Raw genomic sequence first — 115,343 nt, 5'->3', positions numbered from 1 at the left:
ACGAGGAAACGAATCCTGATGTCATTTTATTAGACGTTAATTTACCGAAGTTCGACGGTTTCTATTGGTGTCGGCAATTACGGATGAAGACACGGGCACCGATTCTCTTTATCTCGGCACGTGTCGGCGAGATGGATCAAGTCATGGCACTCGAATATGGTGCTGATGACTATATCGTCAAACCGTTCCAAGGAGCGGTCGTCATCGCGAAGATTAAAAGTCAGATTCGCCGGGCGTATGGCACGTTGTCGAACGAGGCGGATGAGCGGACGGTGACGAAAGAGGGTGTCACACTGTACTTAGACCGTTATATCGTCGAGTACGGGGAACAGTCGATCGAGCTGTCGAAAAAAGAAGGGCTGATCCTTGAGATGCTGCTGACGGCAAGTCCACGAATCGTTAGTCGGGGTGACTTACTCGAACGGATTTGGGATGACGAAGCATTTGTCGATGAGAATACATTGAATGTAAATATCACCCGTGTCCGTAAACGACTTGCAGAAATCGGAGTTGCTGGTCTAGAGACGGTTCGAGGTGTCGGCTATAAACTGGTTCTTGAGCCATGAAGCTTTTTTTACGGCACGTGATACCGGGTACCATCTTCTTTACCGGACAGATGCTCATTTTATACGCTATTTTATGGCTCTACGACCTCTATCGTCCGGCAGCATTTTTTTACATCGTCCTCTTGAACAGCATCGGTCTCTTGATTTATCTCAGCTATCGTTTCTTCAGCATGCTTCCGCTGTTACGACGGATGCAACAACCGGTCCAGTCAGTCGCAGAACCGATTCGTAGCGATAGCGAAGAACCGATTTCCGTTGCCGTCGAACAATTTTTAGAGCGGCAACAGACATTGTTTCGCAATAGCCTGTTTGCTGAGCGACGAAAAGAAAAAGAACGACATCGGTATGTCGATCAATGGATTCACCAGATGAAGACACCATTATCTGTCATCGAACTGATCCTTGAACATCCAGGGGAACACTATCAAGCGGATTTACGTCAAGAGGTTGATCGGTTACGCAGTGGACTCGATCAGATGCTCTATTCGTCACGCTTAGAAGCAATCGAGACAGACTTGAAGGCGGAACGACTGGTATTGAAGCCGCTCGTGACGAGCATCATCAATCAAGAAAAACGATTGTTCGTCAAAAACCAGGTCTACCCGAAACTCGACATCGCCGAGGACGTGTATGTCTATACGGATGCAAAGTGGTTTCGTTTCCTCGTCTTACAGCTCGTGACGAACGCGATCAAGTATACAACGGGGCATGGTCGAGAAGTCGTTCTGACGGCAGAGGTGACAAAGGGGCAGGTCGTCTTGTCGATTCAAGACGATGGTGTCGGAATTCCGAAACGAGATGTGCCGCGTGTCTTTAATGCGTTCTTCACGGGTGAGAATGGGCGCCGCTACGGGGAATCGACCGGGATGGGCTTGTATTTCGTCCAACAAGTTTGCTTGAAGCTCGGGCACGAGATCGAACTCGAGAGTGAAGAAGGTGTCGGCACGACATGCCGGATTCGATTAGTAGGAGGTCGCGCACATGATTGAAGTCAAACAATTGGGGAAGGTCTATCCTGGAAAGGTGACGGAGCAACCGTTGACCGATTTGAACTTTCGGGTGGAGGAAGGTGAGATGGTTGCCGTCATGGGACCATCCGGTAGTGGCAAATCGACACTGATCAACTTGCTTGCGACACTTGACGAACCGAGCTGGGGATCGATTCTGATCGATGGCGTCGATACAGCGACGTTCAAGCGAAAAGAGATGACACGTTTTCGGCGCGAGACGCTCGGGATCATCTTTCAGGAATTCAATCTACTCGACTCGTTGACACTCGGTGAAAACATGCTCGTTCCGTTGATGCTGTCAGGGAAAAAGGCGAAGCTCGCGCGGGAAGAGATGGAAGAGTTGGCACGTCGTCTACAGATTGACGATCTGCTCGATAAACAGGTCGATGAGGTAAGTGGCGGACAACGACAACGAACGGCAATCGGTCGTGCCTTGATCCATACCCCGCGTCTGATACTCGCGGATGAACCAACCGGAGCACTCGATTTTCAATCGACGAAACATGTCATGGACGTCCTAGCCGAGTTGAATGCAACCGGGATGACGATGGTCATCGTGACGCATGATCCGCAAGTCGCGTCGTACTGTAATCATGTCTTGTTTCTCAAAGATGGTAGCATTCAGACGGAATTATTCCGTGATGAGCCACGACGTATCTTTTTCCAACGGGTCATCGAATCATTATCGCTATTAGGAGGGGATGAGCATCAATTATCTGCAATACGCCCTACGTAACATCCGCCGCTATCAGCGGTTGTACTACGGTTACGCCTTGACAATTATTATCGCGATGACAATCGTGACGAGTTATTGGAACTTGTTGACGAATAGATCGTTCCAAAATGTCGCCAAGGTATTGAGTCAATTGAACCAGGTCATCGAGCTGACGATTTTCTTCGTCTTCACCGCGGAGCTGATCATCTTACTCTTTAGTGTCCTATTCATTTATTCGACGACGTACACGATGCTTGAGCACCGTAAGAATGATTTGCGGACGATGCGAACACTCGGCAGTGGACTATCGCATTTCTTAAAATATTTTTTGATTGAGGTCTTGATCGTCGGTGGATTTGCGATTACGGCAGGACTAGTGCTTGGAAACGTCTTGACGAAGATGTTATTACTCTCTGTCGTTAAGGTCATGTTCTTGCCACCGATTGAATTCGAGTTATCATTTTATGCAATCCTCGCCTTGATTGGTGGTGCCCTCATCGTCTTACTGACGGCAACCGTTCTCGCGATCTATCGCTTTCGTCCCGACCGACCGGTTCGATTACGGTCTCCGTTTCGACGACGGATCTGGATTCTGATACAAGTCATTGCTTTGTTGACTCTGATCTACGGGTATACGCTCGCATTCATTCGGATGTACGAATTTTACATCGTATTTCCCCTCGTCATCTTCATCGGATCGTTCTTCATTTGCCGGTATGTCTTACCGTGGTTGACCCAATTATACCGTCCTCGTCGTCTGTCGCTTCGGAAGCTGATCGTCTCGGAAATCGCCAATCAACTTCGTACGAATAGTACGTTGATTGCTCTCGGGACGATTTTGACGTCTTGTGCGCTGACAGCAGTCGGTCTCGTTTTCTTATTTCAATTGGTCGGACTCGATTTATCGTCACAAAACCAATTCGGTCTCGTCTATTATGAAGAGTCCGCTCAGCCGACGAAACGATTGAAGGATATCAAGCAGACGATGACCAAGGCGTTCCCGGATCGCTACCAGCAAGATATTCAAGTGAAGGCAGATGGAACACGGGTGCTCTTGCCGATTTCAGCGTACAACAAGATGATGCGTCAACTGCATTTTCAGGAGCGGACAGCGACCGGTCGACAGAGTTTCTTCGTACCGGCACGTCCAGTACAACTGGAAGAGAACACGCCGACGATGAAAAAAGCGAAACAGGCGATGGAAAAAGCCGACTTTGAATTGCTTCCCGCTGCTTCCCATGATTTAGTCTTCGGTTACAACTACCGGATCGAGACGATGTTCGTCGTCAGTGATGCCGTCTTTCAAACACTGAAGCAACCTGTCCGTCAAATCGTCGTCTTTGATACGCCAGCCTATCATGATTACGGAACAAAGGACTGGGAACAGTGGATGAAGATTGTCCGCAACATCCAGTCTGCAGCAAAGCTAGATGAAAAACAGTCGGTTCCTTATCAGTTGATCAATGAGACGGAGGATGAGATCGACGGCATCCGGATCGTGCGCCTCGTCACGTTCGTCGTCATCCTCCTGACGATCTGGTTGTTCGTCATCAATGCAAGTTTCCTGCATGTGTGGATGCAGATGACAGCGGAACAAGAACAAAAACGAATGAAGACATTGTTTGCGTTAGGGTTCGGTTCCGGGAATATCCGCCGTTACTTGCTCATGAAGTATGGTGCGGTCTTACTCATTCCGTACCTGATCTCGGTTTTTCATGCTTTCTTATTGTTCCAAGTCGTCGTGACCCGAGCCGGACTACAGGTCGGGTCATTCCTCGACTTAGCCACATTTTGGATCAGTATCGTCACGACCGGATACTTCTTAAGTGTCTTACCGATTTGGTTACGCTACCCACGCCATCTGTTCCGGAATTCATCCAAAAGTTCGATGTATCCGACACCGGATTCAAGGGTATGATGATACCATAGGAACAAGGGAGGGAATCGTATGCTAGACCATTCACCATATCGGGGTTACGGTGACCGGATCCGTATCTTACGAGAGCGTGCCGGGATTACGATCGAACAATTGGCTGAACGCCTCGGTGTCGCACCGTATTTCATCCGTCGGACGGAACTCAGCGAAGTCTATCCAACTAAACCCTACATCGAAGCATTAGCGGACGTCTTGAACATCGATGCCAGTTATTTGGCACGGCATATCTGGACGGGAGAGTCGTTAAAGTTCATCATGCAACAGAACACACCGCTCGAAGAGATGAAGCTTGCTTATGAACAGACGCTCGGACAAGACGGAACGTGGGTCGAGGAACAGCTCGAGGAGCGAATGCGTCTATTTGATTTAATGTATGATGAGGATGTCAAACGGATCGAGCAGACGATGAGTGCTACCGAGCAACGGATCTTTCATGAGCTCGTCGAAGCCGTCATGGAAGCAGGAGAGTTGCAACGCGATCAAGCTGAAGAGACGTATGAGTTATTTGAGGATAAATTACCATCGATGATGCAACTGGATGAATACCTCGATCGTATGACGGACGGGATTTCTTTGTCCAGTTCGACTTATTATGCGGATTATAGCGACCGAAAAAGCCGCTCTCGTTATCACCGAAAATGAAAAAAAGTCGCTATCTTCTGATTGACGTTCAGAAGACAGCGACTTTTTTATTGACGTTGTGGCATCGGACGTGGACGACGCGTCTTTTGACGTGTCCGACCGATGATGAAACCGATGATCGCATTCGCAATGACGAGTACCCAACCGACATAGCCGAAATTGAGAGTTAAGCTACCGAGCATCGCTTGCCACTTGAAAATCATCATCACATCACCACGCAAGACGAATCGCGCGAGACAGACAAGTAAGACAGTCAATCCGGCGATGAAGACACCAACCCAGCTACCGTATAAACGGGAAGACTGGCGGCGCACCGCGACGAAGGACCAACAAAAGAGGCTAGAGACGAACGCCATGCCTCCGTAGGCAATGACGAGTTCCCATGTCGCACTCGCTTGCGGGAATTTCGTGAACATGACAAGTGACGAGACCATGGCAGCAGCTGTGAAAAGGATCGCTGCCCAAAAACGAGACCGCATAACGTAGTTCCTCCTAAAGGCTTTTTCTCACCTAACGATAGCGGAAACGATTCGTCTTGTAAACTGTTACCGGCGTCCGCTTAAGATCCGGCGTAATTGTTTAAGCGGATTCGATCCGTAGAACAGAACACCACCACGGTAGAATTTCGTTCCGACAAATAAGGCGAGCGAAATGCTGATCAGCATTAAAATGAGGGAAATCGAAACTTGCCATAGCGGTACATCGGTCAACATGACACGCAAGAACATGACCATCGGTGTAAAGAACGGAACGAATGACAAGACGACGACGGCTTGATTCGTTGGTGCGTTCAGACTGAACATTGAAATCATGAAGGCAGCAACGATTAACAAGATGACCGGTAACGTCACTTGCTGCGCATCCTCGACCCGGCTGACGAGCGAACCGAGTGCTGCAAGTAACGTGGCATATAGGAAGTATCCAAGCAAGAAGAAGACGAACAGATAAATGATTGTTCGGGCACTTAAGGAATCGAGTGATAACTGATTGAATAAACTGCTACTTTGAGCACTGTAGTAGCCGACACCGACGAGAATCGACAATTGTACGAGACTGACGGTAGCGATTGAAAGAATCTTCGCGAGCATGTGCTGGATCGGACTCGCTGCAGAGATCAGCAACTCCATGACCCGTGATGATTTTTCATTCGCGATTTCCGTGACGATCATTCCACCGTAGATCGCGATCGTGAAGTACATCAAAAACAACAATACATAAACGAGCGCGGAGGCAGCAAAGAGTTCGTCTTCACTTTTTCCACCTGTCGACGTCAACTCTTGTTTGACGGGAACGGGTTTAGCGAGTGACGCAAGAACGTTCGGGTCAATCTTCGCATCCGTGATGACCGCTTGATCACGGACTTGTTTGACGACCGTCGCGACTTGTGTCTGTAACTCGGATTCAGGACTAGCACTAACGAGCGTCACGTCATAAGAGTCTTGAACAATCGCTACGACGTCAAATGTGCCTCGATCGACCGCTTTACGTGCTTCTGCGACCGTATACTCCTTCGGTGTGATGTCTGAGGTGACACCAGCCTTTTTCAAGGCAGGGCGAAGGTCTGTCGATAATTCACTGACGAGGGCGACTTTCGGATCGTCACCCGAGAACCAGTCGAGAATCCGTTCGATATTGCCGAAGCCGACGAGAAACAGGACCATCAGAACAGTTGAGATCAAAAAGCTTTTGGCACGTAGTTTCTGTAATAGATTGAAGCGATATAAAGTCAGGAATTTACGGTTCATAACGTTTTCCGACCTCCTCGATGAAGATATCCTGCAAGGATAATTGATCCCAGACGAAACGATCAACATGGTGTCCTTCACTGACGATATGTTGGAGAAGTTGGTCAGCGGTTTCTTTTGAAGAAACTTGGACGACATGTCCATTATTGTCCGACTCAACTTGAAGGACACCCGGTAAGCTATCCCATAGGAGTGGTGGGGCATCCGTCGTCAAGAGGACACGGGTCTTCCCATAGCTCGCCTTGATATCAGGAAGATAACCAGCGACGACGGGCTTACCATGATCGAGAATCGCAACATGCTCGCAGAGTTCTTCGACATGATCCATTCGGTGACTCGAGAAGACGATCGTCGTTCCATCGACGGTCAATTTTTTAACGGCACGTTTTAATTGTTCCGCATTGACTGGATCGAGTCCGCTAAATGGTTCATCTAAAATCAGCAGTTCAGGTTTATGTAGGACGGCGGAGATCAACTGGATTTTTTGTTGGTTTCCTTTTGAGAGTTGTTCGACACGCATTTTTTCATATTGAGGAATTTGGAAATACTCGAGCCATTCGGTCAGTGCTCGTTTTGCATCCTTCCGTTTCATATCGCGGAGTTCAGCAAGAAATAAGAGTTGTTCGTCGACTCGGACTTTCGGATACAATCCGCGTTCTTCCGGAAGATATCCAATCTTTGAAGTCGGAATGCGTTCTCCGTTCCATGTGATCGAACCTTCGGTCGGTTGGAGTAGACCGAGTAGCATCCGGAACGTCGTTGTCTTGCCGGCACCGTTCGCACCAAGCAAACCAAAGATTTGTCCGCGTGGCACTTCGATCGTCAACGCATCAACGGCAGTGAAATCGCCGAAACGCTTCGTGATGTGTTTGATTTCTAACATAAGAACCTCCTTATAAAGATGTCTGTTGCACGACAAGTGTACCATTGTTACATAGTGTCCTACGTTCAAAATTGGGTAAAGGTTCCAGGGAAAATGGAAACAAGTCTAATTAGTTTACTTTTTGTTCATTAGTTACTATTATTGTGTTAACAGTAACGATTGAAGGAGAGACCTATTCTATGAAAACACAAGGTATCCATCACATCTCAGCAATGGTCGGCGATCCTCAAGAAAATCTTGATTTTTACGGGACGATTCTCGGACTACGGTTCGTCAAAAAAACGGTCAACTTCGATGATCCAGGGACGTACCATTTTTATTTTGGAAACGAGTCTGGTGCACCCGGAACGATCATCACGTTCTTCCCATTTAAAGGCATGGCGAGAGGACAGGTCGGTGCCGGACAGGTCGGAACGACAGCTTACGCGATTCCGGTCGGTGCATCGGATTTCTGGAAAGCACGGCTGACGCAAAAGAACGTCTCGTTTGAAGAAACAGTTCGTTTCGGAGAGCAACAGATCGCGTTCGAAGATCCACATGGTCTTCAAATCGAGCTCGTCGAACGCAAGGCGGGACGAGACAGTCGCTATGAAATCGACGGTGTCACGCGTGACGTCGCCATCAAAGGATTTGCGGGAGCGACATTACTGTCGCGAGATCCATCAGACACAGCCAAATTACTGACCGATACATTGGGACTCACCCTCAGTAAACGGACGGAGACCGTTGACCGGTACATTGCGGAAGGGGAGTTTGGAGATGTCATTGATGTCGTCCATGGTCAGATGCCGGTTGGTCGTCCGGGTACGGGAACCGTTCACCACATCGCCTGGCGCGCAACCGATCAAGAGGAACAACTCGACTGGATGAAGGCGATCAACGCGTTCGGTTTGCAGACGACTGAAGTAAAAGATCGCAATTACTTTACGTCGATCTATTTCCATGACCGTGGACGCATCCTCCATGAAATCGCAACTGACAATCCAGGGTTCGCGATCGATGAGGACTTCGAGATGCTTGGAGAAGACTTGAAGTTACCGGAACAATTTGAAGCGCATCGCACCGCGATCACGAATCACGTAACACCTATTACAGTACCGAAGGGGAGACTCGTATGATTCATTTATATCAAGCACCAAAAACAACGGACGCACCGATCTTTTTACTCTTACATGGCACAGGCGGAACGGAACAAGACCTCGTCGGACTCGTCTCGCTGCTTGATCCGGAAGCCGGTTACTTGTCTGTCCGTGGAGAAGTCTCGGAAAACGGGATGCCACGTTTCTTCAAACGGCTCGCAGAAGGCGTCTTCGATGAAGAAGATCTCGCTTTACGGACAGCCCGATTGATTCAATTTTTACAGGAACAAGCAGCGGAACGTGACTTCGCACTCGATCGCCTGATTCCGGTCGGTTATTCGAACGGGGCCAACATCGCAGCGAACATGTTGTTTGAAGAAGCGCTATTTAAACAAGCCATCTTACTGCATCCGATGGTACCACGTCGCGGTGTGACGTTACCGGACTTATCAAACGTTCGTGTGTTCATCGGCGCCGGTAGTAATGATCCAATCTGTCCCGCTCAGGAAACAGAAGAGTTGTCAGCACTCTTGAAGGAGGCTGGTGCATTAGTCGATGTCACATGGTCGAACTACGGACACCAACTTGTCATGCCGACGATCGAAGCAGCAACCGATTGGTTAAAACACTAAAAAAGGACTGTCCCATCTGCTTCTCTTCTAGAAGGTAATGGGGCAGTCCTCTTTTCGCTTCAAGCGGGATGATCACTTTTTGGACGGGAGTAGACGATGAGCACGCCACGTTCGACAAGCTGAAGGGCAAGGATCTGTTTCACTTCTTCCGATGCCTTCGTCTGAGCGAGCTGCCGGTAAAGTAGGCGAAGTTCACGACGCATCGTCTTACGAATCAGCCACATGCTATCGATCGTCGTGCACCAACTGGTGACGGTCTCATGTCCGATATAATACTGGGTCTGACGTTCAAGATAATGAATCCACCACTCGTCACGCGCCATTTTTAGTACGATACCTGTGAGCCCAAGTACAAGGATCGCGAGGGGAATGCTTTCATATAAAGGAAGACGACCAAGAACGGTACCAACATTCGTGACGAGGGCAAGCATCACCCATCCTATGCATCCGATGACAAGCCAATATCCAAAGTTGAGAGTACTTCGATGTCGTAACGTCACTTTCGGCGTAAGCAATGAAGTGGCCATCAGAAACACCTCCTTGTTAAATAATCGAATTTTCTGACAATTTATAGTTGTCCTTCTACTATAGTTACTTTTTCCCGAATCGTCTAGTCATTAGACATGGAAAATGTGTTTCTTTCTTGACGAAATTCGTGTACGCTAAATGTAGAAGTGAGCGGTTACATAAAGGAGGATATGAAGAAATGATGGATCAGGTTATCTGGATCGCTGTCGGAATCGTTGCTGTTGCTGTTTTCTCAGCATCAAGCGTTGCAGCTTATATGGGTGTTAAAAACCAAGAAGACTAAGAATCGAAAAACGGCGCATCCCGATTGCCGGGATGCGCCGTTTTTTAATGCGCCATCGCTTATTTGTTTGCTGTTATGTTTGCTTGCAACGCATAAGGTTTTAAGGCATCACTCCAGCGCAGGTAACCCCCACCGACGAGGTGTAATCCATCATACGTCAAGCGATTCTGAAGATACCCTTGTTTGTTCGTCAAAACAGGTCTCAAGTCGACGAATGGGATTTTAAGCGATTGAGCGAGATTTTGTAAATTTCGGTTCAACGCTTCGACATCACGATTGATTCGGACAGAGTCTGAATATTTTGGAGCCACAGGAACGGTTGACTGGAGGACGACGTCGATGTTATTTTTTCGAAGTGTCGTCACGATCGTCGTCATGTTCTCAGTAATTTGTGGAATCGGCGTATAGTGACGGATGTCATTGATGCCACCCATCAAGAAGACGCGTTTTGGCTTCATCTCGAGAATCAAGTCGAGGCGAGTCAAAAAGCCTTCTGTCGTATCGCCAGGAATCCCGAAATTAATGATTGTCGGATCCTCCATCAAGATGCGCCAATCGGCAAAATTCGTCATCGAGTCACCTAACATGACAGCGTTCGCTGATTTTGGGTATTGATAAGTATGGAATAGACTATTCAAACGGACATAGTTCGGGTTCTTATCGTATTGGAATGTCGTGACTGGAGTCGTACTCTTTGCAGGTAAGACGCTTCCGAAGGTTTCGAGCGGTTTACGTCCCAGTAACAATGCAAGGAGAACGACGTTCAAGACGATGGATAGAATCAGGAGTGTCTTTTTCATAAACATTCGTTCCTTTCGAGGGAGTATAAGGGGTAGTGTAACATGAATCGGAATCCTTGGTTTGATAATATCAAAGGTTTTCTTGTCATTTTCGTCGTCATCGGTCACATGCTGACGGATTTACGGTTTGATTATGACGGAAAGTTGCTCGAGACGGTCTATCTATTAATTTACTCGTTTCATATGCCATTATTCATTATCTTAAGCGGTTATTTCTTCCGCGAAAATAAATACTTACGCGTCATCCAATTATTTGCCGTCTATTGTGTCTGGCAAATTTTAATTGGTTCTTGGGCGACACTTGGAGAAGGACTACCACTGTTGTCCGGGGAAAATATCGGAACACATCTACTACGTCCGTATTGGGCACTTTGGTATCTGTTCGTTATGGTCGTCTGGTATATCGTAACGCCGTATGTCGTCCGCTTGCGAGGATATGTCTGGTTTGGTCTCGCGTTCGCTTTGTTATATGGGTTCGAGCTTGAGAACACGGGCTTCTTAGCACTTCGCAAGTTGATCATGTTCTATCCGTATTTCCTACTCGGGAACTATCTATCGGAGCACGAGTTCATCCGGATTTTCGAGATGCCGAAGAATTTCAAGCGGCGGATGAACGTCCGTTTGATTGGTGGTATCACGTTCGCAGCCGTCATGGGCTTCCTGTTATTCGAAGCATGGCGTGATACGCCGAAAGAGATTGTCGACTTTGCAAATGCGTTCAAGCATCGTTTCCCATATGTCGAACAATATGATAGTGACGCGTGGGTTGGTGTACTCAAGCATAGCGTCATCTACCTCTTATCGATTGCGGCTTCGCTCGGTTTCATGATGTTAATTCCAATGCGTCGTTTGCCGCTCATCACGCGAGCAGGGGAACTCAGTCTCTATGTCTACTTGCTTCACGTCTTCTTTGTCATGGCGTGGCGCCAATACGTAACGGATGCGTTCGTTCCGCAAGCATGGCTTGCCTTACTGATCATGATTGGCGTCGCCTTACTAATCGTTGGCATCATCATACACCCGCTCGTCGTCCGTGTCCTCCGTCCTTTGATTGAGATCGACATTCGTCCAATCGTCGAGAAGCGGGAAGACCTTTCAAAATAACGCGGAATGCATTACACTTTAGATAGATGGATTACTAGACGAAGGGCGTGGAAGGTATGTCATATAATTTAAATAATGCGGATGGTGTCGTGAACGTCTCGCAACAAGTCATCGAGGTCATCGCAGGTGTAGCCGTTCAAGAAACAGAAGGCATTGCCTTTACAGCAGACGATTCGAAATTACAGGAAAAACAGATGGTCAAACTTGTAAAAGTCGAAGATGTCGGCGGCGACATCACGGTCAGTTTATCTGTGCATATCAAATACGGCATGTCGATCATCAAGACAGCTGGAAAAGTCCAAGAACGAATCGCGCAAGACATGGAAAATATGCTCGCGTTCCAACCCAAAGCAATCAACGTCCGCGTCATCGGACTCTTAAAAGGATAAGCAAAACGTCTCGGCATCTTGTGTGCCGAGACGTTTTTTTAGGAAGAAGGTGGGAGATAGCGAAGTCCGAGAGCATCGACGTGCGGGGCAGTGCAGGAAAAACGGAGACGGATCGCTTGTTGACTATAAGCGGGTAAGGAGAGTCCGGGATGGGTGACATCTGCGATTGGCGTTTCGTCATCCATCAGTTCAAGTGTTAGCGCCTCGAGTGTCAGCGTCTGATCGCTCGCATTACGGACGAGAACGATTGCTGTCACAGTGTCTAGCTCGCGCGTGATTGAAACTGGTAAGAGGGACCAACCGTCTGCGGGTGGTGTCGGATGCGAATAAGCGACTTGGCGGATCATCCGTTGCTCGAGTTCCGTGGAGTCGTCTTCGATGAAGAGCTCCGTCAGAGTCTCGCTTGAGAAGACGAGTTGTAGCGGCTCCGTCAACTGTTCGAGGTCGACGAAACATTCGTCTTCTTCAAACGTCAACCAGAGCGGTAACGTCGCCATCGGAAGGATGACCGGGACCTCCTCGATACTGAGAACTTTACGAGCAACAAGTTCATCACCGGATAAAGCAAGGACGACGAGGTCATTCAGGTGGAACGACCGAGACAACGTGTTTTGGAACAAGGCGATGACATGAAGCGGACGGTGTGATAAGACTTGAAACAGATGGATTGCCATCTGATTGGCTTCTAGATCAGGCAGTTGTTTCACGACGTGACGAAAGACGTATTCATCTTCCTTGACGATCGGCATGTCCTCCGTGAAGTAGAGCGGGGGACGGAACACTTCATTCGACGTGTGCATGGTGCAGTTCTCCTTCGCTATCGTGTGTCTGTTCGGCGCGGCAGATGCCTGAAAGGACCTGTTTCTCGAAACTTGCAATGGCATATTCAAAATAATCCATGCCTTCCCGTTCGAAGATGCGGACCGGTTGTTCTTGTCCGTAACTGCGGAGATGAATCCCTTCTTTTAAAGTGTTCATCGCCGTCAGGTGGCGCGTCCATTGCTCGTCCAGTGCAAGGAGGATGAAACGTTTGACGGTCTCTTTTTCAGCTGTGACATGGGCAACAAGTAGGGCTTCGGTTTCAGCAATCAGCGGCTCGAGTTGTCGTTTCATCTCGTCGATCGTCTCCAGTCGTTTTAACGTGACTGGTTGATGTAACAGTTGCTCGAGTTCTGTCATGACGAGAGCCAGTGGCCATTCTTCTGGAACGAGATCGTCAGAGAGTGTTTGGTCGAGGATCGACGGCAAGACACGTCTTGCAAATGTCTGAACGATATCCTCGAGTGACGTCGCATCAACGATTCTGTTCCGGAGATGATAGATCGCTTGCCGTTGTTCACTGATGACTTCTTCGAGCTGAACGAGTTCATCCCGAACACTTCGGTTGACAGATTCACATGTCGACTGAGCGAACTGCAATAGATCCCGGACGTCACGCGAAGTGAGCGGACCGGCAGTATTTCGTACTTTTTGTTGCACACGCTCGAGGCGATCGCGCGCGAAACGGCGTGGCAGTTCATCTTCGAGCGAAAGATAAAACTGCGTCAATCCAGGATCACCCTGGCGACCTGCCCGACCACGCAACTGGTTGTCGATCCGGATCGATTCATGGCGTTCGGTACCGATGACGAACAAGCCGCCTTGTTGTCGTGCCGCTTCATCGAGTAAAATATCCGTTCCGCGACCTGCCATATTGGTCGCGATCGTGATTCGACCAGCTTGTCCGGCAGCCGCAATGATCCGGACTTCCTGATCGACGGTTTTAGCGTTCAGGATCTCGTAGGTGAGTCCGTGCGCATCAAGTGTCTTCGCGACGCGCAAGGACTGTTCAATCGATGAAGTCCCGATCAAAACCGGTCGTTCCGTGACGTGTGCCGATTTTGTTGCTAGCGCGATGGCTTCTAGCTTTTCGTCGCGTGTTGCAAAGACGACGTCCTCTGCATCGATCCGAATTTTCGGGCGGTTCGATGGAATCGTCACGACGTCCATGCCGTATGTCTTTTGAAATTCTTCCCGTGACGTCGCCGCCGTACCGGTCATTCCAGCTACCTGATGATAGAGACGGAAGTAATGTTGGATCGTAATTTGGGCGGTCGTCCGGTTCTCTTCCGTGACCGGAACCCCTTCTTTTGCTTCGAGGGCTTGGTGTAAACCATCGGATAGACTGCGTCCTTCCATCAGACGACCTGTGAAGAGGTCGACGAGCGCGATTTTTTGATCCTTGATGATATAATCGACATCTCGTTTGAGAACGACATGGGCACGTAAGGCTTGAATGACGTAATGGAAGAGGACGGAATGCTCGGCGGCAAACAGATGATCAATCGCAAACGCCTCTTCGATTGTTTCGATGCCATGATCGGTCAAGGCGACGGCTTTGATTTCTTCATCAAACGTATAATCCCGCTCGTCTTCAAACGTCTGGACGACATGACGGACGAGTTGTTGTAATCCTTCGTGGACACTGTCTCGTTCCGCCATGATGAGTGGCGTTTTCGCTTCATCGATTAAAATGCTATCGACTTCATCGATTAAGGCGAAGTGCAGGGGCCGTTGCAGACGTTCCATCGGCTCCATGATCAGATGATCCCGCAGGTAATCAAATCCGAATTCAGTCCCGACACCGTATGTAATATCTGCTGCGTAGGCAATCCGTTTTTCCTCAAACGTTGCTTCAGCGGAATTGATTCCGACCTGCAATCCTAAAAAACGGTGGATCTGACCGATTTGTTCAGCATCGCGTCGTGCTAGATACTCATTGACGGTAATGACGTGAACGCCTTTTCCATATAACGCTTGGGTGAAGCTCGCGAGTGAAGCGACGAGCGTCTTTCCTTCACCTGTCGCCATTTCGGCGATTTGTCCTTCCAGTAGTGCGAGTCCGCCCATGAGCTGCACATCGTAGTGTCGTAAGCCGAGCGTCCGTTTACTCGCTTCTCGAACAAGCGCAAATGCCATTGGTGAGATTGCATCAATCCGTTCTCCGTTTCGTAGCCGTTCCCGCAACGAAATCGTCAACTCCCGTAACGCTTCATCAGATGTTTGCTCCATTTCTCGTTCTAAGCTATTGATCGTCGTTACGATTTTTTCATAACGATGAACTCTTCGACTTTGATCATTCAACAACTGTTTAACACGTTGAAACATCTTCGTCACTCCCTCATATGCTATGAAGTCATTATAGCAGTTAAAAATTGTAAAACGAATAGTAAAAAACGAAATAAGTAAAACATTCCCTTAAAATTGAAAGCGTTATCAAAAAGAAGGTATCTCAGCTTTAAAAACAAAGAATCAGAAATATTTGATAACGCTTGCAAAGAGTCGAGAGAACCAGTAAAATTATTCATGAGGCAAGTGCAATCGTTTGCGCAAAGTCATTCGATTTCTTGCCTTGCATGGACGATGGAAGAAAGGATGGATGTCGGATGGCACCAACGATCGAAGCGGTCATTTTTGATTTAGACGGCGTAATTACCGATACAGCAGAGTATCACTACTTAGCGTGGAAACAATTAGGAGAGGATTTGGATATCCCGTTCGACCGGGAATTTAATGAGACATTAAAGGGTGTCAGCCGGATGGATTCACTCGAGCGTATCCTTGCGCTCGGCGGAAAACAAAACGCTTTTTCAGAGGACGAGAAGCTAGCACTCGCCGCTAAGAAAAATGAACACTACGTCACATTGATCCAGCACATCTCTGAACAGGATCTTCTTCCTGGAATCACTGCATTCCTCGATGAAATCCGAAACGCTGGGCTGAAAATCGGAATGGCGTCCGCCTCTAAAAATGCGCTGATGGTCGTTGAGGCATTAAAGGTTCGACACTATTTCGATGACATCGTAGACGCTGCGACTGTTGCACAATCGAAACCACACCCTGAAGTGTTTCTCCGTGCTGCAGAAGCACTCGACGTCGAACCGAGTCGTTGCATCGGTGTAGAAGATGCGACGGCTGGCATTACTGCCATCCACGCTGCCGGCATGTATGCCGTCGGAGTCGGACCGGAGTCGGCACTCCATGAGGCAGACTATCGTGTCGATTCGACAGATTTGCTTTCCCTTGAGCAAATCCTCGCTAGTCGCTCCCTTGTCTGAACCATTCCCTGATGGTGAAGGACATTCCTTGAAAGTTATGTATTTAAAAAGGATCGCTTCCCTGAGCGATCCTTTTTAATATGCGGTTGATTTAAAGCGAAGCGAGAATCCCGTCCGCGATTGCTTGCGCGTAGCGGGATTGATATGTTGGATTCGTAAGTTTCGCACGATCCGAACTGTTCGAGAGGAAACCGAGTTCCGCTAGAATCGATGGCGCTTGTGTGCCGCGAATGACAGCATAGTTCGCATAATGAACGCTTCGGTTACGCATGCCAGCATACGAGACGAGACGTTGCTGAACGTTCTGAGCGAGGTTGATCGAAGAAGCACCTTTATAGTAGAAGGTCTCTGCTCCATATGCCTGTTCACTCGTTGAAGCATTGATATGAACACTGACGAAAGCAGTCGTCGCATGACTATTCGCAAGGGCGCTCCGTTCTCCAAGTGACGGGTAGTAATCGTTTGTATAACGTGACATCGTCACATCGACTTTTCCGGCAAGACGTTCAGCGACTTGTTTCGTGACTGCAAGAACGATGTCACGTTCCGTAACGCCGTAACGAACCGCGCCTGCGTCATGTCCACCATGACCTGGGTCAAGGACAAGCAATGGACGGTTTGATGGTGCCGGTTGGAACAGTGTCAGATACGTCGCATCGACATAACCGCTTTGACCACTTGCTGTCCGGACGGAGACGAAGCCTTTCGTTTGATGCCGCGGATTCGTGACGACGACAGGGGTCCCCCGACCGAGACGGGCGATTTGACCACTGAGCGTTGAAGTATTCGCACGAAGAGCGACACTGTTACCGGACGAGATCAAGACATACATCTTCGAACCACTGTAGTCAACGTTTCCAATCGTCGAGGCAGGGACGGAAGCCCCTTTCTTCAAGTATGTCCCCATGACATAACCTGTCTTCCCTTGGTACTGCACCGTATGCCAGTTCGATTTAACGGCGAGGGAGCTGACTGCTGTTCCACTCGGAATCGTTGTAAGTACTTTCCCGGACGTCGAAGGGGACGAACGGAAGTTCAAGCGATCGGTCGTCGTATAGACCGTGGTCTTAGCTGGTGCAGCTACTTTCTTCAAATAAGAACCCGAAACATAACCAATCTTGTTCGCATAGGTCACTTTATACCAATTTCCGCTTTTAAAACTCGATTGTACGCCTGTCCCTTTAGGAATCGTCAACAAGCGATTAGAAGACGTCGTTGCCGCACTACGTAAGGACAACGCATCGGTCGTCTTATAGGACGTCTTCGTAAAGGACGTACCACTCTCAATCTTTTTCAGGTAAGATCCCGTCACATAACCCGTCTTTCCTTTATATGACAACTTATACCAAGAGCCTTTACGGTAGTTTGACGTGACGTTCGTCGTCTTCGGGATCGTCAGTAGTTTCTTCGAAGAGGTCGAATTCGAACTACGTAAATTCAAAGCATCCGTCGTCTGATACGAAGTTTTCGTAAAGGTTGTGCCGGTCGCAGCCGATACAGTAGAAGTAGAAGCGAAGCAACCGGATACCAACGAAAGTACTAAAGCGGTCTGAAATGTTTTAGGTAATTTGCCCATTAAATTTCCAGTCTCCTTTTCGTTAAAATAAGAAAGATATATCTTGTATTAATAGAACTTAAGTATTATTAAAATAGTTAAATCTCGAAATTATATGTTCCGTTTTCATTCCTTTCTGTTAATATGAAGTGTAGCCAATTTATCGGTAAGGATATGAAAATATTACAGGATAATTAAATAATTAAAGAAATTATATATTATCGAGGCAAATTATAGTTTAATATATTTCAAAATACATACAATTGAAACACAACTGAAACATTAATGTATAAAATAGGAAAGAGGGGCAAGGAATGGGGAACAGTGAACACATCTACCGCGAACTAATGGAAATCGAAGAGGAATACCGTCGTCTGCAACGACGCGCCGAGTATTTGATCTCGGAATTAAGCCGTGGAACGGGAGAACATTCGCAAGAAATCGCCGTCACGCATGAGCGTCCGTTAAAGCAACGTCGCGTCAATCAACGGTATCCACTAGAAGTCTACGTGCACCAAATCAGTGATTTAATGCGCGAGCGTGAATCGATGACAGCACGTGATATCCAAATGGAACTCGAGTTACGTTATCGCCACCAAATCAGCAATATCTATCAATTGATGGCGAAAGTCGAACAGGCAAACCCTGCCATTAAGAAAGTCGGACGCGGTATCTATACATATGATCCAGCTGCTGAAGTACCGATCTTCATGTAAGAGCCGCTCGTCGGCTCTTTTTTTTTATGATATAATTCGCGCAGGAGCGTGATGTTACTATGTTATGGACTGCGTCCATCGTCTGTTTTATCGCCGCCTTACTGATCACACCCGTCGTGAAACGCTTTGCGATTGCAGTCGGTGCCGTTGACAGTCCAGACGCGCGAAAAGTACATGTCCGAATCATGCCGCGACTTGGCGGACTTGCGATCTATATCGCGTTCATGATCGGTTATTTTATCTTACAACCTTCGAGTCCGTATGCGACGCATATTCTAGTCGGCGGATTCGTTATTATTTTGACAGGTGCCTTTGATGATCGATTCCAGCTCAATGCCCGTTTAAAGCTGATGGGGCAAATCGTTGCCGCCGTCATTGTCCTCAACGGTGGGATTCGGATCGAGTTCATCAATCTACCGTTCGACCAACAATTATATCTCGGGTGGTGGAGTGTTCCGTTGACGTTCCTCTGGGTCATCGGGATCACGAACGCCGTCAACTTGATTGATGGATTAGATGGTTTAGCAGCCGGTGTCTCAAGTATCGTCTTGTTGACATTGATCAGTCTTGCCGTCATCCAAGGAAACGTCTACGTGACGATCGTCGCGATTCTCTTATTGATGAGTACGTTCGGCTTCTTGTTCCATAACTTTTACCCAGCGAAGATTTTCATGGGCGATACGGGTGCTTTGTTCCTCGGGTATATGCTCGGTGTGTTGTCGTTACTTGGATTCAAGAACGTGACGCTGTTCTCACTTGCCGTCCCGGTCATTTTGCTTGGTATCCCGATTTCCGATACGTTATTTGCGATCGTCCGCCGGGTGTTGCAAGGAAAACCGCCATTCGCACCGGACAAAGCTCATTTGCATCACCGGTTACTTGATCTTGGCTTTACAATGCGACAAGCGGTCCTTGTCATCTATGGACTCTGTGCAATTTTTGGGATGACGGCAGTTCTCTTTTCTCAGACGAACTCACTTGGGGCACTTGTCTCCCTCGTCATGTTACTGCTTGTCCTCGATATTTTAGTCGAGTCGCTTGGTTTGCTCGGTGAACGCTATCGTCCATTATTGAATTTGTTGGAACGTTTTACATCGAGATAGCGTATGATAAAGACCGCTCAGAAAATGAGCGGTCTTTTTTTAGGAAGGAAGTGTTAGGTTGGAACAACAGTTGAATCAACGCATCGTTTATTTAGATGTGTTACGGGGTTTTGCATTATGCGGAATCCTATTTGTCAATATGCCAAGTTTTCTTGGGGATCGATCACATGCGATGATGGGAGAAGCGGACCAATGGATTCGTCTGTTTTTTGACCTTTTCATCCAGACGAAATTCTATACGCTGTTTAGTGTCTTGTTCGGAGCAGGATTCTATTTGTTCATCCAGCGTTTGCGACAAAAAGGATTATCGAAGATGATTTTTGCGCGTCGTCTAGGGATTCTTTTTCTCATTGGACTAGTACATTTATGCTTGTGGCAGGGCGATATTTTACATACGTATGCGTTGACTGGTTTCATCTTGTTATTATTTACGAAAGCAAAGCCGATTACGAAAATGTTAGTTGCAGTCGTCGGTCAAGTGTATACTTTCCTGATTTACATATCGATTTACCAATATGCTAACGAATTCGGAGATGAATCGAGTATCGAAGAGAATGATTTCCTGCAATCGTTGGTCGCTTCCCGGGATATTGTCGGCTTCATTCACGATGAGATAACCGTTCAACTACCGCAATCCTTTTTGAACACCGGTATCATATGGCCGCAAATTCTGTCGCTGTTCTTAATCGGGGCATTGTTGATGGAACGTTTCAGCACACGACCGCCGACGAATCGTTTTCTCTGGTGGACGCTCGGAATCAGCCTGTTGCTGACGGTGCCATCATTCGTAGGAATCATTCATTCACATATGGACGTACCAGACGGTTCATCTAATCTCTTTTATGTCTGGTTATCAGGTCGGACGCTTGCTATCACCTATGCTTGTGCTGTCGCATTACTCGTCCGTGCTGGACGAATGCGGTGGTTTGCTGGACTGGGACGGATGGCATTGACGAACTATTTAATGCACACACTCGTCTTTACATGTTTCATCTTCCTGAGCGGTCAGTTTGAAACGACGCCTTTATGGCAAGGTCTGTTACTTGTATTCCTGCTTTTGATTACGCAAGGTATCGCATCAAACAGATATCTAAAGCATCATGCACAAGGTCCCATGGAGAAATTGTGGCGAAAGGGAACATACGGGAATAAAAATCATTGAAGTTCACGAGAACTTAATAAATTTTATGTAAAATGAAAGATGGAGGTGAAACATGCATCGTTTAATCGAAATCTTTCTAGTGTCGTTTAAGCTCGGATGTACGTCGTTCGGTGGCCCGGTCGCCCATCTCGGGTATTTTTATGAAGAATATGTCAAACGGAAAAAATGGATCGACGAGAAAGCCTATGCTGACTTAGTCGCGCTCTGTCAATTCTTACCCGGTCCAGCCTCGAGTCAGGTTGGAATGGGCATCGGACTGATCCGTGGTGGGGTAGCAGGAGCAATTATTTCCTTCATCGGCTTCACGTTGCCGTCGAGTATCGCCTTGATTCTGTTCGCGCTTCTTGCGACACGGTTCGACGTTGCAGAAGCTGGATTCATTCACGGATTAAAACTGGTTGCGGTCGCGATTGTCGCTGACGCCGTTCTGGGTATGGGAATGAAGCTTGCGACAGGTGCCAAACGCCTGACCTTGATGTTACTGGCGCTCGCAGGCGTGCTCTTGATTGCCCATCCATTGGTGCAAGTCGGAGTTTTACTACTCGCAGGTCTTATTGCCTTCTTCTGGTTCAAAGAAGGAACGAAGACAGGTGGTTCGTTGTCAATTCGCGTACCACGAATGTTTAGCGTCATCGCACTCGCCTTGTTTTTCGTCTTACTCACCATCACACCGTTTCTCGCTCAAGCGACAACTGGAACCATCCAGCTGACGAGTATCATGTACAGTGCCGGAGCTCTCGTCTTTGGTGGCGGGCACGTCGTCTTGCCGTTTCTTGAGCAATCGCTCGTACCTGGACTCATGAATACGGATACGTTTCTTGCCGGATATGCAGCGGCACAAGCGGTACCGGGTCCACTGTTCACGTTCGCGACGTATCTCGGTACGATCATCTTTGGTATTTCTGGAGGCATCCTTGCGACGCTTGCGATTTTCTTTCCCGGTTTCTTACTCGTTATCGGTGTTTTGCCGTACTGGGATCGCATCCGAAAAAATCAGTCGGTTGGTCGGATGTTGATCGGGGTCAACGCTGCCGTCGTCGGTATCTTACTCGCGGCATTGTACGATCCGATTTTTACATCGAGTATTAAAAGTGGACTCGACTTCTTGATGGCTTTCGGATTATTTTGTCTGTTACGTTTTTACAAGCAGTCACCGCTTCGCATCGTTCTGATCGGTGCAGTGCTTGGGTTTCTTTTCTTCTAAATAACAAAGCATAATAACAAAGCAGCAGCGGACAAATGTCCACTGCTGCTTTGTTATTAGACGTCACATGCGCGTCAAGAAGACGAGTTCAATCTCATCGCGGAATACGCGTCGAACTTCCGTGAAGCCGAAGCGAGCATAAAGAGCGAGCGCGGGAAGATTACGCGCACCGGTCATGACATGTTTTACGTGACTGTGTTCGAATAGATGTTGCAACAAAGATTGTGCAATCCCTTGCCGGAAGTATGCCGGATCAACGACGAGACGGGTGATTGTCAGAGCGTCAACCGTGACAGCACCAGTGATGTTATCGTCGATAACATAAACAAAACCAGTCGGTGCCTCTATGTTGATGTCATCAATCGTTTCGCGTAATGGCGGGAAATCAGCAGTTTCGAGTAATCGTGCTTCAATCTTGTAAGCGCGGCGCTGAACGTCTAATAGTGACGTATGATCAGTTGGTTGAAGTGACCGAATCATCTGCAGCCTCCGTCGTCGTGCCGTCCGTTGTCTCATCAGTCGGTAGATTGAGCTGTTCCTTCAACGTCGTTTTTGCATCCGCAAGTGAAGTCGGATCAATTTGGTAGTAGTAGACACCGTTGATTTTCGTATCTGTTCCTTTTAAATCAATCCGGTTGATCGAACCGATTTTTTTGATGAATGGTTGCAATTGGAATGCTTCCGTCAACGACATGTTCGTTTTGAAGTTATCACCGGTCGCATCCATCAGACTGTTCAATTTCGTGATGGAACCGAATGAGGTGGATTGATCGACGATCGCTTCGACGATTTGTTGTTGGCGTTTTGTTCGACCGATATCACCTTCAGGATCTTGATAACGCATTCGGGCATAAGCGAGTGCTTCCTCCCCGTTCAACGTTTGTTTCCCCGGCTCCAATTTGACGCCATTGCGCTTATCGGATGAGTCGAGCGTATCGATTGGTAATTTGACGTCGACATCGATGCCACCTAAGGCGTCAACGATCGCGACGACACCGTTGAAGTTGATCGAGGCATAATAGTCGATGGGGATATCAAGTAATGTCTCGACGGTTTCAATCGTTGAATCGATGCCACCGAAGGCATAGGAATGGTTGATCTTATCTTCATAACCAACCGAAGGAATCTGGACAAGTGAATCACGAGGAATACTGACCATATCGACCGTCTGATCATTCTTGTTGAATGTCGCGACGATCATCGTGTCAGCACGTGAGGAGGTATCGCCAGGTCGTTCATCCGTTCCGACAAGCAAGACAGAAAAGTGGTCTTTCGTCAAATCAATCGCAGCTTTTCGTTTCTCAGACTTGTCCCCACGAGCTAAATCGACTTTTGAGTCGTTTGCGGTCTGAAATGTCTTGTACGCGACATACGCGAAGGTCGCCCCTCCGCCAATAAGCACGATAAGAAAACTGATCACGAACACTTTGAACCAAGAACGTTTTTTCTTTATCTTTTTTTTATTGCTTCGGGTTCGCTCTTCCACGTTCATTAACCCCTAACTTTATCTGAATTTTTGAAAAACTTTAAAATTCTTTACAATCAGTATAGCAGTTCAAGAAATAATGTCACGTTCGAGGTAGCGTGTAGAGCCGCTTGACAACTCAGCTTGACCATTCGTCATATTCGTCATCCAGTCGAGAAAATCCGGAACATCGGCTGTCTTGACGAGGACGTCGATCTGGACTTGATCGAGGTAATGGATCTGATCAATTGGATGGACGCTTGCCCGCAGTTCGTTCTCGAGTTTTCCAAGCCATGTATAATCGACGGTGACGGAGACGACAGTATGTTCGATCCGTTCGACGACGCCGACTGCGTTCAGTGCTTCAGAAACGCTCGAACCATAAGCGCGGATCAATCCACCGCCACCCAGCTTGATACCGCCGAAATATCGTGTCACGACAACGACCGTATCGCGTAAGTCTCGCTTTTTCAATACTTCAAGCATTGGAACACCGGCCGTTCCGCTCGGTTCACCGTCATCATTCGCTTTTTGGATCTCATTGCGTTCACCGATGACGTAGGCGGAACAATTATGGTTCGCATCGTGGTGTTTTTTTTTCAGCTCGGAAATGAACGCCTGGGCTTGTTCTTCCGTCGTTGCACGCGCTAAATAGGTAATGAATCGTGACTTTTGGATAATGATTTCGTGGAAACCGTTTTCTTTTACTGTATAATAATTAGATAATGTCATAATCAAAAATGTCCTCCTCGTTAACTAGTTCTTTCTAGCATAACGACGTTCCAAGAGAGAGACAACCGTAGACGACTGGCAAGGAATGGAGGGAGTACCATGACGAATGAGATGAGGGAGCGGCTATCCTTGAATGATATCGTACAGAACATCATCGGCGTCGTAGAAGAGAGTCGGGAAGAAATCGTCCGGATTACGGAAAGTTCTCGCGAACAGTATGCCGAAATTCAGCAAGAACTACGCGACCTGAAGATTCGGGTGCACGACTATATAAAAGAAGCAGAACGACTTGAACGGCACATCAAGGATGCGAAGGCGCGACTCGTCGTCGTCAGTAAGAACTTCGACAGCTACTCGGAACAGGATGTCCGGTCGGCCTATGAGACTGCAAATGCGTTGCAGCTCGAATCGTTCATCAATCAACGAGACGAGATGAATTGCCGAAAACGACGTGATGAGCTCGAGCGCCGACTGATTCAGCTCGATGAGACGATAGAACGAGCAGATCAATTGATTGGACGTGTCTCGGTCGTCTTGAACTTCTTGACGGACGATATGCAGATGATGAATGAAAAATATGAAAAGGCGATGCAAAAGCAGGAGATGGGTCTAAAAGTCTTCCAGTCCGCCGAAAATGAACGCCGCCGGCTGTCGCGCGATATGCATGATGGTCCGGCACAGACGCTTGCCCATGTCTTGATCCGGGCAGATTTGATTGAAAAGATTCACCAGCACAATGGGGCAGAGGCAGCCTTTGAAGAGATTCACCGTTTACGGACGTTGATTCGGGATGGGCTTGCTGATATCCGTCGTATCATATACGATTTACGTCCGATGACGCTTGACGATCTCGGATTCGTTCCGACGCTCGAACGTTATCTTCGTCATATTCAAGAAATTTCGAATATTCCGGTTCACTTCAACTATCTTGGAGGCGGTGAACGAATCGATTCGACGTATGAAGTCGCCGTTTTCCGAATCGTGCAAGAAGCCGTTCAAAATGCAGTTAAGCATTCCAAAGCGAGTGACATTCGTATTATCATAGAACAATATCAACATTCCGTACGAATCCATGTAAAGGATAATGGCGTTGGATTTGATTTTGATTCCATCGTCGCGTCGTGTGACGAGTCATTCGGACTCGTCGGTATGCGTGAACGGATCGAATTGATCGATGGTGAATTCGAAATCGAGACGCAACCCGGAAAAGGTACGGTCATCAAGGTAAAGATTCCAATCGAGGAATCCGAAGCGAGAGGGGAAACACTGTGAACAACGAGCAAGTGAAAGTAGTCATCGTCGACGATCATCAGTTATTCCGCGAAGGCGTTAAACGAATTCTTGATTTCGAAGAAGAGTTCGTCGTCGTAGCGGAGGGGGAAAGTGGAGCGGAAGTCATCTCGCTCGTCGAAACCCACCAACCGGATATCGTCTTAATGGATATCAACATGCCGCAAGTCAATGGTGTCGAAGCAACAAAACGTCTGATGGAAGTCTATCCGGACGTCCGTGTCATCATCTTATCGATTCATGATGATGAGACATATGTCATGCATGCACTCGGTGCAGGCGCGGTCGGTTATCTCTTAAAAGAAATGGCAACCGATGAGCTCGTCAATGCGATTCGTTCCGTATACCGCGAAGGTGGCTACGTCCATCCGAAGGTCACACCGAACTTGTTACAGGAATATCGTCGTTTGATGAAGATGAAACAAACGATGGCATCACAGCCTGTTGAAAAACGAGTCGCGGAAGCACCGCTCCACGTTCTAACACGTCGCGAATGCGAAGTCTTACAGTTACTGGCGGACGGCTTCTCAAACCGCGCGATCAGCGATACATTATACATCAGTGAAAAGACGGTTAAGAACCACGTCTCATCGATCCTTCGGAAGATGAATGTACCGGACCGTACTGGTGCCGTCGTCGAATCAATCCGCCGTGGATGGGTCGTCGTCTAACATCTCGAAAGACAGGAGCCGGGGCTCCCGTCTTTCTTTTTTTATCCAAGGAAAAATGCTACACTTAAAAACGATTGTGGCGTGTCACATTCGGCAGCGTCACGACGGAACTATAAAAGCGAGGAAATTCACGGATGAGCCAGATTGTGATCTTAACGGATAGCACAGCCTATCTGCCAACTACCTATTGTGAAGAACATCAAGTGCACGTCGCACCACTTAGTGTCATCTTCGACGGTGACGCCTATCGAGAAGGGTTTGACATCTCAGTAGCTGAATTTTATAAACGCATCCAGACGGGCAGCCTCCCGACGACATCACAACCGAACATCGGTGATCTCGTTGCGTCGTTCGAGCAATTGCCGGAAGGAACGGATATCATCGGTATCACACTATCGAGTGGGATCAGTGGAACGTATCAAGCGTTACATACGATCAACATGATGGTGGAGCATGTCAACGTTCATCCAATCGATTCACGTATTTCCTGTATGCCGCAAGCGTTTCTCGTCCAAGAAGCCGTTCGTTTGCGAGATGCAGGAGCGACGGCAGAGACGATCGTTAATCGTCTGGAGACATTAAAAAAACAGATTCGAGCCTACTTCGTCGTCGACGATCTAGCCCACCTTCAGCGTGGTGGACGTTTGAGTGTCGCACAGGCATTCGTCGGCTCGTTTCTGAAGATAAAACCGGTCCTTCACTTCATCGACGGGAAAATCGTTCCGTTCGAAAAAATCCGAACGTTCAAGCGAGCGGTCAATCGAATCGAAGAAATGATGAAGGAAGACATCAAAGGGGACGGAGCAGGATATGTCATCGGTGTCATCCATGCGGAGGATTCTATGAAAGCAGAAGCAGAAATTGCCGGACTAACGGCACTTTTCCCGCAGGCACGCATCGAGATGAGCTTCTTCGGACCCGTCATCGGGACACACCTCGGACCTGGTGCAATTGGGATCACGTGGTATCATGCAGCGGAATGAACAACATAACCGATAAAACAGATGAGCAGCAGGAATTCTCTTACGTTGAGAATACCTGTTGCTTTTGTTTTGTCAAAATCCTCGATTTTCATGAATGATTCTACTTACGACAACTTTTAGAGACATAACATACACTATTTTCTTAAATTGACTGAGGAAAAAAGCGATGGAGCAGGAACGAATGCGGACAAGGAGATACCAGGCATATGCGAGAAAGGAACGTCACAGAAAGGAGAGGTCATGATGATGGATCTTCGAGGACGACTCGTACCTGCTGAATGGATAGATACACCAAACGAAACATATCGATACATGCCAGCCGTAACATGGCGTTGTCAACGGTGTGGCGCACTACCAGTACGAGGTGCCTGTACATGTGGAAAAGCCTGTTATTATTGTCGAAAATGTCTCGCTTATGGCAAATTGCGAAGCTGCGGGAGGCTCGTGACGGATTTGGAGGCGCTTGATCCAGTGATCCCGTCGCAACACGGACCATTGTTGTTGACGCCGGCGCAACTGCGCATCGCACAAGCAATCCAGCAGACCGTCTTGCGTCCGAAACGACTTCTTGTCCATGCCGTGTGTGGTGCCGGAAAAACGCCGATGCTCTTTCCAGGAATCGCCGATGCGCTTACAAACGGACGACGTGTTCTTGTCGCAGCACCTCGGGCAGATGTCGTCCGGGAATTGACAGGGCATTTGAAGCGAGCATTCGCAAATACGTCTATTGTCTCTTTATACGGTGGTTCGTCGGAGCGTCTCGAGTTAGGTGACATCACGGTCAGTACGACACACCAATTGATTCATTACCGGCATTGTTTCGATGTCGTCTTCTTGGATGAGGTCGATGCCTTCCCTTACCGGATGGACCGGACGTTGCACCGGTACGTCAAACGAGCGATGACGAAAGACGCTGCCTTGATTTTATTAAGCGCCACCCCTTCGTTTTGGCATCGACGCTTTCCGATAGTCCGACTGATGCGGCGCTATCACGGGTATCCGTTACCGGTACCAAAGCTCGTCGTACCTTATACCGAACAGAACGTATTCGATTGGTTGGCGCGTCATGCTGCTGTACCACGGCTCGTGTTCGTCTCGCGTATTGCGGAGCTTGAGCGATGGCAGAACCGATTCGCAGATGCAGGCTATACCGTCGAGACGGTCCATGCCGCGGATTCAGAACGAGTCGAGAAGGTCCGACACTTTCGACAGTCGACAGGAATCTTACTGACAACGACGATTCTAGAGCGGGGTGTGACGATCGAAAACGTCCAGGTTGCGATTCTTGATGCCGATCAAGGATTCAGTACGGCAGCCTTGATTCAAATCAGCGGACGTGTCGGACGATCGTCGGCGTATCCGGATGGTGACATTTTATTTTGCGCCAATGACCGAAGTGATGCGATGTATGAAGCGATCCATCACATTAAAAAAGCGAATGCCGTGCAACCATGAATCGATGTTTATTCTGTCAAGAGGTCTATCTACCTAGTTGGGAACTCGGAAATCTCTGGACTAGGCAAGTGACCTGTCCGACCTGTAAAATAAAGTTTGTAAAAAGAGGGGAATGCGTCGATTGTGGAAAGCCGGGTTCGCCATGCTGTTCAGATTGTACGGCGTGGCGGCAGCAAGGGCTGCCCCTCCAGACGACACCTCTTTATCTGTACAATGATGCAGCCAAGGAATTCATGCGTCGGTTCAAGTTTCTCGGAGATACTGCGTTGCTTGAGATGTTTACCGATGACTTGAAGAAGGTAAAAATCAAACAAGCTGTTCTTGTTCCGATACCGTTAAGCACCGAGCGTCTCGCAGACCGTCGTTTCAATCAAGCGGAGTTGATCGCACGCCAGATGCGTGGGAAAATCGCGCCGTATTTGAGTCGTTTGGAGGGTCCTGCCCAAAGTAAGGCAGGACGACAGGCTCGGCTTGCGCGAAGTAATCCGTTTTGCGTGACAAATGACGTCAAAGGGAAGAACATTGTGCTCGTCGATGACGTCTACACGACAGGTGTGACTCTTCGGCAGGCAATGTTTCGACTGAAGGAGGCAGGCGCAAAAGAAATTTCTGCTGTAACTTTATTTCGAAGTGTTTAAGAAAGCGACAATCCTGCCGATACTCTATATGAGGTGAAAGAAATGGATGTCATCAATTGTAAATCTTGCGGAAAGTTAGTCGTGCGTCAATCTTCAGAACTGTGTATTGATTGCATACGAAAGGATCATACGGATTTTGAGAAGGTGCGCGAATTTCTGCGAGAACGACGAAAAATCCGGACTTCACCTAAAGATGTCGAGATCGGAACGGGTGTCAGTCGAGATACCGTCTTCCGTTACATCAAGGAAGGGCGCTTATTGATCTCCGAGATTTCCCAAATGGAAATCATGTGTGAGAATTGCGGGAAGCCCTCCCGTGAAGGCACGATTTGTGCCGCATGTCGTGATCGTTTACGACGTGACCTCGCCCAGGCGATGCTTGACTCTTCTGACTCTTCGAAACCAAGGACGTATCGGACTTGAACTAAGAATCTTGTAGTCTAGAAAGCAGGTGTTCACATGCGAATTGATTCTACGAAATGGGTGAACATGCCCAAAACGTACGAAAGAACTCAATCAGTAGAAGGAACAAAAAACCAACGCACGAACCGTCCGGACGAAGTCAGTATCTCAACAGAAGCGCGCGCGCGTTTTAATGAGACACAGACGTCACGGACTGAAAAGATTGAATCCCTCAAGCAGGCGATCCAGGATGGAACCTATAAACCGGACGCGAAAAAAATCGCGGAACGTTTCTTGAACCTGTAAGCGGAACATCGTAGAAAATGGAGGCGACTCGGGGCACGGATGCGCGGGTCGTTTTTTATATGAATGGAACCTTTTTAATTCGGAAGGAGAAACCGAATGCAACTCATCAATCAACTCAACGAGGCGCACGCTCAATTGCTCGCGCTCGCAGAAGAAAAGAAGCACGTCTTGATTGCAAACGACATGCGTCGCTTGTCTGAAATCGTCAAGGAAGAACCGGTACATATCAAGCGGATTGAAGCATTAGAGCAAGAGCGACTTGCACTCATGGGTAGCGTTACGATGACCGAATGGATCGCGACGCACCCGGAAGATATCGACTCACTCCGGACATTGTTGCAGACGATCGGTCAGTTGCGGCAGCTGAATGCACTGAACGCAGAGCTGCTCGAGCAATCGTTGCACTATTTGGATTGGCATCTCCAACTTTTGATTCCAGAAGCAGACGACTTCACATATGGTCAGTCCGCACTGAACCAGACACACTTTAACCGAAACGCGTAAGGAGGAATACGGATGGGATCGACTTTCATGGGGCTTGAGACAGGACGTCGGGCATTAACGACGAACCAGTGGGCCCTGCAATCGACTGGAAATAACATTGCGAACGCCGGTACGGAAGGATTCTCTCGTCAGCGTCTCGTCATGGGAACGACAGAACAGCTTTCGATATCGCTTGGATCTGGCCGAAATGGTCAAGTCGGAACGGGTGTCCGTGGAGAAATGATCGAGCGGATTCGTGACATCATGCTCGATAAGCAATACCGGGATGAAGTGACGAAAGTTTCCTATTACGGCACGAAGGAAGCGGCTTTCGGACGGATGGAAGATATCATCAATGAACCGTCGGATACGGGTCTTGCGAAGGCATTCGACGGATTCTGGGAATCACTTCAGACTTTGTCGACGAATCCGCAGGACTCGGGTGCGCGCAGTGTCGTCCGGCAAAAAGCAGAGACGCTCGCACAGACCTTCAATTACATGTCGAAGGCAATCAATCAGGTCAAATCAGACTTAAAAAGTGAAATCGATGTCTCGACGAAAAAAGTCAATGATCTCTTGCAAAAAATCCATAACATCAATACGGAAATCCATGTCGTCGAACCGCTCGGTACCTTGCCGAACGCGCTCTATGATGAACGTGATCGCTACTTTGATGAACTTGCTCAATATGTCGATTTCGAAAAAGTGACGGTAGACGCTCAGGCGATTGAAACAGGGAAGATGGGGAACGCGTTACGCAATGCAGAAGGACGTATTGACGTCAACATCAAGTTTCCGAATGGGGACAAGCTGCTTGCGGTCGACTCCGACTTACCGAAAGCAGGGACACTAACCTTCACGACGAACGAACAGGGACTATACACAGGCTTCAAATCGGAGACACAAACCTACACGTTCGATCAGCTAGGCGGTTTCTCAACAGGTCGTTTGACAGGATTGATCGAGATGTACGGGCAAGAACGAAACGGTCAAGCTGTCGGTGAATACGTCAAGATGGAGAGTCAACTTGATGAGATGGCGAAGACCTTCGCCGATGCGTTCAACGCCGCGCACGCGACGAACTTGAAAAAAGACGGGACAGCGGGATCGAACGCGTTCTTTGCTTCGACAAGTGGCGACATCACGGCAGCAACGATTTCTGTCGGTAAGGAGATCAAAGCGAGTCTCGATAACATTGCGACGTCGACGGACGGAAACATCGGTGACAGTCAAGGAGCGCTGAAACTAGCGAAGATGAAGACGACAAGCATTACGTTTACGAAGTCGAACACGACGACAACGATCGGCTCGTTCTATCAAAACGTCATCGGCAACATGGCAGTCTCGACCGAACAAGTCGCGCGCCTCGGGAAGAGTGCCGCTGTCTTGATGGAGAGTGCGGATCAACGCCGTATGTCGATGTCTGCCGTCTCAATCGATGAAGAGATGACGATGATGATTCAGTATCAACACGCTTATAATGCAGCAGCACGAAATATTACGACCGTCGATGAGATGCTCGATAAAATCATCAACGGTATGGGACTCGTAGGACGGTGATGAATAGATGAGAGTAACACAAACGATGTTGACGAAAACGAATATCGGGCACTTATCCTCTAGCTATCAGCGCTTGAGCACGCTCCAAGAGCAATTGATCAGCGGGAAGAAAATTCAGCGTCCATCCGATGATCCGGTCGTCGCGATGCAGGGCGTGCGTTACCGGACGGAAGTACGAGAAGTCGAACAGTTCAAGAAAAATGCCAGTGAAGCAACGGGCTGGATGGACTTGACGGATTCGGCCCTGAACGAAGTCACGTCGGCGATGAGCCGGATTCGTGAGTTGACGACACAGGCGGCGACGGATACGTATGATGCGACACAGCGTAAAGCAATCCAAAGCGAGGTCGGTCAATTGATCGAACACATCGGGACGCTCGCGAATACGAAATACAATGAAAAAGGGATCTTCAACGGGACGAAGACGGATACGGAATTCGTCTCGATGGACGGATTGCGTGATTACTTAGCAAGTGCTTCAGGTCCTGTTGACGGTGTCTTCACGGATGGAGATCCGACAGGTAAGGAGACGGAATCAATTCAATATGAAGTCTCTTCCGGTATCGAAGTCCAAGTCAACATTTCGCCGCTTAGCGTCTTTGGACCGAGAACGTTCCAAACGTTGAAAAAAGTCTACGATGCCCTAGGGACGAATGCTGACAATAATGGAGCTGCTTTATCCGGTATGTTGAAGGATATCGATGAGATGGTGAACGGCACGGTCGAGACGCGTGCGGATCTCGGGGCACGGGTTAACCGGATGGATTTGAACACATCACGGCTCGAGGATCAGGAAATCATCGCAAAGACGGTCATGTCGGATAACGAAGACATCGAGGCGGAAAAAGTCATCATGGAACTGAAGTCGTACGAAACATTACACCGAGCGGCTCTCAGCGCCGGAGCACGAATCATTCAACCGACGTTACTCGATTTCCTACGATAAGGGGTGAAGGCAGATGAATCTTCCACATCTTGAAATGCGTCAGACGGCAGCACGAATCGGGATGAACATCACACGTCCGCAAATCGAGCAGAAGCAGACACCTGCCTCCCTTTCGATCGAACAGCCCCGCGGGGAACTGTCGATTGAAACCGTCGCGGCACGTCTTGAGATCGATTCGACACAAGCCTGGATCGAGATGGGGCGTGTTCCTGCGCTCGAGTCCGTTCGGCAGTATGCTGCCTACGGTCGACAAAAGGGACAGGAAGCGGTCGCGCAGAGAGCATCGGAAGGGGATCAACTGATGCGAATCGAGCAGGGTGGGGGAACGGTCGCGCGGATTGCAAAAGTTAACGACGCACCGCCTGCCGAAGTGACGACACTCGGATTCATCCCGCGGAGTCTCGATCGGGTCAAGACGACCTTTACACCAGCGGAAGTCCGATTGAGCTACACCGCGAATCGTCCGAAGATCGATGTCGAAACGCATCAATCGGAGCTGACCGTAAAAGACGGACAGGTCGAGATTTTCTTACAAGAACAAAATCAATTGAATATGTGGCCGGTTGGTGGCATATTCGACGGGGAAGGATAACGACATGCAAATCGAAACCGATTTTTTTGGAACTATCACGATTGACGAGACGGAAATCATTACTTTCGCGTCCGAATTACCAGGTTTTCCGGACGCAAAGCGCTTCATCCTGCTCCCGCTCGGAGAAGGCGTACCGTTCTGGTCGTTTCAATCGATTGATCAGCCGGAGTGTGCGTTCGTCGTGACGAACCCGTTCTGGATTGATCCGGAATACGTCTTCGAGTTACCGGACGCAGCAAAAGAGCAGCTCGGGATTGAGGATACAGCGCAAGTCGCTGTCTATACGACGGTCACGTTGCGAGATCCGTTCACGACGTCGACGACGAACTTACGGGCACCCTTCGTCATGGAGACGAAACAACGACTCGCGAAACAAATCATCTTAGACGATACCTATACGAATCGTCATCTGATCGGCAGCCTGACGGAAGTAGGTGGTCGCTGATGCTCGTACTCAAACGAAAGACGGGAGAAGCGATTCAAATTGGTGATGACATTGAACTGACAATTCTTGCGATTGAAGGCGATCAAATCAAGCTCGGTATCAAGGCACCGCGACAGGTCGACATCCACCGGAAGGAAGTCTACTTGTCGATCCAAGAAGAGAACACGGAAGCCTCCCGTAGCACAGGGTTGATCGGACAACTCTTGAAACAACAGGAAAAATGATTCCATTTGAATGTCATTGGAACGTATTTTTCTTGTGAACGATACGCTTCAAACGAGGATGAAAAGACTCCCTTTGCCTGAATCTAGCGCAAAGGGAGTCTTTCTTATCATGAAACGAATGCTGAAACGCGTTGAATCGTGTATAGTAATGGAGAGAAAAGAAACCTTTTGAGCCAAAGAGGGAGTTGTCAGGAATGAATGAGACGAAGCAGCTGAAAAAAGACGCGAACCGAGTATTGAAAGCGACGAGTCGCACCTTCTATATCCCGATTAGTCGACTATCGCAAGACTTACAGGAAGCGGTCGGTGCTGCTTATCTATGCATGCGCGCCATCGATGAGATTGAAGATCATGAAGACTTGGCGACGGACGTCAAGACGATGTTGCTCCGGGAGACGGCATTGTTGATGCGGGGCACATTTTCCGCTACCGCCTATCTTGAGTTGATTGCGCCGTATACGGCACACCTACCAGAAGTGACCCTTCGTCTACCGGAGTGGATCGCCTATTGTCCGGCTGCGATTCGTCCGAAAGTGCTCGATTCGACGGCTGAGATGGCAGAAGGCATGGCGGTCTGGGCTGAGCGTGACTGGACGGTCGAGACGGAAGCGGATCTTGATGAGTACACATACTATGTCGCGGGACTTGTCGGTGTTATGTTATCCGACATCTGGTATTGGAAGGCTGGTATCGTCACCGATAAACAGCAAGCGATCGGATTCGGTCGTGGTTTGCAAGCCGTCAACATCCTTCGTAACCAACAGGAAGATGCGGAGCGTGGTGTCGGCTACTTCCCACCTGGTTGGACGACGGATACGATGTTTGCTTATGCGCGCGAGAATCTCGCAGAAGCCGATGCTTACCTTGCGTCCATTCCGAAGGAGACGACGATTTATGAATTCTGTCACATTCCACTTGCACTCGCACATGGAACGCTGGATGCCCTTGCAAAAGGGAAAGAGAAACTCAGTCGTCCGGAAGTCTTGAAGATTGTAGGCGCTGCCGTACTAAAACGATAAGCACAAATAACAGCCGCTCGTTTCCGTTAAGGAAGCGGGCGGCTGTTCGTTCAACGTAATAAGTAAAGGGCTAGTCCGATCAGGGCGGAACCCGTCCAAATCAAAGCGATCGTCCGTCCATGGGGCAAACGATAGCCGGCGCGACGGGAGACGAGTAGTCCGATCGTCATCACCGTCAACGCGACAAACCAGGTCAAGAACACAGATAGCTGTTGCATGTGTCTCTCCTTCCATCAATGCAAGTCAGACAGATAGGTCAACACTTTATCTTCATACGCCTTCCGGTCATGCGCGTATGACTGGACGTGTCCGCCGTTTTCCGTCACGTAGAGTTCCGAGCGCGGAGCAGCTTTTTGGATCTTCATGCTTTCCGTGACGGGAATCGCATCATCATCCTTCCCGTGAATCAACAGAATCGGGTACTCGATGCGCCGAACCGCTTCGACCGGTTTGACTCGTTCTGGATTAAGACCTGTCAACGGTGGCGTGATTTCAAGGATGATCGGTGTGAACGGGAAGTTCGGTAACCCGCTCCAGACGGGCAGGTTCGTTGCGAGATAATTCTCTAAGTCGCTGAACGGGCTGTCGGCGATGACACCGACGACAGCCGCTTTCGGTGCCGTTACGAGTGATGTCGCTGCGCCCATCGAGATACCATAGAGGACGACCGGTTTTGAAGAACGTGACTTCGCGTAACGAACAGCTGTCAGTAGATCATCTTGTTCCTTGGCACCAACCGTAACGCGTTTCCCGTCCGATTCACCGGATCCCCGGAAATCAAACGTCAAGACATTATAGCCGGCGTCGTGGAACTTCTTGAATAATGGGAAGACTGGAACATCTTCTTGCTCCCGGTTCTTGCCGTAACCATGGGCGAAGACGACCGTCAGTTTTGCGTCCTCGCTAGGCATCCACCAGCCAGACAAACGTGTCCGGTCTTTATAAGAACGGAAGGTGACATCTTCATAGTCAAGTCCTTCTGCTTTTTTGGGTGTCGTCGTCAAGGCTTCGCGTTCCGGTTGCGTCAACGATGATCCGACATAACCGGAAATCCCGATGACAACGATGACAGCGAGCGTCACGATGACGATCACGCCGCCGATGATTTTCTTACGATGTTTTTTCCACACCCGCGTTCCTTCCCTTCGTTCGGTTAATGGATATCTTTTTTCTTGAAGCGACCGCCATGGACATCATGGATGTTGCCGATCGCGATAAAAGCTTGTTCATCGAAGTCACGAACGATGTCCTTCAGTTTAGATTCTTCGAGCCGGCTGATGACACAAAAAATGACTTTTTTGCCGTCACCGGTAAAGGCACCTTCCCCGTTTAAGTACGTCATGCTTCGACCAAGTCGGTCCATGATCGCAAGACCGATCTCTTCGTAATTCTCCGAAATGATCCAGACACTCTTCGATTGATCGAGTCCGTCGATGACGACGTCAATCGTCTTGAAGGCGACGAAATAGGTGATCAACGAGTACATCGCTCGGTCCCAACCGAAAACAAATCCAGCAGCACCGAGAATGAAGACGTTGAAGAACATGACGATCTCACCGACTGAAAACGGTGTCGAGCGGCTGAAAGAGACAGCAAGAATCTCAGTTCCGTCGAGTGATCCACTCGAACGGATGACGATCCCGACGCCGATTCCGAGAATTAAGCCACCGAAAACGGTCGCGAGCAGATCAACGCTCGTCAAGGGACCGATGTGCTCGAGGAGTTTCGTTGCGATTGCCATGACGAAGATCGCATATAACGTTGACAGGGCAAACGTCTTTCCGATCTGCTTATAGCCGAAAAAGATGAACGGGATGTTCAAAAAGAACAGCCACAAAGCGAGCGTCGTATCCGTCACCTTTGAGCCGATGATCGAGATTCCGACGATCCCGCCATCGATGATGTTATTTGGAACAAGGAATCCCTTCAGTCCAAGTGCGAAGATGATGGCACCGATTGTCAGCATCAGTAATCGTCGAAAAAGCTGACCTTTCGTAGAGCGACGATGATGTTTCGTAGGTAGTGGTGACTGCATGCCATTCCTCCCTTCTATAGTAAAACGCTTTAGGATTACTATAACAAAAAAGCACGAAGACGTGTGTGAACGTCTTCGTGGAGAGGTCAAGGGCGATAACGTAACGACTGGAAGAAACGCATGATCTGTTCTGCTTCGATCGGATTTGTATATTCACCGATGTATTGATTATCTTGTTGTCCGGTGATCGTCACCGTACAGGAGACGAGTTGAACTCCTTCACTCAAGCGAATCTCAAACGTTGCGTCCGACAACGGTAACAACGTCTTCGACGAAAAATAGAGTGCCCGCGTACTCGTTTGATGCGCTTCAATGTCTGAGAAGGGCAGTTCGAACGACTGGGTATGATGTGTCAGCATGCGAACTTTCCCAGAGACGGAAAAACGGGGGATGGTATCGCTCGACAAGGAACAGGCTTCAATTGGATACAAAATCTCCCGCAGGAGGAACGATTCCATGACATCCGCTGGAACCGGGCGACTGAATAGATAGCCTTGGATACTCGGACAATTGAGCGTCCGAAACGTATCGAGCTGACGGAGCGTCTCGATGCCTTCGGCGACGACGGTCAGATTGAACTCACCTGCCATATAGAGAATGCTTTTGACGATCGCTTGGGCTTTGGCGTCATCCGTAATGTGGGTCGCGAACTGCCGATCAATCTTGATGACATCGATTGGATACCGTTGCAGGTAAACCATTGAAGAATAGCCTTTCCCGAAGTCGTCGAGTGCGATCCGAACACCGATCCGGCTGACGTATTCGAGCGTCCGGCTCGTCATCGGATCATCCATGATTAAAGCCGCTTCCGTGATTTCAAGTTCAAGTAACTCAGGCGCAAGATCGTACGTCGACAGCATCCGCTCGATATGGTGTTCGAAGCCGGGGATCAAGAATCGTTTCGGTGAGACGTTGACGGAAATTGGGACAAGCTCTGCTCCGGTCGCCTTCCAGTCTTGCATCGAACGGCACGCCGTCTCGACGACCCAGTCTCCGATTGCGACATGTAAGGCACTCTCTTCGGCAAGCGGAATGAAATCGTTCGGTGGAATTCGTCCCCATTCCGGGTGTTGCCAACGAATCAACGCTTCTAAACCGACAATCTTTCCTGTCCAGCTGTCGACTTTTGGCTGATATTCGAGGAACAGTTGATCACGTTCGATCGCGTAATGTAAGTCCTGCTCGAGCCGGTAGCGCCGGTAATAATCGATATCGAGATTCGATGCGTAGTGGTGTATCGTACTGTGATTTTCACGACGCGATCGTCGTAAGGCCGTATAGGAATGCTTTAACAATTCGACGGCGTCTGTACTGTCTTCCGGATAACGACTGACCCCGACGGAAATACGAGCGAACAAGGCGTATGGTTCGATCGAGATCGGTGTTTCCGATAGATCGAGTAGTGCCTCAGCGCATGCCGTCACATCCTGTTTAAAGCTTGTCGGTACGAGCAAGGCATACTCATCACCACCAAGATGTCCGAGAAACATTCCATCTGACTTTGTTTGCTGTAATAAGGCAGCCGTTCCTTTTAGCCACTGATCACCAGATCCGTGTCCGAAGGCATTATTGATCTCAGCAATCCGGTTAAAGGAGACGGTGAGGACGAAGAAGGGGTGGTCCTTCTGTTGCCACACATCAATCGTCTCAATCAGCGCTTGCCGGTTCGGCAGATGCGTCACAGCGTCACGCAAAGCGAGCTGCCGCAATCGTTCCTCGTACGCTTTTTGAAGCGTGATATCATGCATGATGCTATTCGTATAGGCAATCGTACCGTCCAGTTGGAAGACAGGGATTTGTTGATCCTCAATCCATTTGACGCGACCATCCGGGAAGTGAAGGCGGTACTGGATCGTATCAGCCTGACCGTCAACCAATCGTCCGATGAATTGTTTCATTGCAGCATGATCGCGCGCGTCTAGTCGTTCGTACAACCACTCGCGACTAAGGATTAAATTCTCTGGCAATTCTTCGAAGATATGCAGAAATCCTTGCGAATGAAACAGGATCCGACCCGAGAATAAGTCAATTTGTGAAATCGCGGCGTTGACGGCTTCATAGATTTCACGTGCCTGCGCCCGTTCCGTAACGAGTTGCCGGCGTGCCTCGTCGACTTCCGATAAGTCATAGAGGACGATCGACAGATGGTCCGGATGATGGGGACGGTGAAAAGCTTTTAAGCGTAACAGCTGATACGTTCCATAAGCGGTCAGAAAAGAGACTTCCATTTCAAATCGTCCTTTTTCACCAGCAATCAGCCGTTCCATCTCGAACCGGAGCGGATCGAAGTCGCGAGGATGAATCCGACTGAATAATTGTGCTTGATCTAGCGTCGTTGCATCGGTTTCCGACAACCCTAAAAAATGGAGGAGTGCGGGGGAGAACTCGATCATTTGTGTGTGGATATCAAAGTGGAAGATGACGAGTTCAGGAATCTGTTCCGTCAGTTCAAGTTGGGAGCGAATCGACGAGACATCTTCTTCGAGTTGTTTCTCACGTGTGATATCACGTGCGATCCCGTAAACGCCGATGACTTGTTCGTCTTGTTCGATCGGCATGTTCGTAATTTTTAACGTAACCCGGTGTTGATCGGCATGAAGTCCTTGTGCCGTATAATGAACGGTCTCACCATGTAACGCACGATTGAAAAAGGATGTCACCGCTTCGACTTGATCAGGTGGATTGAAGACGGCAAAGTGCTCATAGAGCGTCTCAGCGGAATAGCCGAGCATGTCCTGTAACTGTTCGTTGAAATAGATGATTGTTCCAGAGGCATCAAATAAAAAAATTGCATCTGTCTGTTGTTGAAAGAAGGCTTCCGCCGTTTCCGGACGAGATACTTCAAGTCCACCGATATAGAGTGGGGCTGTGTCGGATTGACGAATCCGATTCATCGCTTCATGAAAAGCCATCCACGTCACCTCCTTACGATACTAACGTTCTCTCTACTAGTATCGGGTGTAGGAAATGGAATTTGCAACCTTCGTTCAAGGAATAGACTTATTTTTCAAAAAAGTGAACCAGTATATGAAATTCATGATTAAAAGACAATTGTCCTAACGTGAACAAAAAAAGCCGAAGCTCTGATGAAAGAGCCTCGGTCTAATCTTTAAATCGCTAAATCGACGGATGTAGCACTCGCATTCGGATCCGCATCCGGTCCTTGATCCGGTGCGCCCGGCATGTCACCATCCGGACCAGGTCCGTGTCCTCGACCATGACCATCGCGTTCTGGTCCTTTCTTCAAATCAGCGTAGCTTGAAACCGCATCCGCTCGTGACTGGATGTGTTCCTTGATCTGCTTCGCTTGTTTTTCTGTTAGCTTGCCATCTTTGACTTGTTGATCAATCGCAGCGTTTTGCGTTGTTAGGATAGCTTTCTCGAAATCTGCGTAAGCAATCTTGTTCGCTTCCGCAAATTCAGGCAATGATTGATCCGCTGCTTTGAATTTCGCCTCATCGAGTCCAAGTGCTTTTAGAATCGCTGATGTCGCGTCGCCGAAGACACCACCTGGTCCATGGTCACCGCGCTTATCGTGTTCACCGCGATCCGGAAGGTCATCATAGCTCTTCGCGTCCTTGTATTCCTCTGTCAGACGAGACTTGATTTCTGTTGCTTGTTTTTTCGTCATCTTCCCGTCTTTGACGAGCTGATTGAGTTCACTCGTCTGAGCCGCAAGCAACGTTTTTTTGTAGTCAGCGAACTTAATCGATTGTGCCTTCGCATAAGCAGCGAGCGATTGATTCGCTGCATCGAATTTCGACTGACTTAGTCCGAGTGCTTTCAGGACGTCAGCAATCAACGATTCGTTGAAGAAACCAGGTCCACCGTGACGACCGATCGGCATCTTCTCTTTTAACTCATCATAGCTTTTGACGCCACTGAAGCGTTCCGTCTGGCGCTTCAACATGTCGTCTGCTTGCGTTTGTGTTAAGTCACCTGATTTAACGAGACTAGCGAGTTGTTCCTTCGCTGCTGCGAGTTCTGCCTTTTTATAATCAGCGAACGAGATCCCTTTTGCTTTTGCAAGATCGGCGATTGATTGCCCTTTCTCACGGGCAGCATCTGCCTCAGTTTGTGTCAGGTTCAATTTTTTCAAGAGTAACGTCATGTCGTGTTTTTTCATACCTTCGAAGTGGTGCCCGTGTTTCGCTTGTTTTGTCGTGCTCGAGTCGTCGTTCGTCGCAGCATATGCTGACGCGCCTCCGACTGTTAATGCGCTAATTGTCAATGCAGTGATCCATTGTTTTTTGAATGTCATGGGATGATCACTCCTTTCACCTTTTATGGTAGAGGGTCACGAAAGAGAAGTTGTGAGGAAGTTGCAAAGAAACTGCGAAGAAAGGCAAATCTGGACAAAAAGGCGCTACACTAGGAGTGGAGGGATGACCATGAACGTACTATTGATTGAAGATGAACAAAAATTAGCGCAGGTGACGGCACGTTTCCTCCGGCACCATGCGTATGACGTAACGATTGCTGGTTCGTTAGCAGAGGCGAAGCAGTGCTTAACGACAGCGTTTGACGCTGTCTTAATCGACGTCCGCTTGCCGGACGGTGACGGTTGGTCGCTCGTGCCAAGTATCAAATCACAAGTCCAGCCGCCGGTCGTCTTCATGATGACCTCGCGTGGGGAGGCAGATGATCGTGTCTTCGGACTCGAACTCGGTGCCGATGATTATCTCGTCAAACCAGTCGTCCTGAAGGAATTGACGATCCGGCTCGAACGGGCATTAAAAGTCCGTCCGGTCGCCCGCCATACGTTCGGTGACTTGACGATCGATGAGAAGGGACGCCAAGTCAAAGCAGGAGAACAGGCAGTCAGTCTCGCGAAGATGGAATTCGAACTGCTGCTCTACTTCATCGAACATCTTGGTGAGGCACTGAGCCGGGATCAGATTCTTGATGACGTCTGGGGGTACGCATTCGGAGGCGATACTCGGACCGTCGACACGCACGTCAAACAACTGCGCGATAAGTTGCCTGTCATTAAACAACAATTGAAGACGGTCCACCGGGTCGGCTACCGATTGGAGGCGATTGAATGAAACGACGTCCTTTGATCCGAAAGTTCTTATACGCTGTCGTCGGTCCGTTGCTCGTGATGGGGGTTCTTAGTTTCGTCTTGACGGCGTTCCTCGTCAATCGGTTCGCAGAAGGTGAACGGTACGATCAACTCGCGCGGGAAGCGAACATCATCAAACAAGCGATTGAAGCCGACACGCCGATTCCGCGTGACATTCAAGGGTTTTTAACGACCGATGGATTGACGCAACGGATTGGCGCACGTGGACCGGCGGGACGGTTGCCACTTTTAGATGGGCTGAAGAAAAAAGACGTCATCGAAGTGCAAGACGAACGGTTGCTGACATATCAGCTGACCGTTGATGGAACCCGGATTACGACGGTCCGTCAAGCGCCGCTAGCAAGTAGCGCCCTCGACGGGGTTTACATCGCGATCGGACTCGCGTTACTGGTGACCCTGTTGCTGGCATCCTTACTCGCGTACTATATGGGACGGCACCTGACACGACCGATCGTGACGCTTCGATCCGTCGCTCAAAAGATTGGTGCTGGTGAAACGGACGTCGTCCTGCCAGCCCGACCGAAGGATGAAGTCGGGGAGTTGATCGACGCCGTCGATGAGATGCAGACACAGCTCAAACAAAAGGACCATCTGCAAAAGACATTCATTGCCGGCATCACACACGATTTGCGGACGCCACTTGCGATCATTCGAAACGAGACGGAGGCGCTTGCGGCAGGTGTCATTCCCGTCGCCGAACTGCCCGACGTGACGACGAGCATCATCGAGGAAACGGATCGACTCGGTCATCTGATTGATGAGACGTTACTTTATTCGAAGCTTGCCGGTGGACGGATGCCACTTGACATGACTGAGGTAGCGGTCGATGAATTAGTAACAGCGACGGTTGAACGCCTGCGCAGTACGTTCACGCTAGCAGGACTGACACTGGCGACGGAGCTGCAACCGGTTAGGCAATCACTTGATTCACGGATGTTCGAACGTGTCCTGATCAACTTCTTGATGAACGCCCGTTTTGCTTCACCAGTCGGCGGAACGGTCATGGTTCGCTTAACGCATGACGAAATGACGGTCGAGGATGAAGGAGCGGGTGTCCGAGCAGAAGACCGAGCAACGATCTGGGACGTCTATGTTAAACAAGAAGGCAGTGCCGGACATGGACTAGGTCTTGCGATCAGTCGGATGATTCTCGATAGTCATCAATTCGACTACGGTGTCCGCGACCGAAGTGGTAGGGGAGCGGTCTTCTACGTGCGATTTTGATTGGATAGAAGGGTAGAGGGTTTTGACGAACGATTCCGTCATCCTTGCTTTCCATAGGCGGGAGTAAGCCGCGGCATCTTGCACTCCGTGCCATCTGCCGGGTCTTACTAGTCCTTGATGAAAGTGCTATTGGCACTTTCTTTTCCTGTAGGAGTCGCGGGTGAGCTGCTTCGTTCTGAAACAGACATACGAAAAAGGAGAACAGTTTCCGTATCATACAGAAGCTGATCTCCTTTTTTTATGTTGGTAGAAGTTAAAGATCATTCGCCTTCGTTCGCATGAACAAGACTTGGTTTGACGAGGGTATAGAACTCATCGCTCATTCCGACACGGCTACCCATCTGGCAAGCGAGTTCGAGTGTTTCCTTATAGAAGTTCGCGACAAGATCATGGTTCTTGATGTGCTCATCTTGCATCGCCTTTTTGACCCCAAGGACGACTTTTTCGATTTGCTCATCGGCATCATTACGGACGGGCACGACGTTTTCCGGAAGATCGACTTCCTTATCGTGTCCATTGAAGCGGAACGATGCCCCGAATCCGAGGTGCTCGAGGAAGAAGTGTGGTAACAGTTTACTAGCGAAGAACTGATGCCATTCCGTCTCTTTCATCGCTTCCATGTCACGCTTGAACGACGTCGTTGCGAGTGCATAACGATCGTGTGTATCCTTCATGAACTTCTCGAGGATCGGAACCTGCATTGCAAACGCATTCTTGAGCAAGTTATCGAGTTGTTCTTGCGTTAATTGTTCTTGTTCAGTCATCGCTTTAACCCCATTTCATTTCGTTATCCTTATCGTAAGAAATTTAGACAATTCCGTCAAATCTTTTTCGAGAATAGAGTTTACCTATTTCACAAAAGGGAATCCATAACTATAGATCATTTTAAGGGGGAGTCAGAATGAAACGAATCGCAATGACAGGAGTCTTACTCGGAGCATGTCTGACTCCAGTGACGGGCTTTGCTGCAAGCAACGTAACGTATAGCAAAGGAGTCGTCGCGAACAAGACGTTCGGCTATACGGTCAAGACGACGGATGCGTTGAAAAAGGCAATCCAGCAAGACAAGGTCGAATTCGTCAAGAATAAGACCGTTAAATCAAAATACGGTGTCGTCACGCGGAGTGGTACGTTCGCGTTGTATTATAAAGTCAAAGGAGCGGATCAGCTGCTCGTCAATTTGAACTACGAGCCGAAGAAGCTCTCGAAAAAACAGTTCGACCGTGAAATCGGATATGGTACATATCTCGGGACGAAAGGTAGCAAAACGTACTACTACGTCTTACCAACGGAAGCCGTCAAAGGCGCTGTCGGCAAAAAAGCGATCGAGAACTTGATCGTTAAGGACGTCCCGCAGATGATGAAGACATTCAAACTGCAATGAGCACTAGCTTTTGCTAGTGCTTCTTTTGTTCGTTCGGTATAGTTGAAAATGAGGTGAATGAATATGGAATGGAACGTCACAGACGTCAAACAAACAACAGATGTATTACAACTCGAAAAATGTGTTAACGATCACGATGGCATTGAATTAAAAGTCGCAGCCGATTGGGTCGGCGAGAACGATTTCGCAATCTATGATGGCGAGCAACTCATCGGGTACTTACAAGCGTTCGCGTACTTACCGACGGAGTGGGAATTGAATGTCTTCGTTGATCCGGATTACCGGAAACAAGGCATCTTCACGGCACTTGTTGAAGCAGCACGGGCGCGGGCAACGGAAGCAGGCGTCGAAGCATTCACGTTCGTCATTGACGACGCGAGTGAGTCAGGTCAAGCTGTCCTCGAAGGATTAGGTGCTGAGTACCGGATGACCGAGTACAACATGATTTTGAAAAAGGCGCAGCTGTTCTTGAAAGCAGATCCGGATTTCGAATTACGCGAAGCGACAGCGGACGACCGCCCGTTCATCGTCGAGACGCTCGGCAAATCGTTCGGTAACACGGACGAAGAAGCAGAATCGATCTATCAAGCGATTGAATCCGACGACCGGATCACGTTCATCGGCGTCGCTAATGGCAAGCCGGTCGGTGTCATTCGTGCCTATCTCGCTTCCGATACACAAGCGAGCATCCATGCGTTCGCGGTTCGTCCGGAAGCGCAAGGTAATGGTTACGGGAAGAAGATGCTGAAGCTGATGGTTCAAGCGTTGTTCCGGACAGGTCGGACACAACTCGAACTCGACGTCGAGACGGATAATGATCGTGCGCTCGATCTCTACAAAGAGGCAGGGTTCGTCGTCCATCGTGGCTATCAGTTCCACGTGTTGGCCGTTTAATTGAAGTAAACATCACGACTTTTCCACTCGCTTTCCTCAGGCGAGACACAAGCCGCGGCGCTGTCGTCTTCGACGCAGAGCCGGGTCTTGTTCGTCTCTGACAGCGCGAACGCGCTTTTTCCTGTAGGAGTCGAGTGGACGTGTGATGCATCATCAAAGAACGGTCTGCGGATCGTTCTTTTTTATGATGATTAATACAGAAACTAAACAAAAACGTTGGAACCTTTTCTGCAATCCGTCGTATACTAGACATATGGAAAAAAAGAGGAGGCGACGTCATGGAGAGTCGACAGGATTCATTGCGGACGTTGAAGTGGGTATCAGGTGGAATGGAAGCGGTGCTCGGGATTCCGCTCTTAGGTGGTTCAATCGTCATTTTCTCAGGTTATAATGCCCTGTGGTTGATGCTCGCGTTCCACATCGTCGTCGTCGTATTGACGGCACGTGCCGGAAATGTCTCAAAAGGGAACATCGTCGGGATCGTCGCATCAACGGTCGGTGTCATTCCGGTCGTTGGGATGTTCTTACACATGGCAGCAGCGATCACGATTTTGGTCGATGCAGCACTCAGTAACCGCATCGTTACACGAACACATGTCAAACACGTCGAACCGATTCAACCACGACCGGTCCGTCGGGAGCAAGAAAAACAAGAAGACCATCCGTTCTGAGTTTTTTTCGTTGACAGCGAAAAACAAGCCGTGTAAAGTAAACAACAAGTTAAGCCATATCAATTACATCGATGACGCGGAGTAAGTATCGTCAACACTGCCGACCAAGCGAGTCAGGAATGGTGAGAGCCTGACACGGTAAGCTGAACGAGAATGGACCGCTGAGAGCCTGTTGAACCTTCGAGTAGACAGGACGGTTGCCCCCGTTACCGGGCTAGCTGGTTGTTGGACCAGCGACAAGTGGAGACGATTTTTCGTCTCAATCAGAGGTGGCACCGCGCGGATACAGGCGTCCTCTATGCATTAGCTGTTAGCTATGCATAGAGGACGCCTTTTGTTGTACGTCAAATGCCGAATCATCCAACGCTCATCATATTTCTCAGGAGGCACTACACATGAAAAAAACATTGATCGCAGCGGCGAGCACGGCAGTTTTACTCGCAGGATGTGCAACGACAGAACCAGCAGAAGATAAACAAGCGGATAAGAAGGTCCTGCATACGATGGAAAGTTACGATCTCCTGTCGGTCGACCCGGCAGATGCCATCACGTCAAACATCTTCAACCAAATCTACGAAGGACTCTATCGCTTCGATGAGAAGAATGAACTCGTTCCGGCGGCAGCAAAATCACATAACGTGTCAGAGGACGGGAAGGTCTATACGTTCAAGCTTGACCCGAATGCAAAATGGTCAGACGGAAAACCTGTCACAGCGGAGAACTTCCGTTATGCGTTCGAGCGTGTCGTCAAAACGAACTCACCGTTTGCTTACTTGCTTGAGCCGGTCGAAAAAACGACGGCAGTCGACAATGAGACACTCCAGATCGAATTGAAACGTCCGACGCCGTACTTCCTCAGCATGACGACGTTCGGCACCTATATGCCGGTCCGCGAAGATATCGTCAAAGCAGAAGGCGACCAGTTCGGAACAGATCCAAAGACGAACGTCTACAACGGACCATTCACGTTTAAGAAATATCAAGCCGAGCAAGGTTATACGCTCGCGAAGAATGCTGAGTACGCAGACCGGAAGAACGTCAAGATCGATGAAGTCGACGTCAAGATCATCAAGGATCCGATGCTTGCGATCAACTTATTCGAGTCAGGCGATCTCGATGTCGCACCACTCAACTCAGAGAACGTCGTCACGTACAAAGGGAAAAAAGAGTACAACACGTTCAGTGATTCGCGGATGTTCTTTATCCGGATGAACGAAAAGACGGATGCCTTAAAAGACAAACAAACACGTCAAGCCATCGACGCGGCATACGATAAAAAGGCGTTGACGGAGACGTTGCTCGGAAACGGATCACTCCCTGCTGACTACATCGTACCGCAAGAACTTGATCCGAAATACGATAGTGCGCGTCAAATCGAATCGTCGTACGATATTACGGCAGCAAACAAAGTGCTGGCGAAGCAAAACCTTGAGTTGACGATGTTGATTGAAGATGACGACATCTCGAAAAAAATCGGGGAGTACATTCAAGGGGCGTTGAAGAAGCAGAACGTCGACGTCAAACTGTTGTCACTACCGAAGAAAGAGCGTCTCGCCCGTGAAGGACGAGGGGATTACGATCTGTCACTCGCGAGCTGGGCACCAGACTATCAGGATGCGACGACCTACCTGAACTTGTTCACGACAGGTAACCCGTTCAACATGATGGATTACTCGAATAAACAGTATGACCGTCTTTTGAAACAGGCTGAAAGTGAACTCGATCAAGACAAACGTCTTGCCTTACTCAGTAAAGCGGAAAGTGTGTTGCTCGACGATCAAGCGATCTCACCTGTCTACCAACGGAAGAATGCTTTCTTGCAAAACACGGAAGTCACACATCTTGCCCGCCACAATGTCGGAACGGATATCTCATATAAGTATATCGGGATTGAGCGGAAATAATAGTACGGCAACGAGTGATGGATGAAGCGGTCCATCACTCTTTTTAATGGATTTTGTCATATCGCTGGAAATCGCTTTTGAAAATCAGGTCAACTGACTTAAAACGGTTACAAAAGAAACCGATAGAGAGGACGGTGAAAGAAGATACAGGAAAGGAAGTTTCGGTTATGCGTAAATTACGAAGCAACTTGAAGGTACGGTTATTCTTTTGGGTCTTGGCGATCTCAGTCATCACGAGCGGCATCTCAGCCCAGCTTGTGCTTTATCTCCACAGGGGACTCGATGTCGCGGATACGAACGCAATCTGGATTGGAGCAGGGATTGGCTTACTGTTATCGTTGATTGGAACGTCGTTGACGCAATTAATCCTACGTCAACCCATCAAAGCAATCGAAAAGGCGACAGAGACAGCACGCGAAGTCGCGAACGGCAACTTCAATGTCGATTTCGAGGAAGCGAAGCGCGGAGATGAAGTCGACCAACTGATGCACGAACTCGAAGTCATGGTTCTACATATCCGCAAACAGGCGACGCAGATGGGGAGCTCGAGCGATAAGCTGACAGCGTCCGCGCAAGAGATTGCAGCAGCAGTCCAGGAAGGCAATGCGTCGGGTGAAAGTATTCGTTCAGCAATGGCAGAGCTGTCCGCGAAGATGAATGAGAATGTCGATCAAGCGTACTTGTCGATGGATGCCCTCGGTGCCGTTAAACGGACGATGGATGAAGTCGCGAAAGAGATGAACGAAGCGCTGAAATCAGCGACAGTCATGCAGACGGAAGCCCAGAATGGAAAGACGCTTGCAACCGATTCTGTCGAAGCGATGCATATGATTTCGAAGAAGATGGAACAGTCAGCGACACTGAACGGTCGTCTGACGGATATGACAGGCGAAATCTCGCGGATTACCGATGTCATCAGTGATATTTCGGCACAGACGAACTTACTCAGTTTGAATGCGTCGATTGAAGCGGCACGAGCGGGCGAAGCAGGGCGTGGTTTTGCCGTCGTCGCAGCAGAAGTAAAAAAACTCGCGGAACAGACAGCGACATCCGCAAAAGAAATCACTGACTTGATTTCCGGCGTCAAACGTCTTGTTAATGACACGGCGAACGCAATGACGGATGTTCAAAGTGAAGTGGCGACAGGTGTTGGACTTGTTGAACAAGCAGGCTCGTCGTTTGAAGAGATTCATCATTCGACAGAGAATGTCTATTCACGCGTTAAATCGGTTGATCAACTTGTTGTCAAATCGGATCAGGAGATTGATCAGGTTGGCTTAACGACAGCGAACATCTTGGCAATGGTCGAGGAAGCGTCAAAACACGCGGAACAAGTCTTGCAGGCGTCAAGCCATCAAGCAGCATCACTCGGTGAAGTCAATGGGGCGATGGAAGAACTTGTGGCGGTAGCGGAACAATTACAAGCAGAGACGGGTGCGACGCGTCTTTAAACTACGAGAAAATCGTACGTTCGATATGGATGTGCGATTTTTTTTGTATTTTTTGAAGAAAGTTATTAAACATTTCGAGCCGACGACGATATATAAGGTAGAAGCAGTCATCGACTAATTCTACCGTGTCACCCTTGGGCCGGCCAGGGGGCACATCTCGGAGAAGACGGATCTTCAAAGAGACAAAAAACATATCCTATGGAGGGAAATTACAATGATTATCAATCACAACGTAACTGCGCTTAACACGCATAACAAACTTTCGAGTGCTACTGCAGCTCAAAGTAAATCAATGGAGAAACTCGCTTCAGGTCTTCGCATCAACAAAGCAGGCGACGACGCAGCTGGTCTTGCAATCTCTGAAAAAATGCGTGCACAAGTTCGAGGACTTGATCAAGCTGGACGTAACGCACAAGATGGCATCTCACTCATTCAAACAGCTGAAGGTGCATTAAATGAAACACACGATATCTTACAACGCATGAATGAATTATCTACACAGGCAGCAAATGGTAATCTACAATCAGAAGATAGAACAGCAATCAGCGATGAAATTACTCAGTTAAACAGTGAAATTGATAGAATCGCAAGCTCAACAAACTTCAATGGTAAAAAGTTATTAGATGGTACTTTTGGAGTCCAATTAAATTCTGCAGGCACTGGTATCGCTGTTGGGAGTCAGGGAGTAACAGCAATTGACATTAGTGGTGCTAAAGCATCTACGACATTTGATTTAACAGCTGGCACAGGTGCTGGTCAATATGTATTAACAGCAGGTGGTAATTCGCAAACTGTAACTTTAGCAGACAATACATCAGGAACATTAAACTTTGATAAACTTGGTGTTAAAATTTCTTTGAACGGTACTCAGACAAGAACTGCAGTTCTTGCTGCTGCTAATGGTGGAGCTGCCGGTAAAATCGCTACTGGTGCTCAAGCAGATGTAAATATTCAAATCGGAGCAAATACTAGCAGTGATGAGCGCCTTGGACTTTCTATCTCAGCAATTAATTCAACAGCGTCTTCTTTAAACACTGGAACTATTAGTGTTGCAACAGATACTGACGCAAGAGCTGCAATGGATATCACTAAGGCAGCAATTAATAAAGTTTCTGCTGAACGTTCTAAACTTGGTGCAAACCAAAACCGTCTCGAGCACACAATCAACAACCTCAAAACATCTTCTGAAAACCTAACAGCGGCTGAATCACGCGTTCGTGACGTTGACATGGCGAAAGAAATGATGAATCAAACAAAGAACTCGATTCTTGCACAAGCTGCACAAGCAATGTTGGCTCAATCGAATCAGACACCGCAGGGCGTTCTCCAACTCCTTCGATGATTGATTCTACCGGGCGTCTAATCTGGTAACGGATTAGATCATGACTGGGTGAATTGCTGGAACTCCTGAGAGCCTTGATGTACGACAACGTGGCTGGAAACGGCGAGCGTGACCGTTCTGAAAAACATCAAGGATTGGACAATCAGCAGCCAAGCACCTGTAGGGAAACCTTGGTGAAGGTTCAACGACTAGGATAGACGACCTAATGGACTTGTCCGATGGTTATGAAATCCGTACTCCGTAAACGGTGGGGGAAGTGCCCAGCTCCTTGAACTTCAAGGATGAAGATATAGTCTTATCATTAGCGAAAGCTAATGCGCGTAGCAAGCGAACCAACAGCCGCAAGGCGTTCTCCAATTACTCCGTTAATCGTAATTGGCACATATCGATTGTTCAGGTCACGGACTCGTTCCGTGGCCTTTTTTGTTTTGTTGTATTTGAACTCTAACAAATTAGATGAATTGACCGATATACTACATAGAGAACAAATAAGGAGTGACCGACTATGAATTCCATTAATACGGAAATTCGCCTTCATCTGCCTTCGAACGTCCTACCGTACGAAGCGACACGTAATGTGTTTGTGGAAGCGAATCAGGAAGCACTAGCAGAAGAAGGAGTCGTTGTCCTACCGACACCCCAACACGTTACGAAACTTGAAACAGCGATGGAACAAGCGAATATCAAGCTCGAACTGCAACGGACAGGACTTAAATTCGTCAAGCATGAAAAATTAAACGAATATTACATTCAAGTTGTTGATACGAACAATAACGTCGTGCAAGAAATCCCAAGTAAAAAAGAACTCGATTTCTTTGCGGCATTCATGGAATTTAATCAATTAATCGATAAACGGATTTAACGGAAAGGACTGATTGGATGGCAGGTATTCGACTGAGCGGTTTAGCAAGTGGGATTGATACAGAAACGATGATCAAGCAATTGATGCAGGCGGAACGGGCGCCGGTCGATCGGTTATCGCAAAAGAAACAGACGCTGACATGGCAACGCGATGCGTATCGGGAGATGAACCGGGCATTGCTTGACTTCCGGACAGCGGCAAGCGATATGCTGTTATCGAAGAATTATCAATCAAAAACTGTCACTAGCTCCAATGCAACGGCGTTGACGGTAACAGCAAGTCCGAGTGCATCAGCTGGCAGTGTGACGATTGACAGCATTGATCAGCTCGCGAGTGCCGCTTCGGTAACTATGGTCGCAGCAAGCGGTAAGAAAAGTGATGCAACACTGGAAGAGAGTGGATTGTTCACAAAAGACGCAGATGGAAAAATTAATGTGCAAATCAATACCTTCGATGCAACAGGAAAAGCCGTAACCGAGACATTGCAGCTTGACGCAACACAAAAGATCTCGGATTTGACAGCGGCAATCAATGGTAAAGCCAGTCTTGGGATGAACGCGGTCTTCAATGATTTAACAGGAAAACTCGTTTTAACAAAAACGAGTACCGGTAACTTAAACCCCGTAGGAGCCGATATCTCAATTGTTGATGCATCAGATAATACTGCGAAGGTGAATTCACAAGACAGTACATTCGGTCGCGAAGGGAAAAACGCCAAGTACACGATTGGTGGACAACAACTCGAACAGACGACGAATACGTTTACGCAGAACGGTCTGACGATAACGTTGAACAATGTCACGACGACAGCGACGACAATCAATACGACGCTCGATACACAGAAAAACTTCGACTCGATCAAGAACTTCGTCGACAAATACAATGATGTCATCGATAAGATGAACAAAAAAGTCCGTGAAGAAAAGTATCGTGATTTTCAGCCGTTGACGGACGCTCAGCGCAAGGAACTCAGCGAAGATGAAGTCAAGAAGTGGGAAGAGAAAGCGATGAGTGGTGTCTTGAAGAACGATAGCTACTTACAGGACGGGCTGAATCAGTTCCGTAGTGCGATCTCGTCGAAAATCGATACCGGTTATTCGTACACGTCAGGAACAGATACGATTCAACTCCAGTACATGTCGCAAATCGGGATCACTTCAACGAGTGACTTCCGGGATGGTGGGAAGCTGAAAATCGATGAAACGAAACTGAAGAAGATGCTCGAAGAACAACCGGAAGGTGTCTATAAACTATTCACAGCTGATGCCCCTGAACCGACGAAGGATGCGCAAGGGAACACGATTCCCAATCCAAATGGCCTCGACGGTTTCGTCCGTCAGATTCAAGGATTTGCGACGACACTCCGTGATAAGATTTCCGGTGTTGCCGGACGGGATGGAGCGGTTGCGACGACGTATCGACTCGGGAAATCACTCGCTGATCTCGATAAGAGCATGCTGTCATGGGAAGACAAGCTAAAACGAAAAGAAGACAGTTACTATCGCCGATTCGCGGCGATGGAACAAGCGATGAACCAAGCAAACAGTCAGTCATCAACGCTTGCTGGCTATCTCGGACAAGGACAATAAAAAGGAGGAAACGCGATGAACCCTTATGCGACGTATCAAACGAACTCGGTAACGACAGCGTTACCTCAAGATTTAACACTGATGTTATACGAAGGACTGATCAAATTCTCGATGCTTGCAAAACGAGCGATCGAACAGAAGATGATTGAACAAAAAAATACGAACATCCAAAAAGCGCAAGCAATCATCAGTGAGTTGCAATTGACGCTTAATCAATCGATTGCGCTATCGAAAGACTTGAATAGTCTTTATGACTACATGCAAACACGCCTGATTGATGCTAACGTCAAAAACGATTTAGTGGCAATCGACGAAGTGATTGGCTTTGCCGAAGAATTCCGCGAGACGTGGAAAGAAGCGATGAAACTCGCACGGCAACGATGAGTCCGCTCGATCCGCTTCGCCTGAAGACGAAACGACTGATTGAATTACTTGATCAAACGCCAAATGAAGAGACGTATGACGAATGGATCGAGAAGATTCAGGGTCTGCTGAACGAACGGGAAGCGTTCATCGCGGCACACTCGAATTTGCTAGCTGGTGCCAATCAAGCCGTCATCCAGGAACTCGTCGCTGATAGTCGGAAAATCGACTTGAAATTATCAGCAGAAACGGCTAAATTAGGGGTACAAATCAGTCAGTTGCGTCAGACGCAAACGAGTCGTAAATCGTACGTCGATCCGTACGAGGAAGTCGATCATAGTTTTTCACCGTATTTTGATTCTCGTCAGTAACTTTCTTGTATGAGGGAGGGATCTTTCGTGACCAAGCGGGAAGACAAAAAGCGTCCCGTACCGCAGCCATATTTCCAATCGGATGGCTCGTACGATCAGTTCATTGAACCGGATGTTGAATCGGAATCATGGGAAGAATTCGACCGCCCTGTCTCCGATGCACCAGATGCCTATGAAGAAGAAAAATACCGTCGTGAGTCGTAAGCGTATAACACAAATACCGGTCAGGCCGTGGAGCAATTCCTCGTCTGACCGGTATTTGTGTTGTTTTTATAAAAAACGTCATTCTTGTTCCTGGACCCATTCCCAGTGGGTCCGTGCTTCTTTTTTGATTTTATCGGTCGCCGTCTTACTTTGGAATAAGCGGCTGTACCATAGGCGAGACTGCTCTTTCTCTTTCATCACAGCATGCAGGTCGGCGATCCTCAATAACAGGACGTCTTCCGGAAGCCCGCTCTCTTTGACGGACGTGTAGTTGTCGTAAAGCGAGACATACTTCTCGATTGCTCGGCTCGCCCAAAGTTGTTCTTCCGCTGATTGACCGGTCAAGCGATGCAACCAGGACAGACGAACACCGAGCATTGCTTGAATCGCTGGTTTTTGCTCCGTCACTTGAGCCGTATAGAGACAGAGTTTATAGAGCTGGATCGCCTGCTCGATTGTCCGCTCCAGGCTAGCGAACGGCAGGACGGGAAGCGTCGACAGGATGTGATCATGTAAGGTCGCTCGAACGTCCGGCGACAACTTTCCGAACGACTCGTGGAAGAAGAACCGACAATGGCTACACTGAACCGGTTCATAGAGATAGACGTTGACGCCTTGATGGCGGATGAAGCCATCAAAGTCGGTCGAGGCGACACGGATATGTCGCGACAGGACACGTTTCGTCTCTGTCGTTTTCAAGCAGTAGGGGCAGGTGCATTTTTTAAGATATAAGTCTGGCATGTAGGGGAACTCCTCTAATTCTAGATTACACGAAGACGTTGACGAGCATTCCTTTGATCTCGCCGACTTGGTCGAGGATATCGAGCCGGCGCGATTCGCCAGAGATGACCGTGTTCGTCAACTGAAGGAGTTTCGCATCGACTTGCTCGACGACTTTATAGATCTTCGTCCGACCACGGCGGTTGAAGCCGCGCTTCTCTTCGAGTTGTTGTGATTGGTCGAGGGCGTCTTTTAAGAAGTCCTTGATCTTTTCTTTGTAGCTTTCGAGGTGCTCAATTGTCTGACTTTCAGCGAGCAGTTGCCCGTGTTCTTCGACGAGCGCGAGCTTTTGTTGCAGGCGCTCATAGCCTTTGTGGTCGCGTTTCTCTTGCATCAAGGCAGAGAAGGTCGTCGACGCCTCGACTTCACGCGGACTGCCCTTTAAGGACTGGAGTCGTTGCGTTTCTTGGATGCGGCGGATATCCATCGGGTCTGCCTCCTTAGTTGAGTAGTTGTAAGACGCCTTGCGGCAAGGCGTTCGCTTGAGCGATCATCGCCATCCCCGATTGGTTGAGGATATTATATTTCGCATATTCCATCATCTCACGTGCCATATCGGTGTCGCGAATCCGTGATTCCGACGCCGTCAAGTTCTCGACGCTGACGCTGAGGACGGATGACGTTGCTTCGAATCGGTTCTGGATCGCTCCGAGTTGTGCCCGTTGCTGGGAGATTGTATCAATTGCTTTCGTATAATGGCTGATCGCATCATTCGCGTCCGTTGCCGTCATGACGCTGAGGGCGTACTCGGGTGCGTCACCGCTCGGGAAATCAAGCGGACGGATTGACGTATTAGCTTGTGTCGTTGAACTGACGCCGATCGCAAGGGCTTGCATGTCGTTAATCGTGATCGAAATCCCTTCGTTTGCCCCAGCATTCGTTTGGATGAACAGCGCACTGTCGGCATCGTTGAACTTACCGCTCAACAACTCTTTGCCATTGAACTGGGTCGTCTTCGCAATCCGTGAGACCTCGTTTGTCAGCTGATTGATTTCTTCCTGGATTGCTGACCGGTCTTCGGTTGCGAGTGTTCCGTTCCCAGCTTGGACGGCGAGTTCACGCATCCGTTGCAAGAGGTTATGTGTCTCACTCAAACCACCTTCAGCCGTTTGAATCATCGAGACTCCGTCAAGAACGTTCTGTTCCGCTTTATCGAGCGCCTTCAAGCGATTGCGCATCTTCTCCGAGATCGCGAGACCAGCTGCATCATCCGCACCCCGGTTGATTTTTTGACCGCTCGATAGTTTATCCATCGTCGTCTTGACGTTCGTCTGGTTGATGCTGAGGTTGCGGTAAGCCTTCAAGGCTTGGACGTTATTCGTGATTCTCATTCGTATTCCATCCCTTCGTATCGTTGATGATGTGCGGCGCGCACGAGTGGTCGATCGACGGTCTGTGCCGCTTGCCAGGTGACGCGTAAGTCTTCTGCCAGTTCGAGTAGCTCGTCGAGAACGGCTGGTGTCATATAGACCTGTAACGTTTGCTCAGCAAGATAGTGGTAGAGCGCGTCCAGTTGTGCCGTGATGATGCCACCGTCGTCGTGTAACCCCGCCTGCAATTTGTCGAGTAACTGATAGGCTTTTTGTAAGCGTTCGTTGACCTCGTCAAAGCGATTCGTATCACGTGCGAGAATGGCGCGATCGTATTGAAGGACGAGTCCCGTCAACATCACTTCCGTCAGCTGTTGCGGGGTCATCGCGTAGAGTTCTTGTTCTGTCATGTCTGCCGTCCTTTCGCGTTGTCGAGTTCTTCGATCAGTAAGAGCAGTTCTGCCATCACGTCATAAAGTTGCGGTGGGATCGCTGTCCCAAGGTCGAGATCAAGCAAGTGACCGAGCAGGGACGTATCGTGTTCGATCGCGACCCCGTTCGCCCGTGCTTCTTGCAGGATTCGATCGGCGGCTTGACCACTAGCTCGAGCGACGACGACCGGTGCTTGACCGGATGCTTCATCGTAGCGGAGGACAGCAGCAGTCTTGCGTCCGGTTAAATCGATTTTCTGATACATATCGGTCTCTCCTTTTAGATACGGTAGTCGTAGCCACTTGGTGTCTCGTCTTGTTTGACGGTTTCTGTGATTTGCTCACGCGTGAATGGACGGAACTGGATTCGGACGTCTTGGTAACCGGTTGCTTGCAAGGCATCCGTCGTCCGATCGAGGAACGGTGTTGCCAGTTGCTCAAGGACCGGATGATCGTTTTCGATTGTGATCTGCATCTTGCGATTGACGGTCTCGACCCGGACACCAATCTCCCCGAGGCGTGGCGTATTGAGCTGGACGTACAACGTGTTGTTTTCCCAGTCGATCACTTCGTCCGGCCGTTTGTTTTGCAAATGGACGTGGAGTCCTGCCGTCGCTTCAATAAGTTGGACCGGTAAGGCGAGTAAAATCTGGTTCAACTGTTGCTGACTGTCCGGTTTATTGACTTGCTGTTGTGCTGCAAGGAATGTTTGCAATTTGGCAGCTTCCGGATTTGCTGCCGGCGTACTCAGTTTCAGTTCCGCCGTCTGGAGCTGAAGCGTCTTTTGGACGGTCTCCTGCAAAAGACGTGGACTGTTCTGTTGCGGCTCATATGGAACGGTTTTTGTTGCGGGCTGCGCTTGTAAAGACGGTGCTTGTGGCAGTAGTCCCTGCATCTCCGGTAAGTAAGTCGGACGGACATTTGCTGGCGCATAGCGGAAGGCTTCAAACGCAACCCGGACTTCTTGTAAGACGGCTTTTGCCTCTGTTCCACGCCCGAGTAACGCCAGTTCCGCACCCCGTTCGAGTTTCGATAAAAAGTGGACTAGCTGTTTTTCATCCTTCATCGAGGTATGTAACAAAGCATCCGTTTGCTGGAAGACTTGTTTTAAGCGTTGCGCCGTACTCTCGATGACAGCGACCATCTGGACCGGACGTGTCTCGACGAGCGGTTCGATCTGGCGAAGTTGGGAGACGATCGTTCGCTGTTGGCTCTTGAAATCATTCGTAATCTCAGCGAGGCGTGGCGTCACTTCACGAACAAGCGTCAAGGCAGAGCGGACCGGTGCCGTTTGCCCCGTTGTTGGTTCCGATTGACTTGCCCGTGCCGTTAGACCAATCAGTTGCTCGCGGACGCTCGTCTTCAGCTCAAGAGGCGCTTGCGGGAAATAGGGCGCCAGTTGTTTGCGGACCGTCTCAATCTCGCCTTGTTCGAGCGTTGCGACGAGTGCCGGGCGTTTCTCTGCTGGTACGTGTTCAATGTATTGTCGGATATGCAGAGATGACGCTGTCTCGATATCGCGTTGCGTCGGTAGCGTCACACGAGCGACGTCAAGGGCGACGGCTTTTTCAAACGTCGGTTGCTCCGTTAAGGCGTCGTGCTCCGGAAGGACGTCTCGATAGTCTTCCGTTGTCGCAAGGAGACTTGCGATCAAGACGTCGGCGTCAACTGGCAGTGCAGTATCCGGTCGCGACACGAGTTCGAGTGCTAAGTCCTTGTACGTTCCTTGCAGTGCCGTCACAAGCTGGGCGACGATTTCCGGTGTCTGCGGCAATTGACCGCTTGCGAGTAACTTCGCGACGGCTTGCTTTAGTTCTGCAGGTACACCTTCAAGCAAAGCGGGATCGACATTTGACGGAACAGACAGGACAGGTGGCGTTTCCGCATCTGGTGTCGCTGGTGTTAGTTGTTCAATCAGGTAACCTTCTGCTGTCTGTCCTTTGACCTTGAACTGGAAATCACCTGTCGGAACGTCGCCCGTGAAGGTCATCTCGATCTTATCCCGACCGACCTGGACGAGAGCCGTATGCGGACCAGTCTGCTCAAGGACCGTTCCTTTATAGGTCTTTGTGTCCAAAAGCGGCGTCTGACCAGGGGATTTCGCCGGACGTGCCGGATTCAATTGGATGTTCATCGAGAAGCCTCCTTGTTTTTTAAAACTGTCATCTCATTATATATCGGCAGAAACCAAAAAGGATTGAGCGAATTCATCGCCCAACCCTGATTTTTTTACGGTTACTCGTTAAGATTTGATTGCATTAAAGCGTTCCTCTAATGTCATCGCGTTCAATTGTTGATAACGAGCCATCAGCTCGCCAGTTGCTTTCATTTGGTTGCGGACGATGTAAGGAGAGGCGTTTACGGGAAGGATCATGCCATTACGAGTCTTGAGCTTCGTCTGTCCGTCTTCCTCGATGACTTCAGACATGTGGCTCCAAGCATACCACTCGCAATCATCACGTTTCGGTGATTTCGTTGGGAAAAACACGAGGCCAAGTGTCGGTTCAATGACGACTGGGACTTTTCCTTTTACAGATGCGACACGTTTTGCTGTCACGATGCGTTCCTCAATGGAACTGTTGTATTGCCTGCAGGAAAGCTGCAGAAGTTGATACGGTCGAAGCGGGGTCATGATGGTCGAGCCATCCTCGAGTACGATGATGGATTGCTTCATCATGTCGTAGCACGGGAGAATCGCCACCGTCCGTTTCGTGATTCGATACTTTTCGTCATTATGGAATGGTCGCATTCGACTACATCCTCCTTAGGATAGGACAATGGATAAAATAGGTAATTACTAACGATATAATACAATAGTACAACTGTAATGACAATGTAATTTTTTAAAATATAAAGCAATAAGTAGGGAATATTATTCATTTTTCGGATTGAATTCAAATTAATCAGAATTTTTAATTGTCAATAATTCCTTCTTTTGATAGACTAAGCCGTAGAGAGCTTGCTCTCGAACTCTGGTTTGCGAAGGGAACGTGAATTCGAATGGAACAAGGTAAAGTAAAATGGTTTAACGCTGAAAAGGGTTATGGTTTCATTGAAACGTCTGATGCTAAAGACGTATTCGTACACTTCTCAGCGATTCAAGCTGATGGTTACAAATCACTTGAAGAAGGCGAAGAAGTGGAATTTGAAATCGTTGAAGGCGATCGTGGTCCACAAGCTGCGAACGTTTCAAAGATCTAATCCAATAGCAGCCGCCACCGTTTTTAGGCTAGTCGCCTAAAAGCGGTTTTTGTTTTGAGTTCGGATAGAACGGGTATATACGTTAACATCAACATGCTTCAATATTATCGTACGCTAAGAACAGTAGTGAACGTTCATGAGAATGTCATTGTTCTCATGGTCTTCCTTCACTTATCGTGCTATAATAAAAACGAACCAAAGAATTTCGAATATTCAGAAGGAAACGACTGGAGCATCTCGAATTCATAGGTTCAACCGGTTACTTAAGGAGGAGTTTACATGATCTACAACATTCGCGGTGAAAACTTGGACGTCACAGATGCTCTCAAGGATTACGTCGAGAAAAAGCTTGAAAAGTTAACTCGTTATTTTACAACTCCTACGGAAGCGCAAACGGCTTATGTCAATCTCAAAGTCAACAATGAGAAGCAAAAAGTCGAAGTGACGATTCCAATGCCAAACCTCTTGCTCCGTGCTGAGGATGTCAATGGCGATATGTATGCAGCAATCGACCTCGTCGTCGATAAGCTCGAACGCCAGATCCGGAAACACAAAACGAAATTGAACCGGAGAGGGCGCGCTAAAGAAGGCGGCATCGGAGAGTACTTCAAAACGCTCGAAGGACCGGAAGCGGAAGCGCCAGTCTATGAAGAGGACGAGGCAGAACTCGAACTCGTTCGGACGAAGCGTTTCACACTCAAACCAATGGATACGGAAGAAGCAATTCTTCAGATGGACATGCTCGGACACGCATTCTTCGTCTTCTCAGACGCAGAAACGGGCAACACGAACGTCGTCTACCGTCGTAAGGATGGTCGTTACGGTTTGATTGAACCAGAATAATGAATGCAACAGGGACTCGCTCTTACGGGCGAGTCCCTTTTTGATATGATGGAAAACTATTTCTAAACAAGGTACGTTTGCTCTACGACAAAAGACCGAGACCGCTACTTGGTCCGCTTGTTGAAATTTGACGTCGTATTCGGTACACTGAATAAAGGAAAAATCTCGGAATTCTGTTCGTTCAAAGAATCGTTCGAAGTAAGGGGACTGTAAGGCATGGCTAATTTTCTAAAAGAATTATTTGCACCAACAAAACGTGTCCTGAAGAAAGCCGAAAAAGCAGCAGACGCTGTGGAAGCGCTCGAGACACAAATCGGTGCGTTATCGGATCAAGAACTGGAAGGGAAAGTCGTTGAATTCCGTGAGCGTCTCGCTAACGGAGAAGACTTAGATGATATTTTACCAGAAGCCTTCGCGGTCTGTCGCGAAGTGTCAACACGCGTTCTCGGCATGCGCCACTACCGCGTTCAGTTGATTGGTGGATATGTCCTGCACAATGGGGATATCGCCGAAATGAAGACCGGGGAAGGTAAGACGCTCGTCGCAACACTCCCTGTCTATTTGAATGCTCTCGCAGGCAACGGCGTACACGTCGTTACCGTCAACGAATATCTCGCAAAACGTGACCGTGACATCATGGAGCCGCTTTATGCAGCACTTGGTCTCTCGGTCGGCTTGAATCTCTCAAGCATGTCGCGTCAAGAAAAACAAGCGGCATACAGCTGTGACATCACGTACGGAACGAACAACGAGTTCGGTTTCGATTACTTGCGTGACAACATGGTCCTCTATAAAGAAGACCGCGTTCAACGTCCACTCAGTTATGCCGTCGTCGATGAAGTCGACTCGATTCTCGTCGATGAAGCGCGGACTCCGCTCATCATCTCAGGATCGGCCGAAAAATCGACAGCGCTCTATTCGCAAGCCGATGCGTTCGCGAAAATTATGAAGGCAGATGAAGATTATACGGTCGACATCAAGACGAAGAGTGTCCTGTTGACGGAGCAAGGAATCGACCGGGCTGAAAAATACTTCGGCATTGATAACTTGTTTGGTCTCGAACACGTCGCGCTCAACCATCACTTAAGCCTCGCACTGCGGGCAAACGCCGTCATGCATCGCGACGTCGACTATATGGTTCGCGAAGACGAAGTCATGATCATCGACCAATTCACGGGTCGTGTCATGGAAGGTCGTCGTTATTCGGAAGGTCTGCACCAAGCGATCGAAGCGAAGGAAGGCGTCGAGATTCAACGCGAATCCATGACCCTTGCGACGATCACGTACCAAAACTTTTTCCGGATGTATACGAAGCTTGCCGGAATGACCGGTACAGCGAAGACGGAGGAAGAAGAGTTCCGTAACATCTACAACATGCACGTCGTACCGGTTCCGACGAACAAACCGGTCGTCCGAAACGATATGCCGGACTTGATCTTCAAAACGATGAACGGGAAGTTCGCTGCTGTCGCAGACGAAATCGAACGTGCCCACCGTGAAGGACAACCAGTCCTCGTCGGTACGGTTGCTGTCGAGACGTCGGAGTTGCTCAGTAACATCCTCAAAAAACGTGGCATCCGTCACGAAGTCTTGAACGCGAAGAACCATGCACGTGAAGCGGAGATCATCGAGAACGCGGGTCAAGCGAACTCGGTCACGATCGCAACGAACATGGCCGGTCGTGGTACCGACATTAAGCTCGGTCAAGGTGTCTTAGAAAAAGGTGGTCTCTACATCCTTGGGACAGAACGTCACGAATCACGCCGTATCGATAACCAGCTCCGTGGTCGTGCTGGTCGTCAAGGGGATCCGGGGGCATCACAATTTTATCTGTCACTTGAAGATGAATTGATGCGTCGCTTTGGTTCCGATTCGTTGCAGTCGATGATGGATCGTCTCGGAATGGATGATTCGCAACCGATCGAGAGCCGGATGGTGTCTCGTGCCGTTGAATCGGCTCAAAAACGCGTCGAAGGAAATAACTTTGATGCGCGGAAACAAGTCCTCGGCTACGATAACGTCATGGCAGACCAACGGAAAGTCATGTACGCGGATCGGGCAGCAATTCTCGATGCCGGTTCCGTGTCAGATATCGTCCGTCCGATGATCGAGCAAACGATCGAAGCAGGCGTCCATCAGTACACGCCGGTCGAGTTCGTACCGGAAGAATGGAGCATTGGTGCGCTTGCGGAGTGGGCGAACCAGACGCTTGCAATCGAAGAGAAAGTCACGGAAAGCGACCTCTTCGGAAAAGAACGCGAAGAAATCATCGAGTTGCTCAAAGAGCGCACGTTCGCGCACTACGAGCACAAACGGTCAGAAGTCCCAGCAGAAGCATTCGATGAGTTCGAAAAAGTCATCGTCCTACGTGCCGTCGACCAACACTGGATGAACCACATCGATCAGATGGATCAACTCCGTGAAGGGATTCACCTCCGGGCATACGGTCAAAACGACCCGCTCCGTGAATACCAATCGGAAGGTTCAATGATGTTTGATGCGATGAACGCTGCGATCGCAGAAGAAGTGACACAATTCGTCCTTCGTGCGGATCTCGACCCGAACCTCAAACGCGAAAAAGTCGTCCAAGACGAAGTCGCGGTTTCTGGTAAGGAAGACAAAGCGGTCAAGAAAAAACCGGTCCGGAAAAATCCAAACGACCAAATCGGACGCAACGATCCGTGCTGGTGTGGATCCGGTAAGAAATATAAGAACTGTCACGGCCGTCAGGCATAAGTGATGAATCGACTGAAAGAGAGGCAGGAGATTCCTGCCTCTTTTCACGGAAAGAGAAGGTGGATTACATGGAATTAGCAGAAATTCGCAACACCGCCGAGTGGATGGAAAAGAAACTCGACGAATATAAGGCATCACTCGACCTTGAGTCGAAGATTGCTCGGATTGAAGAACTCGAAAACGAGATGACGTACCCGGACTTCTGGAACAACCAGGAATCGGCACAAAAAGTCATCGATGAGTCGAACGGCTTAAAAGCGATGGTCGACAAGTATAAAGAACTCGAAGCAGGTCACGAGAACGTCGCCTTGACGTATGAATTGATCAAGGAAGAGCCGGATGTGGATCTTCAAGAAGAGCTCGAGTCAGAACTCGGCGATCTCAAGAAGAAGTTCGAAGACTTCGAATTACAAATCCTCTTGAACGGGGAATATGACGCAAACAACGCGATTCTTGAGTTACACCCAGGTGCGGGTGGTACTGAGTCACAAGACTGGGCATCGATGCTTCTCCGGATGTACCAACGTTTCTGCGATAAGCAGGGCTGGAAAGTCGAAACGATGGACTACCAACCCGGTGATGAAGCCGGTGTCAAATCGGTCACGCTCCGTATTCAAGGGCACAATGCCTATGGGTACTTGAAAGCCGAAAAAGGGATCCATCGTCTTGTCCGGATCTCACCGTTTGACTCGTCAGGCCGTCGTCATACATCATTCGTCTCGTGTGACGTCATGCCAGAATTCAACGATGACATCGACATCGAAGTCCGCACGGAAGACTTGCGGATCGATACGTACCGTGCTTCTGGTGCCGGTGGTCAGCACATCAATACGACGGACTCAGCTGTCCGGATCACCCACGTTCCGACAGGCGTCGTCGTCTCTTGTCAACAAGAACGGTCGCAGATCAAAAACCGTGAAGCGGCGATGAAGATGTTGAAAGCGAAACTTTACCAACGCGAAATCGAAGAGCAACAAAAGAAACTCGACGAAATCCGTGGTGAAAAATCGGATATCGCATGGGGTAGTCAAATCCGTTCGTACGTCTTCCACCCATACAGCATGGTCAAGGATCACCGGACGAACTATGAAGTCGGGAACACGCAAGGGGCAATGGATGGTGACATCATGGGCTTCATCGATGCGTACCTCCGTCTCATGAATATGTAAGACAACCAACCAGTCGGACGATGTTCGACTGGTTTTTTGACCGTCAAAGGGGGAAGCGTGATGAAGAAGCAAAGTCGGGTCAACAAACAGGCGTGGGAATACCGAGCATATGAATTTTGGGAGAAACGCGATGGGACACCAGCCAAATATGCTGCACGTATTAAACAAGATCCAGCCGCATGCCTGAAGAAGCATCGACATGATCTCGAAGACGTCGCGGGGAAGGCGATTGCGAATATTTGTGGTTCAAACGGACGCAAGGCGGTTCCGTTAGCGTTACTCGGGGCAGACGTCACTGTGTTCGATATCTCAGAGGAGAATGCCAAGTATGCGCTTGAACTGGCGCACCATGCTGAGACAAGAATCACGTATGTCGTCGGTGATCTCTATGCGATCGATCTTGAACGATATCGCGATATCTTTGATATCCTTTACTTAGAAGGCGGGATTTTGCATTATTTTGCTGATCTCAAGCGTTTTTTACAGATTCTCTTTGCAATCTTGCAACCTGGTGGACAGCTGATCCTTAGCGATTTTCATCCGGTCGGACGCTGGATCGATGCTGATTTGACGTATACACCACGCTACTTCGATCAAGCCTTGCAAGCGGGTGACTTGGCGTATAAGACGCACTTTACGAATGAGGAGCAAGTCGATTTTCCAGACGTTTCTGTCCGCTATTTTACATTGAGTGAGATCTTAAACGGGATTCTTCAAACACGTTTCATATTAGACCGATTCGACGAGCATCGTGGCTGGAATGGTGAGAACATCCCGTCCGAGTTCACGCTCCTCGCAACTAAACCACTTGAAGGGAGCAATAACTAATGATCATCCGTAAAGAAGGCTTCAAGGACGCAACGGGAATCCGGCTCGTCCATGAAGCGGCATTCGAACAACCAAACGAAGCGAATCTCATTGATGCGTTACGCGAGGAGGAAGCCGCGCAACCGGTCTTCGGTCGCATCGCCGTGACTGATAAAGGAGAAATCGTTGGTCATGTCCTCTTGAGCCGGATCCATATCGATGACATCCCGTCGCTTGCCTTAGCGCCGGTCGGTGTCCTGCCCGCTTGGCAACGAAAGGGTATCGGCTCTGAATTGATCCGTCAAGTGATTGAGGATGCGCGGGACGCCGGGGAATCACACATCGTCGTCCTCGGTCACGACAGCTATTATCCACAGTTCGGCTTTGAACGGGCGATTGACTACGGTATCAAGCCGCCGTTCCTTGTTCCGCCGGAGGTCTTTCTCGTTCTTGCACTCGAGCGGAATGGATTACGTGGCGTTAGCGGCATCGTCCGTTACAGTCCACCCTTTAGTGCGGTATAAAGGGAACACTGTGAGTTGTTCCGCCTGTCTAGTCGTTGTCTGACTTTTCCGCTAAAATGAAACACGAGAATCAATTGATAAGGGGAAATGGAATGTCATGACATCGACACGTCAGGAAGTCGTGCGCGATTATGCGTATTTGTTAATCGGGTCCTTGTTCGTCGCAAGTGCCTTTAGTTTATTTTTAGCACCGAACCAACTCGCCTCGGGAGGGGTCAGTGGCTTATCGATCGTCTTGAACGATTTGTTCGGAATTTCGCCAGGATTGTTCCAACTCGTCGCGAACGTCGTCTTGCTTGCGATCGGTTGGATGATCCTCGGGATGGGCTTTGGGGTCAAATCACTCGTCGGGTCGATCTTCTTACCGGTCGTCATCCTCGTATATGAGCGGTTCGATGTTCCGGCTGCGACAATGAATCCGATGCTTGCTGCAATCTTCGGTGGTGCCGGGGTCGGGATTGGACTCGGTCTGATCTTCCGGGGGCGAGCGTCGACCGGAGGAATGGATTTGATTGCGCAAATCCTGCATCGTTTCACGAAATTGCCACTTCATCTGTGTATCGCCTTGCTTGACGGCACGATCGTCATCAGTGCGGCGACGATCTTCTCGCTGGAGATTGGGCTGTATGCACTCGTCGCTTTGTTCATCACGATCAAGATGATCGACGTCGTCCAGCTCGGAATCACGAACGACAAACTTGCCTACATCATCTCCGATCAACGGGAAGCGTTAGTGAAGGAAATCTTCGAGACGCTCGATCGCGGGGCGACGGAGATCGAGGCAGCGGGAGCGTTCACGCGGACACGCAAACCAATACTAATGGTCGTCGTTCGTCAAGGAGAAATCACGACGCTCAAAGAAATCGTCAAACACATCGATCCATCGGCATTCCTCGTCGTCAGTGAAGCCCATGAGGTGCTCGGACTCGGGTTTACAGACGATAAACGCTACCGTAATGTGCCGTAATCGTTCTTAAAACGTGAAGTTTTTGTGAAATCACGCTTAACTCATCCGGATAACGGTTATACTCTAACTAGGTCAGTAGCGTTTATGTAGATACTTACAAGAGGGGGATATCCGGATGAAGCTGAAAAACTTGTTACTCGCGTTAGGCTTAGGAACGACACTTGCGCTCGCGGCATGTGGTGGTAGTGACGATTCGAGTTCTGATGATTCATCGTCAAACACGAAGGATGAGTCAACGATGAACGATGATTCGTCGAAGACACAATCCGGTGTAGATGCTGAGAAAATCTTCGCCAACAACTGTGCAACGTGTCATGGTAAAAACCTTGAAGGAAACGTCGGACCGAACTTGACGAAGGTTGGCTCGAAATATTCTTCAGAAGAGATTCAAAAAATCATCAAGAACGGGAAAGGGCAAATGCCTGCTGGTATCCTGAAAGATGATAAAGAAATCATGGCTGTTGCCGACTGGCTCGCTGCTAAAAAATGATTATGGGATATGATGGGGTACGAGATGACACACACGACATGTGTTCGTCATTCGTGCCTCTTTTTTATGGTATAATCGCCTGAAATGACATTTGATTGTAATGTGCGTTCAATTTTGTCCCTGTTATAATGGTGGTCGGTAGGTTTTTGGACCTATTCATTCAGCATCAGTAAATAAGTAAGGATGTGAAGTACGTGATCAAGATGCAACGAATCAGTAAGATTTATCCGAACGGCGTCACGGCACTCCGTGAGGTCGATTTGACGATCAATCAAGGCGAATTCGTCTATATCGTCGGTCCGTCGGGTGCGGGTAAATCAACATTCATGAAAATGATGTACCGCGAAGAGAAACCAACGAGCGGTTCATTTTTGTTTAAAGGAATCGAAGTCGGTAAGTTGAAGAACCGTCAAATCCCCGAACTTCGTCGCCAAATCGGCGTCATCTTCCAAGATTTTAAATTACTCCCGTCACTGACGGTTTATGAAAATGTCGCCTTTGCGCTAGAAGTCGTAGGGGAAGACAAAGCACAAATCCGGAAGAAAGTACTCGAAGTACTCGATCTCGTTAAGCTCAAGCATAAAGAGCGCAACTATCCGGACGAATTATCTGGGGGCGAACAACAACGGATCTCGATCGCGAGAGCCATCGTCAACCGTCCGTCACTCGTCATCGCCGATGAGCCGACTGGAAACCTGGACCCGGATACAGCCTGGGAGATCATGGAAGTATTCGAAGAGATTTATCGCCGTGGGACAACGGTCGTAATGGCGACACACAACCGGGACATCGTGAACAAGATGCGTCATCGTGTCTTAGCGATCGATGGAGGAAAAATCGTCCGAGACGAAGAGAAAGGAATGTACGGCTATGAAGTTTAATGGATTCCGTCATTTACGGGAAGGGGCAAAAGGTCTCGTCCGGAACGGCTGGATGACATTCGCTTCTGTCAGTGCCGTTACCGTCACGTTACTTCTCGTAGGAATATTCGCGATGCTCATGTTCAACGTCAACAAGATTTCCGATAACGTCGAAAAAGACGTCGAAATCCAAGTGTTCGTCGAACGAGAAGCTGACCAGTCGAAGATCGATGCAGTCGGTGAAGCACTCAAGCAGATGCCGGGTGTCGACTCCGTTCGTTACAGTTCGAAAGAAGAAGAACTGGACCGCTTCAAGGAGCAACTTGGCGAAGGTTCCCAAGCCTACCAGTCGGTTGAAAAGGACAATCCGCTTCACGACCGATATATCGTCAAAGCTACCTCACCAAAAGAGACAGAAACACTTGCAAATTCCGTCAAAAAAATGGAAAATGTAGATAGTGTCGAATACGGTAAGGACTATGTTAAAAAGATGTTTAGCTTCCTTGAAGGAGTTCGGATCGGTGGAATCATCCTGATCGTCGGATTGACGTTCATGGCGATGTTCCTCATTTCGAACACGATTAAAGTCACGATCTTCTCCCGTCGCCGGGAAATCGAGATCATGCGCCTCGTCGGAGCGAAAAACGGATTCATCCGTGCACCGTTCTTCGTCGAAGGATTATTGATGGGCATATTAGGTGCCATCATCCCGATCGTCGTCGTCTACTTCGGTTACGAAGTCTCCTACAATGCGATCCAACCCCAACTTTCTACCGTGAATGCGGGAATATTCTCGTTGATTCCACCAGGTGAATTGTCGGCACAAGTCGTCTTAATCCTGCTCGGACTCGGTGCATTCATCGGTGTATGGGGATCAACGACATCACTCGGTCGTTTCTTGAAGATTTAAATCAGTTACCCAAAAATAAAATAGAGGAGAGATGCTTCTCATGAAAGTCCGATTCTATTCTGCCGTCCTGAGCTTAGCTTTGATTGGAACTAGTGTGTCCGTTGATGCCACGTCGAAAGAAGATTTGCTGAAGGAACAACAGGAGGTCGAAAGCCGTCTGAAAGAGACGGAACGATTACAGAATCAGACATCAGAGAAGTTGATCTTGACGAAACAGGAGCGTAAGGAAGCCCGTGCGCAACTGAATGAAGTCAACAGCCGTTTGGATGATTTAGCGCTTAAGATAGCCGATCAACAAGCGGCTGTTGCTGCATCTAAAGAACAATTGCGTCTGACGGAAGCAGCGATTTCCGAGACGCTCAAGGAACTGCACCAGCAAGAAGAGTTGCTTGGAAGCCGATTGCGTGCCGTCCAACAAAAAGGAGACGTCAAATACATCGAGGTCTTGCTCGACGCAAAAGACTTTGGTGATTTGATTTCGCGCTTCAGTACGGTCAGTGAGATCATCAAACAAGATGATCATGTCTTACAAGCTTACAAGGGGAACGTCAAACAACTGAGCGAACAACGGTCGGAACAAGCACTATTGCTTGAAAGCATGAAACGGGAACAACGGAAGTTGCTCGTGCTCCAGACACGAATCATTGCGGAATCTGAGCTCAAGCGAAAGCTTGTCGTCCAGTTGAACACGAAGGTCAAGGAACTGCAACAAGAGCAGTTCTCTAAAGCCGAGGAAGCAGAAATTCTCGCGGATCAGCGCCGTCTGATTCAAAACGAATTGATCGCCCTGCAAGAAGCCGAACGGAAAGCAAAAGAAGAAGCGAAACGGAAAGCGGAAGAAGCGGCGCGGGCAGCAGAAGCAAAACGTCAAGCGGAAGCGGCAGAAGCGGCACGTGCAGCAGAGGCAAAAAAGAAAAAATCCGATGCTCCAAGTGCGGAACCGACCATTCCTGAAGTCGAGTCACCGACTGCAACGCCGGAGCAACCGGCAGATGCCGTGACGAGTCGTCCGTTCCATTTACCGGTTCAAGGATATGTCTCGTCGCCGTTCGGTCCCCGAAACAATCCGTTGACAGGGAAGCCGGAGATTCATAAAGGCATTGATCTCGTAAATGCAAAAGGAACACCGATTCATGCAGCGGCAGGTGGTATCGTTCTACGTGCCGGTAGTGCAACAGGTTACGGGAACGTCGTCATGGTGACGCATTTGATTGATGGACAGGTCTACACGACCGTCTATGCACATCTCGATTCGATCAGCGTCTCCGCCGGTCAAACAGTCATGCCGGGTAAGACGGTCGGCACATTAGGTACAACGGGCTGGTCGACAGGTCCGCATTTGCATTTCGAATTGCATAAGGGAGAGTGGGCAGTCGGACAACCGAATGCAGTTGACCCAGCACCGTACATCTTTTGACATCCCACAGAATACTGAAAAGATAGGGTAACCTATCTTTTTTTGCTATACTGAAAAAAATAATGCGTTTTTAATGGAAGTGGGGAATCAAGCGTGAAAAAATCTACAACAGCAGTGATTGCGGTCAGTACCTTCGGGCTTGGTTTAGGGGCAGGTGCCGTCGGTATGTTAGCGGCTGGCGGAACAGATTCCGTTGCAACGCAGTCATCATCTTCGAATGCGACAGGTGATTGGAAAAAAATCGACCAGGTCCGGCAGATGATCGAACAAAATTATCTAAAAGACGTGACAGATAAAGAGTTACTCGATGGTGCGTTATCTGGCATGACAGAAGTGCTTAACGATCCATATTCCGTTTATATGGATGAGTCGGAAACGACCTCATTCAACACGAATCTGTCGTCTTCGTTTGAAGGGATCGGTGCGACGCTTGAACAAAAAGGTGAGTCGATCGTCATCGTCTCGCCGATCAAAGGATCACCTGCTGAAAAAGCTGGTATCAAACCAGGCGACGTCATCCTAGAAATCGATGGTAAGTCGACAAAAGGTCAAAAGACGGATCAAGCCGTTAAAAAAATTCGTGGTGAAAAAGGAACGAATGTCGTCCTGACGATTCAGCGTAGCGGACAAGACGCGATGGAGATCACGATTAAACGCGATACGATTCCAATCGAGACGGTCTATACGTCAACGGAGAATGTCAACGGCAAGAAGATCGGTGTCTTACAAGTAACACAGTTCTCGGAACCGACAGCAGAAGAGTTCGAGAAGGGGTTGACGAAACTCGAGAGTCAGAACATTGATGGACTCGTCATCGATGTACGCGGAAATCCGGGTGGTCTTTTGACGGCTGTCTCGAAAATGATTGCTCCGTTCATTCCGAAAGACGTGCCGATTTATCAAGTCGAGAACAATAAAGGCGAGCGCCAGCAGGAATTCGGGAAGGCAGACGAGAAGAAACCATATAACATCGTCGTCTTAGAAGACGGCGGATCGGCCTCAGCGTCCGAGATCCTTGCAGCCGGTCTAAAGGAAGGAGCTGGCGCCGAAGTCGTCGGTACGAAGTCGTTCGGGAAAGGGATCGTCCAAAGTGCGTATGATTTGAAGGACGGGAGCGACCTGAAGTTAACGACGAACAAATGGCTGACACCAGACGGGAACTGGATCCACAAAAAAGGGGTCAAGCCGACGGTCGAAGTCAAACAACCGGCGTACTTCAACGTCACGAAAATTTTGACTGATCAAAAGTCACTCGCTGTCGGCGATTACGGAAAATCAGTCGAGAATGCCCACCTCGTCCTCGAAGCGATCGGTTATGAGCCAAAAGGACAGGACGGCTATTTCGGTGACACGATGAAACAAGCCGTCGAGGCTTTGCAAAAGGATGCGAAACTTGACGTCACTGGAAAAATCGATCAGCAGACAGCGGGTGAGATGGAGACGCGTCTCCTGAAGAAACTCGAGGACGATAAGAATGACGTCCAGCGGAAAAAAGCACTCGAGGTCGCTGCTCAATAATAAGGAATGGAAAGAGGTCTGAATGCGCGTGGAATTACTCGATGAAATTGGTTGGACCGCGATTAGTCTCATCGCCAGTCCGACCTTATGGTTAGCACTCCTTGTCAGTTGGGTCATCGGCATCCGGCGTGTCAAACGGGAACGCGGGCTGTTTCGCTCCCGAACACACGGCAAACGAAGCGATGTCCTCGAAACACTTTTACCAGGTCTACTCGTCGGTCTCGTCTTGTCCGTCGTCAGCGGATGGTTCGGATTGACAGTGACACCGCAGTACGCTCTACTGTTACTTGGACTTTCGAGCGTCCTGCTGTTGATTGGTGTCGTTCGTTTGAACCTGCCACTCTGGCCGATTGTCTTGCTTGGACTGACCGGCTGGTTCGTGATGGATTCACGTCTTGACTCGATCCGAGCGGTCGAGCCAAAGATGATTTTATTACTTGCAACGTTGACGCTCGTCGCGGAATGTCTCCTCGTCTGGTGGCGTGGGCAGCGGCGTCTGTCACCGTCACTCGTTGTCTCGAAGCGTGGTCGCTTCATCGGTGGGCTATCGGCGAATAAGCTTTGGCTGTTACCTCTACTTGTTTTCGTTCCGGGCGACGTGCTCGAGACGTGGTGGCCACGCTACAGCTTCCCGGAACTCGTTCCGGTCGTCCTCTGGTTACCGATCGGCTTCAGTTTCCTCTTTACAGGTAAGCTACCGAAAGAATTGATGCGTCCGCTCGTTCAAGGACGTTTGATCACGAGTCTTGTTGCAGTTTTATTGACGGTTCTTACGTACGTGACCGGTCAAGCTGAATGGCTCTACGGAATCGTCTTGTTGCTCGTCCTGCACATTTTGTTGCATCAGCGGGTCAAACGCTTGAACCGGGCGCAAACGCCGTTGTTCCTCAATGGAACGCGTGGTGCCGTCATCCTCGGGACACTTCCCGATAAACCGGCTGCTGAGATGGGCTTGATTCCAGGTGAAGCGATCTATAAGGTCAACGGTGAAAAGGTCGATTCGGAAGCATCGTTCTATGAAGCCATCCAAAAACACAAACCGTATCTGCGTCTTGAAGTCATGAACCATAACGGAGACATCCGTTTTGCGCAACGTGCCTTTTATGAACAAGATCATCATGAGCTCGGTATCCTTTTCGTTAACGAACCGGTCCATGGTCGGACGAAGGTGCGATCCCTCCATTAAGAAGCTACTCCCTGTCACGCAACATTCGTGATGGGGATTTTTTTGTGCGCAAAAAAATGATGCCCAAGACTCGAAGCAAAAAGAAACTTTTGCATTTTCGAAAAAAAGGGTAACTTCCTAAAAGGAGCACTTCATAATCGAATGTTTGTTCGTAAAGTGGTACAATAGAAATAGATTTTTTAACGTGATGAGGGGGAAGCAAACGATGGATTTTGAACTCGTTTCACCATTTGAACCAGGCGGTGATCAGCCAACGGCAATCGAAAAATTGGTGACTGGGCTAAAACAAGGCGAACGACATCAGACGTTGCTTGGGGCGACCGGTACCGGGAAGACGTTCACGGTCTCGAACGTCATCAAGGAAATCAAGAAACCGACACTCGTCCTTGCCCATAACAAAACACTAGCGGGACAACTCTACTCGGAGTTCAAGGAATTCTTCCCAAACAACGCGGTCGAATACTTCGTTAGTTTTTATGATTATTACCAACCGGAAGCATACGTTCCGTCGACGGATACGTTCATTGAGAAGGACTCTTCGATCAACGATGAGATCGATAAGTTGCGTCACTCGGCAACGTCCGCCCTGTTTGAACGGGAAGACGTCTTGATCGTCGCGTCCGTTTCGTGTATCTATGGTCTCGGTAACCCGGAAGAGTACAACAACCACGTCTTATCCCTGCGTGTCGGCAATGAGATGGGTCGGAACGAGATGCTTCGTCGTCTGATCGACATCCAGTATGAGCGAAACGACATTGACTTCCAGCGCGGACGGTTCCGCGTCCGAGGAGACGTTGTTGAAATTTTCCCAGCGTCACGCGACGAACAGTGTGTCCGGATCGAGTTCTTCGGTGACGAGATTGAACGAATCCGTGATATGGATCCGCTGACAGGTGAGATCGTCGCGGACCGTGAACATATCTCGATCTTCCCGGCGTCCCACTTCGTGACGGGGGATACCCGTCTTCAGAAAGCGATCGCGAACATCGAGAAGGAACTGGAAGTCCAACTTGCGAAATTACGCGAAGACAATCAATTGCTCGAAGCGCAACGGCTTGAGCAACGGACGAACTACGATCTCGAGATGATGCGTGAGATGGGTTATTGTTCCGGAATCGAGAACTACTCGCGTCACTTGAACTTGATGCCGGAAGGAGCAACACCGTATACGTTGATCGATTACTTCCCGAAAGACTTCTTACTCGTTGCCGATGAGTCGCACGTCACACTGCCGCAAATTCGCGGGATGTACAACGGGGACCAAGCACGAAAACAAGTTCTCGTCGATCACGGTTTCCGTTTACCATCAGCAAAAGACAACCGTCCGTTACGGTTCGAAGAGTTCGAAGAAAAGGTCAGTCAGGCAATTTATATCTCGGCGACACCAGGACCATATGAACTTGAACATTCAAAAGAGATGGTCGAGCAAATCATTCGTCCGACCGGTCTCGTCGATCCGACGATCGAGATTCATCCGATCACGGGACAAATCGATTACTTGATGGATAATATCCGTGACCGGGTGGCAAAGAATGAACGCGTTCTCGTCACGACACTGACGAAGAAGATGGCGGAAGACTTGACTGATTACTTGAAAGAGAATGGCGTCAAGGTCAACTACATGCACTCAGAGATCAAGACACTTGAACGGATTGAAATCATCCGTGACTTGCGGCTTGGGAAATACGATGTCCTCGTCGGGATCAACTTGTTACGAGAAGGACTTGATATTCCAGAGGTTTCACTCGTGACGATTCTTGATGCCGATAAGGAAGGGTTCCTCCGGTCGGACCGTTCGCTGATTCAAACGATTGGTCGGGCGGCTCGGAACTCGGAAGGACACGTCATCTTGTTTGCTGATAAAGTCACCGATTCGATGCAACGCGCAATCGATGAGACGGAACGCCGTCGCGCAATCCAGATGGCGTTCAACGAAGAACATGGCATCACGCCGCAGACGATCAAAAAGGATGTCCGTGGTGTCATCAGTACGACAATCGAGAGCGACGACACTGTCGAAAAACTCGAGAAGTTCAACAAACTCAAAAAACCGGAGCGTGAAACGTTGCTTGAGCAGCTCGACCAAGAGATGCGTCAAGCGGCGAAAGACATGCAGTTCGAACGAGCTGCTGAGCTCCGCGACCTCATATTAGAATTGAAAGCAGGTGCCTAAGTTGGGAGAAAAGAAGAATCAGATTATCATCAAAGGCGCTCGCGTCAATAATCTACAAAACATCGATGTCGAAATTCCCCGCGATCAGCTCGTCGTCTTGACGGGCTTGTCTGGATCGGGGAAATCGTCGCTTGCCTTCGACACGATTTACGCGGAAGGACAACGACGTTATGTCGAAAGTTTATCTGCCTATGCCCGTCAGTTCCTCGGACAGATGGATAAACCGGATGTCGACACGATCGAAGGACTGAGTCCAGCAATTTCAATCGACCAGAAGACGACGAGTAAAAACCCACGTTCGACGGTCGGAACGGTCACAGAGATCTATGACTATTTGCGTCTGTTATACGCACGGATCGGGAAGCCGATCTGTCCGAATCACGGAATCGAGATTTCAAGCCAGACAATCAGCCAGATGGTCGACCAAGTGATGGAGTTGCCGGAGCGGACGCGTCTGCAAATTCTAGCGCCAATCGTTTCCGGACGCAAAGGAACGCACGTCAAGGTGCTCGACGATTTGAAGAAGGAAGGTTTCGTCCGCGTTCGTGTCAACGGAGAGACGATGGATCTCGCCGAAGAGATCACGCTTGAGAAAAACAAGAAACACTCGATCGAAGTCGTCGTCGACCGTGTCGTCGTGCGATCAGACGTCGAAGCCCGTCTTGCGGACTCACTTGAGACTGCACTTCGCCTCGCGGATGGTCGGGTCATCGTCGATACAATGGACGGCAACGAACTATTGTTCAGTGAACATCATGCTTGTCCAATTTGTGGTTTCTCAATCGGCGAACTCGAACCACGGATGTTCTCGTTCAACTCACCGTTTGGTGCTTGTACGTCATGTGATGGTCTCGGAACGAAGCTTGAGGTCGATGTTGATCTCGTCGTGCCGCATCCCGATAAGTCATTGAACGAAGGGGCAATCGTGGCGTGGGAACCAACGAGCTCGCAGTATTATCCACAATTGCTCAAAGCGGTCTGTGACCACTTTAAAATCGATATGGATACACCGTTCGAACAATTGTCAGAAGAACATCGCGAAACGATCTTGAACGGAAACACGAAGGAAGAGATTCACTTCCGTTATGAGAATGACTTCGGGATGGTCCGAAATACGAACCTCTACTTCGAAGGAGTTCTCAATAACTTACAACGTCGCTTCAAGGAGACGTCGTCTGATTATATCCGGGAACAGATGGAAGGCTACATGGCGAAGAAGGCGTGTCCGACGTGTAAAGGACACCGTTTGAAACGGGAATCGCTCGCCGTCAAAGTATCGGATCACCATATTGGTGAAGTGACGAAGATGTCTGTTAAACAAGCGGTCATGTTCTTTGACGAACTACCGGAGAAATTAAGTGAGAAGGATCAGACGATTTCGCGGATGATCGTCCGTGAGATTCATGAACGGGCGTCGTTCCTTGAGAACGTCGGTCTTGATTACCTGACGATCTCACGCGCAGCGGGGACATTATCCGGTGGGGAAGCGCAACGGATTCGTCTTGCGACACAAATCGGTTCGCGTCTGACGGGCGTCCTCTACGTTCTGGATGAACCATCGATCGGCTTACACCAACGCGATAATGATCGTCTGATCAATACGCTGAAGGCGATGCGTGATCTCGGCAATACGCTGATCGTCGTCGAGCACGATGAAGATACGATGATGGCAGCCGACTACTTGATCGATATCGGACCAGGTGCCGGCGATCATGGTGGATTCGTCACGGCAGCCGGAAAACCGGAAGAGTTGATGCAGGATGCGAACTCGTTGACTGGTCAATACTTGTCCGGGAAGAAGTTCATTCCTGTTCCGTCGACACGTAAAGAGCCAGACGGTCGGATGCTCCATATCCACAAAGCATCGGAAAACAATCTGAAAAATGTCGATGTCGACATTCCGCTTGGTCTGTTCGTCGCTGTCACTGGTGTCTCGGGATCCGGGAAATCGACGTTGATCAATGAAATTCTTTATAAGACGATCGCCCACGAGATGAACCGGGCGAAAGAAAAACCGGGTGCCCATAAAGGGATCACCGGTCTGGATCAAATCGATAAGGTCATCGATATCGATCAGTCACCAATCGGTCGGACACCGCGTTCGAACCCAGCAACGTATACCGGTGTCTTCGATGACATTCGTGACGTCTTTGCTTCAACGAACGAAGCAAAACTCCGCGGCTATAAAAAAGGACGCTTTAGTTTCAACATCAAAGGTGGACGCTGTGAGGCGTGTCGTGGCGACGGAATCATCAAGATCGAGATGCACTTCTTACCGGATGTCTATGTGCCGTGTGAAGTCTGTCACGGTAAACGCTACAACCGTGAAACACTAGAAGTGAAATATAAAGGCAAGACGATTGCCGACGTTCTTGAAATGACGGTTGAAGATGCGCTTGCCTTCTTCGAGAACATTCCGAAGATTACGCGGAAATTGCAGACGATTGCTGACGTTGGATTGACGTATATGCGTCTCGGTCAACCGGCGACGGAGTTGTCCGGTGGGGAAGCACAGCGCGTCAAGTTGGCGTCTGAGTTGCATAAGCGTTCGACCGGGAAGACGATCTATATCCTCGATGAACCGACGACAGGACTCCATGTTCACGATATCGCGCGCCTCCTGAAAGTCTTACAACGACTCGTCGACAATGGTGATACAGTACTCGTCATCGAACACAATCTAGACGTCATTAAGACAGCAGACTATTTGATTGATCTCGGACCTGAAGGGGGAGACGGTGGCGGAACGATTGTTGCTGCCGGGACACCGGAACAGATCGCTGAAGTCGAAGCATCTTATACGGGACGATACCTCGCGCCTGTCCTTGAACGCGACGCGGCACGAATTGAATCGTGAAACTTTTGTGGATGAGGATTCGTAGGAAGGAACTAAGGGAACTTAAACGAAAGTATCATGTAACACACGTTTGAGGTTCAAGAATAGGAGGGAACGGTTCATGAAGCAAGATATGCGTCAATTGATATTGGAGCAAGTCAAAGAAGGAAAGTTAACGATTGATGAGGCACTCGATAAACTCGAGCGGCTCGAAGCGATCGACGAACGTGCAACTTCTGCCAGTGAACATAAGTACGTCGATGAACCAGAACAGTATGATCGGGTCGACCAGTATTCTGTCGATTCGCTGACGACGAAAGTCATGTCAGCGTTTGACAATCTCGTCAGCCGGATCAAGGATAGTGATCTTTCACTCAATCAGGCGTCCGGTCCGAACGTCACCTACGTCAAACAATTCCCATTCAGCGGAGAGACGGTTCACGTTGATCTGTTCAATGCGAACTTGGTCGTCGAACCGAGTGATCTTGAAGAATGCGAATTAACGGTGACAGGACGTCCGCTCCGCCGCCAGCAGGTGACGGAAGAACAAGCGCTTGAGCAACTACAAGCTGCCGTTCAGCACGCAGTATCGGCGAATACACTCTCAATCCGTTTGAAGGATAAAAGTGTCCGAGCGACGGTTCACCTGAAAGTACCACGCCGTCATTACGAATCCTTCGTTTTACAGACGTTGAACGGTGAGATTTCGTTATCGTCACTCGATACGACGTCTGCTCAACTGATGACAGCGAACGGTCGTGTCAACGTCCGTGACCTCTTCAGTGAGGATGTTAAAGTATCGACAGCGAATGGCTCGATTGAAATTGAAGAGTCGGAGTTGAAAGTCTTGAAAGCGAAGACAGCTAATGGTCAAATCATTTCGACGGGTGTCTTCGAACGATCGGAACTGAAAACGGCGAACGGAAACATCCGGTGCGAGCTGAAGACGGCGCAAAATGCGAAGGTCAAAGCGTCGTCACTAGCCGGAAGTATCGCCTTAATGTTGCCGCATGGCGCTGAAGTCTACGGAGAACTTGAGACGAACTTCGGTGGTCTCAACTGCAATCTTGACGATATGGAATTGATCCGGGATCAAAAAGAGATCGTCAACCGGAAACTCCATTTCGTCTCAGGGCGCGGTCGTTCACCTAAAATTGAGATTGAAGCGGATACGAAGACTGGTACGATTTCTGTCACGCACGGTGTTCACCTCAGTCCACAAGCGTTATAAGTATACTCGGCGCAACTTCTTGAAAAAGAGGTTGCGCTTTTCTTGTGACGTCGTATCCGCTTTACATACTTTCCTCAGGCTCGTTTGTCTCTGACAGCGTGGATATCCGCGCTTTTTCCTATAGGAGTCACACATGCGGAACGACTTCGTCTGCATATACAAAAACACCTATCCTCATCGAAGAAGATAGGTGTACGTTAAATCAATAGTTGTAGTCTTGATCCATCATTGGTTCATCGAAGTTCATGTTTTCGATGTTGTTCATGTCATACCCGAACGAGAGTAAGGCAATGATACCGATGATTGCAAGCACAATCGAAACGAGAATCAGACCAATGCCGAGCCAACTCTTGCCACGGGAACGATTCCAATAGAAAATGATGGCTAAGACGTAAGAGATGAAAGACCCACTGATGAAGACCCCGATGATGGAAATAATAAAGAATAAGAGAGCTGTTTGATCTTGATTCCGGGAGTAAGCCTTCCACATATCGATCAGCGAAATCACGAGATAAACGAAACCGGCGATCGCGAGGATTCCAAATAAAATAAGTATTAAAACGAACCAAATACCGCCACCTGACATCATGGCAAAACCTCCTTCAAAATATTAACTCTTTATTCCATTCCCAAGAAATCATGCTTCTAATCCAATTCCATGAACCGAATAAAAATATGGTACAATACTTCAAGTGAAAGGGGCTGACGAAGCGTGCAACCAAAAGTGCGAACAGCTGAAATCGTAAAACAATTCAATCTCCACATCGTCACGGGAGAAGAAGGCTTACATCGCCCGATTCTAACGGCTGATTTGTGCCGACCTGGCCTTGTGCTTGCCGGTTATTATGCCTATTACCCGGCGGAACGTCTTCAAATTCTCGGAAAAACAGAATTGACGTTCTTCAATAATTTAACGTACGAGGAACAACGTGAACGAGCAAACGTCCTCTGTACAGATGAAACACCTGGTATCTTGATCACACGTGGATTTGAAGTGCCGGAAGCGATCATCCAAGCTGCGGACGAGACGAACGTGCCACTGTTAACGACAAAAGGGCATACGACATCGGTCGAGTCACAGATCACGAACTTCCTCGAAGCGGAACTCGCGCCAACGACGGCGATGCATGGTGTCCTTGTCGATATCTATGGTGTCGGCGTCTTCATCAAAGGAGCAAGTGGCGTCGGTAAATCGGAAACAGCACTCGAACTCGTCAAGCGGGGTCATCGTTTGGTCGCAGATGACTCGGTCGAGATTCGTCAAACGGGTGACGGGATTCTCGTCGGAACGGCACCGAAGTTGATTCAACATCTGCTTGAGATTCGTGGAATCGGGATCATCGACGTGATGACGTTGTTCGGTGCAGGTGCTGTTCGCTCGCACAAGAAGATCAGCCTCGTCTGTAACCTCGAGATTTGGGATCAATCGAAAGTCTATGACCGCGTTGGTCTGGATCAAGAGACGCTTCAAATCATCGATACGGAAATCCCGTTCTTGACGATTCCGGTTCGTCCCGGACGAAACCTCGCCGTCATTATTGAGGTGGCAGCGATGAACTATCGCCTGAAAAACATGGGCATTAATACAGCAGAAGAATTCGCGGGACGTCTCGCGCAAGCAATTGAAGATGGGAATGGTGGTCTTTGATGGGAACTCTAGCCTCTGTACAACCAACGTTTGATCGCGTCGCAATCAATCTCGGACCGGTACCGATTTACTGGTACGGGATCGTCATCGCACTCGGTGCGGTCGTCGGTCTGTTGATCGCGATCTTCGAATCGAAGCGGATCGGCTTCAATGAAGAGTATGCGGTCGATGTCGTCATCTGGTCAATTCCGATCAGTATCATCTGTGCCCGGATTTACTACGTCGCGTTCGAGTGGGACTACTACAGTCAGCATCTTGATCAGATCATCAACATCCGCCAAGGTGGAATCGCAATCCATGGCGCAATCATCGGCGCGATTTTGACGGTCATCATCTATACACGTAAGAAAAAGATCTCGTTCTGGCAGATCGCTGATATCCTGGCACCGTCGCTCTTGTTCGGTCAAGCTGTCGGACGCTGGGGCAACTTCTTCAACCAAGAAGCACACGGCGGCGAGACGACATGGTCGTACTTACAAGATACGCTGCACTTACCGAACTGGATCGTCAATCAGATGTACATCGACGGGACGTACTACTTACCGACATTCCTCTATGAAAGCATCTGGAACATCATTGGTGTCATTCTATTAATCGTCTGGCGGATGAAGTTCAACCCACGTCGTGGATATGTCTTCCTCGGTTATTTGATTTGGTATTCGATCGGACGCTACTTTATCGAAGGACTCCGGACGGACAGTCTGATGGCTGACGGACTGCGGACGGCGCAAGTCGTCTCGATCTGTTTAGTCATCTTCGGTGTGATCATGCTCGTCATTCGTCGCAATGCCGTTCGTTACTTGGACGGTTCAAAAAAGGAGGCGAAGTAATCGATGATTCGCACACTTTTGTTTGACTTAGATGGAACGTTGATTGATACGAATCCATTGATCTTAAAAAGCTTTGAGCATACGCTCAGTTACTATTACCCCGACCGGACGTTCACGGAAGCGGAACTGCTTCCGTTCATCGGTCCGACGCTTGAAAAGTCATTCTCAGCGATGAATACGGAACAGTGGAAAGAGATGGTCGCTTTTTACCGAAGCTACAACATCGCCATGCATGACGCACTCGTGCTCGAGTATCCAGGTGTGCTTGACGGATTACGCCGTTTGCATGAAGCAGGCTATAAGATGGCGGTCGTCACGTCGAAGAGTCGTCGTGTCGCTCTCCGCGGCATCGAGTTATTCGGATTGACGTCACTGTTTGACGCTGTCATCGCAGCCGACGACGTAACGGAAGAAAAACCAGCCGTCGAGCCGTTTGAGAAAGCGATGCAGTTACTTGGATCAACACCAGACGAGACGATCATGGTCGGTGACAACGATACGGACATCCTTGGGGGCAAGAACGCAGGAGTGAAGACGGTCGCGGTTGGATGGGCGATCAAAGGACGTGCGTACTTAGAAGCTCTCGAACCGGATGTCATCATTGATTCGATGGATCATCTCGCTGCTTGGCTGGAGGAACAAAATGGCACGGCGAACTGATCGGTTTCAGGTCGGAACGACGAATCCACTCTGGCATATGTACCGGACGGTGTCGTTCTTTAAAGTAATGTGGTGCTTTACGATCGTCACGATTGGTCGGTTTGCCCCGTCGTTACGCTTTAAGAACGCGCTTTACCGGACGTGTCTTCGAATGAAGATCGGGGAGAAGACGGCACTTGCCTTGATGGTGATGCCAGACACGATGTTCCCGGAACGGATCACGATTGGTGACAATACGATCATCGGCTTCAATACGACAATCCTCTGTCATGAATATTTGACGACAGAATATCGTTTAGGTGACGTCGTCATCGGAAGTAACGTCTTAATCGGTGCGAACGTGACGATCTTACCGGGCGTGACGATCGGAGATGGTGCCGTTGTCGGTGCCGGATCCGTTGTTCACCGAGACATCGCTCCGAACGAACGCGTCTCGAGTCAGCCGCTTCGCCGGCACGAAATGTGACAAAACTGTGAGAAGGAAGAAGGAAAAAAGATGACGCACATCCGCTTTACGTATAAGACAGGAAAGTATTTCGGAAGATTATTCGCCGAACGTCCACAAGGTCTCGTCGTGGAGGTGCTGGCTGTCGAAAAGCATCCGGTTCAAGGAGATCTTCACCAACCGAACCAAGTCGATGTCCCGCTCTTTCATATCCGGACCGCCTTGCATAAGCACGAAAAGATCACGGTTTCGCCCGCAGTCGTTTATACGTATGACGGAGAGATTCCCGATTATGCGACGAGCTTACGGCAGGCATATGACAAGGACGTGGCACGTCTTGGAGGACTGAATCCAGAGACGGATGCTTTTGTACGAAAATGCTTAGAGAATTACAAAGAACTGGAATCAATTTATGCAAAACGCTGGGGATGAACTCCGGCGTTTTTTTCTGTTGCATGCCTTCTAGAGATAGGGTATTCTTGTGTCTGCAACTACGAAACCAGTTTACTATTTATGGGGGCTTGAATCATGATGGAATTAACCAAATACAAAGCAGACCCCTTTGCGATAACAGCGCGCCAAGCGGAACTTTTTTATTTCCGCGGACGGAAGGCGCACCGGGAAGGGCGACTGGACGAAGCCGTCTATCATTTAGATGAGGCGACGACACTTCAGCCAGCGGACATCCGTTATTTGCTCCGTTATGCCCGTGTCTTATTCGAGACAGGAGAAATCAATCATGCGAATGATGTCTTGAAACAAGTACGTGCACTCGACGCATCAAATATGGAATCACTCTTTTATTTAGCGAATAACTACGCACATGTCTCACTTTATGAAGAAGCGCGACAGCATGCGATGGAATATTTAGAGCAAGCACCAAACGGTAAACACGCGGAGGCATCGGCCGCACTCGTGGAACTGATTGATCTCGAACAAGAGATGGAAGACGACGAAGAGGACGAATTGATTCGTCTGCACGGTCAAGCACAACGCCAGATCGATAAAGGGATGCTGTTCGCGGCACAGGAGACGTTGACTGGACTGATTGCCCAGTACCCGACGTTCTGGCCTGCCTACAACAACCTCGCGATCGTCGAGTTCTATTTAGGAGAGAACGATCAGGCATTCGCTTCCCTCGAACGGGTCCTTGAAGGAAACCCTGGGAATTTGCATGCCCTCTGTAACACGCTCGTCTTGCTACACGAGATGGGACAGGACGAAGAGGCGCACCGTCTCTCTCGTCAGCTCGAACACGTCCGTTCCGTGCATCTTGAGACACGTTATAAGGTAGCGTCGACTTTAGCGATCATCGGACGGTACGATATCGCCTATGAAGAGTTGAAATTACTCGAGCGTCGCGGGTACCGAGGAGATCCCCTCTTTGGGCACTGGTTATCGATCTCTGCCTATAAGACAGGACACGTCGAAGAAGCGGCGGCTTTCTTGAAGTCAGACGAAGCACAAGCGTTAAAGGAAGAAACGGATACGTATGACATCCGCCACAACCTACAGTTTCGCTCGGCACTCATCCAAGCGTTGAAGACGGAAGATGACGTCTCGCGCATCTTCACGGCACTTCTTCTTGGCAAGCTGAACGATGCTGAAGCACGACTTGCATTGTCGATGATGCCGGAAGTGACGGATCGGGAAGATGTCCTGTTATTGACGGAACAGATCATCGTCGAGATGGAAGGACGGACCGATGTCGTGGATGAACGCATTCACCGGGCATTGCAGACGATCCGTCTTGCAGAACGATTCGTTTCAGACGAAGAACGGATGAGTCTTGAAGGGGATTTTTATGAACGCTTCGCACAGCTCGTTTTAAGTGGAGAATCGTTCGATTCAATTGAAGCATCCGCGGCATCACTGCTTTACCTGTTCCATGATTTACGAGACGGAATGTTGATCGAGGAATGCGCATCGCTCGTCGATTGTTCGTTCGATCATGTCGCGTCAATGATCCGGACACATGAACGGATGCTGGCACCGCTGCAAGCAAAGTGTTAGACGTTTAGGGGATTCTCACCTATACTCAAACTACAACGATTACGATAAATGGGGTGGAATCATGGCGGAAACAGAACAAAAAATTTATGACGTCATCATCATCGGGGCAGGTCCTGCTGGGATGACAGCTGCACTTTACGCATCACGTGCGAACCTTTCGACATTGATGATCGAACGCGGGATTCCGGGCGGTCAGATGGCGAACACAGAAGATATCGAGAACTACCCAGGATACGATAGCATCCTCGGACCAGATCTCTCGCAAAAAATGTTCGACCACTCGAAAGCATTCGGCGCAGAATATGCGTACGGAGACGTTCGAAGCATCGAAGACGGTAAAGCATACAAAACGATTCATGCACACAACAAAGATTACTATGCACGGGCGATCATCATCGCGTCTGGTGCACAATATAAAAAAATCGGCGTACCGGGTGAAGAAGAGCTCGGCGGTCGCGGTGTCTCGTACTGTGCCGTTTGTGATGGTGCATTTTTCAAAGAAAAAGAACTCTTCGTCATCGGTGGTGGTGACTCAGCAGTTGAAGAAGGTGTCTACTTGACGCGCTTCGCGAAAAAAGTCACGATCGTACACCGTCGTGATGAGCTTCGCGCTCAAAAAATTCTTCAAAAACGTGCGTTCGACAACCCGAAAATTGACTTCATCTGGAACCATACAGTCAAACAGATCAACGAACAAGACGGGAAAGTCGGCGGCATCGAGCTAATCAATACAAAAACAGCTGACGTGACGACGCATCCGATTGATGGTGTCTTCATCTACATCGGAATGAACCCAATCACTGGGTACGTCCAAGATCTCGGCATCTTGAACGACCAAGGCTACGTCGTGACGAACGAAGCAATGGAAACGAACATCAAAGGTATCTTTGCTGCTGGTGACGTTCGTGAAAAAACATTGCGCCAAGTCGTTACAGCAACGAACGATGGTTCGATTGCCGCACAAAATGCACAGCATTTCATCGAAGCGTTGCTTGAAGAATTACAAGAATCCTCACACGCATAATATCGAACCAGTTTCATTGAAGGAGACTTCAGTGAAGCTGGCTCTTTTTTTATGATATACTGAAAAAGAAGCGAAAAAATACACACGGAACTGTTGTCTGGAGGGCGAAAAGATGGAACAGAATCAACCGCAACTTGTCATCATCACGGGTATGAGTGGGGCTGGGAAGACTGTCGCAATGAACAGCTTTGAGGACTTAGGCTATTTTTGTGTCGACAATCTACCCCCGACGTTACTGCCGCATCTCATCGAAGTCATTGGACAAGTGCGTCCTAAAATCGCCGTTGCCATCGATACCCGCGCGCGTGATTTCATTGACAGCTTTTTTGTCGTCTATGAGGATTTAAAGAAAACGGACTTACAAATCCGGATGCTGTACCTTGATGCGCGAAACGATGTCCTTGTCCGCCGTTACAAGGAATCGCGTCGTTCGCATCCACTTGCACCGACGGATTCACCATTGATTGGAATCGAACGTGAGCGAACGTTGCTCGAAGGATTCCGCGATAAAGCACAGATGCTGATTGATACGAGTGACATCAAGCCGCTTGCACTGAAAGAACGTCTTTTAAAGGAGTTCACGGAAGGCACACGGATTCCGTTCACGGTCAACGTCATGTCGTTCGGCTTTAAGCATGGCTTACCGCTTGATGCGGATCTTGTCTTTGACCTGCGCTTCTTACCGAACCCGTTCTACATTCCAGAGTTGCGTCCAAAAACTGGACTTGACGAGGAAGTGGCATCGTACGTCATGCAATGGCCGGAAGCAAAGCTGTTCTATAAAAAACTCGTCGACCTGCTCGAATTCCTGATTCCGCAATACGAGCGGGAAGGGAAGTCGCAACTCGTCATCGCCCTCGGTTGTACAGGTGGGAAACATCGTTCAATCACGTTTGCAGAAGCGATCAGTAAAGAATTTGCGACGCAGTATCATATCGAGACGAATCACCGGGATTATGTGTATGCGAAGGGGGAGAAGTGATGAAATGGGAACGTAAAGTCGTCGCTGTCGGTGGCGGAACAGGACTCTCGACGCTTCTTCGTGGACTGAAACATTACCCGCTCGACATCACAGCCATCGTCACCGTTGCTGATGACGGGGGCAGTTCTGGTCGTTTGCGGACGGAATTCAATATGTTGCCGCCGGGCGATATCCGAAACGTCATCGTCTCCTTATCGAAGTCAGAGACATTGATGGACCGGATCATGCAGTACCGGTTCGAGACCGGGGAAGGACTGCATGGTCATTCACTCGGGAACCTGATGCTGACGGCAGCAACCCAACTTTGTAACGGTTCGTTCGTTGAAGCGATCGGTGTCATGGGGCAACTGTTGAACGCGGAAGGAAAAGTCTATCCGGCGACGGAACGGACGATCACGCTCTGTGCCGAGTTCGAGGACGGAACGATCGTTAAAGGCGAGTCGTTGATTCCGAAGGTCGGTAAGAAGATTGAACGGATTTTCCTTGAAGAACAAGATGTCCGTCCAGTACCGGAAGCGATTCAGGCGATTCTTGATGCCGATGTCATCGTCCTTGGTCCGGGCAGTCTCTATACGAGTATCATCCCGAACGTTCTGATCGACGAAATCCGAGAAGCAATCCAGCAATCGCTAGCTCCGGTCGTCTATATCTGTAACGTCATGACGCAACCCGGTGAGACGACAGCGTTCACAGCCAATGAACATTTAGCGGCACTCGAACGCTTCCTCGGACAAGGGGTCGTCGATACGATCATCGTCAATAATGAATCGATCGATGCGAGTTACCTGAAGAAATATCAAAAGGATCACGCTGACATCGTCACCTATAATGAAAAACAATTCGAGTTAGCAGGCGTTGAAGTGCTAGCAGACGATATCGTCGATTACAATCATCACTTCATTCGTCATGACTCAGATGCTGTCGCAAGCCTCGTCATGCGAAAAGTGTTGTCGATTCGACGGATGCGTCAACTCGAAGGAAAGGAGGAGCTGACATGAGCTTTGCCTCAGAAGTCAAAAAAGAATTAACGCAGATTCCGATTACTGATCACGAGATGAAGGCGGAACTCGCGGCGCTTGCCCGGATGAACGGTGCGATCTCGTTCGGTCTCGGACGTGGTCTGACACTCGATATCTCGACCGAGAATGCCTCGATTGCCCGTCGGATCTATTCGCTTTTGAAAAAAGCATACGGGGTTCATCTCGATCTGCTCGTTCGGAAGAAAATGCGTCTGAAAAAGAATAATGTCTACATCGTCCGCGTCAAACAACAGGCGGATAAGATTTTGCAAGACCTCGGGATTTTAGGAGAAGGATTCACGATGATTCGTTCCATCAGTGACACGATCTTAAACGATGAACGAAAAGCACGCGCATATTTACGAGGGGCGTTCCTCGCCGGGGGTTCGCTCAACAATCCGGCGACGTCGTCGTACCACTTGGAAATCTTCAGCTTATATGAAGAACACAATGCGGCGCTCCGCGGTCTATCAAACGTCTTTGATTTGAACGCGAAGGCAATCGAACGGAAAAAGGGACATATCCTTTATATCAAGGAGAGCGAGAAGATTTCTGATTTCCTCAAGCTCGTTGATGCGACACAATCGATGCTACGGTTCGAGGACGTGCGGATCTTAAAAGATATGCGTAACTCGGTCAACCGTCTCGTCAACTGTGAGACGGCGAACCTTAACAAGACGGTTGGCGCAGCATTACGCCAAGTCGAAAATATTAAGTTCCTCGAGCGAACGGTCGGACTCGATGTCTTACCGGATAAATTGAAAGAGATCGCGATCTTGCGCGTGACACATCAAGACGTCACGTTGCAAGAGCTTGGTGAGATGGTCGAAAGCGGCTCCATCTCAAAATCAGGGATCAATCACCGGTTGCGGAAGATTGATCAAATCGCTGAAAAAGTACGAAACGGAGAGTCGATGACAGGGGCCATATAAGAGGGTCGCTTGCGGGATGAACCATAGTCTACTATAATATATAGTCGATGCAACTAAATGTTCGAATTAAGGAGTTTTTGAAATGGCTAACGAAAAGAAACGTATTTCGCTGACAGTCGATGCGAAGTTTGATGAAGTGTTAACAAAAAAAGCAAAAGCAATCGGTGTACCGAAAAGCACACTCGTTGCGTTCGCAACATCTTTATTCCTGAAACAATTACAAGCAGAAGAAGAGCTTTCGCCACATGCGAACGCGATCTACTCGCTGATTCGTGAAAACCACGATATCGTTTCAGACATCACAGACTTGATCGACTGATCATCGCCCTCTCGTTCTATAAGGAACGGGAGGTTTTTTGTATGCAACGATAAACGACAAGACTTTATGTATACAAAAAAAGTGCCTCCCGAAGGAGACACTCTGGATGACTTATGCACGTTCCATGACGCGGTCGATGAGACCGTAGTCAGCAGCAGCTTGTGCTGACATGAAGTTGTCACGCTCTGTATCGCGTTCGATGACTTCAAGTGGTTGTCCTGTGTTTTCAGCCATGATTTTGTTGAGGTGCTCACGCATTTTGATGATACGCTCCGCATGGATTTTGATATCCGATGCTTGACCTTGTGTACCACCGAGTGGTTGGTGAATCATGATTTCAGCGTTTGGTAACGCGAAACGTTTTCCTTTTGCGCCTGCTTGGAGCAAGAACGCACCCATCGATGCTGCCATACCGATACAAATTGTTGAAACTTGTGGCTTGATGAAGTTCATTGTATCGTAAATCGCCATACCGGCAGTGATCGAACCACCTGGGCTGTTGATGTAAAGCGAGATTTCTTTATCTGGATCTTCTGCTGCTAAGAACAGAAGTTGGGCAACGACTGAGTTGGCGACGTTGTCGTCAATCGCGCTCCCGAGAAGAATGATGCGGTCTTTTAGCAAACGTGAGTAGATATCGTAAGCACGTTCCCCGCGGTTTGTTTGTTCGATGACTGTTGGAATTAACATAGTCTTTGCCTCCTTATAGTTGGTATGTAGCTTCCTATTCGACTTATCCTTATCATAATCCTTTGGTCAATATTGGTCAAAAGATACGATGCGACTTTTAGGTATTTTTCCATTACAAGGGCAAATGAAACATATCAATATAGAAAAAAGGCAATGCCATTGCTGGCATTGCCTTGTAGTTGAATAAATGGTACACCCGGAGAGATTCGAACTCCCGACACCTGGTACCGGAAACCAGTGCTCTATCCCCTGAGCTACGGGTGCATCTGATGTACTGAACAATTAATAGTATAGCGACATTTTTTCAGAAAAGCAATAGGGAAGCGCGACTTTTCTTTTCTCAAGCGACTCAAAAGGGGTTCAAAGCATGTTTTTTAAAACGTTTCTTCTATAATAAGAAATGGAGGAGGGGAATCGATGGATCAACGCCAGGAACAGACGCAACAGATGACGTTATCGGCGTCACAACAATATCAGTTACACGTACTCGAGCAACCAGCGGCTGATCTTGAGGAGGAATGGCGGCGGTTAAAACGACGATTGCACCGCCATTACCCGAATCAGGTTTCGTTAGAGGCCGAGCAGATGGCAGGACATTTGGCATCCTATGAAGACGAGCTTCTTGCACAAATACGTTTAGAATCAGTCAGACAGGAAATAGGATATATGGCGGAACAACTCATCGTGTATTTAGAAGCGGACGGTTTATTGCGGACATCGGACGAGCAGCTCGCTGCATCCTTCTCGACCGATGTCGCAACGATTACTGAAGCACGGACACTCTTACAACAATGTGAACCAGTCGGCATTGCTGCCCGCTCGGAGCGCGAGTGCCAATGGTTACAGGCGATCGAGCTAGACGACGCAGAATTGATCGGACTGACGGATCGGTTACGACATGAACCGGCGAGTCAAGTGTTCGCGCAGTTCAGTGAACAGGATCGAGCACGGTTGCGAAAACGATTGACGCGCCTGAGCCGGACACCGGATCTTCCTAAAGAAGAACGACCGGTCATGGCAGAAGCACGGATTCACCAGTTAGATGGAAAACTTCAGATTGACTGGATGACACTCGACACGGATCAGAAGTGGCTCGGATTAAAAGAGGCAACGCCTTTTTTACGCGCGTACGAACGACGTCGCGTTACGATGCATGCCATCCTCTCGGTCTTGCTTGAGCGACAAGAACGCTGGTTCAAGGGAGAACTGCATCTTGAGCCCCTGACGAAAAAACAAGTCGCAGAAGCAACAGGGCATCATCCGTCGACGATCGGTCGAGCGATTGCTGCGAAGTACGTCGAGACGATCCATGGTCTCGTCGCTCTAGAAGACTTGTTCGTCTCACGGACGACAACCGGGGATTCGAGTTTTTTGATTAAACGACGGATCGCCGAATACATTCAACATAGCGATCGTCCGTTAAGTGATCAGCAATTGACGGATCGTCTGCAAGCAGACGGTCTGACAGTCGCGCGACGGACGGTTGCGAAATATCGGGCAGCACTTGGTTTAACGAAAAAAACGATGCAGCAAAGGAAGGCGCAATCAGAATGGGATTAAAACGACACAGACACTTAACACTCTATTCACGTCCGGGATGTACGCTATGTGAAGAAGCCGCCATCTTACTCGACTTCGTACTCGATGAGTTTCCGGAATGGACATTCGAGGAAGTCAACATCGATCAGGATGAAGCGCTCAGTCTACGGTTCTTATATGAAATTCCGGTCGTCATGCATGACGAGGAAATCTGGAGTTATGGCAAATTTGATACGGAAACGATAAGAAACCGCTTACTTCAAAAAACTTGAGAAACGAGACTTGCAAGGCGAGAAATGGACTGTTATGATAACGGTGTACCAAGTGGGACACGTTATGACATGCGGGACAGAAAGCGTCCAGCTACTTGAGAGGAGAGGGAAATACATGATTCGGCAGTTAGTCCAGATCCAAAAACGAATCGTGCCTGATCTGATCGAAGAAATGCAGACACGCTACGACATCCTTCATTACGTACGACTGATGCAACCGATCGGACGACGTACGCTTGCGACAAGCCTTGGCTTGACGGAACGCGTCTTACGGCGGGAAGTTGACTTCTTGAAGCAGCAAGACCTCTTAGAGGTCGCGACGCAAGGGATGTCCTTGACGGATGAAGGACGAAACGTTCTTCGCAGCATGCACAGCATCATGGGAGAACTCGCAGGGATCTCAGACATGGCGAAAGCCTTAAAAGAGAGACTTGGAGTACGGGACGTTGTCATCGTACCGGGTGATTCCGATGAGACCTTCTGGGTACAACGAGACATGGGGCGGGCGACCGTCGCACGACTCAAACGAGAGCTTTCTTCAGACCATCACAATACGATTGCTGTCACAGGCGGTACGACGATGGCTTCCGTCGCGGCGATGATGTCGCCAGACAAGGAACACCGTCCGATGACGTTCGTTCCGGCACGCGGAGGACTGGGAGAAACGCTCGAACTACAAGCGAACACAGTATGCTCACGGATGGCGTCACGCGCTCAAAGTGATTATCATCTGCTTCACATCCCCGACATGGTCAGTACAGAGACGTTCGTCAAGATGATTGAAGAGCCGAGCATAAAAAATGTGCTTCAAATGATTAAAGGTGCTTCAATCGTGGTACATGGAATTGGTGAGGCGAAAACGATGGCAAAACGTCGTCGCGCGTCTGAGGATCTCCTGACCCGACTGGAACATGAACAGGCAGTAGCGGAAGCATTCGGATATTACTTCGACCGAGACGGGAACATCGTGCACCGGGTCAAGACGGTTGGTCTCCAACTGGCTGACTTGAAGCAAGTCGAACACGTCATCGTCGTCGCAGGTGGTCATTCGAAGGCAGAAGCGATTAACGCCTATGTCAAACAGTCGCCGGACATCATCCTGATCACGGATGAAGGCGCAGCAGCTTCGATTTTGAAAGGGTAACCCCCTTTTGAATAATAGATAACTCGCTTTACATTAAAAGGAGGAAAATTATCATGGCAGTAAAAGTTGGTATTAACGGATTTGGACGTATCGGACGTTTGGCACTTCGTCAAATTCTTCAATTCGATGGAATCGAAGTAGTCGCGATTAATGACCTTACAGACACTAAAATGCTTGCACACCTTCTCAAATATGATACGACTCAAGGTCGTTTCGACGGCGAAGTTGAAGTACACGACGGTTACTTCCTCGTCAACGGTAAAGAAATCAAAACACTTGCTAACCGCAACCCAGAAGAACTCCCATGGGGCGAGCTCGGTGTTGACATCGTTCTCGAATGTACTGGTTTCTTCACAGACAAAGAAAAAGCTGAGCTTCACTTGAAAGCTGGCGCTAAAAAAGTCGTTATCTCTGCACCTGCAACTGGCGACATGAAAACAGTCGTCTTCAACACGAACCACGAAATCCTTGACGGAACTGAAACAGTTATCTCTGGTGCTTCTTGTACTACTAACTGTCTCGCGCCAATGGCTAAAGTTCTCCAAGATCAGTTCGGAATCGTTGAAGGTCTCATGACTACGATCCACGCTTACACTGGTGACCAAAACACACTCGACGCTCCACACCCTAAAGGTGACTTCCGTCGTGCACGTGCGGCAGCAGCAAACATCGTTCCTAACTCAACTGGTGCTGCAAAAGCAATCGGTCTCGTTCTTCCAGAACTTCAAGGTAAACTTGACGGATCTGCACAACGTGTACCAGTCGCTACAGGTTCACTCACTGAGCTCGTAACTGTACTCGACAAAAAAGTTTCTGTAGAAGAAATCAACGCAGCAATGAAAGCAGCTGCTAACGAGTCTTACGGTTACACTGAAGACGAAATCGTTTCTTCTGACATCGTTGGTATCTCTTACGGATCACTCTTCGATGCAACTCAAACTAAAGTCATGACAGTCGGCGACAAACAACTCGTTAAAACAGTTGCTTGGTATGACAACGAAATGTCTTACACTAGCCAACTCGTTCGTACACTCAAACACTTCGCAGAAATCGCTAAGTAATTCGAGCAATTAAATAGCAATTGAATAAGAGCGGAAACGATATCAGTCTCCGCTCTTATTGCGGAAAAAAGCGGGAGGGGCATTCGCCCCTCACTATACGTAAGAGACGGAGGACGAATGTATGAATAAGAAATCGATTCGCGACATCGATGTACAAGGAAAACGCGTATTTACACGCGTGGATTTCAACGTACCGTTGGAAGACGGTAAAATCACGGATGACACACGGATCCGTGCTGCACTCCCAACGATCAAACACTTGATCGACGGCGGAGCAAAAGTCATTCTCGCTAGCCACATGGGTCGTCCAAAAGGCGAAAAGAACCCTGAGTTCTCACTTGCACCTGTCGTAGCACGCCTCAGCGAATTGCTTGGTAAAGACATCAAGCTCGTTGAAGAAGCATACGGTCCAGTTGCAGAAGAAGCAGTCAGCAAACTCGAAAACGGCGATGTCGTCGTCTTAGAGAACGTTCGCTTCTACCCTGGTGAAACGAAAAATGACGAAGAGCTCGCTAAAGGATTCGCGAAACTCGCTGACGTCTTCGTCAACGACGCGTTCGGCGCAGCACACCGTGCACACGCATCGACAGAAGGTATCGCACACCATGTCGACACAGCAGTTGCCGGTCTTCTCATCGAAAAAGAACTTCAAGTTCTCGGTAAAGCTCTTTCTAACCCAGATCGCCCGTTCACGGCAATCATCGGTGGTTCGAAAGTAGCGGATAAAATCGGTGTCATCGATCACTTACTCGACATCGTCGATACGTTGATCATCGGTGGCGGCTTATCGTACACGTTCCTCACAGCTCGTGGTATCGAAGTCGGTACTTCACTTCTTGAGGTCGATAAAATCGACCAAGCGAAGGAATTCATGAAAAAAGCAGAAGAAAAAGGCGTTAAGTTCCTCATGCCAATCGACTGTGTCATCACGAAGGAATTCGGAGAAGAAACATATGTCGGACCACGTGACATCACAGAGATCCCAGCAGATCACATGTCACTTGATATCGGTCCAAAAACGGTTGAACTCTATGCAGAGGCAATCAAGAACTCGAAACTCGTCGTCTGGAACGGACCGATGGGCGTATTCGAACTCGACAAATACGCAAACGGTACAAAAGGTGTCGCGCAAGCTCTTGCGGACAGCGATGCGTACTCAATCATCGGCGGTGGCGACTCAGCTGCTGCGGCAGAGAAATTCGGTCTTGCTGACAAAATGAGCCACATTTCTACAGGTGGTGGAGCAAGTCTCGAATTCATGGAAGGGAAAGCTCTTCCTGGTGTCGAAGCGCTAAACGACAAGTAATCTAAGTTCACAAGGGAGTGTTTCTCAATGCGTAAACCAATTATCGCAGGTAACTGGAAGATGAATCTGACGCTCAAGGATGCAGTTGCATTCGCTGAGGAAGTCAAAGGAGCTGTACCTGCTTCGACAACAGTCGACGCAGCTGTCTGTGCACCAGCAGTATTCTTGGCACACTTGACAGAAGCAGCAGCTGGTACGGATCTTAAGATCGGTGCTCAAAACATGTACGACAAAGAGAGCGGTGCCTTCACTGGTGAAATCAGCCCGCTCATGCTCAAAGAACTCGACGTGACATACGTCATCCTCGGTCACTCTGAGCGTCGTGAGTACTTCGGCGAAACAGATGCGTTCATCAACAGCAAAGCGAAAAAAGCGTTCGAGCACGGTCTCGTTCCAATCGTTTGTGTAGGTGAAACACTGGAAGAGCGTGAAGGCGGCAAGTTCGAAGACGTCATCCGCGAACAGACAGCAAACAGCCTTAAAGGTCTTACTGTCGACCAAGTGAAAAATCTCGTCGTCGCTTACGAGCCTGTCTGGGCAATCGGAACAGGTAAATCAGCGACAGAACAAGATGCACAAGATTCTTGTAAATTCGTCCGTGACGTCGTTGCAGCTGAATTTGGTGCTGAAGCAGCAGAAGCTGTCCGCATCCAATACGGTGGTAGCGTCAAACCGGAAAACATCAAAGAATATATGGCTCAACCAGACATCGACGGCGCGCTCGTCGGCGGTGCAAGTCTTGAGACAGGATCGTTCCTCAAACTGTTGGAGGCGATTTAAATGAAAAAACGTCCAGTCGCACTAATCATCCTTGATGGTTTTGGTATGCGTGACGAGGAGTTCGGAAATGCCGTTACGGCGGCAAACAAACCGAACTTCGATCGTTACTGGGGTCAATACCCGCATACGTTGTTGAATGCGAAAGGCGAATACGTCGGTTTGCCTGATGGTCAAATGGGGAACTCAGAAGTGGGTCACCTCAACATCGGTGCTGGTCGCGTCGTCTATCAATCGCTATCCCGAATCAACAACGCGATCAAGGATCGCTCGTTCTTCTCGCGCCAAGCGATGAACGATGCGGCAGGTCACGTGAAGAAATACGGTTCAGCGCTTCATATCTTCGGTTTGGTCTCTGACGGTGGAATCCACAGTCACATCAACCACTTGTATGCGGTACTCGAATTCGCGAAACTTCACGAAATCGAAAAAGTTTACCTCCATGCTTTCACGGACGGTCGTGACTGCGACCCACAATCGGGCGCTGGTTTCCTCCGTGACGCGCAAGCGAAGATGGACGAATTGAATGTTGGACAATTCGCGAGTATCTCTGGTCGCTACTATGCGATGGATCGCGATAACCGTTGGGAACGCGTCAAGAAAGTCTATGACGTCATCACATACGGTGAAGGTCCAACGACGAAGGATCCAATCGGCATGGTTGAAGCTTCGTACAAACAAGACGTAACGGATGAGTTCATCGAACCAACTGTTGTCGTGCAGGAAGACGGTACGCCAGTCGCACCGATCCACGATAACGATGCGATCATGTTCTTCAACTATCGTCCTGACCGTGCGATTCAGCTTTCGAAAGTCTACAAAGAGAAAAAAGGCTTCGACGGATTCGAACTTCCGGACAACGCACCGAAGAACCTGCTACTCGTCTCGATGACGAAGTACTCGGATGCGCTTGATACGGACATCGTCTTCCCGCCTGAAGACATCAAGAACACGCTTGGTGAGACATTGTCAAAACAAGGTCTCAAACAGCTACGCATCGCGGAAACGGAAAAGTATCCGCACGTCACGTTCTTCTTCAACGGACAACGTGAAGAACCATACGAAGGGGAAGATCGGATCTTGATCCCTTCACCAAAAGTCGCGACATACGACTTGAAACCAGAGATGAGCGTCTATGAAGTTACAGATGCGCTTGTCGATGCAATCAACTCGGACAAACACGACGCTATCATCCTCAACTTCGCTAACCCGGATATGGTCGGTCACTCGGGTATGCTCGAGCCGACGAAAAAGGCGATCGAAGCAGTCGATGAATGTCTTGGGAAAGTCGTTGACTTGATTCTCAGCAAAGGCGGCGCGGCAGTCATTACGGCTGACCACGGGAACGCGGACAAAGTCCTCAATGCAGACGGCAGTAAGATGACGGCGCATACGACAGAACCTGTTCCATGTATCGTGACAGTCGAGGACGTTGAACTCCTTGAACCACTCACAGGTGCACTCGCTGACCTCGCACCAACGGTCCTTGATCTCCTCGGAGCGGACCAACCAGCAGAGATGACTGGTAAATCGATCGTATTGAAAAAATAATCCCGTCGATCGAAATGGCTACACCACATATTTCTTACACACAAAAGGAGCGAATTTAAATGTCAATGATTACAGAGATTTACGCACGCGAGATTCTTGATTCACGCGGTAACCCAACAGTAGAAGTAGAAGTTTATACAGAAGATGGCGGTTTCGGTCGCGCACTCGTACCATCAGGTGCATCAACTGGTGAGCACGAAGCAGTCGAACTCCGTGATGGCGACAAAGCACGTTACCTCGGAAAAGGTGTTTTGAAAGCTGTTGACAACGTCAACGAAAAAATCGCACCAGAAATCATCGGTTACGATGTCTTCGACCAAACTGGAATCGACAAAAAAATGATCGATCTCGACGGTACGAAAAACAAAGGTAATTTCGGCGCTAACGCAATCCTTGGTGTTTCTATGGCTGCTGCACGTGCTGCTGCAGATGAGCTTGGTCTTCCACTTTACACGTACCTCGGTGGATTCAACGCGAAAACATTACCAACACCAATGATGAACATCATCAACGGTGGATCACACGCAGACAACAACGTGGACTTCCAAGAGTTCATGATCATGCCTGTCGGTGCTCCAACATTCAAAGAAGCACTTCGTATGGGTGCTGAAATCTTCCACGCGTTGAAATCAGTTCTTAGCGGAATGGGTCTTAACACAGCAGTTGGTGACGAGGGTGGATTCGCTCCAAACTTGAAATCAAACGAAGAAGCAATCACAGTTATCCTTGAAGCAATCGAAAAAGCTGGCTACAAAGCAGGCGAAGATGTTTACCTTGCAATGGACGTCGCTTCTTCTGAGTTCTACGATAAAGCAGCTGGAAAATACAACCTCGCTGGCGAAGGCAAAGTCCTTTCAACAGAAGAGCTTGTTGAATTCTACGCACAACTCGTTGACAAATACCCAATCATCTCAATCGAAGATGGCTGTGACGAAAACGACTGGGATGGTCACAAACTCCTTACAGATCGTATCGGACACAAAGTTCAACTCGTTGGGGATGACTTGTTCGTAACAAACACTGAGAAACTTGCTGAAGGTATCGAAAAAGGCATCGCTAACTCGATTCTCATCAAAGTTAACCAAATCGGTACGTTGACTGAAACATTCGACGCAATCGAAATGGCTAAAAAAGCTGGTTACACAGCTGTCGTTTCTCACCGTTCTGGTGAAACAGAAGATTCAACGATCGCTGACATCGCTGTTGCGACAAACGCTGGTCAAATCAAAACGGGTTCACTTTCACGTACAGACCGTATCGCGAAATACAACCAACTTCTCCGCATCGAAGACATGCTTTCAGACGTTGCTGTCTACGACGGAATCAAATCATTCTACAACCTCAAGAAGTAATTTCAGGTTGATCGTTTGAATAAGCTATAAGGAAAACCTCCTATTCGTGTGATACGTACACACGGATAGGAGGTTTTTATATCAAGCAATGTCAAACATGAAAATCGCTTTTGTCATCAAAACTATGATGAACTGTCAAAAAATTGATTCATCTGAGTAGATGACTAAAATGTTATACTCATAAATAAGTGCAAATTAAATAGTTATAGGGATTAATTACATCTTGCTCGATGCAGATGAAAAATACGTCTAAAGGGGACAGGGATCATGTTAAATTCAGATTTAGATATCCGTTTAGAACCACGCATTCAAGAGTTATACCGACTACACAAGGAGCGTTCAGCCAATATTGACTGGAGCTACCACGAGTTTATTCCGTGGGATAAGGCGATGTCGTTCAAACGCGTTCCTTGGGACGAAAGCCAAGTCACGCTTCCAGAAGGCGTCATCGTAGCGATTGAGACGGCATTACTGACAGAGGTCAACTTACCGTGGTACACGTCGCATTTAGACTACACGTTCAAGAACTCAATGGAAGTCATCAATGATTTCGTCCGGACGTGGACAGCAGAAGAAGATCAGCACTCGAACTTACTCGAGACGTATTTACTCGTCACACGAAACGTCAATCCAACGCGACTTCATCAATTAAGAAGACGCGTCGTTGAGAACGGCTGGTTCCCAGACTTCACGAACCCACTAGCGACGATGGCGTATACATCACTGCAAGAATTAGCGACACTCGTCTTTTACAATAACGTAGCGAAGATCGCAGGGGCACATGACAAGGACTTAGCAACGCTACTCCGTCGTCTAGCGAAAGACGAAGCGCTCCATTATGCGTTCTATCGTGACACGGTCAAAGCACACTTAGAGCTCGACCCGAACTTCATCGTCTTCTTCGAAGATGTCATCATCAACTTCTCAATGCCAGGTGCTGTCATGCCGGACTTTACAGAACGCATGAAGACGATTGCCGTTGATACGAACTATGGCCCCCTCCAATACTTCGACCAAGTATTAGATGTCGTCGTCAAATACTGGGGAATCGCTGATTTGGAGCCGACAAGCGAAGAAGCGAAACAATCACAAGCGAACATCATGAAGTATCATGGACGTTTGAAACGCATCAAGGAACGTCAAGAACGTCAACTCGAAAAAGCGAAAATCGACGTCTCAGGAGGCAATTGAACATGAAGTGTGAAATCTGTGGAACTGAAACGAACAACCAAGTCAGTTACTTGGAACTCGATACATGGGAATTCAATTCATTGAACAAAGAAGCAAAAGACTTTTATCCGATCTGTTTTGATTGCTTCGACAAGCATACGAACCAGTTCATCGATCAGGAAATGGATCTCGAGTTACGCAAAAAACGTTCACAAATGGTCAACAAAGAAGTAGAAGCTGAAATCGAAGCGATTCTTGAGGCTGAGAATTAAGTTACCTTTTCTATCTGTGAAGTGAAGTCTAACCGGTAGTGCATTGGCGCTATCGGTTTTTTGTTGTCCATGAAAAAGCAGTTATCTCTTGATTCACGTGTTTTTCGTGAAAGAAGAAATAGCTGCTTTTAACATAAAGTCAGTCTTCAATGAATGTAACGAGATAATGATGGGCAGAATGAAGCGGTGCACGGGTCACGAAAAAGTCTGGAAGATCGACATCGATTCCTAATTCGCGCAGTGTATCGGGATCCAAACATTCCTGAATCAAACGTTTGATGTCTTGTAACAGTTCATCGTGCAAATTCGCTTCCTTCGGAAAAGCGCGCTTCGCGTCATCGCGCAATAATAGCACGATCGGTGGTAGACCTCGTAAGAGATCGACCTGAAGGGGCTGTTGATGACGTTCGAAATAATCATTCAAACAACTGACGACCTTCATCGAGTGTTCTTCTTTCATCCGATCCCAACTCTCTGTATGTGACTATGACTCTCTAGCTATTCCCTAATTGAAGTGAGGATATGCAGGGAAACTGGAAATCTAGCATTACGAGGACCCGGTTCGGGGTAAAACTAGAAGGAAGGGGGAATCGACATGCTATTTCGGTTTTTGTTTTTAGGGCTTGATACGTCGATTGGTGACATCCCGTTGCGCCTCATCTATTTTACGGAACTCATACTATTCATCGGTTTGTATCAAATCACGAGCCGATTTTCACGTCAGAGTTTGATTTTGGGAACGGCACTCGGAATCGGTGGACTGATTGCCATTTTACCCGGTGCGCTCTATATCATCCGTTATAATCCGGAGGATGCCGTCATTGATGTCACGTTCCTGTTGATTTATTTGTTTGAGCCGCTGGCAATCGTTGCGTTCGTTGTTGCTTTGATCCGTCGCTTGTATACAGAGAAGAAAAGTAAAAAGAAGCGAAGTAGAGATGTTCATTGATTTCCGTCCTAAGCTGATAATTCATAAACCGTGAGGTGATGTAACACTGCCTCATGGTTTATTTGCGTCCGCATCAAAATGCTTTCTTTCGATAATGTAAGGAAGGATTTCTGGAAGAATATTCTATAATAGAGAAAGAACGAAATCAGATCTTAGTTGGTTTCGTAAGATCTTAGTGATTATAGGAGTGGCTAATGTGCAGAAAATCTTGTTTGGTTTGTCCGTCTTAAACAGTGCTTACATTACGAATAACTTTTTTACATACTCGGATAGTTTTTTCAATGCGCCACTAGGCGTAACAACAGTAATCGCTATCACATTAATGTTTCTAAACGATAGCGTTAAAAAAGATACACCATCGTTATACACAAAAGCGACGGATGGGTTAGGATTCATTAATATTTTGATGGGTCTGTCGCTGATCGTCTTTATTTGAGGATGATTCAGAACGTTCAAGATATGAAATTATCGTAAGTCTGATGCGGTGTCAGGCTTCTTTTTTATGGGGCAATCTACGAGTTTGAAAAAATAAAATATATTTTAGATAAAAAAGATTGATGTGTAACCGGTTACACAATATGATGATTCTTGTAAGCGTTATCAAAAGAAAGAGGTGGCGAAACATGTCGACCATCCGGGAAGTAGCGAAAGCGGCACATGTCTCCGTCGCGACGGTCTCACGCGTCATGAACGAAAAGGGTTATGTCAGTGAGAAATCGCGTAAGGCGGTGCTTCAGGCAATCAAACAATTGGACTATCGACCGAACCGAGTCGCGCGATCGTTGTTCCAAAAACGGTCCGGACTGATCGGATTGATTGTTCCAGACATCACGAACCCGTTCTTCCCACAACTCGCACGGGCTGTGGAAGATATGGCACATCAACATGGTTTTCAGGTCATTTTGTGTAACACAGACGAACAGTTTCAGAAAGAACGCGAATACATCAAGTCACTCGAGGCAATGCATGTCGACGGATTGATCATCACGACGAACTACTCGAACAATCCGAACTATGAAGAACTCGAAGTGCCGGTCGTAGCGTTAGACCGTGTGTTACAAGGGGCGATTCCGACGGTAACTTCAAACGGATACGAAGGCGGGAAGAAGGCTGCTTCGTTTTTACTTGCTTCTGGTGCAACAGAACTCGCTGTCATCAGCGGTCCGTCAAAACTCCCGACGATCAAAAAACGGCGAGATGGTTTCGAGAAAGTCGCCGGAACCCATCTGGTCGCAAGCATTGAGTCACCGTTTCACTTTCAAGGGGCGCTTGATGCTGCGAACTATCTCTTTGATCACTATCATTGCAACGGGATCTTTGCCGCGAGTGATGTCATTGCCGCAGCAACGGTGCAAGTCGCTGCCGAACGCGGGATCACGATTCCGGACGAACTGCAAGTGATCGGCTATGACGGGATCGAACTCGGACAAATGATTTCACCACCGTTGACGACAATCGCACAGCCGATTTATCAAATGGGAGAACTAGCCGCGAAACTCTTGATTCAGCGGATTGAAGGCACACCGATTGCCGCCGTCCATCATGAGTTGACGGTTGAGATCATCGAACGGGAAACGACGAAACGGAAGGATGAGGAAGCATGAAACAAATCAGTGTCATCGGCAGTATCTCGATGGATCTCGTCGTCGAAAGTAAACGTCGTCCAGGCGCAGGCGAAACGGTCATCGGGGATGCCTTTCATACCGTACCGGGTGGAAAGGGTGCGAACCAAGCAGTGGCGGTCGCGCGTCTCGGCAGTACCGTCGAAATGATCGGTTGTGTCGGCAGTGATGCAAACGGAGACGCGATCCGCGAAAACTTCCAGACGCAAGGGGTGCAGACGGCACACTTGCAAACGATTGAAGGCGAACGGACGGGGACGGCACATATCACGCTCGCTGAAGGCGATAACTCGATCGTCGTCGTTCAGTCTGCCAATCAGCATGTGCAATTTACGAGTGATGCACTCGCACCGATTCTCGCAGACAGTGAAATCATCTTACTCCAGCTCGAGATCCCAATCGAGACGGTCGAGACCGTTGCTCGGGAAGCACACGCAGCAGGTATTCCAGTCGTCTTGAATCCGGCACCCGCAATGTCACTCTCTACTGAGTTGATTGAACACGTGACGTACTTAACACCAAACGAACATGAATGTGGTTTGATCTTCGGACAAGACCAGCCAATCGAACATTGGTTGATGGAATACCCGAATAAATTGATCGTAACGGAAGGCAGTCGCGGAGCACGCTTCTACGATGGAGAATCAATCGTGACGATTCCAGCGATTGAGACGACCGTCGTCGATACGACGGGGGCAGGGGATACGTTCAACGGTGCTTTAGCTGTTGCGTTAACCGAAGGACAATCGCTCGTTGAAGCGATTCGTTTTGCGAATCGAGCAGCCGGTTTATCGATCCGCGCACTCGGCGCTCAAGGCGGTATGCCAACACGGGAACAGATGGAGGGAGAGGCATGAAGAAGCACGGTATCTTAAACAGTCATATCAGTAAGGTTCTGACCGATCTTGGTCATACCGATACGATCGTCATCGCCGATTGCGGCTTACCGATTCCAGACGGTGTTGCCCGAATCGATTTAGCACTTGAACTTGGCACACCGTCATTTCTCGATGTCGTCCGTGTCGTTGCTGGTGACATGGCGATCGAACAGCTGACACTCGCAACGGAGATCAAGGAAGCGAATCCGAACGTCCTTGAGGCACTGGAAGAGATGAAGATCGAGAGAACGTTCGTCTCACACGAGGAGTTCAAGAAATTGACGCAGCAGGCGAAGGTCATCATCCGGACCGGGGAAGCGACACCGTACGCAAATGTTATCTTCCATTCCGGCGTAATCTTTTAAGGGGGTCGAATAATGCGTATCGAAATGACAGGTATTAAAAAAGCATTCGGTCCTGTTCCCGTCCTCAAAGGTGTTGACTTCGACCTGGCAGCGGGTGAGATTCATGCCTTGATGGGAGAGAACGGTGCCGGTAAATCGACATTGATGAAGATTTTGACCGGTGTCCATAAAGCAGACGCGGGGACGATTCGTGTCGATGGACAGGACGTCGAGTATAAGAACCCAAAGCTTGCCGAAGAGGCGGGGATTGCCTTCATCCACCAGGAACTGAACATCCTCCCGGATTTAACGGTGACGGAGAACTTGTTCCTCGGACGGGAGTTGAAGTCACGCTTCGGGATTCTCAAGCAAGGGGAGATGAAGCGCCAGGCAGAACGTGAACTCGCCGAATTGAACGTCTTCATGGACGTCGATCAACTCGCCCGGACGTTATCGGTCGGGCAGCAACAGATGATCGAGATCGCAAAAGCTTTGATGACGGACGCAAAGGTCATCATCATGGATGAACCGACAGCCGCACTGACGGAGCGGGAAATTCGCGCCTTATTTAGCGTCGCGACGGCACTGCGCAACCAAGGTGTCTCGATCGTCTATATCTCGCACCGAATGGAGGAAATCTTCGAGCTTTGCGACCGGATCACCGTCTTACGGGACGGGATCTCCGTCTCGACGCACGCGATTCCCGAGACGTCGTTCGAACAGATCGTCCGGGAGATGGTCGGTCGTGAGATGGGCGAACGGTATCCGGATCGTGATGTGTCGATCGGCGCGACCGTCCTTGAGGTCAAACAGGCGAGCGGGAAACGATTCGACGATGTCTCGTTCTCCGTCAAGGCAGGCGAAATCATCGGCTTCTCTGGTTTGATGGGCGCCGGGCGGACGGAAGTCATGCGCGGATTGTTCGGGGTCGATCGCCTGAAAGACGGGACAATCGAACTGAACGGACAGTCGCTGAAGATCAAGACACCGTACGATGCGATTCGCCAGGGGATCGGCTTTTTGACCGAGGACCGCAAAGGCGAAGGCTTGTTCCTCGACTTTTCACTGCGTGAGAACATCTCGCTGCCAACGATTCGTTCGTTATCAAGATCCGGTGTCATCAAGGATCAGGCAGAACGTGATTTCGCAGAAGGATACTTGAAGTCACTCTCGGTCCGCCACAGCTCGATAGACCAGCCGGCGAAGTCACTGTCCGGTGGAAACCAACAGAAGGTCGTCCTCGCGAAGTGGCTCGGAACACAACCAAAAGTCTTGATCCTCGACGAACCGACACGTGGTGTCGATGTCGGGGCGAAGAAAGAGATTTACCTCATCATGAACGAACTCGCTGCGGCGGGTGTCGCGATCATCATGGTCAGCTCGGACCTCCCGGAGATTCTCGGGATGAGCGACCGGGTCTACGTCATGCGCGAAGGCAAGATGAGCGGCATGTTGACACGACAGGAAGCGACGCAAGAAAGCATCATGACACTTGCGACAGGAGGACAATAATATGGAATTGATGCAAGGCAAGGTAACGGAAGCAAAACCGAGACGTCTTGGGATCGGACAAAAGCTTGGACCACTCGCGGGACTATTCGCAATCGTCCTCGTCGTCTCAATCATGGAACCGGACTTTTTAACATTGAATAATTTATTTAACATCTTACGGCAAGTCTCGATCAATGCCTTGATTGCCTTCGGAATGACGTTCGTCATTCTGACGGGTGGGATTGATTTATCGGTCGGTTCGATTCTCGCCCTCTCGTCCGCCTTCGTCGCGGGTCTGATGACAGATGGAACGTCAGCGTTGATTGCTGTTCTCGCCGGATTAATCGTCGGAGCTGTCATGGGTGCGTTGAACGGGATGGTCATCTCACTCGGGAAAGTCGCACCATTCATCGCAACACTTGCGACGATGACGATTTTCCGAGGATTGACGCTCGTCTATACGGACGGGAAACCGATCACTGGACTTAGCCAAGGTGGCTGGTTCGAACTGTTCGGACGCGGCTACTTCTGGATCTTCCCAGTACCGGTTTTAACAATGTTGCTTGCCTTCGCGGTCCTCTACTTCATCTTGAAGAAGACGACGTTCGGTCGCTATACGTATGCGATTGGTGGTAACGAAGAAGCAGCGAAGTTGATGGGGATTCAAGTCAATAAAGTCAAAATCATGATTTACTCACTCTCTGGGTTGATGGCGGCACTTGCCGGAATCATCCTGACGTCTCGTCTGAACTCGGCACAGCCGACGGCGGGGACATCGTACGAACTCGACGCCATCGCAGCAGTCGTCCTTGGTGGGACGAGCCTCTCAGGTGGTCGTGGCTGGATTGTCGGTACCTTGATCGGTGCCTTGATCATCGGAACACTGAACAATGGACTTAACTTGCTTGGTGTCTCCTCGTTCTTCCAACTCGTCGTCAAAGGTTTAGTCATTTTGTTCGCGGTACTCGCGGACCGGAAACAAGCAGCGTAACCCACACTCAAAAAGGAGGATTTACAGATGAAAAAATTACTTGCAGTCGTCATGATGGCATTGATGGTCTTCGCAGCAGCCTGTTCGACGGAACAGCCAGGCAGCGGCAATGGTGAAACGAAGAAGAAGACGAAGGACTTCAAGATTGGTCTCTCGATTTCAACCCTCAATAACCCATTCTTCGTCTCGTTAAAAGAAGGAGCAGAACAAGAAGCAAAAGCACAAGGCGCAACTCTTCAAGTCGCTGATGCACAAGATGATGCAGCAAAACAAGCAAGCGACATCGAAGACATGGTTCAAAAGAAAGTCGATCTCATTTTGATCAACCCAACGGATTCAGCAGCAGTCGGTGCAGCCGTCCAAACAGCGAACGATGCAAACATCCCAGTCATCACAGTTGACCGGAACGCAGAAGCAGGCGACGTCGTCGCACACATCGCGTCCGATAACGTCGCGGGTGGGAAACAAGCAGGTGAGTTCATGATCGAACTCGTCGGCGATAAAGCAAAAGTCGTGGAGCTCGAAGGAATTCCAGGAGCATCCGCAACACGCGACCGTGGTAAAGGGTTCCATGAAGCAGTCGACGGTAAACTTGACGTCGTCGCAAAACAAGCAGCAAACTTCGACCGGGCAAAAGGCTTGTCGGTCATGGAGAACATCCTCCAAAACAACAAAGACATCAAAGCCGTCTTCGCGCACAATGATGAAATGGCACTCGGTGCGGTTGAAGCATTAAAAGCAGCGGGTCTCAACGATGTTAAAGTCATCGGCTTCGATGCAACAGATGATGCCGTCAAAGCCGTCAAAGACGGAAAAATGGCAGGAACGATCGCTCAAAAACCGACTGAAATCGGGAAGATGGGTGTCGAGACAGCCATCAAGCACTTAAAAGGCGACAAAGTCGAGAAAAACATCCCAGTCGATCTCGAATTGATCAAACAATAAGAAGACAGGACACCTGAGTCGACGATTCAGGTGTCTCTTTTCATCAGGCAGGAAAAAGTTCCTAAATCTATTCCTTGTTCCCGTACTTGTTTTTCTCTATAATGAAAGAAGCGTATATTACTGAAGGAGGATCATCGATGATCATTCATAACGTGGCTCTTGTCGGCCTCATCGTCGTTTCCGTTCTTCTCATCATCGTCGTTCTATTGATGTCGGGTCGTACGACCGGACTCGGAGCATTGACGGGTGGAGCAGAACAATTATTTGGTCGCCAAAAAGCTCGTGGCTTGGATGCGGTCCTAAATCGTGTGGCGTCTATCTTAGGAGCATTACTCTTCATCTTGGCGTTACTCGTCGCTTTTTATAAGTGAGCATTGAAACGACAGCCGTATGATCGCGCTGTCGTTTTTTGTATTTCTCGATATTCATTTTTTCCGGATATGGGGTATAGAGTTAGAGGGGGAATCATTTTATGAAAATCACTTTACCAAAACCATTCTTTTTCGAAGCCGGCCCACGTGCCGTTTTACTATTACACGGATTCACGGGATCGAGCGCGGATGTCCGCATCCTCGGTCGCTACTTGCAAAAACAGGGCTATACGTCCCTTGCACCACAATATAAAGGGCACGCTGCCCCACCCGAAGAGCTGACGAAGACCGGGCCAGCCGACTGGTGGCAGGATGTCCTTGCCGGATATCAGGAACTCGTCGATAAAGGCTATGACGAAATCGCCGTTTGCGGACTATCGCTCGGTGGTGTCATGTCGCTGAAGTTATCGATGAACCGTCCGGTCAAAGCGGTCATCCCGATGTGTGCACCCGCCTACATCAAAAGTGAAGAAGTCATGTATGCAGGAGTCACCGAGTACGCACGAGAATTCAAGAAGCGAGAAGGCAAATCGCAAGAAGAGATCGACCAAGAGATGGCGTCCTTCGAACCGATGCCGACCTTGAAGGACTTACAGGAACTGCTGCGTGAGACACGTGATTCGCTTGAAGACGTCTACGCACCGACGCTCGTCGTCCAAGCGCGCAATGATCACATGATTAACACCGACTCCGCGAACATCATCCATGATGGAGTCAGTGCCTTCCAAAAAGAGCTGATCTGGTATGAGAACTCAGGTCACGTCATTACGCTCGACAAAGAAAAAGACCAGCTCCACTCTGACATCTTGGACTTCCTGGAGTCATTGAACTGGAGCAAGTAACTGGAGGTGTCACGTTGGAATTACGTGAACGAATACTAACGGTCATCACGACGGAAGAACGTCCGTTGTCGATTGATCAATTAACGAAAAAACTAGAACTAGCGGATACGGAAGCATTCAAGGAATTGATCCGGACGCTAAACGCAATGGAAGACGAAGCGTTGATCGCCCGGACACGCTCGAACAAGTACGGAACGCTTGCGCAAATCGGTCAAGTCGCAGGGAAGATTTCCGTTCACCAACGCGGATTCGGTTTCGTCTCACCGGAAGACGGTTCAGAAGGCGATATCTTCTTGCCGGCACCGGAACTGAAGAATGTCTATAATGGCGATCGTGTCCTCGTCAAAGTGTTTGCTGAGTCAAACGGCGGCGATCGTCGTGAAGGGAAACTGCTTAAGATTCTCTCACGTGGACCAGCCGATTTCGTCGGGACGTTCGTCAGTCCAAAAGGACGGATCGAATCGATCGCTTATATCGAACCGGATGATACGAAGCTGACGTTCTTACCGGTCGTCGCGAACGACGATACGCTTGGTGCCGTCGATGGGCATAAAGTCCTCGCCCGGATCACGAAGTATCCCGATGGTCGGTACGCCGGAACGGCGAAAGTCTTGAAAATCATCGGTCACAAGAATGACCCAGGCGTCGACATCTTGTCGATCGTCCATAAGCACGGGATCAACGTCGACTTCTCACCGGAAGCGATCGCTGAAGCGAACGCTGTACCGGATCAGATTGATGAGAAGGACTTAGTCGGACGTGTCGATTTACGAAATGAATTGACGGTAACGATTGACGGGGCGGACGCAAAAGACCTCGATGATGCGGTTCACGTCAAAAAGTTAGCGAACGGCAACTTCGAACTTGGTGTCCACATCGCCGACGTCTCGCATTACGTCAAAGAAGATTCGGCACTCGACGAAGAAGCGCGTGAGCGCGGAACGAGTGTTTATCTCGTCGACCGCGTCATCCCGATGATTCCGCACCGTCTATCGAACGGTATCTGCTCGCTCAACCCGCACGTCGATCGTTTGACGCTCAGCTGTATCATGGAAATCGATGCGAACGGAGCTGTCGTCAACCATGAGATCTTCCAAAGTGTCATCAAGACGACGGAACGGATGACGTACACGGACGTCCGGAAAATCATCGAACGCGAAGACGAAGAAGTGATCGCGAAGTACCAAGATCTCGTCGAGTACTTCGACAAGATGGAGGAACTCGCAGCAATCCTGCGTGAACGCCGCTCGCGTCGTGGAGCGATCAACTTTGACTTCCCAGAAGCGAAGGTTCTCGTCAACGAAGAAGGCAAGACGAGTGAGATCATTCTCCGTGAACGGTCGGTCGCTGAGAAACTGATCGAAGAGTTCATGCTCGCAGCGAACGAAACGGTCGCGGAGCACATTCAGCGTCAAAAACTACCGTTCATGTACCGGATTCACGATGAGCCAAAAGCTGAACGTCTCGATACGTTCTTCAAGTTCATCGGTAACTTCGGGATCAACGTCGAACGCAAAGGTGAGTCGGTCGCACCAAAAACGTTGCAATCGATCCTGAATGCGGTCGAAGGTGAGCCGGAAGAAGCTGTCGTCAGTACGGTCATGCTCCGTTCGCTCCAACAAGCGAAATACGACATCGAACCGATTGGTCACTTCGGTCTGTCGACGGACTACTACACGCACTTCACGTCACCGATCCGTCGTTACCCAGACTTAATGGTTCACCGTCTGTTGCGTGAATATGTCATCTACAACGACAAATCGCAAAAGACGCAAGACCGTTACTCGGAGATCTTACCGGAAATCGCCGATCATTCGTCAAAACGCGAGCGTCGCGCCGTTGACGCGGAGCGAGAAACGAACGCCTTAAAGAAAGCCGAGTATATGGAGCAACACATCGGCGAGACGTTTGAAGGCGTCGTCAGTGGTGTCACGAACTTCGGGATGTTCGTCGAATTGCCGAACACGATCGAAGGACTCGTCCACATCCAAGCGATGACGGATGACTTCTACCGCTATGATGAAGCGAACTATCAGCTGATTGGTGAGCGGACGAAGCAACAGTTCCGGATTGGCGATGTCGTCGAGATCAAAGTCACGAACGTCAACATCGATGAACGGACGATCGACTTCAGCGTCGTCGGGATGCCAGAGCGGCAACCGAAGAAACGGTTCGAGTCGAAGACGATCCGCTCAAGCGGTGGACGTCCGGGACAAAAGCGCGACGATAAGAAGAAAGACGACCGGCGTGGTAAGTCAAAACGTCCGGGCAAATCGAAGGACCAGTCGAAAGGCAAAGGCTTCGCGCTGAAAGACAAAAAGGATAAACCGCCATTCCATAAGGCGGTCTCGAATAAGAAACGGAAGCGCAAATAAGCGCTTCCGCATCGGAAATGTGGTGAATGAACATGCCAAAGGGAACAGATTCGAAAGTCTTAGCGAACAACAAACGGGCCTCGTTCGATTATGCGATCGAGGATACGATTGAAGCCGGTCTCGTCTTGACGGGAACGGAAATTAAGTCGGTCCGTAAAGGGAAAATCAGTATCGGGGACGCGTTCGTCCGGTTCGACGGGGGAGAAGCGATTCTTTGGAACTCGAACATCGCCCACTTCGAACAGGGAAACCGTTACAACCATGAACAGCTCCGTCCGCGGAAACTATTGCTGCACAAGAAACAGATTGCGAACTTGATCGGAGCGGTCTCACGGGACGGTTATACGATCGTACCGCTGAAGGTCTATATCAAGAACGGATACGCGAAATGCTTGATTGGACTCGGACGCGGGAAGAAGAAATTCGATAAACGTGACGACCTGAAGAAGAAGGATGCGAAGCGTGATATCGACCGGGCACTGCGCGATAAGCAAAAGTATTGAACCCGTAACACTTTTCTGCTAGAATGTTAGTATTCGGAAAGCCCCAATTTATTATCTTGGGGACGTTACGGATTCGACGGGGGTAGTTCGGTCTTCTGTGGCGTGTCGAGGGGTCGGCCTCGTTAAAACGCACCAGCCATAACTGGCAAAACTAACACACAACTCGCAGCAGCTTAATTGCCGCTACGGATCCTAGCAGCCGTCGCCTGGTCGGCTGATTTCTAGGGTCTCACTTTAAACAGGCTACGCTTGGACCCTTCCGTCTGGAGGGAAAGAGAAGAGATGGAATCAGACTGGTCGGACGGACGCCTGTCAATTGGCAGCCTGACGACGAGATACCAATAAATTGACTACACACGTAGAAGCTTAAGTATACGATGCCTTCGGACGTGGGTTCGACTCCCACCGTCTCCATACCCTGAAATCTTAAGGATTTCAAAATCACTTAAACTTTAAAGGGTTTAGTGTAAACATTAAAGTAGTTTTCTCTCAAGTGAGAAGACTACTTTTTATTTACCTCAATTACGTTTTATATTGTAATTAAATTTTGACAACTCATGTTTGAAGATTAAGTTTAAATTATAAAAAATGGAGAGATAAAATAATGAAAGATAACTTTATAAAAACAAGTATCTTGAAAATTAAAGAAGCAAGTAAAAATAATAAATTAATAGTTTTTGTAGGAGCGGGAGTTTCAGCTAACTCTGGTATACCTGCATGGGGAAATTTAATTAAGGAGATGGCATATGATCTCGGTTATCAAGAAGAAAATATGTCTTCAGATTTATATTTGAAAATACCTCAATATTACTTTAACGAACGTGGTGAAAAAGAATATTATGATAAGTTAAATCAAATTTTTCTAAGTAAAAAATTTAAAGTGAACCCTATACATAAAGAAATTTTCAAGCTCAATCCTGTACATATAATAACTACTAATTATGATACTTTATTAGAAGAAGCATCCATTGAACAGGGAGAATTTTTTCATACTATTAAGCAAAATGTAGATTTACCCTATGGAAACTTTAATAAAACGATAATTAAAATGCATGGAGATTTTGAGAATAAGAACATTGTTTTAAAAGAAGATGACTATCTAAACTATTCTGTTAATTTTGCTTTGATAGAAAGTTATATTAAGTCTTTAATATCGACTAACACAGTTTTATTCGTAGGATATTCTGTCAATGATCCAAACTTTAATTTAGTTTTTCAATGGGTAAAAAATATTCTGAGGAACCATTTTCAACCAGCTTATCTAATTGAAAGTAACAAAGAGTATTCAAGGATAGAATATTCTTATTATAAAAATAGAGGTATCAATATTTTATATTCTAATGAAATTGAAAATATAAAAGAAAATAAGGCTTTTGAGAATACAAATAAAAGAGGAAATCAATTGTATGATATGCTAAATTACTTTAATTCATTAGATGAATTTCAGAACATTAGTGATTTAGAGAAAGTTTATAAAACAATCGAAATTTACGAGAAATTAAACTTTATAATGCCAGATCAAATTGCTAAAAGTTTTGAAAGTAATGATGTTTTTTATGATTTATACGGAAACAAAGATTTAATAATCTCAAATGAAAATAATAATTTATTTAAAGTTTTTTCAAAATCTAAAGATTATAAGGGAAATGAAAAAGCAATATTTGAGAAAATTATAAAAATACTAAGAAAGGCAAATATCCATGCTGTATCATCGGAGCGTGAAACAATTTATACTATTGATTCAACTCATGATTACAATATTGAAATGATTAATGCAATTGTAAAAAGAGACAGTTTTGTGGATTCATCAACCATAATTAATTTTAATAGTTTCCTTGAAACTGATGATTATAACGAAAAGCTAAAACAGGCATTTGAGTGTAACAATATAGGAAATCATCAAGATGCTTATAATTTTTATAAATCGATTTCACTTAAGGCGTTTCAAGATAAAGAATACTTTATTTACTATATATCTGAATTTAATAGAAAACACGTTGGCAAAATTTTATCTGCATTAAACTCTGAAGTAAGGAAAAAAATAAATGAGGAGATTAAATTAATAGATTTAGACAATATCTATTACAATTTACCTTCATCAGAAAGAGAAAGTCTTAAATATTTAAAGGATATAAACAATTTCAACTTAATATATAGAACTCAAAACAAGCTAAATTCAGAAGTTAATGATATTAAAAAAACAAAACGTACTATTGAAGATGGAGGTATATCATTTAACAGTGCTATTTATAAAAGTGAAAATATAATAAAAAATATTTGGATGTTTATTGAAACGAATTACTTGTGCATAAATAATTACACAGAAGTGCAAAGTTTATATATTAGCTTTTTAAATGGTGTATTTAATAGTTATTCAATAAAAAGAAAAGTTTCGAAATTTTTTGAGGATATGCCAGTTCAAAAAATAGAAACGTTGGATTTATTTGAAATTTACGTAATGGTTATCAAGCTGAAAACAGATGAAGTAGAATATGTCTTGAAAGATAATCAAATTAATGATATGGAAATATCTGGGAATTCATTTGAATACTTAGTTAATCTGTTACAACACTTAATAAGTAACAATAAGAGTTACAATAACATTAATATGAATCGAAAAAATGAAGTGCAATTACTAAATACGTTACTGTTATTATCTAAAATAAAATTAGATGAAGATCAAACAGAAACTCTCTTAGAATTAATCTTAAACTTGATAAATCATACTATAAAAATTAATGAAATAAATTATCTCAATTTATTTATAGTATCAGTTGCAAATAGAAATTTAATTAATAAATATTCAATCATTAAATTAATTAATAAGTATTTAGATATATATCTGAAAGATTTGGAAAATGACTCATTTAATAATAAATTGTTTTCAAATCTTATAT

The 115,343-nt window shown here is 48.4% G+C and carries 117 protein-coding genes, 1 tRNA gene, 1 other RNA gene, 1 pseudogene and 1 other annotated feature (1 of these 121 running past the window's edge); of the genes and pseudogenes, 92 read left to right on the top strand and 28 right to left on the bottom strand.

Annotated elements, in window-relative coordinates:
* The 5 genes in view from BW42_RS09595 to BW42_RS09575 are tightly spaced (at most 30 nt apart) and all read left to right on the top strand, a layout consistent with a single transcriptional unit that may run on beyond the window.
* Window positions 1–566, top strand: partial view of a response regulator transcription factor gene (locus tag BW42_RS09595; RefSeq protein ID WP_035410198.1) — the 3' portion only. The gene continues 121 nt to the left of window position 1, outside the view; 566 of the gene's 687 nt are visible here — the last part of the coding sequence; its start codon lies beyond the left edge, outside the window; it ends in the stop codon at window positions 564–566.
* On the top strand, window positions 563–1,555 hold the full coding sequence (locus BW42_RS09590) for a HAMP domain-containing sensor histidine kinase (protein ID WP_035410195.1): 993 nt from the start codon (window positions 563–565) through the stop codon (window positions 1,553–1,555). The genes BW42_RS09595 and BW42_RS09590 overlap by 4 nt, the downstream gene beginning before the upstream one ends.
* The gene (locus BW42_RS09585; RefSeq protein WP_035410192.1) at window positions 1,548–2,312 is read left to right on the top strand and encodes an ABC transporter ATP-binding protein; all 765 of its coding nucleotides are present in this window, start codon (window positions 1,548–1,550) and stop codon (window positions 2,310–2,312) included. The genes BW42_RS09590 and BW42_RS09585 overlap by 8 nt, the downstream gene beginning before the upstream one ends.
* Entirely contained in the window at window positions 2,278–4,209 is a 1,932-nt protein-coding gene (locus BW42_RS09580) for an FtsX-like permease family protein (protein WP_035410189.1), read from the top strand. The genes BW42_RS09585 and BW42_RS09580 overlap by 35 nt, the downstream gene beginning before the upstream one ends.
* Before the next feature lie 30 nt (window positions 4,210–4,239).
* Complete coding sequence (locus tag BW42_RS09575) at window positions 4,240–4,869, top strand: helix-turn-helix domain-containing protein (protein WP_035410187.1); 630 nt, start codon at window positions 4,240–4,242, stop codon at window positions 4,867–4,869.
* Window positions 4,870–4,916: 47 nt separating this feature from the next.
* Here the strand turns inward: BW42_RS09575 and BW42_RS09570 are convergent, their stop codons facing one another.
* From BW42_RS09570 to BW42_RS09560, 3 genes are all read right to left on the bottom strand, one after another.
* Window positions 4,917–5,348, bottom strand: coding sequence for a hypothetical protein (locus BW42_RS09570; protein WP_035410184.1), 432 nt, complete (start codon window positions 5,346–5,348; stop codon window positions 4,917–4,919).
* Window positions 5,349–5,414: 66 nt separating this feature from the next.
* The gene (locus BW42_RS09565) at window positions 5,415–6,614 is read right to left on the bottom strand and encodes an ABC transporter permease (protein WP_035410182.1); all 1,200 of its coding nucleotides are present in this window, start codon (window positions 6,612–6,614) and stop codon (window positions 5,415–5,417) included.
* Window positions 6,604–7,497, bottom strand: coding sequence for an ABC transporter ATP-binding protein (locus BW42_RS09560; protein ID WP_035410178.1), 894 nt, complete (start codon window positions 7,495–7,497; stop codon window positions 6,604–6,606). Before BW42_RS09560 ends, BW42_RS09565 begins: the two co-directional genes overlap by 11 nt.
* 179 nt (window positions 7,498–7,676) lie before the next feature.
* Between BW42_RS09560 and BW42_RS09555 the strand changes: the two genes are divergently transcribed.
* Window positions 7,677–8,615, top strand: a complete 939-nt coding sequence (locus BW42_RS09555; RefSeq protein WP_035410175.1) for a VOC family protein — start codon at window positions 7,677–7,679, stop codon at window positions 8,613–8,615.
* Window positions 8,612–9,208 (top strand): alpha/beta hydrolase, encoded by a 597-nt coding sequence (locus tag BW42_RS09550; RefSeq protein ID WP_035410172.1) that lies wholly within the window; start codon window positions 8,612–8,614, stop codon window positions 9,206–9,208. Before BW42_RS09555 ends, BW42_RS09550 begins: the two co-directional genes overlap by 4 nt.
* Window positions 9,209–9,267: 59 nt before the next feature.
* On the opposite strand, the gene BW42_RS09545 is transcribed toward BW42_RS09550, so the two are convergent.
* Window positions 9,268–9,735, bottom strand: a complete 468-nt coding sequence (locus BW42_RS09545) for a hypothetical protein (protein WP_035410169.1) — start codon at window positions 9,733–9,735, stop codon at window positions 9,268–9,270.
* 343 nt (window positions 9,736–10,078) lie between these two features.
* Entirely contained in the window at window positions 10,079–10,819 is a 741-nt protein-coding gene (locus BW42_RS09540) for an SGNH/GDSL hydrolase family protein (RefSeq protein WP_035410166.1), read from the bottom strand.
* Window positions 10,820–10,861: 42 nt separating this feature from the next.
* Between BW42_RS09540 and BW42_RS09535 the strand changes: the two genes are divergently transcribed.
* Window positions 10,862–11,923, top strand: coding sequence for an acyltransferase family protein (locus tag BW42_RS09535; RefSeq protein WP_035410164.1), 1,062 nt, complete (start codon window positions 10,862–10,864; stop codon window positions 11,921–11,923).
* A gap of 56 nt (window positions 11,924–11,979) precedes the next feature.
* A complete protein-coding gene (locus BW42_RS09530) occupies window positions 11,980–12,312 on the top strand; it encodes an Asp23/Gls24 family envelope stress response protein (protein ID WP_029342549.1) in 333 nt (110 codons plus the stop codon).
* Window positions 12,313–12,350: 38 nt separating this feature from the next.
* On the opposite strand, the gene BW42_RS09525 is transcribed toward BW42_RS09530, so the two are convergent.
* On the bottom strand, window positions 12,351–13,112 hold the full coding sequence (locus BW42_RS09525; RefSeq protein ID WP_035410161.1) for an SLAP domain-containing protein: 762 nt from the start codon (window positions 13,110–13,112) through the stop codon (window positions 12,351–12,353).
* A complete protein-coding gene (gene secA2, locus BW42_RS09520) occupies window positions 13,096–15,459 on the bottom strand; it encodes an accessory Sec system translocase SecA2 (RefSeq protein ID WP_035410158.1) in 2,364 nt (787 codons plus the stop codon). Before secA2 ends, BW42_RS09525 begins: the two co-directional genes overlap by 17 nt.
* A gap of 278 nt (window positions 15,460–15,737) precedes the next feature.
* Here secA2 and pgmB point away from each other — a divergent pair, with 278 nt between their 5' ends.
* Window positions 15,738–16,409 (top strand): beta-phosphoglucomutase, encoded by a 672-nt coding sequence (gene pgmB / locus BW42_RS09515; RefSeq protein WP_035410155.1) that lies wholly within the window; start codon window positions 15,738–15,740, stop codon window positions 16,407–16,409.
* A 91-nt stretch (window positions 16,410–16,500) separates the two neighbouring features.
* Here the strand turns inward: pgmB and BW42_RS09510 are convergent, their stop codons facing one another.
* Window positions 16,501–17,985 carry an N-acetylmuramoyl-L-alanine amidase gene (locus tag BW42_RS09510; protein WP_035410153.1) on the bottom strand — a complete coding sequence of 495 codons (1,485 nt, stop codon included), beginning with the start codon at window positions 17,983–17,985 and terminating at the stop codon, window positions 16,501–16,503.
* 293 nt (window positions 17,986–18,278) lie between these two features.
* Here BW42_RS09510 and BW42_RS09505 point away from each other — a divergent pair, with 293 nt between their 5' ends.
* From BW42_RS09505 to chrA, 4 genes are read left to right on the top strand one after another with little or no spacing between them, the layout of a single operon-like run.
* The gene (locus BW42_RS09505) at window positions 18,279–18,680 is read left to right on the top strand and encodes a hypothetical protein (RefSeq protein WP_035410150.1); all 402 of its coding nucleotides are present in this window, start codon (window positions 18,279–18,281) and stop codon (window positions 18,678–18,680) included.
* A gap of 59 nt (window positions 18,681–18,739) precedes the next feature.
* Window positions 18,740–19,783: a glycosyltransferase family 4 protein gene (locus BW42_RS09500; RefSeq protein ID WP_035410148.1), complete on the top strand. Its 1,044-nt coding sequence runs from the start codon at window positions 18,740–18,742 to the stop codon at window positions 19,781–19,783.
* A 58-nt stretch (window positions 19,784–19,841) separates the two neighbouring features.
* A complete protein-coding gene (locus tag BW42_RS09495) occupies window positions 19,842–20,945 on the top strand; it encodes a DUF418 domain-containing protein (RefSeq protein ID WP_035410145.1) in 1,104 nt (367 codons plus the stop codon).
* Between the two features lie 52 nt (window positions 20,946–20,997).
* Window positions 20,998–22,149: a chromate efflux transporter gene (chrA, locus tag BW42_RS09490; protein WP_035410141.1), complete on the top strand. Its 1,152-nt coding sequence runs from the start codon at window positions 20,998–21,000 to the stop codon at window positions 22,147–22,149.
* Window positions 22,150–22,212: 63 nt separating this feature from the next.
* On the opposite strand, the gene BW42_RS09485 is transcribed toward chrA, so the two are convergent.
* The 3 genes from BW42_RS09485 to BW42_RS09475 all read right to left on the bottom strand — a co-directional run bounded on the left by BW42_RS09485 (window position 22,213) and on the right by BW42_RS09475 (window position 24,346).
* Window positions 22,213–22,629, bottom strand: a complete 417-nt coding sequence (locus BW42_RS09485) for a GNAT family N-acetyltransferase (protein WP_035410139.1) — start codon at window positions 22,627–22,629, stop codon at window positions 22,213–22,215.
* Entirely contained in the window at window positions 22,604–23,635 is a 1,032-nt protein-coding gene (locus BW42_RS09480; RefSeq protein WP_035410136.1) for an LCP family protein, read from the bottom strand. The genes BW42_RS09485 and BW42_RS09480 overlap by 26 nt, the downstream gene beginning before the upstream one ends.
* Window positions 23,636–23,704: 69 nt before the next feature.
* Window positions 23,705–24,346 carry a YigZ family protein gene (locus tag BW42_RS09475; RefSeq protein WP_035410134.1) on the bottom strand — a complete coding sequence of 214 codons (642 nt, stop codon included), beginning with the start codon at window positions 24,344–24,346 and terminating at the stop codon, window positions 23,705–23,707.
* 99 nt (window positions 24,347–24,445) lie between these two features.
* On the opposite strand from BW42_RS09475, the gene BW42_RS09470 reads away from it, so the two are divergent.
* The 14 genes from BW42_RS09470 (at window position 24,446) to BW42_RS09405 (ending at window position 35,360) form a co-directional block, all read left to right on the top strand.
* Window positions 24,446–25,618 carry a sensor histidine kinase gene (locus BW42_RS09470; RefSeq protein ID WP_035410131.1) on the top strand — a complete coding sequence of 391 codons (1,173 nt, stop codon included), beginning with the start codon at window positions 24,446–24,448 and terminating at the stop codon, window positions 25,616–25,618.
* A complete protein-coding gene (locus BW42_RS09465; protein ID WP_029342537.1) occupies window positions 25,615–26,307 on the top strand; it encodes a response regulator transcription factor in 693 nt (230 codons plus the stop codon). The genes BW42_RS09470 and BW42_RS09465 overlap by 4 nt, the downstream gene beginning before the upstream one ends.
* Window positions 26,308–26,441: 134 nt before the next feature.
* Window positions 26,442–27,290, top strand: coding sequence for a DegV family protein (locus BW42_RS09460; RefSeq protein WP_035410128.1), 849 nt, complete (start codon window positions 26,442–26,444; stop codon window positions 27,288–27,290).
* Window positions 27,291–27,533: 243 nt separating this feature from the next.
* Window positions 27,534–28,745 (top strand): helicase-related protein, encoded by a 1,212-nt coding sequence (locus tag BW42_RS09455; protein ID WP_197026232.1) that lies wholly within the window; start codon window positions 27,534–27,536, stop codon window positions 28,743–28,745.
* A gap of 233 nt (window positions 28,746–28,978) precedes the next feature.
* The gene (locus BW42_RS16590; RefSeq protein ID WP_231496900.1) at window positions 28,979–29,383 is read left to right on the top strand and encodes a ComF family protein; all 405 of its coding nucleotides are present in this window, start codon (window positions 28,979–28,981) and stop codon (window positions 29,381–29,383) included.
* 144 nt (window positions 29,384–29,527) lie between these two features.
* Window positions 29,528–29,806, top strand: coding sequence for a hypothetical protein (locus BW42_RS09445; protein ID WP_155960182.1), 279 nt, complete (start codon window positions 29,528–29,530; stop codon window positions 29,804–29,806).
* A 36-nt stretch (window positions 29,807–29,842) separates the two neighbouring features.
* The gene (gene flgM, locus BW42_RS09440) at window positions 29,843–30,091 is read left to right on the top strand and encodes a flagellar biosynthesis anti-sigma factor FlgM (protein WP_035410118.1); all 249 of its coding nucleotides are present in this window, start codon (window positions 29,843–29,845) and stop codon (window positions 30,089–30,091) included.
* Between the two features lie 96 nt (window positions 30,092–30,187).
* Window positions 30,188–30,595 carry a flagellar protein FlgN gene (locus BW42_RS09435; protein ID WP_035410115.1) on the top strand — a complete coding sequence of 136 codons (408 nt, stop codon included), beginning with the start codon at window positions 30,188–30,190 and terminating at the stop codon, window positions 30,593–30,595.
* 12 nt (window positions 30,596–30,607) lie between these two features.
* Complete coding sequence (gene flgK / locus BW42_RS09430) at window positions 30,608–32,134, top strand: flagellar hook-associated protein FlgK (protein ID WP_035410112.1); 1,527 nt, start codon at window positions 30,608–30,610, stop codon at window positions 32,132–32,134.
* Window positions 32,135–32,141: 7 nt separating this feature from the next.
* Window positions 32,142–33,080, top strand: coding sequence for a flagellar hook-associated protein FlgL (flgL, locus tag BW42_RS09425; RefSeq protein ID WP_035410110.1), 939 nt, complete (start codon window positions 32,142–32,144; stop codon window positions 33,078–33,080).
* A gap of 13 nt (window positions 33,081–33,093) precedes the next feature.
* Complete coding sequence (locus BW42_RS09420; RefSeq protein ID WP_035410108.1) at window positions 33,094–33,672, top strand: DUF6470 family protein; 579 nt, start codon at window positions 33,094–33,096, stop codon at window positions 33,670–33,672.
* 4 nt (window positions 33,673–33,676) lie between these two features.
* On the top strand, window positions 33,677–34,117 hold the full coding sequence (fliW, locus tag BW42_RS09415; protein WP_035410105.1) for a flagellar assembly protein FliW: 441 nt from the start codon (window positions 33,677–33,679) through the stop codon (window positions 34,115–34,117).
* A complete protein-coding gene (gene csrA / locus BW42_RS09410) occupies window positions 34,117–34,341 on the top strand; it encodes a carbon storage regulator CsrA (RefSeq protein WP_035410102.1) in 225 nt (74 codons plus the stop codon). Before fliW ends, csrA begins: the two co-directional genes overlap by 1 nt.
* Window positions 34,342–34,535: 194 nt before the next feature.
* Window positions 34,536–35,360, top strand: coding sequence for a squalene/phytoene synthase family protein (locus BW42_RS09405; RefSeq protein ID WP_035410098.1), 825 nt, complete (start codon window positions 34,536–34,538; stop codon window positions 35,358–35,360).
* A 50-nt stretch (window positions 35,361–35,410) separates the two neighbouring features.
* Here the strand turns inward: BW42_RS09405 and BW42_RS16315 are convergent, their stop codons facing one another.
* From BW42_RS16315 to BW42_RS09385, 5 genes are all read right to left on the bottom strand, one after another.
* Entirely contained in the window at window positions 35,411–35,578 is a 168-nt protein-coding gene (locus tag BW42_RS16315; RefSeq protein ID WP_155960181.1) for a hypothetical protein, read from the bottom strand.
* A 15-nt stretch (window positions 35,579–35,593) separates the two neighbouring features.
* A complete protein-coding gene (locus BW42_RS09400; RefSeq protein WP_035410095.1) occupies window positions 35,594–36,490 on the bottom strand; it encodes an alpha/beta hydrolase in 897 nt (298 codons plus the stop codon).
* 23 nt (window positions 36,491–36,513) lie between these two features.
* Window positions 36,514–37,395, bottom strand: coding sequence for a YitT family protein (locus BW42_RS09395; protein WP_035410093.1), 882 nt, complete (start codon window positions 37,393–37,395; stop codon window positions 36,514–36,516).
* Between the two features lie 86 nt (window positions 37,396–37,481).
* Complete coding sequence (locus BW42_RS09390) at window positions 37,482–40,307, bottom strand: GGDEF domain-containing phosphodiesterase (protein ID WP_035410090.1); 2,826 nt, start codon at window positions 40,305–40,307, stop codon at window positions 37,482–37,484.
* Between the two features lie 197 nt (window positions 40,308–40,504).
* Window positions 40,505–41,656, bottom strand: coding sequence for a hypothetical protein (locus tag BW42_RS09385; protein ID WP_035410086.1), 1,152 nt, complete (start codon window positions 41,654–41,656; stop codon window positions 40,505–40,507).
* A gap of 130 nt (window positions 41,657–41,786) precedes the next feature.
* Between BW42_RS09385 and BW42_RS09380 the strand changes: the two genes are divergently transcribed.
* Window positions 41,787–42,443, top strand: a complete 657-nt coding sequence (locus BW42_RS09380) for a response regulator transcription factor (protein WP_035410084.1) — start codon at window positions 41,787–41,789, stop codon at window positions 42,441–42,443.
* Window positions 42,440–43,705 carry a HAMP domain-containing sensor histidine kinase gene (locus tag BW42_RS09375; protein WP_035410080.1) on the top strand — a complete coding sequence of 422 codons (1,266 nt, stop codon included), beginning with the start codon at window positions 42,440–42,442 and terminating at the stop codon, window positions 43,703–43,705. Before BW42_RS09380 ends, BW42_RS09375 begins: the two co-directional genes overlap by 4 nt.
* Window positions 43,706–43,965: 260 nt before the next feature.
* Here BW42_RS09375 and BW42_RS09370 read toward each other — a convergent pair whose 3' ends face one another.
* Complete coding sequence (locus tag BW42_RS09370) at window positions 43,966–44,469, bottom strand: hypothetical protein (RefSeq protein ID WP_035410079.1); 504 nt, start codon at window positions 44,467–44,469, stop codon at window positions 43,966–43,968.
* Between the two features lie 137 nt (window positions 44,470–44,606).
* On the opposite strand from BW42_RS09370, the gene BW42_RS09365 reads away from it, so the two are divergent.
* The 11 genes from BW42_RS09365 to BW42_RS16440 all read left to right on the top strand — a co-directional run bounded on the left by BW42_RS09365 (window position 44,607) and on the right by BW42_RS16440 (window position 54,740).
* Window positions 44,607–45,089, top strand: coding sequence for a hypothetical protein (locus BW42_RS09365; protein ID WP_035410076.1), 483 nt, complete (start codon window positions 44,607–44,609; stop codon window positions 45,087–45,089).
* A gap of 63 nt (window positions 45,090–45,152) precedes the next feature.
* Window positions 45,153–45,983 (top strand): GNAT family N-acetyltransferase, encoded by an 831-nt coding sequence (locus BW42_RS09360; RefSeq protein WP_035410073.1) that lies wholly within the window; start codon window positions 45,153–45,155, stop codon window positions 45,981–45,983.
* Between the two features lie 278 nt (window positions 45,984–46,261).
* Window positions 46,262–46,654, top strand: a complete 393-nt coding sequence (locus tag BW42_RS09355) for a hypothetical protein (RefSeq protein WP_035410070.1) — start codon at window positions 46,262–46,264, stop codon at window positions 46,652–46,654.
* Window positions 46,655–46,716: 62 nt separating this feature from the next.
* Window positions 46,717–46,954 (top strand) — a binding site (T-box leader).
* 95 nt (window positions 46,955–47,049) lie between these two features.
* Complete coding sequence (locus BW42_RS09350; RefSeq protein ID WP_035410067.1) at window positions 47,050–48,558, top strand: peptide ABC transporter substrate-binding protein; 1,509 nt, start codon at window positions 47,050–47,052, stop codon at window positions 48,556–48,558.
* Window positions 48,559–48,725: 167 nt separating this feature from the next.
* Window positions 48,726–50,009, top strand: coding sequence for a methyl-accepting chemotaxis protein (locus tag BW42_RS09345; RefSeq protein WP_035410064.1), 1,284 nt, complete (start codon window positions 48,726–48,728; stop codon window positions 50,007–50,009).
* A 214-nt stretch (window positions 50,010–50,223) separates the two neighbouring features.
* Complete coding sequence (locus BW42_RS09340) at window positions 50,224–51,351, top strand: flagellin (protein ID WP_035410061.1); 1,128 nt, start codon at window positions 50,224–50,226, stop codon at window positions 51,349–51,351.
* Between the two features lie 505 nt (window positions 51,352–51,856).
* Window positions 51,857–52,213 (top strand): flagellar protein FlaG, encoded by a 357-nt coding sequence (locus tag BW42_RS09335; protein WP_035410058.1) that lies wholly within the window; start codon window positions 51,857–51,859, stop codon window positions 52,211–52,213.
* 17 nt (window positions 52,214–52,230) lie between these two features.
* Window positions 52,231–53,802, top strand: coding sequence for a flagellar filament capping protein FliD (gene fliD, locus BW42_RS09330; RefSeq protein ID WP_035410055.1), 1,572 nt, complete (start codon window positions 52,231–52,233; stop codon window positions 53,800–53,802).
* A 15-nt stretch (window positions 53,803–53,817) separates the two neighbouring features.
* Window positions 53,818–54,186 carry a flagellar export chaperone FliS gene (gene fliS / locus BW42_RS09325; RefSeq protein ID WP_035410054.1) on the top strand — a complete coding sequence of 123 codons (369 nt, stop codon included), beginning with the start codon at window positions 53,818–53,820 and terminating at the stop codon, window positions 54,184–54,186.
* On the top strand, window positions 54,150–54,536 hold the full coding sequence (locus BW42_RS09320; protein ID WP_231496899.1) for a hypothetical protein: 387 nt from the start codon (window positions 54,150–54,152) through the stop codon (window positions 54,534–54,536). The genes fliS (BW42_RS09325) and BW42_RS09320 overlap by 37 nt, the downstream gene beginning before the upstream one ends.
* Before the next feature lie 27 nt (window positions 54,537–54,563).
* Window positions 54,564–54,740: a hypothetical protein gene (locus BW42_RS16440; protein WP_197026231.1), complete on the top strand. Its 177-nt coding sequence runs from the start codon at window positions 54,564–54,566 to the stop codon at window positions 54,738–54,740.
* Window positions 54,741–54,818: 78 nt separating this feature from the next.
* Here BW42_RS16440 and BW42_RS09315 read toward each other — a convergent pair whose 3' ends face one another.
* From BW42_RS09315 to BW42_RS09285, 7 genes are all read right to left on the bottom strand, one after another.
* Window positions 54,819–55,481, bottom strand: coding sequence for a DUF2225 domain-containing protein (locus tag BW42_RS09315; protein ID WP_035410051.1), 663 nt, complete (start codon window positions 55,479–55,481; stop codon window positions 54,819–54,821).
* 25 nt (window positions 55,482–55,506) lie between these two features.
* Window positions 55,507–55,947 carry a YaaR family protein gene (locus tag BW42_RS09310; RefSeq protein ID WP_035410049.1) on the bottom strand — a complete coding sequence of 147 codons (441 nt, stop codon included), beginning with the start codon at window positions 55,945–55,947 and terminating at the stop codon, window positions 55,507–55,509.
* A gap of 13 nt (window positions 55,948–55,960) precedes the next feature.
* Complete coding sequence (locus tag BW42_RS09305; protein WP_035410047.1) at window positions 55,961–56,851, bottom strand: flagellin; 891 nt, start codon at window positions 56,849–56,851, stop codon at window positions 55,961–55,963.
* A complete protein-coding gene (fliS, locus tag BW42_RS09300; protein ID WP_035410044.1) occupies window positions 56,848–57,240 on the bottom strand; it encodes a flagellar export chaperone FliS in 393 nt (130 codons plus the stop codon). Before fliS (BW42_RS09300) ends, BW42_RS09305 begins: the two co-directional genes overlap by 4 nt.
* Window positions 57,237–57,527 carry an EscU/YscU/HrcU family type III secretion system export apparatus switch protein gene (locus BW42_RS09295; protein ID WP_029342503.1) on the bottom strand — a complete coding sequence of 97 codons (291 nt, stop codon included), beginning with the start codon at window positions 57,525–57,527 and terminating at the stop codon, window positions 57,237–57,239. Before BW42_RS09295 ends, fliS (BW42_RS09300) begins: the two co-directional genes overlap by 4 nt.
* 14 nt (window positions 57,528–57,541) lie before the next feature.
* The gene (locus BW42_RS09290; RefSeq protein WP_035410041.1) at window positions 57,542–59,395 is read right to left on the bottom strand and encodes a hypothetical protein; all 1,854 of its coding nucleotides are present in this window, start codon (window positions 59,393–59,395) and stop codon (window positions 57,542–57,544) included.
* Window positions 59,396–59,503: 108 nt separating this feature from the next.
* Window positions 59,504–60,010: a competence protein ComK gene (locus BW42_RS09285; protein WP_029342501.1), complete on the bottom strand. Its 507-nt coding sequence runs from the start codon at window positions 60,008–60,010 to the stop codon at window positions 59,504–59,506.
* Between the two features lie 251 nt (window positions 60,011–60,261).
* On the opposite strand from BW42_RS09285, the gene BW42_RS09280 reads away from it, so the two are divergent.
* From BW42_RS09280 to BW42_RS09205, 16 genes are all read left to right on the top strand, one after another.
* Window positions 60,262–60,462, top strand: a complete 201-nt coding sequence (locus BW42_RS09280) for a cold shock domain-containing protein (protein ID WP_035410038.1) — start codon at window positions 60,262–60,264, stop codon at window positions 60,460–60,462.
* Window positions 60,463–60,741: 279 nt separating this feature from the next.
* Entirely contained in the window at window positions 60,742–61,305 is a 564-nt protein-coding gene (gene hpf, locus BW42_RS09275) for a ribosome hibernation-promoting factor, HPF/YfiA family (RefSeq protein WP_035410035.1), read from the top strand.
* 216 nt (window positions 61,306–61,521) lie between these two features.
* Complete coding sequence (gene secA / locus BW42_RS09270; protein WP_035410032.1) at window positions 61,522–64,041, top strand: preprotein translocase subunit SecA; 2,520 nt, start codon at window positions 61,522–61,524, stop codon at window positions 64,039–64,041.
* A 68-nt stretch (window positions 64,042–64,109) separates the two neighbouring features.
* On the top strand, window positions 64,110–65,210 hold the full coding sequence (gene prfB, locus BW42_RS09265) for a peptide chain release factor 2 (protein WP_035410029.1): 1,101 nt from the start codon (window positions 64,110–64,112) through the stop codon (window positions 65,208–65,210).
* A gap of 60 nt (window positions 65,211–65,270) precedes the next feature.
* Window positions 65,271–66,038: a bifunctional 2-polyprenyl-6-hydroxyphenol methylase/3-demethylubiquinol 3-O-methyltransferase UbiG gene (locus BW42_RS09260; protein WP_035410027.1), complete on the top strand. Its 768-nt coding sequence runs from the start codon at window positions 65,271–65,273 to the stop codon at window positions 66,036–66,038.
* Window positions 66,038–66,541 (top strand): GNAT family N-acetyltransferase, encoded by a 504-nt coding sequence (locus tag BW42_RS09255; RefSeq protein WP_035410024.1) that lies wholly within the window; start codon window positions 66,038–66,040, stop codon window positions 66,539–66,541. Before BW42_RS09260 ends, BW42_RS09255 begins: the two co-directional genes overlap by 1 nt.
* A gap of 97 nt (window positions 66,542–66,638) precedes the next feature.
* Window positions 66,639–67,508 (top strand): YitT family protein, encoded by an 870-nt coding sequence (locus tag BW42_RS09250; RefSeq protein WP_035410021.1) that lies wholly within the window; start codon window positions 66,639–66,641, stop codon window positions 67,506–67,508.
* A 115-nt stretch (window positions 67,509–67,623) separates the two neighbouring features.
* The gene (gene cccB / locus BW42_RS09245; RefSeq protein ID WP_052019104.1) at window positions 67,624–67,998 is read left to right on the top strand and encodes a cytochrome c551; all 375 of its coding nucleotides are present in this window, start codon (window positions 67,624–67,626) and stop codon (window positions 67,996–67,998) included.
* A gap of 194 nt (window positions 67,999–68,192) precedes the next feature.
* The gene (ftsE, locus tag BW42_RS09240; RefSeq protein WP_035410018.1) at window positions 68,193–68,879 is read left to right on the top strand and encodes a cell division ATP-binding protein FtsE; all 687 of its coding nucleotides are present in this window, start codon (window positions 68,193–68,195) and stop codon (window positions 68,877–68,879) included.
* The gene (ftsX, locus tag BW42_RS09235) at window positions 68,869–69,768 is read left to right on the top strand and encodes a permease-like cell division protein FtsX (RefSeq protein ID WP_035410014.1); all 900 of its coding nucleotides are present in this window, start codon (window positions 68,869–68,871) and stop codon (window positions 69,766–69,768) included. Before ftsE ends, ftsX begins: the two co-directional genes overlap by 11 nt.
* Window positions 69,769–69,808: 40 nt before the next feature.
* Complete coding sequence (locus BW42_RS09230; protein ID WP_035410011.1) at window positions 69,809–71,185, top strand: murein hydrolase activator EnvC; 1,377 nt, start codon at window positions 69,809–69,811, stop codon at window positions 71,183–71,185.
* A 93-nt stretch (window positions 71,186–71,278) separates the two neighbouring features.
* Window positions 71,279–72,703 (top strand): S41 family peptidase, encoded by a 1,425-nt coding sequence (locus BW42_RS09225; protein WP_035410009.1) that lies wholly within the window; start codon window positions 71,279–71,281, stop codon window positions 72,701–72,703.
* 22 nt (window positions 72,704–72,725) lie between these two features.
* On the top strand, window positions 72,726–73,889 hold the full coding sequence (locus BW42_RS09220; RefSeq protein WP_035410006.1) for a PDZ domain-containing protein: 1,164 nt from the start codon (window positions 72,726–72,728) through the stop codon (window positions 73,887–73,889).
* Window positions 73,890–74,094: 205 nt separating this feature from the next.
* Window positions 74,095–76,062 carry an excinuclease ABC subunit UvrB gene (gene uvrB, locus BW42_RS09215; RefSeq protein WP_035410004.1) on the top strand — a complete coding sequence of 656 codons (1,968 nt, stop codon included), beginning with the start codon at window positions 74,095–74,097 and terminating at the stop codon, window positions 76,060–76,062.
* Window position 76,063: 1 nt separating this feature from the next.
* Complete coding sequence (gene uvrA / locus BW42_RS09210; RefSeq protein ID WP_035410002.1) at window positions 76,064–78,919, top strand: excinuclease ABC subunit UvrA; 2,856 nt, start codon at window positions 76,064–76,066, stop codon at window positions 78,917–78,919.
* A gap of 100 nt (window positions 78,920–79,019) precedes the next feature.
* Window positions 79,020–80,129 (top strand): DUF4097 family beta strand repeat-containing protein, encoded by a 1,110-nt coding sequence (locus BW42_RS09205; protein ID WP_035410000.1) that lies wholly within the window; start codon window positions 79,020–79,022, stop codon window positions 80,127–80,129.
* A gap of 202 nt (window positions 80,130–80,331) precedes the next feature.
* Here the strand turns inward: BW42_RS09205 and BW42_RS09200 are convergent, their stop codons facing one another.
* Entirely contained in the window at window positions 80,332–80,718 is a 387-nt protein-coding gene (locus BW42_RS09200) for a hypothetical protein (protein ID WP_035409998.1), read from the bottom strand.
* Window positions 80,719–80,841: 123 nt separating this feature from the next.
* Between BW42_RS09200 and hprK the strand changes: the two genes are divergently transcribed.
* The 11 genes from hprK (at window position 80,842) to BW42_RS09145 (ending at window position 90,001) form a co-directional block, all read left to right on the top strand.
* Window positions 80,842–81,777, top strand: a complete 936-nt coding sequence (gene hprK, locus BW42_RS09195) for an HPr(Ser) kinase/phosphatase (protein WP_035396292.1) — start codon at window positions 80,842–80,844, stop codon at window positions 81,775–81,777.
* Window positions 81,777–82,607 carry a prolipoprotein diacylglyceryl transferase gene (gene lgt / locus BW42_RS09190; RefSeq protein WP_035409997.1) on the top strand — a complete coding sequence of 277 codons (831 nt, stop codon included), beginning with the start codon at window positions 81,777–81,779 and terminating at the stop codon, window positions 82,605–82,607. Before hprK ends, lgt begins: the two co-directional genes overlap by 1 nt.
* Before the next feature lie 3 nt (window positions 82,608–82,610).
* Window positions 82,611–83,267 (top strand): pyrophosphatase PpaX, encoded by a 657-nt coding sequence (gene ppaX / locus BW42_RS09185; protein ID WP_035409995.1) that lies wholly within the window; start codon window positions 82,611–82,613, stop codon window positions 83,265–83,267.
* Entirely contained in the window at window positions 83,251–83,733 is a 483-nt protein-coding gene (locus BW42_RS09180; protein ID WP_035409993.1) for a DapH/DapD/GlmU-related protein, read from the top strand. The genes ppaX and BW42_RS09180 overlap by 17 nt, the downstream gene beginning before the upstream one ends.
* Before the next feature lie 30 nt (window positions 83,734–83,763).
* Window positions 83,764–84,144, top strand: a complete 381-nt coding sequence (kapB, locus tag BW42_RS09175) for a sporulation phosphorelay system protein KapB (RefSeq protein WP_035409991.1) — start codon at window positions 83,764–83,766, stop codon at window positions 84,142–84,144.
* 96 nt (window positions 84,145–84,240) lie between these two features.
* Entirely contained in the window at window positions 84,241–85,725 is a 1,485-nt protein-coding gene (locus tag BW42_RS09170) for a tetratricopeptide repeat protein (protein WP_035409989.1), read from the top strand.
* Between the two features lie 61 nt (window positions 85,726–85,786).
* Window positions 85,787–86,749: a thioredoxin-disulfide reductase gene (gene trxB, locus BW42_RS09165; protein ID WP_023469225.1), complete on the top strand. Its 963-nt coding sequence runs from the start codon at window positions 85,787–85,789 to the stop codon at window positions 86,747–86,749.
* 112 nt (window positions 86,750–86,861) lie between these two features.
* Window positions 86,862–87,731 (top strand): RNase adapter RapZ, encoded by an 870-nt coding sequence (gene rapZ, locus BW42_RS09160; protein ID WP_035409987.1) that lies wholly within the window; start codon window positions 86,862–86,864, stop codon window positions 87,729–87,731.
* A complete protein-coding gene (yvcK, locus tag BW42_RS09155) occupies window positions 87,731–88,729 on the top strand; it encodes a YvcK family protein (protein ID WP_035409984.1) in 999 nt (332 codons plus the stop codon). Before rapZ ends, yvcK begins: the two co-directional genes overlap by 1 nt.
* Window positions 88,726–89,682: a DNA-binding protein WhiA gene (gene whiA, locus BW42_RS09150; RefSeq protein WP_035409981.1), complete on the top strand. Its 957-nt coding sequence runs from the start codon at window positions 88,726–88,728 to the stop codon at window positions 89,680–89,682. The genes yvcK and whiA overlap by 4 nt, the downstream gene beginning before the upstream one ends.
* Window positions 89,683–89,764: 82 nt before the next feature.
* The gene (locus tag BW42_RS09145) at window positions 89,765–90,001 is read left to right on the top strand and encodes a hypothetical protein (RefSeq protein ID WP_035409978.1); all 237 of its coding nucleotides are present in this window, start codon (window positions 89,765–89,767) and stop codon (window positions 89,999–90,001) included.
* A gap of 111 nt (window positions 90,002–90,112) precedes the next feature.
* Here the strand turns inward: BW42_RS09145 and clpP are convergent.
* Together clpP and BW42_RS09135 are read right to left on the bottom strand one after the other, a co-directional pair.
* Window positions 90,113–90,697: pseudogene (gene clpP / locus BW42_RS09140) on the bottom strand (ATP-dependent Clp endopeptidase proteolytic subunit ClpP); the annotation flags it as partial.
* Window positions 90,698–90,879: 182 nt separating this feature from the next.
* A tRNA-Arg gene (locus BW42_RS09135) sits at window positions 90,880–90,955 on the bottom strand.
* 153 nt (window positions 90,956–91,108) lie between these two features.
* On the opposite strand from BW42_RS09135, the gene BW42_RS09130 reads away from it, so the two are divergent.
* The 10 genes from BW42_RS09130 to BW42_RS09085 all read left to right on the top strand — a co-directional run bounded on the left by BW42_RS09130 (window position 91,109) and on the right by BW42_RS09085 (window position 101,135).
* Window positions 91,109–92,251, top strand: coding sequence for an RNA polymerase subunit sigma-54 (locus tag BW42_RS09130; protein WP_035409976.1), 1,143 nt, complete (start codon window positions 91,109–91,111; stop codon window positions 92,249–92,251).
* The gene (locus BW42_RS09125) at window positions 92,242–92,502 is read left to right on the top strand and encodes a glutaredoxin family protein (protein WP_035409973.1); all 261 of its coding nucleotides are present in this window, start codon (window positions 92,242–92,244) and stop codon (window positions 92,500–92,502) included. Before BW42_RS09130 ends, BW42_RS09125 begins: the two co-directional genes overlap by 10 nt.
* 115 nt (window positions 92,503–92,617) lie before the next feature.
* On the top strand, window positions 92,618–93,646 hold the full coding sequence (locus tag BW42_RS09120) for a sugar-binding transcriptional regulator (RefSeq protein ID WP_023469218.1): 1,029 nt from the start codon (window positions 92,618–92,620) through the stop codon (window positions 93,644–93,646).
* A 53-nt stretch (window positions 93,647–93,699) separates the two neighbouring features.
* A complete protein-coding gene (gene gap, locus BW42_RS09115; RefSeq protein WP_035409970.1) occupies window positions 93,700–94,707 on the top strand; it encodes a type I glyceraldehyde-3-phosphate dehydrogenase in 1,008 nt (335 codons plus the stop codon).
* A 121-nt stretch (window positions 94,708–94,828) separates the two neighbouring features.
* Window positions 94,829–96,013, top strand: a complete 1,185-nt coding sequence (gene pgk, locus BW42_RS09110; RefSeq protein WP_035396304.1) for a phosphoglycerate kinase — start codon at window positions 94,829–94,831, stop codon at window positions 96,011–96,013.
* 27 nt (window positions 96,014–96,040) lie between these two features.
* Entirely contained in the window at window positions 96,041–96,793 is a 753-nt protein-coding gene (tpiA, locus tag BW42_RS09105) for a triose-phosphate isomerase (protein ID WP_035409967.1), read from the top strand.
* Window positions 96,794–98,341 carry a 2,3-bisphosphoglycerate-independent phosphoglycerate mutase gene (gene gpmI / locus BW42_RS09100; RefSeq protein ID WP_035409964.1) on the top strand — a complete coding sequence of 516 codons (1,548 nt, stop codon included), beginning with the start codon at window positions 96,794–96,796 and terminating at the stop codon, window positions 98,339–98,341.
* A 59-nt stretch (window positions 98,342–98,400) separates the two neighbouring features.
* On the top strand, window positions 98,401–99,693 hold the full coding sequence (eno, locus tag BW42_RS09095; RefSeq protein ID WP_035409961.1) for a phosphopyruvate hydratase: 1,293 nt from the start codon (window positions 98,401–98,403) through the stop codon (window positions 99,691–99,693).
* 267 nt (window positions 99,694–99,960) lie between these two features.
* Complete coding sequence (locus tag BW42_RS09090; protein WP_035409958.1) at window positions 99,961–100,884, top strand: acyl-ACP desaturase; 924 nt, start codon at window positions 99,961–99,963, stop codon at window positions 100,882–100,884.
* 2 nt (window positions 100,885–100,886) lie between these two features.
* Complete coding sequence (locus BW42_RS09085; protein ID WP_231496898.1) at window positions 100,887–101,135, top strand: hypothetical protein; 249 nt, start codon at window positions 100,887–100,889, stop codon at window positions 101,133–101,135.
* Between the two features lie 139 nt (window positions 101,136–101,274).
* On the opposite strand, the gene BW42_RS09080 is transcribed toward BW42_RS09085, so the two are convergent.
* Window positions 101,275–101,595: a hypothetical protein gene (locus BW42_RS09080; RefSeq protein WP_035409954.1), complete on the bottom strand. Its 321-nt coding sequence runs from the start codon at window positions 101,593–101,595 to the stop codon at window positions 101,275–101,277.
* A gap of 135 nt (window positions 101,596–101,730) precedes the next feature.
* Between BW42_RS09080 and BW42_RS09075 the strand changes: the two genes are divergently transcribed.
* From BW42_RS09075 to BW42_RS09015, 14 genes are all read left to right on the top strand, one after another.
* Window positions 101,731–102,084, top strand: a complete 354-nt coding sequence (locus BW42_RS09075) for a hypothetical protein (RefSeq protein WP_052019103.1) — start codon at window positions 101,731–101,733, stop codon at window positions 102,082–102,084.
* 196 nt (window positions 102,085–102,280) lie between these two features.
* The gene (locus BW42_RS09070; RefSeq protein WP_035409951.1) at window positions 102,281–102,520 is read left to right on the top strand and encodes a hypothetical protein; all 240 of its coding nucleotides are present in this window, start codon (window positions 102,281–102,283) and stop codon (window positions 102,518–102,520) included.
* 187 nt (window positions 102,521–102,707) lie between these two features.
* Window positions 102,708–103,688 carry a LacI family DNA-binding transcriptional regulator gene (locus tag BW42_RS09065; RefSeq protein WP_035409949.1) on the top strand — a complete coding sequence of 327 codons (981 nt, stop codon included), beginning with the start codon at window positions 102,708–102,710 and terminating at the stop codon, window positions 103,686–103,688.
* The gene (gene rbsK, locus BW42_RS09060; protein WP_035409946.1) at window positions 103,685–104,563 is read left to right on the top strand and encodes a ribokinase; all 879 of its coding nucleotides are present in this window, start codon (window positions 103,685–103,687) and stop codon (window positions 104,561–104,563) included. The genes BW42_RS09065 and rbsK overlap by 4 nt, the downstream gene beginning before the upstream one ends.
* Complete coding sequence (gene rbsD / locus BW42_RS09055; RefSeq protein ID WP_035409944.1) at window positions 104,560–104,949, top strand: D-ribose pyranase; 390 nt, start codon at window positions 104,560–104,562, stop codon at window positions 104,947–104,949. The genes rbsK and rbsD overlap by 4 nt, the downstream gene beginning before the upstream one ends.
* Window positions 104,950–104,961: 12 nt before the next feature.
* Window positions 104,962–106,440 (top strand): sugar ABC transporter ATP-binding protein, encoded by a 1,479-nt coding sequence (locus BW42_RS09050; protein ID WP_035409942.1) that lies wholly within the window; start codon window positions 104,962–104,964, stop codon window positions 106,438–106,440.
* 1 nt (window position 106,441) lies between these two features.
* Window positions 106,442–107,410, top strand: a complete 969-nt coding sequence (rbsC, locus tag BW42_RS09045; protein ID WP_052019102.1) for a ribose ABC transporter permease — start codon at window positions 106,442–106,444, stop codon at window positions 107,408–107,410.
* Between the two features lie 27 nt (window positions 107,411–107,437).
* Window positions 107,438–108,355: a ribose ABC transporter substrate-binding protein RbsB gene (rbsB, locus tag BW42_RS09040; protein WP_035409939.1), complete on the top strand. Its 918-nt coding sequence runs from the start codon at window positions 107,438–107,440 to the stop codon at window positions 108,353–108,355.
* A 137-nt stretch (window positions 108,356–108,492) separates the two neighbouring features.
* Entirely contained in the window at window positions 108,493–108,726 is a 234-nt protein-coding gene (gene secG / locus BW42_RS09035) for a preprotein translocase subunit SecG (RefSeq protein ID WP_023469201.1), read from the top strand.
* A gap of 101 nt (window positions 108,727–108,827) precedes the next feature.
* Complete coding sequence (locus BW42_RS09030) at window positions 108,828–109,568, top strand: carboxylesterase (RefSeq protein WP_035409936.1); 741 nt, start codon at window positions 108,828–108,830, stop codon at window positions 109,566–109,568.
* 14 nt (window positions 109,569–109,582) lie between these two features.
* On the top strand, window positions 109,583–111,943 hold the full coding sequence (rnr, locus tag BW42_RS09025) for a ribonuclease R (protein ID WP_035409933.1): 2,361 nt from the start codon (window positions 109,583–109,585) through the stop codon (window positions 111,941–111,943).
* A 32-nt stretch (window positions 111,944–111,975) separates the two neighbouring features.
* A complete protein-coding gene (gene smpB, locus BW42_RS09020) occupies window positions 111,976–112,446 on the top strand; it encodes an SsrA-binding protein SmpB (protein WP_029342464.1) in 471 nt (156 codons plus the stop codon).
* Between the two features lie 58 nt (window positions 112,447–112,504).
* Window positions 112,505–112,863, top strand: a transfer-messenger RNA (tmRNA) gene (ssrA, locus tag BW42_RS16180).
* A gap of 187 nt (window positions 112,864–113,050) precedes the next feature.
* A partial coding sequence (locus BW42_RS09015; RefSeq protein WP_035409930.1) for an SIR2 family protein occupies window positions 113,051–115,343 on the top strand: 2,293 nt, incomplete at its 3' end.

This window comes from Exiguobacterium sp. RIT341, assembly GCF_000632205.1.
Taxonomy (GTDB): domain Bacteria; phylum Bacillota; class Bacilli; order Exiguobacteriales; family Exiguobacteriaceae; genus Exiguobacterium_A.
The sequence above is the reverse complement of the archived record's forward strand: the minus strand, read 5'-3'. Positions and strand labels throughout refer to the sequence as shown.

Coding starts and splice junctions, on each gene's coding strand:
- BW42_RS09590 (WP_035410195.1), top strand. CDS start 563: ATGAAGCTTTTTTTACGGCACGTGATACCGGGTACCATCTTCTTTACC.
- BW42_RS09585 (WP_035410192.1), top strand. CDS start 1,548: ATGATTGAAGTCAAACAATTGGGGAAGGTCTATCCTGGAAAGGTGACG.
- BW42_RS09580 (WP_035410189.1), top strand. CDS start 2,278: ATGAGCATCAATTATCTGCAATACGCCCTACGTAACATCCGCCGCTAT.
- BW42_RS09575 (WP_035410187.1), top strand. CDS start 4,240: ATGCTAGACCATTCACCATATCGGGGTTACGGTGACCGGATCCGTATC.
- BW42_RS09570 (WP_035410184.1), bottom strand. CDS start 5,348: ATGCGGTCTCGTTTTTGGGCAGCGATCCTTTTCACAGCTGCTGCCATG.
- BW42_RS09565 (WP_035410182.1), bottom strand. CDS start 6,614: ATGAACCGTAAATTCCTGACTTTATATCGCTTCAATCTATTACAGAAA.
- BW42_RS09560 (WP_035410178.1), bottom strand. CDS start 7,497: ATGTTAGAAATCAAACACATCACGAAGCGTTTCGGCGATTTCACTGCC.
- BW42_RS09555 (WP_035410175.1), top strand. CDS start 7,677: ATGAAAACACAAGGTATCCATCACATCTCAGCAATGGTCGGCGATCCT.
- BW42_RS09550 (WP_035410172.1), top strand. CDS start 8,612: ATGATTCATTTATATCAAGCACCAAAAACAACGGACGCACCGATCTTT.
- BW42_RS09545 (WP_035410169.1), bottom strand. CDS start 9,735: ATGGCCACTTCATTGCTTACGCCGAAAGTGACGTTACGACATCGAAGT.
- BW42_RS09540 (WP_035410166.1), bottom strand. CDS start 10,819: ATGAAAAAGACACTCCTGATTCTATCCATCGTCTTGAACGTCGTTCTC.
- BW42_RS09535 (WP_035410164.1), top strand. CDS start 10,862: ATGAATCGGAATCCTTGGTTTGATAATATCAAAGGTTTTCTTGTCATT.
- BW42_RS09530 (WP_029342549.1), top strand. CDS start 11,980: ATGTCATATAATTTAAATAATGCGGATGGTGTCGTGAACGTCTCGCAA.
- BW42_RS09525 (WP_035410161.1), bottom strand. CDS start 13,112: ATGCACACGTCGAATGAAGTGTTCCGTCCCCCGCTCTACTTCACGGAG.
- secA2 (WP_035410158.1), bottom strand. CDS start 15,459: ATGTTTCAACGTGTTAAACAGTTGTTGAATGATCAAAGTCGAAGAGTT.
- pgmB (WP_035410155.1), top strand. CDS start 15,738: ATGGCACCAACGATCGAAGCGGTCATTTTTGATTTAGACGGCGTAATT.
- BW42_RS09510 (WP_035410153.1), bottom strand. CDS start 17,985: ATGGGCAAATTACCTAAAACATTTCAGACCGCTTTAGTACTTTCGTTG.
- BW42_RS09505 (WP_035410150.1), top strand. CDS start 18,279: ATGGGGAACAGTGAACACATCTACCGCGAACTAATGGAAATCGAAGAG.
- BW42_RS09500 (WP_035410148.1), top strand. CDS start 18,740: ATGTTATGGACTGCGTCCATCGTCTGTTTTATCGCCGCCTTACTGATC.
- chrA (WP_035410141.1), top strand. CDS start 20,998: ATGCATCGTTTAATCGAAATCTTTCTAGTGTCGTTTAAGCTCGGATGT.
- BW42_RS09485 (WP_035410139.1), bottom strand. CDS start 22,629: ATGATTCGGTCACTTCAACCAACTGATCATACGTCACTATTAGACGTT.
- BW42_RS09475 (WP_035410134.1), bottom strand. CDS start 24,346: ATGACATTATCTAATTATTATACAGTAAAAGAAAACGGTTTCCACGAA.
- BW42_RS09470 (WP_035410131.1), top strand. CDS start 24,446: ATGACGAATGAGATGAGGGAGCGGCTATCCTTGAATGATATCGTACAG.
- BW42_RS09460 (WP_035410128.1), top strand. CDS start 26,442: ATGAGCCAGATTGTGATCTTAACGGATAGCACAGCCTATCTGCCAACT.
- BW42_RS09455 (WP_197026232.1), top strand. CDS start 27,534: ATGATGGATCTTCGAGGACGACTCGTACCTGCTGAATGGATAGATACA.
- BW42_RS16590 (WP_231496900.1), top strand. CDS start 28,979: ATGCGTCGGTTCAAGTTTCTCGGAGATACTGCGTTGCTTGAGATGTTT.
- flgM (WP_035410118.1), top strand. CDS start 29,843: ATGCGAATTGATTCTACGAAATGGGTGAACATGCCCAAAACGTACGAA.
- BW42_RS09435 (WP_035410115.1), top strand. CDS start 30,188: ATGCAACTCATCAATCAACTCAACGAGGCGCACGCTCAATTGCTCGCG.
- flgK (WP_035410112.1), top strand. CDS start 30,608: ATGGGATCGACTTTCATGGGGCTTGAGACAGGACGTCGGGCATTAACG.
- flgL (WP_035410110.1), top strand. CDS start 32,142: ATGAGAGTAACACAAACGATGTTGACGAAAACGAATATCGGGCACTTA.
- BW42_RS09420 (WP_035410108.1), top strand. CDS start 33,094: ATGAATCTTCCACATCTTGAAATGCGTCAGACGGCAGCACGAATCGGG.
- fliW (WP_035410105.1), top strand. CDS start 33,677: ATGCAAATCGAAACCGATTTTTTTGGAACTATCACGATTGACGAGACG.
- csrA (WP_035410102.1), top strand. CDS start 34,117: ATGCTCGTACTCAAACGAAAGACGGGAGAAGCGATTCAAATTGGTGAT.
- BW42_RS09405 (WP_035410098.1), top strand. CDS start 34,536: ATGAATGAGACGAAGCAGCTGAAAAAAGACGCGAACCGAGTATTGAAA.
- BW42_RS16315 (WP_155960181.1), bottom strand. CDS start 35,578: ATGCAACAGCTATCTGTGTTCTTGACCTGGTTTGTCGCGTTGACGGTG.
- BW42_RS09395 (WP_035410093.1), bottom strand. CDS start 37,395: ATGCAGTCACCACTACCTACGAAACATCATCGTCGCTCTACGAAAGGT.
- BW42_RS09390 (WP_035410090.1), bottom strand. CDS start 40,307: ATGGCTTTTCATGAAGCGATGAATCGGATTCGTCAATCCGACACAGCC.
- BW42_RS09385 (WP_035410086.1), bottom strand. CDS start 41,656: ATGACATTCAAAAAACAATGGATCACTGCATTGACAATTAGCGCATTA.
- BW42_RS09380 (WP_035410084.1), top strand. CDS start 41,787: ATGAACGTACTATTGATTGAAGATGAACAAAAATTAGCGCAGGTGACG.
- BW42_RS09375 (WP_035410080.1), top strand. CDS start 42,440: ATGAAACGACGTCCTTTGATCCGAAAGTTCTTATACGCTGTCGTCGGT.
- BW42_RS09370 (WP_035410079.1), bottom strand. CDS start 44,469: ATGACTGAACAAGAACAATTAACGCAAGAACAACTCGATAACTTGCTC.
- BW42_RS09365 (WP_035410076.1), top strand. CDS start 44,607: ATGAAACGAATCGCAATGACAGGAGTCTTACTCGGAGCATGTCTGACT.
- BW42_RS09360 (WP_035410073.1), top strand. CDS start 45,153: ATGGAATGGAACGTCACAGACGTCAAACAAACAACAGATGTATTACAA.
- BW42_RS09355 (WP_035410070.1), top strand. CDS start 46,262: ATGGAGAGTCGACAGGATTCATTGCGGACGTTGAAGTGGGTATCAGGT.
- BW42_RS09350 (WP_035410067.1), top strand. CDS start 47,050: ATGAAAAAAACATTGATCGCAGCGGCGAGCACGGCAGTTTTACTCGCA.
- BW42_RS09345 (WP_035410064.1), top strand. CDS start 48,726: ATGCGTAAATTACGAAGCAACTTGAAGGTACGGTTATTCTTTTGGGTC.
- BW42_RS09340 (WP_035410061.1), top strand. CDS start 50,224: ATGATTATCAATCACAACGTAACTGCGCTTAACACGCATAACAAACTT.
- BW42_RS09335 (WP_035410058.1), top strand. CDS start 51,857: ATGAATTCCATTAATACGGAAATTCGCCTTCATCTGCCTTCGAACGTC.
- fliD (WP_035410055.1), top strand. CDS start 52,231: ATGGCAGGTATTCGACTGAGCGGTTTAGCAAGTGGGATTGATACAGAA.
- fliS (WP_035410054.1), top strand. CDS start 53,818: ATGAACCCTTATGCGACGTATCAAACGAACTCGGTAACGACAGCGTTA.
- BW42_RS09315 (WP_035410051.1), bottom strand. CDS start 55,481: ATGCCAGACTTATATCTTAAAAAATGCACCTGCCCCTACTGCTTGAAA.
- BW42_RS09310 (WP_035410049.1), bottom strand. CDS start 55,947: ATGGATATCCGCCGCATCCAAGAAACGCAACGACTCCAGTCCTTAAAG.
- BW42_RS09305 (WP_035410047.1), bottom strand. CDS start 56,851: ATGAGAATCACGAATAACGTCCAAGCCTTGAAGGCTTACCGCAACCTC.
- fliS (WP_035410044.1), bottom strand. CDS start 57,240: ATGACAGAACAAGAACTCTACGCGATGACCCCGCAACAGCTGACGGAA.
- BW42_RS09295 (WP_029342503.1), bottom strand. CDS start 57,527: ATGTATCAGAAAATCGATTTAACCGGACGCAAGACTGCTGCTGTCCTC.
- BW42_RS09290 (WP_035410041.1), bottom strand. CDS start 59,395: ATGAACATCCAATTGAATCCGGCACGTCCGGCGAAATCCCCTGGTCAG.
- BW42_RS09285 (WP_029342501.1), bottom strand. CDS start 60,010: ATGCGACCATTCCATAATGACGAAAAGTATCGAATCACGAAACGGACG.
- BW42_RS09280 (WP_035410038.1), top strand. CDS start 60,262: ATGGAACAAGGTAAAGTAAAATGGTTTAACGCTGAAAAGGGTTATGGT.
- hpf (WP_035410035.1), top strand. CDS start 60,742: ATGATCTACAACATTCGCGGTGAAAACTTGGACGTCACAGATGCTCTC.
- secA (WP_035410032.1), top strand. CDS start 61,522: ATGGCTAATTTTCTAAAAGAATTATTTGCACCAACAAAACGTGTCCTG.
- prfB (WP_035410029.1), top strand. CDS start 64,110: ATGGAATTAGCAGAAATTCGCAACACCGCCGAGTGGATGGAAAAGAAA.
- BW42_RS09260 (WP_035410027.1), top strand. CDS start 65,271: ATGAAGAAGCAAAGTCGGGTCAACAAACAGGCGTGGGAATACCGAGCA.
- BW42_RS09255 (WP_035410024.1), top strand. CDS start 66,038: ATGATCATCCGTAAAGAAGGCTTCAAGGACGCAACGGGAATCCGGCTC.
- BW42_RS09250 (WP_035410021.1), top strand. CDS start 66,639: ATGACATCGACACGTCAGGAAGTCGTGCGCGATTATGCGTATTTGTTA.
- cccB (WP_052019104.1), top strand. CDS start 67,624: ATGAAGCTGAAAAACTTGTTACTCGCGTTAGGCTTAGGAACGACACTT.
- ftsX (WP_035410014.1), top strand. CDS start 68,869: ATGAAGTTTAATGGATTCCGTCATTTACGGGAAGGGGCAAAAGGTCTC.
- BW42_RS09230 (WP_035410011.1), top strand. CDS start 69,809: ATGAAAGTCCGATTCTATTCTGCCGTCCTGAGCTTAGCTTTGATTGGA.
- BW42_RS09220 (WP_035410006.1), top strand. CDS start 72,726: ATGCGCGTGGAATTACTCGATGAAATTGGTTGGACCGCGATTAGTCTC.
- uvrB (WP_035410004.1), top strand. CDS start 74,095: ATGGATTTTGAACTCGTTTCACCATTTGAACCAGGCGGTGATCAGCCA.
- BW42_RS09205 (WP_035410000.1), top strand. CDS start 79,020: ATGAAGCAAGATATGCGTCAATTGATATTGGAGCAAGTCAAAGAAGGA.
- BW42_RS09200 (WP_035409998.1), bottom strand. CDS start 80,718: ATGATGTCAGGTGGCGGTATTTGGTTCGTTTTAATACTTATTTTATTT.
- lgt (WP_035409997.1), top strand. CDS start 81,777: ATGGGAACTCTAGCCTCTGTACAACCAACGTTTGATCGCGTCGCAATC.
- ppaX (WP_035409995.1), top strand. CDS start 82,611: ATGATTCGCACACTTTTGTTTGACTTAGATGGAACGTTGATTGATACG.
- BW42_RS09180 (WP_035409993.1), top strand. CDS start 83,251: ATGGCACGGCGAACTGATCGGTTTCAGGTCGGAACGACGAATCCACTC.
- kapB (WP_035409991.1), top strand. CDS start 83,764: ATGACGCACATCCGCTTTACGTATAAGACAGGAAAGTATTTCGGAAGA.
- BW42_RS09170 (WP_035409989.1), top strand. CDS start 84,241: ATGATGGAATTAACCAAATACAAAGCAGACCCCTTTGCGATAACAGCG.
- trxB (WP_023469225.1), top strand. CDS start 85,787: ATGGCGGAAACAGAACAAAAAATTTATGACGTCATCATCATCGGGGCA.
- rapZ (WP_035409987.1), top strand. CDS start 86,862: ATGGAACAGAATCAACCGCAACTTGTCATCATCACGGGTATGAGTGGG.
- yvcK (WP_035409984.1), top strand. CDS start 87,731: ATGAAATGGGAACGTAAAGTCGTCGCTGTCGGTGGCGGAACAGGACTC.
- whiA (WP_035409981.1), top strand. CDS start 88,726: ATGAGCTTTGCCTCAGAAGTCAAAAAAGAATTAACGCAGATTCCGATT.
- BW42_RS09145 (WP_035409978.1), top strand. CDS start 89,765: ATGGCTAACGAAAAGAAACGTATTTCGCTGACAGTCGATGCGAAGTTT.
- BW42_RS09130 (WP_035409976.1), top strand. CDS start 91,109: ATGGATCAACGCCAGGAACAGACGCAACAGATGACGTTATCGGCGTCA.
- BW42_RS09125 (WP_035409973.1), top strand. CDS start 92,242: ATGGGATTAAAACGACACAGACACTTAACACTCTATTCACGTCCGGGA.
- BW42_RS09120 (WP_023469218.1), top strand. CDS start 92,618: ATGATTCGGCAGTTAGTCCAGATCCAAAAACGAATCGTGCCTGATCTG.
- gap (WP_035409970.1), top strand. CDS start 93,700: ATGGCAGTAAAAGTTGGTATTAACGGATTTGGACGTATCGGACGTTTG.
- pgk (WP_035396304.1), top strand. CDS start 94,829: ATGAATAAGAAATCGATTCGCGACATCGATGTACAAGGAAAACGCGTA.
- tpiA (WP_035409967.1), top strand. CDS start 96,041: ATGCGTAAACCAATTATCGCAGGTAACTGGAAGATGAATCTGACGCTC.
- gpmI (WP_035409964.1), top strand. CDS start 96,794: ATGAAAAAACGTCCAGTCGCACTAATCATCCTTGATGGTTTTGGTATG.
- eno (WP_035409961.1), top strand. CDS start 98,401: ATGTCAATGATTACAGAGATTTACGCACGCGAGATTCTTGATTCACGC.
- BW42_RS09090 (WP_035409958.1), top strand. CDS start 99,961: ATGTTAAATTCAGATTTAGATATCCGTTTAGAACCACGCATTCAAGAG.
- BW42_RS09085 (WP_231496898.1), top strand. CDS start 100,887: ATGAAGTGTGAAATCTGTGGAACTGAAACGAACAACCAAGTCAGTTAC.
- BW42_RS09080 (WP_035409954.1), bottom strand. CDS start 101,595: ATGAAAGAAGAACACTCGATGAAGGTCGTCAGTTGTTTGAATGATTAT.
- BW42_RS09075 (WP_052019103.1), top strand. CDS start 101,731: ATGCTATTTCGGTTTTTGTTTTTAGGGCTTGATACGTCGATTGGTGAC.
- BW42_RS09065 (WP_035409949.1), top strand. CDS start 102,708: ATGTCGACCATCCGGGAAGTAGCGAAAGCGGCACATGTCTCCGTCGCG.
- rbsK (WP_035409946.1), top strand. CDS start 103,685: ATGAAACAAATCAGTGTCATCGGCAGTATCTCGATGGATCTCGTCGTC.
- rbsD (WP_035409944.1), top strand. CDS start 104,560: ATGAAGAAGCACGGTATCTTAAACAGTCATATCAGTAAGGTTCTGACC.
- BW42_RS09050 (WP_035409942.1), top strand. CDS start 104,962: ATGCGTATCGAAATGACAGGTATTAAAAAAGCATTCGGTCCTGTTCCC.
- rbsC (WP_052019102.1), top strand. CDS start 106,442: ATGGAATTGATGCAAGGCAAGGTAACGGAAGCAAAACCGAGACGTCTT.
- rbsB (WP_035409939.1), top strand. CDS start 107,438: ATGAAAAAATTACTTGCAGTCGTCATGATGGCATTGATGGTCTTCGCA.
- secG (WP_023469201.1), top strand. CDS start 108,493: ATGATCATTCATAACGTGGCTCTTGTCGGCCTCATCGTCGTTTCCGTT.
- BW42_RS09030 (WP_035409936.1), top strand. CDS start 108,828: ATGAAAATCACTTTACCAAAACCATTCTTTTTCGAAGCCGGCCCACGT.
- smpB (WP_029342464.1), top strand. CDS start 111,976: ATGCCAAAGGGAACAGATTCGAAAGTCTTAGCGAACAACAAACGGGCC.